This is a genomic window from Arthrobacter sp. NPDC056727, from assembly GCF_042790555.1.
Taxonomy (GTDB): domain Bacteria; phylum Actinomycetota; class Actinomycetes; order Actinomycetales; family Micrococcaceae; genus Arthrobacter.
In genome coordinates this window covers 56013-168642 of record NZ_JBHTZA010000002.1, presented here as the reverse complement: position 1 = coordinate 168642, position 112630 = coordinate 56013, and the positions used below count along the sequence as shown (strand labels likewise).

Sequence of the window (112630 nt, the reverse complement as noted above, 5' to 3'; positions counted from 1 at the left end):
CGGCGCTCGGCTGGCTGTCCGCCGGTCATGCCACGATGCCCGCCGAGCTCGGCTACTTCCTCGCCGATTCCTGGCGGATGCATCCTGAGCTTTCCCGGAAGGTGTCGGTCCTCAGCTACGATGGCCGGCTGGAGTCCGCACCGGCGGCATCCCGGCGCCATCTCGACGGCGTGCCTCCGGGCGTGGAGACCGTCCTGGTGCAGCATTCCGGCAACACCACGAGCTCGGCGGAGGAGGCGGCAGCTGTCGTCTCTTTGGCCCGCGAGCACATCGGGCTCAAGTGGACGCCGGGCAAGGACGAGCCGGTCCGGAGGCTGGAAGCCAAGGACATCCTGGTGGTGGCTGCCTACAACGCCCAGGTGCAGGCCATCCGGCACGCCCTGGATCACGAGGGCCTGCAGGACGTGCGGGTGGGAACGGTGGACAAATTCCAGGGCCAGGAGGCTCCCGTGGTGCTCGTGTCCATGGCGTGCTCCGCGATAGCCGAGGCACCGCGCGGAGCCGAGTTCCTGCTCAACCGCAACCGCATCAACGTGGCTGTCTCCCGGGGCCAGTGGAGGGCTGTGGTGGTCCGCTCCCCCGAGCTCACGAACTACATGCCGTCACGGCCGTTCGCGCTGGAGGAACTCGGGGCCTTCCTGGGACTCAGCCCGGGCTAAACCGGGCTTGGTGAACCCGGCTCCAAAGGACTCAGCTGACCACCTGAAAGCTGCTGAATCCGCCTTCGGCCGGGGAGACCATCTCATCGACGTGGGCCACCCTGCCCGGGGCCCGGGATGAGCCCAGCCAGCGCCTGAACTCCACGATGTCCGGCTGCGGGCCCTCCGCGACGACGGCGACCGAACCGTCGTCGTCGTTCCTGACTGAACCGGTCAGCCCAAGCTCGTCGGCCTTGCGCGCGGTCCAGTAGCGGAAGCCGACACCCTGGACCATTCCTGTGACCCGTGCGGTGAGGCGGACACTGTCCGGGTCGGCTGCGTTCGAGTCAGTCATGGAACCAATGTAGCGCCGGCGGCCTTGTCCCGACAGGACCGGCCCGCGGAGCCCGATTACCGGTCAACTCTCTGGGGTTGATAGGGGTTAATACATGCCAGACCTTCTAGACCAAGCAATGCCTTTCCTCGCTATCGCAGTGGCAGTGGCCGCCGGGCTGGTCCTCTCCTGGCTGCTCCGCCATGTGGTTCTACGGCTCAACCGGCGGCTGACTGCACTGCGCGACTCCTCACGGCGGGCCAGGGTCCCGCTGCGGCTCACACTGTGCCTCCTCGGCGTCCGGATCGCCCTCGGCCTCAGCACGGAGGATTCGCCCTGGCGCCGGGCGGTGGACCAAGTGCTGCTCATAGCACTGATCGCCGCCGCGGCCTGGCTGGCGGTGGCGGTACTGCTGATCCTCGAATCGCTCATGCTCACCCACTACAGCGTGGATGTGGCGGACAACCGCCGCGCCCGCCGGCTCCGGACGCAGGTGAGCCTTGCCCGGCGCGTCGGTGTGGCACTGGTGGTGATCCTCGCACTCGGCGTCGCCCTCCTGACCTTCCCGGACGTGCAGGCACTCGGTGCGGGCATCCTGGCCTCCGCCGGGCTGCTCTCCATCGTGGCAGGCCTCGCCGTGCAGTCCTCGCTGGTGAACGTCTTCGCCGGAGTCCAGCTCGCTTTCACTGACGCCATCCGGGTGGACGACGTGGTGGTTGTGAACAAGGAATGGGGCCGGATCGAAGAAATTACACTCACGTACGTGGTGGTCCACATCTGGGACGACCGCCGGCTTATCCTGCCGTCGACCTATTTCACCACCACGCCGTTCGAGAACTGGACGCGCCGAAGGTCGGAGGTCATGGGCACCGTAGAGTTCGATCTCGACTGGCGTGCCCCGGTCGAGGCCATGCGCGCGGAACTCAATACGCTGCTGGCCGGCACTGACCTGTGGGACGAGCGGGTGGGCATCCTGCAGGTCACCGATGCCACCAGCGGCTTCGTCCGGGTCAGGATTCTCGTGAGCGCGGCTGACAGCGCCTCGCTCTTTGATCTGCGCTGCCTCATCCGCGAGGAGCTGGTCCGGTTCCTGCAGCAGGAGCACCCGCAGGCGCTGCCGCATCTGCGCTGGGAGACGGTTGAATCCGGCCGGTCCCAGGGTTGGCCGCAGCAGCCACAGCGGCCGCAGCTGGACGCCCATCCGCGCCAGCCGTCAGACCCGAACGATTCCCAGCTCTTCACCGGGTCCATCGAGGCCGTGCAACGTTCCCGCGCCTTTACAGGACCCGGCGAGCAGGCGTTCGAGGACCGCGAAAAGACTCTGTCCGCCCACGACTAGTGCGCGCTGACTCCCTGAAACAGCGGAAGCCGCGCTGCAGCGTGTGCTGCAGCGCGGCTTCCGGCCGGAGGGAATCAGTTGACGGTGATGTCCCGGGTCCGGTGGTTGTAGCGGATGGTGAGCTGGCCACCGGCGTGGTGCAGTTCGTGGTTGGCGCCATCGAAAGCACCGAACGCGCCGTAGTTCTCATCCCAGGAACGGTTCAGGGCGATCTTGAAGTTGTAGTAGCCCGCCGGGATTTCAGCAGAGAGCTTCCACAGCTGGTCCAGTTCGTCGAGCTTCATCTGCGCTTCGTCGTACTGCGGTGCCCAGTTCTCCGGGGCTCCCAGCAGCGTGTTGAAGTCGCCGGCCACGGCCACCGCACCAGGCTGGTCGATGGTTTCCACCGAGTTTTCGACGGCGGCCTGCGCTTCGGCGTCAGCCTCGGCCTTCTTGTGTACAGCCTTGGCTACGGGAGCCACTGCGCCTTCAATGAGCTTGGCCGCCTTATCTGCAACCTTCGCGACCTTGGACGGAGCCTTCTCGGCCTTTGCGGACGCCTTCTTGGCGGCCGGCTTGGCGGGTGCCGCCACCGGAAGGGGGGTATCGGCAGGAACCGGAGTACCGGCGTCGAGCGCTGCCGAGAAGGCGGCAGCGTCCGGGAAGGCGACCGTGGCGCGCTGGCCGTCCTCGGTGATGGTCCAGCCGGAGCGTCCCTTGACCAGCCAGCCGGCCTTGACCAGCTTGGCCGTGGCGGTGGTCAGCGACTTGTGGCCACGGGGAATGCCGCCGCTCAGGAGCTCAGCTTCGTAGGCGTTCAGCGGAACCCGGACGAGGGCTTCAGCCAGCACGGCACCGGCGTTCTGCGATTCACCCGACAACACCCCCTCTGCCAGAACGTCCAGCACGGCCTTAAGGCGGATGTTGGTGTTTTCGGCGGCAGTCTTGCGCATGGTTCCCCTTACAGAGCGAATGTTCCCCCAGTAGTTTGCCAAGCGCCGGGCAAATCTGACGACTTTGTTCGGTAAACATTGTGTGTCGTGACCGACTATGACGGGGATTACACCCGAACTGAGCCGGAAATCTCGGTTCTTACAGGCTTGCAGGACATCTTCCCGCCCCGATTTCCCGACCGGATACCAGTTCATTTCCCGGCGGCACCAATAGAAAGTAGGCTTACCATATAGAGCGAGGCACCAAACGAAGGGATGAATTCAGTGAGTGAACACAGCAGCAACGCAGACGGCTTTATCGTTCCGGACCCTTCGAAGATCCGCGACGACGGACCCGGCGACGCAGGTGATGACGCCAACGCCATCCGATTCAGCGAGGAGCAGGCACTCATCGAGGAACAGTCGCACGGCATCCGCCCGGAGCGCTACAACGTCCCCTCCGGCGGCCCCACCATGGAGGAAGCCCGCGGCAACATGGACCTGTCCGACGACACCGGCGACGCCGCCTCCGCAGACAGCAGCGACGACGGACTGCACAGCGGCCAGGAGCAGTAGCTGGCAGCAGTAACCGGCGGCCGTAACTGCCGCCAGTAGCGACGTGTCACCGCTACAGAAGGGCGGCTGCCGGTGGCGGCCGCCCTCCCCTAGTACGGCGACCTACTGCACGTAGCCTTCAACCTCTTTGACTGGACGGGCATCAGCCTCGTTGGGATCCTCGCCAGCCTTGACCTTTGCCCGGCGCTGGCGCAGCAAATCCCAGCACTGGTCCAGGGCTTCTTCCACCTGCCGCAGCCGGACGCGGCGCTCACCCTGCCCAGCCTCGTCGTCCGAATCGTTTTGCCCGGAGCCGCCGGCCGAACCTGCCCCTGCCGGCTCACGGAGCTGGTGCTCCTCGTCAACCAGCGCCTGGATACGTTGCAGAATGTCCTGGTTGTCCATCGCCTTCACTCCTTGGTTACCGCGCGCCGGATGGCCTTGTGGGAATCGCCGCCGGCCGTGACGGCCCGCCGGCCTTGGACTGCCAGCCTAACTTCGTGCTGCGGCCCGCAAAAGGGGTTTGCCCTCGCCGCCATCCCAATTCAAAGCCAACCGTCCGCACTCCAAGCGCAACAGCACTGGCGGCGCCGCCGTCGTCTCGTTAGGGTTGACGATAAGCATGCTTAGCATTGCCCCTGACGTCAGGGACCGAGCCCGATGTTCCTGTCCGCGTTCAACACCACCTCGGAGGAGAACCATGACCGACCAGTACACCTTCAAGAATCCCGTCACGGCATACGAGCACATCGAGCCGCCCAAGCAGCACCAGCCCGAGCCCGGCCTGGACGCGAAGCTTGAACCCAAGGCCGACCTGGGCGAGGACACCTACCGCGGCACCGGTCGCCTCAACGGCAGGAAGGCAATCATTACGGGCGCGGACTCAGGTATCGGTGCAGCGACGGCCATCGCCTTCGCCCGGGAAGGGGCCGACGTCGTACTGTCCTACCTTCCCGAGGAGGAAGAAGACGCCGCGAAGATCGCCAACCTGATCGAAAAGGCCGGCCGCAAAGCCGTGAAGGTGCCCGGCGACCTCAAGGACGCCGCAACCTGCCAGAAACTGGTGGACACCGCCCTGCAGGAACTGGGCGGACTGGACATCCTGGTGAACAACGCCGGCAAACAGGTGGCGCAGGAGGACATCGGCCAGATCACCGACGAGCAGTTCGACCACACGCAGAAGACCAACGTGTACGCCATGTTCTGGCTCACCAAAGCCGCAGTGCCGCACCTTCCCGCCGGCTCCACGATCATCAACACCACATCCATCCAGGCATACAACCCGTCACCGACGCTCCTGGACTACGCCACCACGAAAGCCAGCATCAACAACTTCACGAAGGGACTGGCACAGCAGCTGGCGCCGAAGGGCATCCGGGTGAACGCCGTGGCTCCCGGGCCGATCTGGACGCCCCTGCAGGTCAGCAGCGGCCAGCCGAAAGAGGCGCTGCCCGAGTTCGGCAAGGACACTCCCCTGGGCCGCGCCGGCCAGCCCGCCGAACTCGCCCCGGCTTACGTGTTCCTGGCCTCGGCGGAGTCGAGCTTTGTGGTGGGCGAGACGCTGAACGTCAACGGCGGCAGCCCGACGCCGTAGCTTCGGCTTCCGCGGCTCCGAAGCACCGGTTTGCACCGCATTTCTGCACCACTTTGTGCAGCCGCTCCGCGGCCCGGCACCGGAAAAGTGGAGCAAAAATGCGGCCCCGCCCACCAAAAATGCAGCGGCCCCACTTATAGTGGCGACTACACCGCACCTCCCTGAGCCACTCCAGCAACCTTCCTGAGGAGAGCCCCATGGAATCCCGCACGCTTGGTTCACTGTCCGTCTCCAGCCTTGGCCTCGGCTGCATGGGCATGAGCGAGTTCTACGGAACCGGCGACGACAGCGAGTCCATCGCCACAATCCACGCGTTCCTGGACGCCGGCGGAACACTGCTGGACACCGCGGACATGTATGGCCCGTTCACCAACGAGCAGCTGGTGGGCAGGGCCATCGCGGACCGGCGCTCCGAGGTGGTCCTGGCAACGAAGTTCGGCAACGAGCGGCGGGAGGACGGTTCCTGGGTTGGCATCAACGGCCGCCCCGAATACGTCCGCTCCGCCTGCGATGCCAGCCTGCAGCGGCTGCGAGTGGACCACATTGACCTCTACTACCAGCACCGGGTGGACAAGACGGTCCCCATCGAGGACACCGTCGGAGCGATGGCGGAGCTCGTCGAAGCCGGCAAAGTCCGCCACCTGGGGCTGTCCGAAGCGAGTGCTGAGACCATCCGCAGGGCGCACGCTGTCCATCCGATCACCGCACTGCAGACGGAGTATTCGCTCCGGGAGCGGGAGCCAGAGACCAAGGTTTTCCCTGTGCTCGCCGAACTGGGAATCGGCTTCGTGCCCTACAGCCCCCTGGGCCGCGGCTTCCTGACCGGCCAGCTGCGCAGCCCCGACGACTTCGCTGCCGATGACTTCCGGCGCCATTCACCCCGTTTCCAGGGCGAAAACTTCACCCGGAACCTGCAGCTCGTGGACCGGGTCAAGGAACTGGCAGATGAGAAGCAGTGCAGTCCGGCGCAGCTCGCACTGGCCTGGGTGCTGGCGCAGGGCGAGCACGTCGTGCCCATTCCCGGCACCAAGAAGCGCGAACGGCTGGCCGAGAACCTGGGTGCCGCCGCCGTCGAGCTCTCCAGCGGAGACCTCGCCCGCCTTGATGAGCTTGCCCCCGCCGGAGCTGCCGCCGGCGCCCGCTACCCGCACATGACCTCGATCGACACCTAGCAGCCCGCCCCCGCCGGGATGATCCGCACCACAAAACGCAGGAAAGGGAGTCCCATGACAGTCAACCCAGAAGGCAGCTGCCCTGCAGACCAGGACCTCGCGCACTGGAGCCAGCGGCTCACCCAGGCGCTGCAGATCCTGGACCTCAAGGTGGACCAGCAGCTGGTCGCCCGCCTCGCCGCCGAGTCCTCCCGGGCCGTGAACGCGCAGGCCGCTCCCGTCACCGCACTGCTGGTTGGCTACGCGGCCGGGCTCCGGGCACACGGCAGCAGCGCGTCACCACAGGAGTCGGTGGAGTCCGCGGCCGACGTCGCCCTGCGGCTCTGCGAGCACGGCACCGAGGGCGGCCCGGACAGCGAGGGCTGGTCCAGCACCGCCCAATAGGCACCGCCCAGTAAGCATCGCCCAATAAGGGCGGCGGCGCTGGGGCGCTAAACAGTCTCCGTGCTGGGCTCCAAACGCACGATCACAGCCTTGGACGCCGGCGTGTTGCTCCCCTCCGCGACGCTGTCCAGGGGCACCAGCACGTTGGCCTCCGGGTAGTAGGTGGCCGCGCAGCCGCCGGCCGTTGGATACGAAACGACGCGCAACTTCCGCATGACCCGCTGCACGTTGTCCTCGTACACACCATGGATGTCCACGAACTGGCCGTCGCTGAGGCCAAGCTCGGCGATGTCCTCCGGACTGACGAACACCACGTCGCGGCCCTTCTTGATGCCGCGGTACCGGTCGTTATGCCCATAGATCGTGGTGTTGAACTGGTCGTGCGAGCGGACCGACTGGAGGATCAGCGTGCCGGCAGGCCGGTCGATGCTCTCCAGGTGGTTCACCGTCAGGATGGCCTTGCCGGTGGGAGTGCTGAAGGTCCGCGAATCCCGGGGCCCGTTGGGCAGGACAAAACCGCCCTCCTGCCGGATCTTGCTGTTGTAGTCCTCGCAGCCCGCCACCACGCGGGAAATGTGCTCGCGGATGAGGTCGTAATTCTTCTCGAACCCGGCCCAGTCCGCATTGGTCTTCCCCTGCACCGTCTCCCGGGCGATCCGGCAGACGATCGCCACCTCGGAGAGGAGGTTCGGTGCAACGGGTTCCACCCTTCCCGCCGAGGGATGCACCGCGCACACAGTGTCCTCCACGGACACGAACTGCGGGCCGGACTCCTGCAGATCGATTTCCGTGCGCCCCATGGTGGGCAGGATGAGCGCTTCCTTCCCCGTCACCGTGTGCGAGCGGTTGAGCTTCGTGGAGATCTGGACGGTGAGGTCGGTGTTCTCCATGGCTGCTTCGGCGGCATGAGTGTCGGAGATGGCGGCCACCAGGTTTCCGCCCAGTGCCACGAATACCCTGATGACGCCGTCGCGCATTCTGCGGATGGTTTCCACGGCGTCGGCGCCGTGCTCCCGTGGGGGGTCGAAGCTGAACTCCTTGGCGAGTGCGTCCAGGAAGGCAGGCGGCATCTGCTCCCAGATGCCCATGGTCCGGTCCCCCTGCACGTTGCTGTGCCCGCGGATGGGCGAGGCGCCGGCCCCGGGCTTGCCGATGTTTCCGCGCAGCAGGAGCAGGTTGATGATCTCCTTGATCGTGGCCACGCCTTTCTTGTGCTGGGTGATCCCCATGGCCCAGGTGATGATGACCCGGTCCGCCTTCAGATACCGGGCGGCCAGCTCATCAATCTCGTCGGCGCGGAGGCCGGTGGCGGCCAGGACGGTCTCATCGTCCAACTCCGACAGGTGCGCCCGCAGCTCCTCGAGCCCCTCGCAGTGCTCCTCGAGGAACTGCTGGTCCAGCACGGTCCCCGGGTTCTTCGCCTCGGCGTCGAGGACCCGCTTCGAAATGGCCTGCAGCAGCGCCATGTCTCCGCCCACCCGGATCTGCAGGTACTGGTCCGCGAGGTCAGTGCCGTGGCCGATGATGCCCTTGACCTTCTGCGGGTTCTTGTACCGCAGCAGCCCCGCTTCCGGCAGCGGGTTGACGGCCACAATCTGGGCGCCTGCTTCCTTGGCCTCCTCAAGGGCGGTGAGCATGCGCGGATGGTTGGTGCCCGGGTTCTGCCCCATGATGATGATCAGCTGGGCCTTGGCGAAATCGTCGTAGGTGATGGTGGCCTTGCCGATGCCGATGGTCTGGCCCATCGCCCAGCCGGACGATTCGTGGCACATGTTGGAACAGTCCGGCAGGTTGTTGGTGCCGAAGGCCCGCACAAAGAGCTGGTAGATGAAGGCGGCCTCGTTCGACGTCCGGCCGCTCGTGTAGAAGGCGGCCTCGTCCGGGCTGGCCAGGCCGTTGAGCTTGCGCCCCAAGATTCCGAAGGCTTCATCCCAGCTCACGGGCCGGTAGTGGTCTGCCCCCGCCGGCTTGTAGACCGGTTCCGTGAGGCGGCCCTGCATCCCGAGCCAGTACTCGGTCCGCTGGCGCAGTTCACTGACAGGGTGCTCCGCCCAGAAGTCGGATTCGATCACCACCGGAGTGGCTTCCCAGGTGACGGCCTTGGCCCCGTTTTCGCAGAACTCAAAGGTCTTGCGGTGGTCCGGGTCCGGCCAGGCGCAGCTCATGCAGTCGAAGCCGTGCTTCTGGTTCATGGCGAGCAGCGTCTTCTCTGTCCTGCTTACGCCCATGTGTTTGATGGCCGGCTGCATGGAATGCAGGACGCCCGGGATGCCGGCGGCCCATTCCTTCGGCTTGCCGACCTCGAGATCCTCCTCGTTTGCCTCTTCCACGTCTGGGTTCTTGCGCGGCATGCTGCACACTCCTTGACTCGCCATCGTCCCGGCACTGCTGCCCCGCGGCGTCATCACCGCGGTGTTGCGTCCCTCACAGGACTAGCAGTTATGGGAGGTGCCTGCAAGCATCCGGCCTGTATCCAACCGGACGGCCGCTGGCACACCGGCGCCGAGGGGGCGGACAATTGGAACACCTGCTGCGACCGTTTGGAGCCTCGATGCACCGTTCGATGGGCTGGCTAAAACACCACAGGCTTCTGGCTTTCTTTGTCCTGACCTACGCGATTTCCTGGGCCTCGTGGCCCTTCTTCGCGGCCGGCCTGATGCCCCGGATGGAATTCCTGCCGGTGGGTCCCCTTGCCGCTGCAATCATCGTCATAGCCTTGGCGGAGGGACGCCCCGGCTTCCGCGCCTGGGGACGGCGGTTGGTACGGTGGCGCGTCGGCTGGATCTGGTACGCCGTTGCGCTCCTTCTTCCCGCCGCGCTCGTCCTGGCCACCGGATTTATCACCATGGCACTCGGCGCCGCCGCCCCGGGCCTCGAAAGGCTGACGTGGACCGGACTGGTGACCGTGTTCGCCGTCCGGCTGGTGAATCCGCTGGACGGCGCGCTCGGCGAAGAGCCCGGCTTCCGCGGCTACGCCCTCCCCCTGCTCCAGGCGTCGCGCCCGCCCCATCACGTTCCTCTACGTGTGGCTCTTCAACCGCACCGGCGGCAGTGTCCTCCTGACGCTTCTGTTCCATAACAGCCATGGCACCTTCACCGTCGGTTCCTTCGGCTTCACCGCCGCCGGGGCCGCCCGCGCCGAGCTGATCTACTTCCTGATCGTCGTCCTCGCGGTTCTTGCCACCGTGGTGCTGGACCGCCGGGCCTGGCGCCGGGCGCCCCGCTCGGCCACCGCCGTCGGGCGTTTCTCGCTCCGAATGCGTCCCGGATGAACGACGGCGGGTGATTGGCGCCGGGCTAAGGGAACCGGTGATCCCATGCAGCACCGGAAATCCCATCAACCTCAGGAGGGAAAATGTCCTCACCGCTGGCGAAGGCCGCCGGTCGCATCGCCCTGGTGTCGGGCCTCATCTTTGCGGCCGTTGACCTGGCCCGCCTGCTTGCTGCCGACAAAAGCCTCGACCGGATCGAGATGATGAGGCAGACGCCCTTCCAGATCACGAACGACTGGTTCCGCTGCCGGCGGTCCGCTTGATCCCATACAGCCGTCAGGCACGCCCGAGTCTTAACCAGACAGTTCGGCCAGCAGTTCCTGCTTCCGTTCCTCGCTGGCGAACGAGGACCGGATTGAGTTCGCGGCGAGCCTGACCCGGTCGAATTCCGACAGCCCCAGAACCGTCTCAAGCTGGGCAAAGTTGGTGTCCACGTAGCCGCCGAAGTACGCCGGATCATCCGAGTTCACGCTGACGTTGAGCCCGGCAGCCAGCATCGCCGGCAGCGGGTGGGCGGCCAGCATGTCCACGGCGCGGAGCCGCACGTTCGAGAGCGGGCACACCGTCAGCGGCACGCGGTCGGTGACCAGCCGCTCCACAAGGTCCGGGTCCTCCATGCACCGGATCCCGTGGTCGATCCGCTCCACGCCCAGCACGTCCAGTGCCTCAGCAATGTACGACGGCGGGCCCTCCTCCCCCGCGTGGGCAATCTTCCGCAGGCCTGCTTCGCCGGCCCGGGCGAACAGCCTCGTGAATTTCGACGGCGGGTTGCCCACCTCCGCTGAGTCCAGGCCGATGCCGGCGATCGGCGCGTTCATCGCCAGCAGCCCGTCCAGGACCTCAAGCGCCGAGTCCTCGGACAGGTCGCGCAGGAAGGCGGCAATCAGCAGGGTGGAAATGCCGAACTCCTCCTCGGAGGTGGCGAGGACGGATGCCACACCGTTCACGCACGTCTCCAGGGAGACACCGCGAGAGAGGTGCGCCTGCGGATCCATCATGATTTCCGCGTGCCGCACCCCCGCATCCGCGGCCCGTGACAGGTAGGCGCGGGTCATGTCCGCGAAGTCCTGCTCCGTCCGGAGGACCGCCATGTTGGCGTAGTACAGGTCCAGGAACGACTGCAGGTCAGTGAACTCGTACCGGCTCCGCAGCTCGTCCAGGCCCGCATACGGCAGTTCGATCCCGTTCCGCTCCGCGAGCGCGAAGATCAGTTCCGGCTCCAGCGTCCCTTCGATGTGCAGGTGCAGTTCCGCCAGGGGCACCGGCGACGGGGGCGCCGCAAGTTCCGCCTCGTCCGAAGTCGCTGTTTCAGCTGAAAGTGCAGTGGGATCGGTCGGTTCGGCGGCGGTGTCGTAAGTGTTCACCCCGACAGAATAGTCCCCGCACAGGGCACAACCGCTAGAGTCGAACAGATGCGGACTGAAGAGTATGCTGACCCGTTGGCCGGTCTGGACTGGAGCCCGGGCTCCGACCACTCTGTTGACGGCTTCGTCCGGGTGCGCGGTGCCCGCGAGAACAACCTTCGCAACGTGGACGTGGCCGTCCCGCGCGACGCGATCGTAGCCTTTACGGGCGTCTCGGGCTCCGGCAAGTCCTCCCTGGCGTTCGGGACGATCTACGCGGAGGCACAGCGCCGGTACTTCGAATCCGTCGCGCCCTACGCCCGCCGCCTCATCCAGCAGGGCCACAATCCCAAGGTGGAGATGATCACGGGGCTGCCTCCCGCCGTCGCGCTCCAACAGCGCCGCGGGACGCCAAGCAGCCGCTCCACGGTGGGAACGGTGACCACCCTGTCCAACTCGCTGCGCATGCTGTTCTCGCGCGCGGGCAGTTACCCGGCCGGTGCCAGCCCGCTGGACTCGGACGCCTTTTCACCCAACACGGCCGCCGGCGCCTGCCCCGAGTGCCACGGCCTCGGCGTGGCACACACCGTGAGCGAGGCCTCGATGGTCCCCGACCCTTCCCTGAGCATCCGGGACGGGGCCATCGCCGCCTGGCCGACGGCGTGGCAGGGCAAGAACCTGCGCGACATCCTCACCCACCTGGGCTACGACGTCGACACCCCGTGGCGGGACCTGCCGAGAAAGGACCGCGACTGGATCCTGTTCACCGACGAGCAGCCGGTCGTGGAAATCATGCCGCAGCGCGACCGTGTGGCCAAGCCCTACAAGGGCAAGTTCTGGAGCGCCAAGAGCCATGTGCTGCACACGCTTGCGGACTCCAAGAGCAACACGATGCGCGAGCGGGTGCTCCGGTTCATGGAGACCGGACCCTGCCGGCGGTGCAGCGGCAGCGGACTCACGCCCGAGGCGCTGGCCGTCACGTTCGCCGGCAGGACCATCGCCGAACTCAACGGAGTTCCGATGGCCGAACTGGCCGACATCATCCGCCCGACCACCGAGCTGACGGACGCCGGAACCGCGTCGCGCAAGCTGCCCGCCGGCAGGCAGTCCTCCGGTGAAAGCAACGAGGTGGCCGTCGCCATCACCCGCGACCTGCTCCAGCGGATCACGATCCTGCTGGATCTGGGGCTCGGTTACCTTGCCCTGGGCCGGCCGACGCCCACCCTCTCCCCGGGCGAGATGCAGCGCCTCCGGATCGCCACCCAGCTCCGCTCTGGGCTGTTCGGCGTGGTCTATGTGCTGGACGAACCCTCCGCCGGGCTGCACCCCGCCGACGCCGAGCCCCTCCTGGCCGTGCTGGAACAGCTCAAGTCGTCCGGCAACTCCGTGTTCGTGGTGGAGCACAACATGGACCTTGTGCGCCGCGCCGACTGGCTCGTGGACGTGGGGCCGAGGGCAGGGGAAGGCGGCGGCGAAGTGCTCTACAGCGGCCCCGTGGCCGGCCTCGCCGGCGTCGAGGCCTCCGTGACGCGCCCGTTCCTGGTGCCGGGCAGCGCTTCTGGCAGCGGCTCGCCGGACGGCAGCGAGCCTGACAGCGGCGTCCGGACCACCCGCCGTCGGGAGCCTGCCGGCTGGCTGGAACTGAACGACATCACCCGCCACAACCTCCGCGGCCTCGACGCTTCCTTCCCGCTGCAGGTGCTGACGGCGGTGACCGGCGTTTCCGGTTCGGGGAAGTCGACGCTGGTCAGCCACGTGCTGGCCGAGGTGGTGGGACAGGAATTGCACGGAGGCGCAGACGCGGAGACTGCCGGCACCGGACTCGCCGGCACCGATGAGGAGCAGCCCCTGGACGCCGGCGACCCCGGGACGCCGCTGAGCGTGGGAACCGTATCCGGCCTGCACCACGTGGACCGGCTGGTGACGGTGGACCAGAAGCCGATCGGCCGCACGCCGCGGTCCAACCTGGCCACCTACACCGGGCTCTTCGACGCCGTGCGCAAAGAGTTCGCGGCCACCGACGAAGCCCGGGCGCGCGGTTACGGTGCCGGGCGCTTCTCCTTCAACGTGGCCGGCGGGCGCTGCGAGACCTGCCAGGGTGAGGGGTTTGTCGCCGTCGAACTTCTGTTCCTGCCCGGCAGCTACGGTCCCTGCCCGGAATGCGACGGGTCGCGCTACAACCCCGAAACGCTGGAAGTCACCTACCGCGGCCAGAACGTGGCCGACGTCCTGGGCATGACCGTGGACGCCGCCGCCGAATTCCTGGTCGACGTTCCCGCGCCGGCCCGCAGCCTGCAGACGCTCCGGGACGTGGGGCTGGGCTACCTCCGGCTCGGCCAGCCCGCCACCGAACTGTCCGGCGGCGAGGCCCAGCGCATCAAACTGGCTACCGAACTGCAGCGGGCGCGCCGCGGCCACACCCTGTACCTGTTGGACGAGCCCACCACCGGGCTCCATCCGGCCGACGTCCGGCTCCTCATGGCGCAGCTGCAGCGCCTCGTCGACGCCGGAAACACAGTGATCGTGGTGGAACACGAAATGGACGTGGTGGCGGAAGCGGACTGGGTGATCGATCTCGGACCGTCCGGCGGGGACGCCGGCGGCGAGATCATGGCCTCCGGAACGCCCGCCGACGTTGCCGGTTCGCCCGGCAGCCGGACTGCCCGCTACTTGGCCGCGGCGCTCGCCGGGGGCGCCCTGTAACTCGGCGGGGGTGCTTCCAAATCGCCGACTGTCAATGATTATCTCGATTTGATAACGGCGCGCAACCCCTTTAGGCTGGGGCACATGCCCGCGACGCGGGCCCATGAATGCCAGGTGCCGCCTCCACCAGTTACTGCCCGGCCGGCGGACACCGAAATGACCTCTAGTTCGTCAGGGGCGGGCAGTAGCGCGAAAACGTCCGGGGACGGACCGAGCGCGGGTGGCCTCAGGAGCATCGCAAAATGAAAAAATCGACTTTCAGCACTGCCGCGCGCCGCGGAGTCACCCTGGCCGCCGTTTCCGCCGCAACTCTGGCCCTCTCCGCCACCGCGGCCAACGCTGCAGCCCCCACCGCCACGAGCGCCTCCACCTGGGACGCCCTTGCCCAGTGCGAGAGCGGCGGTAACTGGTCCACCAATACGGGCAACGGTTTCTCCGGTGGCCTGCAGTTCACCCCGCAGACCTGGGCCGCCTACGGCGGAACCGGCTCGCCGCAGAGCGCCTCCCGCGCCCAGCAGATCGCCGTGGCCGAAAAGGTCCAGGCCAGCCAGGGCTGGGGCGCATGGCCCGCCTGCTCCGCCAAGCTCGGGCTTTCCGGCGGCGGTGGCGCTCCCGCACCGCAGATCCTGCCGCAGAGCGCGCCGGTGCAGGCCGCGCCCGTCCAGGCCCCGGTCCAGACCGCTCCCGTCACGCAGACTCCCGTGGCCGAGGCACCCGCCCAGGCCCGTCACGCCGCCGCCATCACGGTGAGCGGCGAGACCTACACGGTCCAGGAGGGCGACACCCTGAGCAAGATCGCCGACAAGCTCGGCATCCACGGCGGCTGGCAGCACCTTGCCGACGCCAACGCTGATACCATCAGCAACCCGAACCTGGTGTTCGTGGGCCAGGTTCTGCAGCTTCCTGCCTAATCCGACTGATGCGGCCGCTTAGCGGCTGAAGCTCGACGCCGGGCGGTCCCTTCGGGGGCCGCCCGGTTTTGTTGTGGCCCTGTGGCGTTAAGGATTTTCCCAGCTTTGAAGGACATAATGGACGCCTCCCAGGTCTGAGGCCGATGATCACGCACAGCGTGGCGGTCGGCCCGGTCCCACGCTGAGGCTTGGAGGTCCAGCAAGTCCACGCCTCTGTGTGCGCCAAGCCAACCGGGGCTCGGGAGAAAGGTCATGGGATCATGGCCGAGGAGCATTCCGCCGCACGGCGGCGCATAGCGGTTATCGCGCTACTGGCAATATCCCTCCTGTCATTGGATTATCCGGGGTTGGGGGGCGGAACTGCCCGGCCCATGGGCGTTGCTGCTGCATCGGCTGCCGCCGCCAGTCCGCCCGGCGTGTTCGATGCAGCGCGGGAAAACCGCCGGCCCGGCACTGCTCGCAGCCAGGTTCCCACGCATTGGTCGTCTACGGCGGCGCTGGAAGGATTTCTGGGCCAGAACGCTTCGGTGCCTCGGCGGCGGACGGTGGACCTGTACATCAGCTCCACCTTGGGCAGCATCCGCATCGAGGCCTTCCGGGTTGGTTACTACAACGGTGCCGGCCAGCGCCTGGTCTGGACATCCGGAGCCGTACGCGTCCGGAGGCAGCGCTCCTGCACCGTCCAGCGCGGCACCCGGATGGTCTGGTGCCGGTGGGCTGTGACAACCCGGGTGAACACCGCAGGCTGGCCGGAGGGGCTCTACTATCTGATACTGACGGGAGGCTCCGGCCGGGACCACATGATTCCATTGGTGGTCGAGTCCGCATCAGTTACGGGAAAAGTGGTGCTCGTCGTCAATGACTGCACCATGCAGGCCTACAACAGGTGGGGTGGCTACTCCCTCTACACCGGGCCTGGACACCGCTACAGCACACGCTCGTACAAGGTTTCCTTCGACCGGCCGTACAGCAATTTCACCGAGATCGATGAGCGGGACTCCCCTCTTGTCCGTGCCGCGGAGGCCATCCGGGAACCTGGACTGCGCCTCGCCTACACCACTGAGTCGGAGATCAGCGCGAAACCTTCCCTGGCCACCGGAGCCGCCGCGGTGATCTTTTCCGGGCACTCGGAATACTGGTCTCCGGCTTTGCGCCACAACATTGAGGCCGCCCGAAACCATGGCACCAACGTCGTTTTCTTTGGGGCGAACAACGTCTACTGGCGCACGCGTCTCGAGGCCTCCTTCACCGGGGCCAGCCGGGTCGAGGCCTGCTACCGCGAGGCGAAGCTGGATCCGTTCCGGTTCAGCCACCCGGCAGCCGTGACCACGGAATGGCGTCAAGGACCCGTGCCTGACGCGGAGCCAACGCTCACCGGCGCGGTGTACGGAGACCTGAGGTCCAGGGGCGTGTTCACTGTCACCGACCCCGGATTCTTCGCATTTGCCGGCACCGGCGCCGCGAAGGGTGCCACCTACCCCGGACTCATCTCGGGCGAAACCGATCGGGTGTACCCGACAGCGAGATACCCGCGGCTGCGGCACCCGGCGAATCTTCACATTTTCGCGCATTCCCCCGAATCCGGCCGCTACACTCGCCACGGCTGGGCGGACTCTACTTTCTACACGACAGCCTCAGGCGCCGGCGTACTCGACATGGCCTCAATCGACTGGCTGCTCGCCCAGGGCGAAGCCGCCGTCCCGGCGCGTTCGCGTGCCTTCGACCTGCATGTCACCCAAAACATCATCCGCGCCGCCGGAGCGGGTCCCTTGGCCGGCGCCATGCCCAGGGACAGCGCCCAGTGAACGCAAAAGAACGACGCCGGGCGCCCCCTGAGTGGGGACGCCCGGCGTCGTTCTTAAATCTCTACAGCGTGACGGCTGGAACCCTCAGTAAAACGGCCTTAGGCCGCGGGAATCTCCCGGACGATCCGCACCTTCCAGGCGGCGTCGTCGCTGGTGTCCAGGAGGGCGACGGTGCCTGAGGCGAGGTGGAGGGCAACCCGCTTGGCGTGCAGCAGCTCGAGGTAGAGGTGCTCGTTGACGCGGGCAGGGCTGTCGACGACGAACTTCACGGCGTCGCGGACCTTGCGGTAGTTGTCGCTGCGTTCGCGGTGCAGGTGCAGCTCAAGGGCATGACGCTGCTTGACGCGCGGCTCGTGCTTGTTCAGCCAGTTCACGGCGGCGTGGACGCCGATCACCAGGGCCAGCGAGACAGCGTAGATCCACCAGCCCGTGGACATCAGGAACAGCGGCAGGTTGGCGATGGCCACCACTGCAATGAATACGCGCAGGGCGACGAGCCGGCGCAGGGTCAGCGCAACGGAAGCAAGCGCGGTGCGGAAACGGTGCTGGTCCTTGCGCGCACCGGCCGGGTCCAGCGTAAACTCGTCCAGAACGAGGATCCCGTTCGCGTCAGCGCCCAGCATTTGGCCGTACTTCGGAACGAACAGTTGAGGCTCCTGTGACGCTTGTGAATTCGCCTCCGCGGGGGCGGACGACAGGGGCGCGGGAGAGGTAAGAGTCATGAGTTGGCTTCCAGACGCTGTTGAGGTTTCGGATATCTTAGTGGATTAATCAACCTTTCGCATGCATGGGTCCACATTGTGAACACCCCGGTGTCCATTTTGGCGGCGCGCTGTGCCCTCCGGCACTTCAATTGGCACATGGCGCCAAGGACGGCAGACTGATGGGATGCAAACCTTCCTTCCCTATCCCGATTTCCGGCAAAGCGCAGCCGCGCTGGACACCCCCCGGCTCGGCAAGCAGCGTGTAGAAGCGCTGCAGACTCTCCGCGCGCTGGTCATCCCGGAATACGGATGGCAGTCACACCCCGCCATCCGCATGTGGATGGGCCACGTTCCGGCGCTCACCATGTATGGCCTGGCGATGGTGGACGAGTGGACCAAGCGCGGCTTCGCCGACAACACGTCGGACAACATCCGGGAGTTCGCTCCGCAGGCTGCGCACCCGGACTACGCCGCCAAGATCCTGCTACCGCCGTGGCTCGGCGACCCGCAATTCCACGAGAGCCACCGCTCCAACCTGATCCGCAAGGATCCGCATTTCTACGAAGAGGTCTTCCCCGGCACGGAGCACGGCCTGGAGTACGTCTGGCCGGAGCCGCGTCACGAGTTCCTGCCGGAGGATCCCGAGGGCGAGGTTCTCTGGATTCTTCGCGAGCACGTGGGCCACGGCGATCCCGAACAACTGAACAAGGTCGGGCTGCCGGCTGTTGGGCGGGCGGGTTCTGCTGCGGGCGGTCCGGGAGCTGGCGGCGCCGCTTCCGCGGGCGCCGGGGATTCCGACGACGACTACCAGTTCGTCTACGCGGAGGAAACCTCGCGCCGGCCAGCCAAGGTGGCAAAGAAGGCCCCGGCCAAGCCGCTCGTCAAGAAGCCGTCCCGCAAGCGGCAGCGCCAGGAGGCGGCCTTCTCAACGTTGCCCGGCAAGTCGCCGGTGGCCGTTCCGTTCGACGGCGGCAGCAAGTTCGCCGTCGGAATGGTTGTGGGCCGTCCCATTACGCTCGACGACGGCCGCTTCGGACGCAATTTCGAGGTCACCGACGTCATCGACCGGTCAGAGTTCGACTATCCGGCGCTGCTGCAGGACCCCCGCGTCTTCTTCCCCGTTCCGGCGCTCTGAGGACGCGGGGGGCAGTCCTCCCCCTCGCAAGCTTGGCCTGCTGAAGGGGTTCCGCACGCGCCCGTAGTGATAGAACTCATGCAATTCGCATACAGTTGCGGTGGATCCCGCGGGACGGTGGGAGCGACGCGAACTGGGGGATGCAGAATTGGCAGGCGAAGGAGCGGCAGAGCAGGCACGGCTGGCAGCGGAGCGGGTAGCAAAGCTCAGGGAGCAGCTGGAACAGGCCGAGCGGGTAGAGAGGGCTTGGACCAAAGGCGCCGGGGGGGAAGTCCGCGTCGGGCAGGTGCTGGACGAGCTGGGTTCGAAGGGGTGGCTGGCCCTGCACGATGCCCACTGGCCCGGCCGGCCAAAGGCCAATCTTGATCACATCCTTGTTGGACCGGGCGGCATCATTGTGATCGACGCCAAGAGCTGGTCGGGGAACGTCCAGATGCGGAACGGAGTTCTCCGCCAGAACGGATATTCCAGGGAGCGGGAGGTTTCCGCCGTGGCCGATCAGGCCGCCGCTGTGGCCGCGCTCCTCGAACCACAACACCGCCGGCTTGTTCAAGCCTGGGTGTGCATGGTGGACCAGCCGGAAATGGACGAGCGGTCCACCAGCGGTGTTCGGATCCAAGGCCTCGCCACACTGAGCCGCTCCGTGGAGGCACTGCCGACTGTACTTGACGGGGCCACCGTGCAGGCCATTCACAACTACTTGCTGGGCCTGCTTTCTGGACCCACCAGCCCTCCCCTGCTGACCACGAAAGACTGGAATCCCGGACCTGCGGACCTCGGAGTTCCTTCGGGTCCGGCCGTTGCCCTGGAAACGTGGCGCTCCCGGCAGCACGCCGTCCCCGCCCCGGACATTTCCCGCAGGAACAGAAGAGCCCGCAGGAAGCCCAGGGGCTGCCTGTCGGTACTCCTCTTCTTTGCGTTGGCAATTTTTGTGCTGGGCGTTCTCCTGAATGCCTGGCCCCACGCCCCAAGGCAGGCCCCGGCCGTTCCTCGCCCGGCGCCCTCACTGATACAGCCTGTACCGCCCAGATAATGTAGGCGCTCCGCGACGGGCGCCGGAGATGGCAAACTGGCCAACATGACTATCCTCCTCGCCGGCTGCGGTGACCTTGGCACTGAAGCGGGGCTCCGCTTTGCCGCTGCCGGACACCGGGTTGTCGGCTGGCGCCGCTCACCGGACAAGCTGCCGGCTGAGATCGAGGGCGTCGCGGCGAACCTGGGTGCCCCTGACCTGCCGCCTGTCCCGGCGGACACTACCGCCGTCGTCATTGCAGTAGCCGCGGACGGCCCCACGGAGGAGGCATACCGGACCGCCTACGTGAACGGGGTTGTGCATGTGCTCGACGCCCTTGAACGCGACGGCGTGGCACCCGAACGGGTCCTTTTCGTTTCGTCCACGGCCGTGTACGGCGACGCCGCCGGCGCTTGGATTGACGAAAGCGTTCCGCCCGAACCCGGCGGATTCTCTGGCCGCATCATGCGTGAAGCCGAGGACCTGCTGTTGAAGCGTCTTAAAGGAACCGGGACCACACCTATCGTGCTCCGGCTTGGCGGAATCTACGGGCCTGGCCGCACCAGGCTCATCGACCAGGTTCGCAGCGGCGCCGCCGTCATTCCGGACCAGCCGCGCTACACCAACCGCATCCACCGCGACGACGCCGCCGGCGCCATCGTGCATCTGTGCACCATGGCTGCTGAGCCGGCTTCGGTGTACCTGGGCGTGGACGACGATCCGGCCGAATTGGGCGACGTCCTCCGCTTCCTTGCAGCTGAGTTGGAAATGACTCCCCCGCCGAAGGCTTCTCTGGGCGATGCCCGTGGCGGCAACAAACGGTGCAGCAATGCTCTGCTTCGGGGAACAGGGTTTTCGTTCAAGTACCCGTCCTTCCGTGAGGGCTACCGCGACATCCTGGCCGGCGTCGGAGTCCGTCATCCCTAGGTCCACGCAGCCCTCCAGTTAGAGTTGCGACCGAAACGACCGGGCCAAAAACTTTTTTCAAGAACTTTTTCCTTTTGGTCCGAAGTGACGCTCCTCACCCCTAAAAATGTCAGACCCCGCTGACAAAGTAGTCCCATGGAAGCGATTGGGGAGCACGGAGCGGACAGCGCAGCGGGGACTGATGTCTCCGGCGCCAGTGCCGCTGCCCTGTTGCGTGGCCGCGGGCTGCGCAGCGTTCCCGCCGCGGCTCCTGTGGCTGGCTCCCCTATGAGCGGAAAGTCCGACGGCGGTGCTGCGCCGGCAACCGCTGATCTGAGGGCGTCCCTGGCGCTGCTCGATTCGGCAATCACCGTGGCGCAGGAGGAGCTGGCCGCAGCAAACTTCGTCGAGGCGGCCGATTTCGCCGAACTCACCGAGGAGCTCTTCCGCCGCGTCGAATACTTTCAGGTCCTTGCTGCCGCCGCCGTGGACCGGGCCCGGACCGAGGCGATCAACGCCGCCGAAGCAGCCAGCCGTGCGGCCGGCTGGACCACAGGCTGGGGCACAGGCTGGGGCACAGAACCCGAAGCTGCCCCGGCGGGCACGGAATCCACACTCGTCGAGTCCACCATCACCGCCGCACCGTCCACGGCCGCCACCGCAGACACCGACGCCGACAGTGGTGCCAGCGAGAGTGCCGACGCTGCGGTTCCGGCCGTTCCCGCGCGTGCGGTGGGCTGGTCCCCGGCCGACGACGGGGCACGGAACACCCCCGACTTCCTCCGCACCCGGCTCCGGATCAGCTCCACCGAAGCACGCCGCCGGCTCGCCCTGGCCAACGCCATCCTCCCCCGCACCGGACTCGCCGGCCGCCCCATCCCGCCAGAACACGAAGAAACCGCCGCAGCCCTCACCGCCGGAATCATCTCCTCCCGCGCCGGCACCATCATCACCACCGCCCTGGACAAAGTCCGCCACATCCCCGACCCCGCCACGATCGCCCACATGGAACACAACCTCACCCAAACCGCGATCGAAAACGACCACGACTTCCTCACCCGCATCGCCCACCGCTGGATCGACGCCCTCGACCAGGACGGCACCGAACCCTCCGAAGAAAACCTCCGCCACCGCCAAGGCGTCTTCATCGGCCCCAAACGCGGAGGCCTCCACCACCTCGAAATCCACGCCACCACCGACCAATACGAAGCCCTCACCACCGCCATGAACACCGCCACCAACCCCCGCACTACCACCCCCAACACCACCAACTGCGGGAACGACAAGAACGACAACAGCAGCAGCAGCGGCGGCGGCGGCGCTGGGCGCGGCAGCGGCGCTGAGCGCGGCGACGGCGGTGAGCGCACCGACCTCGACGCGGCATTCAACAGCACCCACGTCCCGGACCTGGACCGCCGCACCCTGGCCCAACAACGCCTCGACGGCCTCGTCGGCGCCGCCAAGGCCGCCCTCGCCGCCGGCACCCTGCCCACCACCGGAGGACTCCGCCCCCAAGTCATGGTCACCGTCTCCTACAAAGACCTCCTCGGCAGCATCGAAACCACCGCCGCCCAAGGCCCCCGCTACAACAGAAACCGCACCAACACCCGGCCAAGCCCCACGCCAACAAACGACACCCGGCAAACCACCAGCAACCAGCCAACAGACCCACCCGGCCGGCAGGCCAGCGGCCCAGTACTCCTGCCAGGCACCTGGCAGATCAGCGATCCCGAACCGCCGGCAAGCACCCCACAGGACAACTGGCAAACCAGCAGCCCCGAAGCCCGGTTCTTCGGCACGCCCGCAGGCACACCCACCGGCAGCGGAACCTTCACCTATACCGGCCCCGTCACCGCCTCCACCATCCGCAAAATCGCCTGCGACGCCGACATCATCCCCATCCTCCTCAGCAGCCAAGGCAGAATCCTCGACATCGGCCGCACCACCAGGATCTTCCCGCCCCACATCCGCAAAGCCCTTCACGCCCGCGACCAAGGCTGCGCCTTCCCCAACTGCACCATCCCCGCCACCTGGTGCGAAGCCCACCACATCACCTACTGGTCACGCGGCGGACCCACCAGCACCGACAACGGCGTCCTCCTCTGCACCCACCACCACCACCTCATCCACAAGGAACAATGGAAAATCCACGTCCGCAACGGCGTTCCCTGGTTCATCCCGCCACCCCACATCGACCCACGCCAACAACCCCGACAAAACCACCACCACAAAACATGAGGCGGCGGGTGAACCCGTGTCCCGGGAGGCCAGGGCGGCGCCGAACCACGGAAGCGCCTGGCCCCAATACCCGGGACCAGGCGCTTCCGATGAAGCGAAACCTGCGGCTGCTATGCGTCCTGCCAGCCGCTGCCTTCGGTGAACGTGGCAACGAGCGTGCCAACGCCCGCCTGAAGGGAATTCGAGGGATCCTCATACAGGGAAGCTTCCGTCGCCCGGCTGTGGGTGATGAGCTGCTCGGCTTCGAGCTTGGCTTCAGGCACTGTGGCTCCGACGATCCCGGTGCGGGCTGGAAGCGTGGGGGTGTGCACTACCTCGGCATTGGTCTCGGAGAGCGGGATGGTGGTCCCGGGTCGAATCTCGTCGTGCGGGAACTCGAATTCGGCGTCGTCAGGGCCAGCGGGAATCGTGTACTCCAGGAAGTAGTTCATCACCCCAGCCTTGCAGATAACCGGCGCGCCAGAAACCCCGAAAGAAACTCCGCTCCTACCGCCCGGCCGCGTAGCCCTGCGCACCGCGCGGATTCGCGGCAGCCTGCATCACGCCGGTCCTGGGATCGCGGACGACGGCGGACAGTCGTCCCAAGGTCCAGTCGCCTGCCTTGGTGATCCGGTGTCCCCGTGCCTCGAGCCCGGCGATAATGTCATCGCCCAGCCGATCCTCGACCACGGCACCGCCGGGTTCCCAAGTGCGTGGCCAGAAGGACCCTGGCATCGATGTCGTGTGGAACGCCGGTGCATCGATGGCCTGTTGCGGCGAGTAGCCTCCGACGATGGTCCGCAGCAGGTACAGCAGCTGCCACTGGTCCTGCTGGTCTCCCCCAGGCGAGCCGAGCGCGGAAACAGCAACGCCGTCCCGCAGCACCAGCGTTGGTGTCAGCGTGGTCCGCGGGCGCTTGCCCGGGGTCAGCGTGGACGGCGTTCCAGGCTCGAGCCATGTCATCTGCAACCTTGTGCCCAGGCAAAACCCGAGCTCAGGGATCGCCGGCGAAGACTGCAGCCAGCCGCCGGACGGCGTCGCCGAAACCATGTTGCCCCAACGGTCCACGACGTCGATGTGGCATGTGTCCCCCCGCATTTCCCCGTTGGACAACACGGCCGGTTCGCCGGGGCCGGTTTCGCGGGAACTGGCTTCGCCGACCGTGGGATCGCCGAGTGTGGGTTCGCCGACACCGGCAGCAGCAGCGGCGGAACGTCCGCGGCTGGAAGCGGACGGACCTCCCAAAGCGGGCTCTCCGCCGTCGTCATTAGACGGCGCAGGCGGGACGTACCCGGTCCGAAGCGCGGGAACGTACGGCTCACGCCCGGGAACGGAGCCAGGACGGAACTCGTGCGACGCCTCTTCAGTAATCAGCTCCCGGCGCGACGCCGCGTAGTCGTCAGACAGCAGGTAATCGAGCGGCACGTCCCCGTCGCCGTAGTAGGCCTCGCGGTCCGCCAGTGCGAGCTTCTGCGCCTCCAGAATCGTGTGCGCCCCGAGCTCCGTGGACGGGTCGAGGTGATCGTCGTCAAAGCCGGCCAGGATCGTGAGCGTCTGCAGCAGGGCCGGCCCCTGACCCCACGGGCCGGTCTTGGCGATCGTGTGCCCGCGGAACTCAAACGTGGCGGGTTCCTCGTACGACGCGCGGAAGCCGGCCATGTCGGCCATCGTCATGACGCCGCGGTGGTCGGTCCCGGACGAGTGGCGGTGGGGCGTGCGAACGCTTTCGGCCATGGCCCGGGCCACGAAGCCCTCGCTCCATTCCCGGCGGGCGGCGTCGATGCGCTGCTCGCGGGTGTGCGCCGGCTCTGCCGCGAATGCCTCGCCGAGGCCCGCGCCAGCCTGCACCAGTTTCTGCAGCGTTCGAGCAAGCGACGGATTCCGGACCAGGTCGCCTTCCTCCGGGATACGCCCATCCGGCATCCACAGTTCGGCAGAAGTGGGCCAGTGCTCCCGGAACAGCTCCGCCACAGCCGAGATCGTGCTGCAGACACGGGCCAAAACCGGGTGGCCGTCGCGGGCGTACCGGATGGCGAAATCCAGGACTTCGGCCAGTTCCCACGTTCCGTGGTCCCTCAGCAGCAACAGCCAGGCGTCGACGGCGCCGGGAACCGCCGCGGCGAGCGCACCTGAGCCGGGCACCAGTTCCAGGCCTTCTCCACGGAAGTGCTGGACCGTCGCTGCCGCCGGGGCCGGACCCTGGCCCATCAGGACGATGGGTTTTCCGGGCCCTGCCGCTGTGCTGAAGACGCCGGTCATGTCGCCGCCGGGCCCGTTGAGGTGCGGTTCCACCACGTACAACACGAAGGCTGCGGCCGTGGCCGCATCGAAGGCGTTGCCGCCGCGCTCCAGCACGGCCTGCGCAGTGCCGGTGGCAAGCCAATGAGTGCTGGCGGCCATGCCGAATGTGCCCTGCAGCGTAGGACGGGTGGTAAAAGTCTCCGGCCTCGTAAAACTCATAGGCGCTACTGTAGTCACGGGTTTCCGCCCCGCTCCGGATAGGGCGCCCGCGACACGCTCCGCCCGGACAGGCTACTACTTGCCCAGACCGGCCCTCCGCAGGGCTTCAGCCATGGCGGTGTCAGCCTGGGCTGGCCGCTGGCCGGGCTGCTTTGGCTGCCGCCTGTCGCTGTTGCGGCCTGCCGCAGACTGGCCTGGTTCGTTCCCCTGGCGCGGTCCGGGCTTTCCGCCACCCTTGCCGGGATCGCCCGTCCGGTTGCGGCCGCCGCCACCCCGTTCCCCGGACTGCCGGCCCGCAACCGGCCGGTCGCCGGGCGAGCCCGGTTCGTCGTCGAGCCTCAGCGTGAGCGAAATGCGCTTCCGCTCCGGATCAGCCTCCAGCACCTTCACCCGGACCACCTGTCCGGACTTGACCACCTCACGAGGATCGGCGACGAACCGGTTGGCGAGGGCAGACACGTGCACCAGCCCGTCCTGGTGCACCCCAACGTCCACGAAGGCGCCGAACGCGGCCACGTTGGTGACGGTGCCCTCAAGAACCATCCCGGGCCTCAGGTCGGAAATCTTCTCGATGCCCTCGGAGAACGCCGCCGCCTTGAACGCCGGGCGCGGATCACGTCCCGGCTTCTCCAGCTCGGCGATGATGTCGCGAACCGTCGGAAGCCCGAAGGATCCGTCCACAAAATCGGCAGGGTTCAGCCGTCCGGCATCGGCCAACGGAGCGAGCCCCGACGCCCCGGAAGCACCGGAACCGCGGCCGGCACCCGCCGCCGTCAGGATCTTCCGGGCCACCGCATACGCCTCCGGGTGCACGCTGGAGGCGTCCAGCGGCTCCGCTCCCCCGGTGATCCGCAGGAACCCGGCGCACTGTTCGAAGGCCTTGGCACCAAGCCGCGGCACCTTCTTCAGCTCGCTGCGCTTGGCGAACGGCCCGTTTTCGTTGCGGTACGCCACGATGTTCTCGCTCAGCAGCGGCCCTACGCCGGCCACGCGGCTCAGCAGAGCCGGCGACGCCGTGTTCACATCCACGCCCACGGCGTTCACGCAGTCCTCCACCACGGCATCCAGGCTGCGGTCCAGCTTCGATGCGGTGACGTCGTGCTGGTACTGCCCAACACCGATCGACTTCGGATCGATTTTCACCAGCTCGGCCAGCGGGTCCTGCAGCCTGCGGGCGATGGACACCGCCCCGCGCAGGGACACGTCCATCCCGGGGAGTTCGGCGGCGGCCAGGGCTGATGCTGAGTACACGGAGGCGCCCGCCTCGGACACCACCAGCTTCTGCGGCGCCGCCGCAGCCGCGCCGGCAGCCGAAGTGAGCTGCTTGATCAGGTCGGCCGCGAGCTTGTCCGTTTCGCGCGACGCCGTGCCATTGCCAATGGCCACGAGTTCGACGGCGTGCTGCCGCGCCAGCCGGGTCAGCGTCGCCAGCGCCTCGTCCCATTTGCGGGCCGGTGCATGCGGATAGACGGTGTCCGTGGCCACCACCTTGCCGGTCTTATCGACCACGGCCACCTTCACGCCGGTCCGCAGCCCGGGGTCGAGGCCCAGGGTGGCGCGGTTTCCGGCGGGCGCCGCCAGCAGCACGTCCCGCAGGTTGGCGGCGAAAACCCGCACGGCCTCGTCCTCCGCGGCCGCGAACATCCGTCCCCGCAGGTCCGCCGTCAGCCGCGCAAGGACCCGGGACCGCCACGCCACCTGCGCGGTCTGGAGCAGCCAGGCGTCGGCGGGCCGGCCGCGGTCCGCAACCCCGAGGAACCGGGCCACGGCGGATTCGTAACGGGTGCGTGCGGCGGCGAGGGCGTCGTCGTCGGCCGGATCCGCCTCGGCGAGGTCCAGCTCGAGCACGCCGTCCTTCTCACCGCGCAGCAGCGCCAGGACCCGGTGCGACGGCATCCCGGACGGCGCCTGCGAAAAGTCGAAGTAGTCCGCGAACTTCTGCCCCTCGGATTCCTTGCCCGTCTTCACCCGCGACACCATCCGGCCCTGCGTCCACAGCCGTTCACGCAGGTTCTCCGCCAGATCCGGATCCTGGGCAACGCGCTCCACGAGGATCGCCCGTGCACCCGCGAGCGCGGCAGCGGCGTCGTCCACGGCGTGGTCCGCGTTCAGGTATTTGGCCGCCTCACGCTCCGGGTCGAGTTCGGGGCGCTTAAGCAAGGCGTCGGCGAGCGGTTCCAGGCCGGCCTCGCGCGCAATCTGCGCCTTGGTGCGCCGCTTGGACTTGAAGGGCAGGTAGATGTCCTCGAGCCGGGACTTCGTATCGGCGGCGACGACGGCGGCCTGCAGTTCCGGGGTCAGCTTCCCCTGCGCGGCAATCGCCTCCAGGACAGCACGACGGCGGTCCTCCAGTTCGCGGAGGTAGCGCAGCCGCTCGTCGAGCTCGCGGAGCTGGCCGTCGTCGAGCGTCCCGGTGGCTTCCTTGCGGTAGCGGGCGATGAAGGGAACGGTTGACCCGCCGTCGAGCAGTTCCACGGCTGCCTTCACCTGCCAGGTCTTCACCCCGAGTTCGGAGGCGATCTGTTCCGCGATGCGGGCGGCCACATCGTCCGGGCCGTGGCCGCCGACCGGTCCGGGCGCTGGGGTTTCCTTCGGCTTGGTCCCGGAGGCGGGGTTTGGCACGGGCGTGGCGGAGTGCTGCGGCTGTTGGGTCACCAGAACATTTTGCCCTACGAGCCCGCTTCCGGGCCGAATCCGGGTTGCAGTGGCGGACCAAGCCGCACTACCCACGGCCGTCCTTAAGTGGTGTAGTGACTGTATGCAGCGGGGGTCATCGACTGAGGCGGCACATCATGCAGGAATTGCTCATCATTCTTCAGGACGGCTTCAACGACGATGAAGTCGCCATCACGGTCAACGGCAAGGAGGCCAGGTACGACCGCGATGTCACCACCCGCGAGCTTCTGGGCATGGCCGAGGAAGTCTCCGTTGAACTGCCGGCCAAGGGCGCAACGGTGGGGGTTGAAGTCACCAGCCGCAATCTCAGCGCGGAAATGAAGCTCCACGGCAGGCCACGGAGCCTGCTTGTGTCCATTGAGGACGGCGAGCTCGTGCTCGCCGAGGGGACTGGCCGCGAGGCATTCCTCTAGCGCGGGTCCCGAGGAGCCGTGTCCGCCTCTGACAGGGCTTCGTCCAGCACCTTCCCGAAATTCGCGGCGTCGTGCGCGAACCGGCCGAGGAACAGACCCGACACGCCGTCCAGTGTGGGCAGCAGGCCGGGCTTCGCGGAGCCGCCGTAAATGACGGGCAGATCCTGCAGCGCGTGGGTGCTGAGCAGTTTCCGCAAAATACGCACGACGGCGGACACGTACTCCGCGCTGGCGGGCTCGGCGGCGCCGATGGCCCAGACGGGTTCATAGGCGATGACCAGCCGGGCGGCCAGGTCCCAGTCGCCACCGACGGCGGCCTCGATCTGGCCGTAGACGAACCGGGCGGCGGATTCGGCACCGGCGTCGGTAATGCTGTCAGTCCCACGTGCTTCCTCCCCCACGCAGAGCAGCGGGGTGACGCCGGCGCCGTCGGCCGCCCTGACCTTGAGCGCGATCATGGCGTCGTCCTCGGCGAAGTGCCGCCGTCGTTCGGCATGCCCGATCTCCACGAGACCCACGCCCAGCTCGGCAAGCAGCGACGGCGAAAGCTCGCCCGTCCACGGACCGTCGGCCCAGCCGCAGTTCTGGGCACCCAGGACCAGCGGCGACCCGGCGACGATCCCACCTGCCGCGGGAAGCATGGGGAAAGAGGGAATCACAAACGGGACCACCCGCCCGGCCGCGAGGGCCGGGCGGGCGTCCACCTGTTGGCGCAGTTCATCCAGCCAGCGCAGGCTGTCCCGGTAGCCCAGATACATCTTGGTGCTGACGCCGACGAACGTCGTGCCGGTGTCCTTGATGGCCTGGCTGAGCTGGGTCACGGGGTTTCCTGCCTTTGCTGGGTGTTGCTGCTGCGGGTGTTGCTGCGCCTCAGTTGCTTGCTGTTGACTACTTTTCCAGCAGGGCCTGCGGCTCGGCAGTCCCGGCGTTCCCGGGAGCGTCGGTTTCCAGCAGGTCGTCGGCCTTGTTCTTGAACTTCCGGGTGCCGATCATCATGGCCGCGGCGAGGAACGGCAGCACACCGAGTGCGTAGACGCCCATGGTTCCGGTGTCCGAGGCGGTCACCTGGTTGACGGTGGTCCGCAGGATCGGGGCCACGAAGCCGCCCAGGTTGCCCAGCGAGTTGATGAGCCCGATGCCCGCAGCGGCGGCGGTTCCGGTGAGGAACGCCGTCGGGTAGGACCAGGCGATGGGGCCGATGGACAGGAAGCTGCACACCGCGAGGGTGATGAATACGATGCCCAGCGCCGGCAGGTGGTTGGCGCCGGCCCACGCGGAACCGAAGATGCAGAGGCCTGTGGAGATGAACAGCCCGGTGCCCCAGACGCGGCGGCGGATCACGGTGTTGGCAGCCTTGCCGATGAAGTAGCAGGCGAAGATGCCGAAGAACCATGGGATGGCGGCCATGAGGCCGACGGCGAGGCCCACCTTCTGGCCGGTCAGCTGGGACACCTGCTGCGGCAGGTAGAAGGTCACGCCGTACACGGCGATCTGCAGGCAGAAGTAGATGACGGTGAAGTACCAGACGCGGCCGTTCTTCATGGCTGCCAGGACGCCGCGCGGGCCGGATTCTTCCTTGACCGTGTCCTCGAGGGCCATGACATCCTGCAGGGCCTTCTTCTCGTCCTTGTTCAGGAACTTGGCGTCCTGCGGGCTGTTGATCAGGAAGAAGTAGGCAGCGACGCCTGCCAGCACGGCGAGCATGCCCTCGACGAAGAACATGACCTGCCAGCCCTGGATGCCGGGAACCTGGTCGCCGATGTTGATCAGCCAGCCGGAGAGCGGGGCACCCATCATCTGGGAGAACGGCTGGGCCAGGTAGAAGATGGCGAACATCTTGACGCGGACCTTGTTCGGGAACCAGGCGGCGAGGAACATGATCACGCCCGGGAAGAGCCCGGCCTCGGTCACGCCCAGCAGGAACCGCAGGATCACGAAGGAGGTCTCGTCCTGCACGAAGGCGAAGCAGGCGGAGACGATGCCCCAGGTGACGGCGATGCGTGCCAGCCACACCTTGGCGCCGAACCTGGTCAGCAGCAGGTTGCTGGGAATTTCGAACAGGGCGTAGCCGATGAAGAAGATGCCGGCGCCCAGGGCGTAGGCGCCCGCGCTGATGCCCTTGTCGGCTTCAAGGGCGGCCTCGGCGAAGCCCACGTTGGTGCGGTCCAGGAAGGCCACGACGTACAGGATGACGAGCATCGGCATGAGCCGGAAGGAAGCCTTGGAGATGGCCGATTTGAGGATCGGCGAATCCAGCAGCTCCTTCGTTGCGGATGAGTTGGTGACAGTCATTCAAACTCCTCTTTGAGTGAAAGTGAGCAAATCAGGGCACAGCAGATGGAACCGTTCCGGCGGAACGGGTCCCGGGTAATTCAGGTTGTTACAGCGAAAAACTCAGAGCCCAAAGGCGATGAGCAGCACGCCGGCGAGGCAGGCGAGGACGCCAATGGCCAGGTAGATCTTGCGTTCCTTGGTCCACGAGCTCAGCATTGTGGTCCTTTCCAGTGCATGTAGGGGCCTAGTGCATGTAGAGGCCGCCATCCACGTTCAGCGTCTGGCCGGAGATGTACCCGGCGTCCTCGCTGATGAGGAAGGCGATGGCTGCCGCGATGTCCCGGGTGGAACCGACGCGGTTCACCACGAGGTCCTTGACCAGTTCGTCCTTGCGTTCCTGGCTGAGGGTGCCGCCCATGATGTCGGTGTCGATGGGACCCGGCGAGATGGCGTTGACCGTGATGTCGTACTCCCCCAGTTCGCGGGCCGTGGAGCGGGTCAGGCCGATCACGCCGGCCTTGGCCACGGAGTAGGGGGTCTTGGAGAACGTTCCGCCGCCACGCTGCGCGGAGACGGAGGAGATGTTCACGATGCGGCCGATCCCGTTTTTCACCATGGATTCGGCGACCCGGCGGGTGGCGTAGTGGACACCGTTGAGATTGATGTTCAGCACGCGGTCCCACTCAGCGCTGTCGAGTTCCAGATACGGGACCGGCGAGCTCACGCCGGCAACGTTTGCGAGGGCCACGATCTGCGGGAGTTCTGCCTCGATCGAGTCAATTGCCGCGCGGACTGAGGCCTCGTCGGCGACGTTCGCACCCACGCCGTGGGCCTTCACGCCGTACTGGCTGGCGATCTCCTTGGCTGTCGCCTGGCACATGGCGTCATCGAGGTCGATGATGCCGATGTTCCAGCCCTGCTCTGCCAGGTAGTTGACGGTGGCACGGCCGATGCCGCGCTCAGACACGGCTCCGGTGACGATGGCCGTGCGCTCGGACGGAAAAGTGCTCATGGATGTGCTCCTAAGTCGTAAGGGACCGTTGCTGCCGGGCGGAATCACAGGCAGCAACCGGATGAATCGGGCAGCACAGCACAACAGGCGGGCAGCTGCTGGGTGCAGCGCCCAACTGCCGTAGTGCTTTGGTGAAGTGGTGCTTAGTTGATCGGTGCCCTTAGCTGATCGGTGCCGGGCCGAGCTCCTCGATGAGCTTCTGCATCGCGACGTAGGCCTTGTTGCGGTAGGCGATCAGCTCGGGGGTGCGCTCGGCCGGGACATTCAGGAATCCTGCGCCGGTCTTGGTGCCCAGCTTGCCCGCCTCCACGAGGTCCGTGAGGATCTTGGGGGTGGCGAAGCGCTCCGGGAAGTCGGTCTGCAGCGACTTGTAGCAGAAGTTGTAGACATCCAGGCCGGCCATGTCGGCGATCGCGAACGGGCCGAAGAACGGCAGCCGGAAGCCGAAGGTCGTGCGGACCAGCGTGTCCACGTCCTCCGCCGTCGCGATGCCCTGCTCCACCAGCTGTGCGGCCTCGTGGAAGAGCGCGTACTGCAGGCGGTTCAGCACGAATCCGGTGACGTCCTTGACCACGGCCGTTTCCTTGTTGGCGGAGTGGACCAGGTCGCGGACCGCGGCAACCGTCTCGGTGGAGGTGCCCTCGTGCGGGATGATTTCGACGCCGGGGATGAACGGCGACGGGTTGGAGAAGTGCACGCCCAGGAAACGCTCCGGGTTGGCCACCGGCTGGGAGAGCTCCGCGATGGAAATCGTGGAGGTGTTGGAGCCGATGATGGCGTCCGGACGGGCGGCGGCACTGATGCGGGCCAGGGTCTCGTGCTTGATGCCAATGACCTCGGGCACGGCCTCCTCGATGAAGTCGGCGTCAGCCACGGCTTCCTCGATGTCCTTCGCAGCCCAGAGGTTCTGCTTCAGGATCTCGGTGGAGCCTTCGGGGAACAGCCCGTCGGCCACGAACTGGTCGGACTCGGTGAGCAGGCGCTCGTAGTTCTTCTGTGCTACTTCGGCGGATACGTCGGCGAGGGCAACGCGGGCACCGCCAAGGGCGAGGACCTGCGCGATGCCGCCGCCCATGTACCCGGATCCGACGACGGCGAACTTGCGCAGGCTGGTGGGTGTTTCGGTCATGTTCAGTCGGCCTTCGTGTAGTCGGGTTCGTACGAGCAGATGGCGTCCACCTTTGCGGCGGAGGAGGAGTTCTCATCGAAGCGGTGGCCCAGCCATTCGCCCACGAGCTTCTTGGCGAGTTCCAGCCCGATGACGCGCTGGCCCATGGTGAGGACCTGGGCGTTGTTGCTGAGGACAGAGCGTTCCACGGAGTAGCTGTCGTGAGCGGTGACGGCGCGGATGCCGGGGACCTTGTTCGCGGCGATGGCCACGCCGAGGCCGGTGCCGCAGATCAGGAGCGCGCGGTCCGCTTCGCCTTCGGCCACCTTGCGGGCCGCGGCCACGGCCAGGTGCGGGTACGCGGTGGAGTAGTTGGCGGCGACGCCGATGTCCTCGACGGAGGCAACGCGCGGGTCCGCCTCCAACAGGGCCTTCAGTGCTTCCTTGTATTCGACGCCGGCCTCATCGTTGCCGATGACAATTCGCCAGCCTTCCGTGTTGCTCATTCCGTTGCTCCGTTTCCGGCCGTCGAGGCCATGGGGGACGCGGCCGGCGTGGAACCGGCCGCATCTGATGCGAGGTAGGTGGCCACCCGTTCGGCGATCAGTCCGAACGAGACTGCGCCGGGGTCCGGGTGGCCGAGGCTCTTCTCAGCCAGCGGGCGGGCGCGGCCCTTGAGGGGGCGCAGGTCCGCGGTCTGGCGGGCTGCTTCGTTCGCCGCAGCAGCGGCGGCGGTGAGGGCGCCACCCAGGGAGGTACCGCCGTCGAACGCGTCTTTGAACGCGTCCCGGAACGGCAGGAGCGCGTCAACCATGGTCTTGTCCCCCGGCTCTGCCTTGCCGAGTTCGGTGATGGCGTTCGTGAAGGCGGACACGGCGGCGGACGCGTCCCCGGCGGCGTACGACTCCCGGTTGCCGAGCGCGAGGCCGGCGGCCATCACGGCCGTTCCCCACAGCGCGCCGGAGGTTCCGCCGGCGCGTTCGCTCCAGGCCTCGCCCGCGGCGGTGAGCACGCGTTCAACCGAAGCACCGGCTTCGGCGTTCTGCTCACCGGCTGCGGCAGCCGCATCAACGCCGCGGCGCATGCCGATGCCGTGGTCGCCGTCGCCGGCAATCGCATCCAGGTCACCGAGTTCCGCTTCGTGTTCGACGACGACGTCCCGCACCTGGGCGAGGACGGCGGCTGCCAGCCGGCCCAGGTTGGCGGACGCCGCGGTTGCCTTCTCGGTGTCCGCTTCGGCCGCCTCGTCGGTGCCGGTGACTTCGCGGCGGGCGCGCGGCGCGGTGTTGCCCTTGCGGTAGGCAGGGGTGTCGGCCGGCGCGGCCCAGAACTGCTCGAGTTCGTCGTCGAGCCACAACAGGGTCAGGGAGAGCCCGGACATGTCCAGGCTCGTGACGAGCTCGCCGCACTCCGGTTCAACGACGGTCAGGTTGGCGGCGTTGAGGAGCTTTTCGATCTTGCCGAAGAGGAGGAACAGCTCGTCGTACTTGACCGTGCCCAGGCCGTTGACGATGGCCACCACGCGGCTGCCGGCGTCATCCGGCTTGTCCTCGAGCAGCCGCGACACCAGCAGTTCGGCGAGCTCCGAGGCTGTGGGCATGGGGTGTTCGGAGATGCCCGGTTCGCCGTGGATGCCCAGGCCCAGCGACATCTGCCCGGCCGGAACATGGAACAGCGGTTCGGCTGCGCCGGGAAGGGTGCAGCCGTCGAAGGCCACGCCCAGTGAGCGCGTGCGGTAGTTCGTCTTGATGGCAAGGCGCTCCACCTCGTCCAGGTTCAGGCCCGCCTCGGCCGCGGCGCCCGCGACCTTGAAGACCGTGAGATCGCCGGCGATGCCGCGGCGCTTCTCGATCTGGTCCACGGGTGCGCTGGCGATGTCATCCGTGACCAGCACCGTGCGCGTCTCAATGCCCTCGGCGTTGAGACGGAGCTGCGCCTGGCCGAAGTGCAGCACGTCGCCGGCGTAGTTGCCGTAGCTCAGCAGCACCCCGCCGCCGGCGTTGGCTGCCTTGGCCACGCGGTAGACCTGTCCGGCGGCCGGGGACGCGAACATGTTGCCGCACGCGGAGCCGGCTGCCAGGCCGGGCCCGACCAGGCCGGCGAAGGCCGGGTAGTGTCCGGAGCCGCCGCCCACCACCAGGGCGACCTGGCCGTCGGGGATCTCGGTGGAGCGGACGACGCCGCCGTCCACGCGGGCAACGTACCCGCGGTTGGCGGCAACGAAGCCGTCCAGCGCCTCATCTGCGAAATCAGCGGGATTGTCGAAGATCTGAGTCATGGTTCCTCATTGAATCCGGGGTTGGGTGATAGTTCTGGTTGGGTCCCGAGCGGGCGCCGCTAGCGGGCGACGGCGACGGGCTGCTGCCGTCCCTGCGCCACCTGGCTCGTGCCGAGCGCGTAGCCATCGTGCTTGGGCAGGACGTGGCGGCGCAGGTAGTCCTGGTTGCTGGCCGTGACGGTGAGGCCGTCGCCGCCGTAGTGCTCGGTGCAGATGATGCCCTGGTAACCCACCGACAGGGCCACTTTGAATGCCTCGCGGTAGTTGATGAGGCCGCTTTCCATCGGGGCGGGCATGGCAACGTACATGTCGCGGGCCACGTCCTCGTCGCGGATGTAGTTCTTCATGTGCCAGTAGTTTGAGTACGGCAGGGTCTTGGCAACCATTTCCCGCCAGTCCTCGATGGGCCGGTGCAGGCGGATCAGGTTGCCCAGGTCCGGGTTGAGGCCGACGTTGGACATGCCAATGTCCTGGACGAACTGCACGGACGAGTCCGCGGTGCCGATGAAGGTGTCCTCGTACATCTCGAGCGAGAGCAGGACGCCCACTTCTGCAGCGTGCCGGCCCAGTTCCTGGAAACGGGCGACGGCGTTGTTCCAGGCTTCCGTGTCCCCCACCGGATCCTTATAGCCTTCGACGGTCCAGAACCAGAGCTGCTTCTGCTGCTCCGGGGTGATGGCCTGGTGCAGGCCGAAGGAGACAACCTCACAGCCGAGCTCTGCGGCGGCATCGATGGTGCGGTGGCTGTAGGCCAGGTTGTCCTCCCACCTGCCCTCCTGGATGATGCTCCGGCGGATGGCGGAGATGACCGGGATGCCGATGCCGACGCTGTCAGCCGTCTGCTTGAACTCGGCGAGCCGCTCCTTACTCAGGTCGCCCGGGCGGACCCAGCTGTCGGTGAGGTCGGCGTTGGCGAAGCCTGCTTCCTTGACCTCTGTGAAGACCTCGGCCCAGGCGGCGGCGTCTGCGTCGTTGATGTGGGCGCCCTGGGCATCGACGCCCGGGAACTGCAGCAGTGCCGCAGTGATGGGCCAGTTGTCGGCGGTGTAAGCCATTGGTGTTCACTCCCTCGTGGAATCCTGTTTCCTATAGGATTTACTATCCAGTAGGCGTTGTCAAGGTCACACGTTCGTTCAGCAGTCGCTATTGGGCGACCATCGAAGATCCTATAGGGATGATCCTGCGCTGTGAAGTGTCTCACTCCTCCGCGGCATCAGGTCCTTGTTTTCCCCACGCTACTCCTCCCCCGACTGGGTAGCAGCAGAGGGCGTTCCCAAGGCTGGGAACGCCCTCTGCTGCTACCTACTTTTGGCTTTGACGGACGCTACTCCCCCGGGGCGTCCGCCATTGCGCGTTCACGGACCTTCTGAATGTGGGCTGCCATGGCGGCTTCGGCCTTTTCGGGGTCACCGCCGGACAGCGCGTCCAGGACGGACTGGTGCTCGGCGATCGCATACTCGGCGTCCGTGATCCCCACACCGCCGAAAAGCCGGAAGCGCTGGACCTGTCCACCCAGAGCAGCGTAGGCGCCTAGCAGGAACTGGTTGTCCGTCTGCTGGGCGATCAGCTGGTGAAAGCGCTCGTCGGCCTCGAGATAGTCCTTGTACTCGGCAAACGACGGCCCGCGCGGCGCGGACTTCAGGTCCTCGACAGTCTGTTCAAGTTCCGCGAGGCGGTGCGGACTCAGGCGTTCACAGGCGATGCGGGCGTTGACTGGCTCGATGGCGAGGCGGGCCTCCATGAGATCTGCAAAGTCCTCGCGGGTGAACACCGGGGCAACGCGGTACCCCTTGAGCGCCACGCGCCGGACCATGCCGGTGTGTTCCAGCCGGGCCAATGCTTCGCGGACGGGAGTCGGGGAAACGTCCAGTTCGCGGGCTGTTCCGTCAATGCTGACGGCGGCCCCTGGTTCCAGTCTGCCGTCCATGAGCGAGGCCAGCAGCTCCTCGTAAACGTGGTCCGCCAGGACCTGGCGGCTGACGGTCCGGCCTCCCTTGCGCCCGGTCTGATCCTCGGGCCGGCTGCCGGCGCGGGTGCCGTTGGACGCTTTTTGCATGATCAGATCCTATAGGGACGCCTCAGGGAAGGCTGGCACGTTCAGACAGACGTTACGGCGCGCTTGACCCAGCGAGCTACTGACAGGCCAGCTTCGAATTGTTGCCTGTGAGCTGGAGCCCTGAAATCTCGGCCATCCCGGAGCCACCGTCAAACCATGCACTGACGCGGAGGTCGATTTTGCCATTCTTGGTGGACCCAACGCTGGCTGGGATGCCGAAGGATGTCGCAGCGACGACGATGGTTGCCGACGTCGGCGTCACCGTGTACTCCGAACCGTAAGTTCCTCCTGCGGTCCTTGATGCCACGGATACTGACGTGGGTGAGGGCGCGTTTGTTATGGTCAGCGTCACCGAATCACCGGGCCCGGATGCGCACTGAAGGCCCATGCCGGATCCTGGCCAGCTGGCAGCCGCCGAAACCGACATCGTCGCGGACGCGGACTGCTGCCACAGGGCGACGGCGGATGTGCCGCCGATGCCCAGCAGCACCGTCAGCATGAAGGCAAAGAGCGCCAGCATTGCGCCTGGGACCTTGGCCTGGACGACGGCGGGGGTATTCATTCCGCCGTGCGTGCTTCGCGGCGCCGGCTGCGGATGCTCCGGAAGATCAGCAGGGCACCGTAGCCGATGAGTCCGGCAGCTCCCACCGTCACCCAGAGGCCGCGGTCGGAGTTCCCCAGCGCGTTGGCGACGTAGCCGACGTACGGGACGGCGTAGAAGAGCTTGCCCTTCACCTGCAGCTCGCGAACGGAGTTGGGGTCGTTGATGTCGTTGTTGTCGCCCTTGGTGATGAGGGTCTTCTCCCCCGTCTGCGTGGTCCCGAAGCCAACGATGCGGTGCGACTCCACTGCAGGTTTGCCCGACTCCAGCTGGAAGGTGACGACATCCCCGGCCTTCAGTTCGCTGAACGCCGTAGGCTTGACCACCAGGTAGGTGCCCGGCGAGTACTTTGGCGCCATCGAGTTCGTCAGCACCACGTAGGTCTGAGAGCCGGTGACCTTCGGGACGAGGATGAGCACCAGTGCGGCGAACACCGCGACCATCAGCAGGACAAAGCTCACTGTTCTGCCTGCTGCCGCGAGCCACCGGAGGGGCCTCCTGCCGGCACCGCCGGCAGGACGGACGACGGAGGCGTCCGCCGTCGGAAGAATACTAGGCGCAGCCACTGGGCACCCCGCAGAGCTGCGTAGCAGTGAGAGGAACGGAGATGCTCACGGCTTGTCCTTTCACGGTGGCTGGAGCGTTGGAGGCGAGCTTGATTTCGTAGCACAGCGTCGTGCTGGCGCCCTTCGGGACTGTGACCGGCGTCAGGCCGGTATACCCCGTGGTGCCGCAGGCGGCTGCGCTGGTCGCGGATTTGGCGCTGACGGTGACGTAGCTCGCCAACCCGCCGCCCGCGACGTTGCTGACTGTCGGGGCGCCCGCGGTGACACTGATGTTGAACTGGCCGCCGGCGTCGGAATTATTGGTGGCAGAAACGCTGGAGTAGACGGCGCTTCCCGGGGTCAGCGCGGTTGACGGACTGAGCGAAATAATTGCCGCCTGCCCCCCGGCCGCTGTCATGTTGGTGACCTGGCCGGTAGGTGTTCCGGTGAGGCTGACGTCGAAGGACGCAGCAGTTACTGCCCCAGGTGTCGCGGAGGCTGCAGCAGCCCATAGTGCATAACTCCCTTGGACGGTCAGGAGGCCCATGAGCACGGCCGCGACGACAAGAGCCGCTGCCCGCAGGTGGCGCGGGATGCGCATGGCTCCTCCTGACCCTCATTCGACTATTGGTGACGTTGGACTTCCGGCCGCCCTGAGCGGCGGCCGGGAGCGGCTTTGGCGCCGGCTATGCGGGGGCGATCTGGTTCAGGGTGAAGGCAACGTTGCCGAAGTTGTAGGACTTGGTGACGTCGGAGCGGCCAGCGGTGCCGGACTTGAACTCGAAGGTGATGGTGGCGGTGACCGTCCCACTTGTGGTCAGCGGGCCGCTCACAACCGCGCTGGGGGAACCGGCGGTCAGGACAGGGCCGGTCACGTCGACGTTGGCAGCCGTGAATCCGTTCACAGCGCCGGTGCCCTCTGCAGCGACGGTTGCGGCCATCTTGTCACCGGTCAGGGTGACGTTCAGGACCTGCGTGTAGGTCAGCTTGTCGCCGGGGACAACCCTGTAGTTGGCGATGTTGGTAATGGTGTGGTTGGCGCCGTCCGTCCAGACGCCGGTGTCTGCCACGACATTCAGATCGCCAGCGACGACAGTGCCGGGGGTGGCGGTTTGGGATGCGTTCCAGGAGGCCAGAGTGCCTCCGCCGCCCAGCAGCAGTGCGGCGCCAACGGCGATGGCGGCGGTTCCCTTGATCAGTGCGCTGTTCTTCACGGTGAGACCCTTCAAGAAGTGATGAGTAGATTTCCTGCTGCAAAGAACAATGCCGTTACCTGCTCAGGTATCGATGCCGCAAAGCGTCAAGATTCACTCAAGAAAGTTGCCCCTTAAACCAATGGAACCGCCCCGGTGACGGGACGGTTCCATTGGCTTAATGCCGCTCCGTAGAGCAAGTAAACGCTAGGCCGGCTGGTACACCGGGTAGTCGGTGTAGCCCTCCGCTCCCTCGCCGTAGAACGTGGACTGGTCCGGTTCGTTCAGCGGCAGGCCTTCACGCCAGCGGCGGGCGAGGTCCGGGTTGGCGATGGCGGGCCGGCCCACCACGACGGCGTCCGCGTGCCCGTCAGCGACGAGCGCGAGGGCCTCCTCGCGGGTGGTGATGACGCCGAAGCCAGTGTTGACCAGGAACGGGCCGTTGAAGCGCGACCGCAGGTCCTGCACCAGGCCGCCGGTCGGGTCAGCGTGCAGGATGCTCAGGTAGGCCAGGTCCAGCGGGGCGATGGAGTTCACCAGCACCTCGTAGGTTGCCCGGACGTCGGCGGGATCGGTCTCTTCGATGCCCTGGACGTTGTGTTCGGGCGAGATGCGGATGCCGACGCGGTTGGCGCCGAGCGCCTCGACGACGGCGTTCACCGTTTCGATGACGAAGCGTGCGCGGTTCTCGGGTGAGCCGCCGTAGCTGTCGGTGCGGACGTTGGTGTTGGGCGCCAGGAATTCGTTGAGAAGGTAGCCGTTGGCTGAGTGCAGCTCAACGCCGTCAAACCCTGCCTCGATGGCATTGCGCGAGGCAGTGACGATTTCCTCGCGGACGATGGGCAGCTCATCGGTGGAGAGCTCGTGCGGCACCGGGTGCGGCTGCTTGCCGTTGTAGGTCCGTGTCTCACCTTCGACGGCGATGGCGCTGGGGGCCACGACGCGGTGGCCGCCGTTGATGTCCTCGTGCGAGACGCGCCCGCCGTGCATGATCTGGGCGAAGATCCGTCCGCCTTCAGCGTGGACGGCGTCGGTGACCTTCTTCCAGCCGGCGATCTGCTCGGGCGTGACCAGCCCGGGCTGTCCGGGGTAGGAGCGGCCGGCGGGGCTGGGGTAGATTCCCTCGCTGACGATAAGGCCGAGGGACGCGCGCTGGCGGTAGTGCTCCACCACGAGCGGGCCGGGTACGCCTTCCTTGCCGGTGCGGACACGGGTCAGCGGTGCCATGACGAGACGGTTGGGGAGTTCGTGCTCGCCGAGGGCCAGGGGGGAAAACAGCATGCGGAGTTCCTTTCAGAGTGCATCAGGTTCACCAGCTGTAACTGCAACGCGCGTGCAACTATTCCGGGTGTGGCACAGTTCACTGCCCGGCACCACAGGGATGGCGACGGCGGCACCCAAGCCGGGTGCCGCCGTCGGACTAGGGGGGGGGCGGAGAAAATTGGGGCCCCCCGCAGGCGAACACCGGGGCGCCCAGGGGAGTTTGGGCGGGCGCGGGGTGTCCCGGGCTCCTAAACACGTGTGGCCCCCCTCCTCCCGGGTCCCGGGGGGCCGATTTTTTACCCGCCCCCCCGGACTTTCTGTCAGCGGGTGTGGTGGGATGGCTGCAGTTCGTACACCGGCGTGGGAAGGCCTTCCATCCGGGCCTTGAGCTGCAGCGCCAAGTAGGTGGAGTAGTGCCTGCTCTGGTGGAGGTTGCCTCCATGAATCCAGAGGTTCTCCACGTTCGTGGGCTTCCACATGTTGCGCAGCTCCCCCTCCCATGGGCCGGGATCCTTGGGCGTATCCGAGCCGAATCCCCAGCACTTTCCGACGGCGTCCGCCACCTCGGGCGAGACCAGATCGGCGAGCCAGCCGTTCATCGAACCGTAGCCGGTGGCGTAGATGATGACGTCGGTTTCAAGCTCGGCACCGCTGTCGAGGACGACGGCGTTACCCGTGATTTTGCTGATCTGGCCGTTGGCGAGTTTCACCCTGCCGTCGATGATCAGCTGCGAAGCGCCCACGTCGATGTAGTAGCCGGAACCGCGCCGCAAGTACTTCAGGAAGAGGCCGGAACCGTCCACGCCGAAGTCAAGGTTAAAGCCGGCAGCCTCGAGCTGGGAGTAGAAGTCGGCGTCACGCCGCGCCATCTCCTGGTACACGGGAATCTGCGCGTCCGGAAGGATCCGGTACGGCAGCGAAGCGAACAGCAGATCGGCTTTTTCGGTGGTGACGCCGTTGGCCAGGGCCCTTTCGGAATAGAGGTCCCCGAGCGCAAGGTCCATGAGGGACTCGCTGCGGGCGATGTGGGTGGAGGAACGCTGGACCATGGTGACGTCGGCACCGTGCTCCCAGAGGTCGGCGCAGATGTCGTGGGCGGAGTTGTTGGACCCGATCACGACGGCCTTCTTGCCCGTCCAGTCCCCGCCGCCCGGGTGCTTGGACGAGTGGTACTGCTCCCCCAGGAACGTCTCGGCGCCGTCGAACTTCGGAACGTTGGGGTAGCCGGAAACACCCAGGGCGAAGACGAGCTGCTTCGGGCGCAGGGTGACGGGCTCGCCCTCGCGGACCACGCTGACTTCCCATTCGCGGGTGTCTTCGTCCCAGCGCGCATTTGTGCACTCCGTGCCGGACCAGTAGTTGAGTTCCATGATCCGCGTGTAGTGCTCCAGCCAGTCACCGATCTTGTCCTTGGCGGCGAAGACGGGCCAGTCGTCGGGGAACTTCATGTACGGCAGGTGGTCGTACCAGACGGGGTCGTGCAGGTGCAGTGACTTGTAGCGGTTCCGCCACGAGTCGCCGGGACGCGCGTTTTTCTCGATGATGATGGTGGGAACGCCAAGCCGGCGGAGCCGTGCAGCAAGTCCGATGCCGCCCTGGCCGCCGCCGATGATCACGGTGTACGGCTGCTCCTCGTGGCCAAGCCTGGCGGCCTGTTCCTCCTTGAGTTCAAGCCATGACTTCCGGCCCTTCTCGATGCGATGGGCCACGCCCTGCTCGCGGTTGGGGCCCTTCTTCTCCTCGAATCCCTTGAGCTCCTGCATGGTGGTGAGCAGGGTCCAGCATTTGCCGTTGCGCAGGCGAAGATGGGCGTAGCCGCGGGCTTGCGCGGTCTCGAATGTCACCCAGGCTTCGGTGCTGGACGCGTCACCCGTGGCATCCTCTGCGAGCGCCCAGTTGTGCGGGCCGACGTCGCCGAGGGTCGCTTCGAGCATGCGCCTGATGCTGTCCTTGCCCTCCATGGTCTTGAGGTTCCAGGTGAAGGACACGAAGTCGCGCCAGTATGATTCCTCGTCGAACAGCTCAAGCGCCGCTGCGGTGTCCTTCCTGCGCAGCGCATCGTCGAACCGCTCCAGCCAGCCGGCCACAATGCCGTTTGGTGTCTCGGGCATGATTCCTCTTTCCTTTGAAGGCCTGGCCACGTCGTTGGCCTCGTGCCGGAGTTGCTGCTGCAGATGCCGCCACCCCTGGCGTACATCCGTGACCCGCATCACAAGTAAAAGTCACGGAGGGTTACAATCGGGTTGCATGTTTTTCGTCCGGTGGTGGCGATCGTGGGCACGATTCAAGGGTGAGTTGGGAGGACGCGTATGCCGAAGTCTGCCGCTGCCGCAATGGCGCGGGATCTCCGGTTTACCTCTCCGCTCGAATACGCCCGGGCCCTGCGGCAGGCTCACGAAGCCACCATTTCCGGACGGCCTGACCCGTCCATCGCCCCTGCGCTGGTCACCTCGTGGCAGCGGTCCCTGGCGCTGGGCATCGATCCCGACCGGCACCGCCCCATCCACCGCCACGATGTCGGCGAAGCCCGCCAGTTGGGCGCGCACCACCGTCTGGCAGTTGTCATGCCGGCGCTTTCCCAGTTGCTGGCCGACGAGACGACGGACGGGCGGCACCTGCTCATTGTCACCGACCATTCCGGCGAGGTGCTTTGGCGGATCGGGAGCAGGCACGCCCGCAAACAGGCGGATTCCCTGGAGTTCGTGGAGGGCGCCGACTGGTCGGAGTCCGGGGTGGGAACCAACGCCATCAGCGAGGCGCTGGTCACCGGCACCGCCGCTCAGTTGTTCTCCGCGGAGCATCTGGTCCGCACCCACCATGACTGGGCGTGCACCGCGGCCCCGATCCGCGATCCGTTCACAGGCGACGTCCTGGGCGTTCTGGATGTCTCCGGCCCGATCGAATCTGTGACGCCGGACAGCCTGCGCATGGTGCGGTGCGGTGTCCGGCTGGCCGAGGAAATGCTGAAGTCTGCGGGAGCGGCAGTGGCCGGCTCCGCGCCCAGCAGGACACGCGCTATTCCCGTAGCGAAAGCCACGGGCGCCGGCCGCACACTGATCCTCCGGATACTTGGCGATAAGCCCACCGCGGAGGTCGACGGCGGTTCGCCGCTTTCGCTGACGCTGCGCCGGGCCGAAATCCTGGCCATGCTCGCCTCCCGGTCCAGTGGCTGGAGCGCGGACGAACTGGCGTACGAACTGTATGGCGAGGACGGCGCCGCCGCTTCGGTCCGGACCGAGATGCACCGAATTCGAGGGCTTCTCGGGAACGTCGTGGAACCCAATCCGTACAGGTTCACTGCCGACGTTCGGGTAGTGACGGATGCGTCGATGGTGGCCGCCCATCTGCGGGCGGGGCGCGTGGCCGCAGCACTGGCCGCGTACCCGGCGAAGCTTCTGACCCGTTCGGCCAACTTCGCCATCGAACTCATGCGCGACGAGCTCAACGAGGCCGTGGGCGCCTCCGTGCGTGCCAGCGGCGAAGCGGATCTGATCCTGCGGTGGTGCTCCACGGACATGGGCGCAGCCGATTCATCTTCAGCCGCGGTGGTTGAGCGAGTGGTCGGGGCAGGCGATCCCCGCGCTCAGCTGCTGCGGGCGAGGATGGCACGGCTGGATCGAGAGCTGCGGGCATAGGTTTGAGCCTCTCCGGCGTCGGGCTGTGAGCCATGGATTTGTCCGCGTTGTAGTAGAGAGTCTCCTCTTGAACAACATGGGCAATTATTAGCTGCTTGGCTTTCCCCTGCTTATAAGTCACTCGCACTATGGGAAATGAGACTCCCCCACCTGCCAGCCAGCCGCCGGGCCGATAGCTGGATTCCACCCCTCTTTTCAGGGCATTGCAGAATGCACAGTCTCCAGACGATAACGCCACCCACTCCGACATATCTCCAGTTTCATAACCATAGTTCGAGAGCCAGAACCAGTACCTTATGAACGATTCAGCCCCTTCTTTGGAGTTTTCCCTGGACAGCGCTTACCGACCTTTCGTCGTTACCCCAGCAGGACAGCCTTCGCCGCGGGGATTTGCGTTGCAATCGTCGGCGTAGTTGCGCGTGACTGAGCGCCAGACACTCACTGTTTGGGGCGGCGAACTGAATTGACCCTGGTTTGGAATGGGTAGATCGGGCCCACCGTTCACGGAATAGGTCCCTTGGAAATACGTTGTCAGAACGACGCTGAAGTCACCTGTCGCGGCGTAGGCATGGCTGGTCCGGGTCTTCTCGCCCCAGCGGGCCTGCGGGAGCGGACCACCCGTAGTGGTCGTCGGGCCAAGCGATGCCCCGTCGCCATAGTCCCAGCGGTATTGGACAGGCTTGGCAATGATGTGGACCTTTTGCCGGAGCATTGTCACGTCGAAGGCTTGTTGGGAGGATTCTGCGTAGAAGTTGGTCTCGGCGCCCTTCAGCGTATGAGGCCGCGGTTGCATGCCGAGAGTGCCTGCATCGACTGGGAGCTGCTCGAAACGACGCTGGATTTGGGCGGCAATCCTACCGAGGACGTCGCTTGGATCATCCGTGTAGACACAGCGGTCTGGCCGAATCGGACGCCAGCTACCGTCAGGCGCGATTCGAAGTTTCCACCACCATCTCACCGGGCGACCGTCTTTACCCTCCGTACATTTTATGGAGGCGGCAAGGCAGGCGATATCAAAGTCATTATCTGCGACAAGACACAAAGGAGTGAACTTGTACTGATAAGGACTCTCGGGAGCGGATGCCGGGGCGTCTACCCACACCTTGCTATCCGCATCGAAGTGCCAAACACCCACACCACCGGTATTCCAGAATACGTCTGTTGAGTCCGCGGCAGCCGGAGCCGCATGGCCGGCGGCGATGAGCAGCGACAGCAGCAAAGCGAGAACAACACGCTGGCCGTTGAGCTCGATCCCCATGGAAAGCTCAGGCACCGAGTCGGTCGACGTTAACGGCTTTCCAGTGACCATCGACGAAGCGAACAACCATAATGTCTGCGAGGACTTGAGAACCGGGAACAGATTTTTCAATGCTGGCATCGGCTTTATGCAACGCCCCAGCCGACTGTTCCAGTTGCGTGGTGACCTGGTAGTCGCCACTGGAAGACTTAACGAATTCACTGAACGCACCGTTGGCTTTGACCAGTCCGCCGGATATCCATCGCCCCTTGGAGTTCCATTCCACGATTCCCGGCCGAACTTTCTGACATAACGCACACGTTGGTGCAGTGATCTTATCTAGCGGCCCAAAATTTCCTGTCTCATACGCGAAATTAAGAGTGGTGTACCAATATTTTGCGAATGCGATCAGGCTCTCTTTGGTCTCCCGTGCGGCAGCATTTGGCAGAACCGGCACGGGCACATTCTGCGCCCGGCCCTTGGCATCCGCGGGCTTGTACACGAGCGTCGGCGTGGGAGCGGCGCTTGGCGAGGCAGACGCCGAACCGGAAGCAGTCTGGGCTGGCGATGCGACAGCAGAGGCGGTCGGACCGGCTTGGGGATCGCCTCCGCCGCTGCAGCCGGTGAGCGCAAGGACGGACACAGCGACGGCGGAGAACACTGGCAGGCGGAGGCGTTCAGAAATGCAGGTACGCGAAGTCATGCGCTAATCCCCCCGGATAGGTTTCAAGACATCTGTGTCCGAACAATGCTTAAAGGGTAACCGAGGTCACACTTTTCGGCTCAAAGTTATCCACAGGCAAATTCTTGAGGGGACCAGGAGGCGGATGAAGACCCAAACCCGCACACAGAAAACGGGCCCGGTGAGAATCACCGGGCCCGTTTAGCCCCCATTCAAACCCGCAGGGCTGTACCGTCCTACCCTCCAGACCGAAGCGGAACCAGGGGTTGCGGCGGAAGCACAAGCTCCCCGGTCTTGTCCGTCGACAAGGCGAGCGACGAAACAAACTGGGGTTCGCCGTCGGGCCCGTCCTGGGCAGAGCGCATCATGTCCGGACGTTCGAACTCGATGCCGGTCACGTGGCAGAGGAGTTTTGCATCGCTGGGGTTCCCGTCGGCGTCGAACATTGGCAGGTCAATGCCGTCGTCGGAGCGGCGCAGGTAGTACTTGCCCCCGGTCAGGACGGCCAGAGCCGGCGGCAGGATGAGCGCCAGCAGCACCGCGAAAATCGGCGAGTACGGCTGGATACCGGAACCAAAGGCACCGAAGAACACGGCGATGGACACGCCCGCAGAAGCCAGCATGGACACAAACCCCACAGGGTTCACCGCATGCAGCATGCCGCGCCGGAATTCCGGAGTCTTAGGCGAAATCTTCAGCACGTACTTGTTGATGGCGATGTCCGAGGCCACCGTGACCACCCAAGCCATGGCGCAGTTGGCATAGAAGCCCAGGATCGCATTGAGGAAGTCGAACATGCTGGCTTCCATCAGGACCAGCGCAATCAGCAGATTCACCGCCACGAACACCATGCGCCCGGGGTAGGTCTTGGTCACCCGGGTGAAGCTGTTGGTCCACGCCAGCGAACCGGAGTACGCGTTGGTGACGTTGATCTTGATCTGGGAAATGACCACCAGCACCACGGCCAGGCTCATGGCCAGCCATGCCGGCATCATCTCCTCGTAGACGCCAAGAAACTGGTGCACGGGCTCATTCGCCGTCGCCGATGCCGCCGGATCCAGCTTGGCAATCAGGTAGACGGCGATGAACATGCCGACAATCTGCTTGACGGCACCAAACAGGACCCACCCCGGCCCGGCAAGGATCACGGCACGCCACCACGCGCCCTTATTGTCCGCGGTCTTGGGCGGCATGAAGCGCAGGTAGTCGATCTGCTCGGCGATCTGCGCCATGAGCGACAGGCAGACGCCCGCAGCCAGCATGACCGAGGCGAGGTTCATACCCGCGGCACCGGAACTGCCGGTGTATGCGAAGAAGTCGTCAATGCTGCCGGGATGGGACATCAGCAGGTAGCCGACCGGAACCACCATCAGGAGCAGCCACAGCGGCGTTGTCCAGACCTGGAGTTTGGCCAAGGTGTTCATCCCATAAATGACCAGCGGAATGATGATGACCGTTGACGCGGCGTAACCCAGCCACTGCGGTATTCCCAGCCCCAGTTCGAGGCCCTGCGCCATGATCGACCCCTCCAGCGCGAAGAAAATAAACGTGAAGGTCGCAAAAATCACGTTCGTCACCACCGAACCGTAATAGCCGAACCCGGAGCCGCGGGTAATCAGGTCCAAATCAATGTTGTAGCGGGCCGCGTAATAGGCAAGCGGAAAACCGGTGGCGAAGATAATCACGGCGGCCACGATAATTCCGAGGATCGCGTTCACCGTGCCGTAGGCAATGCCGATATTCGCTCCAATGGAGAAATCGGCCAGGTAGGCAATCCCACCCAGCGCGCTTGTCGCCACCACACCTGCGCTCCACTTGCGGTACGACCGCGGCGCGAACCGGAGCGTGTAATCCTCCAGGCTCTCCCTGGTGGCGCTCATGGCGTCCGCGTTGCCGCCCGCCTGCCGCTGGGTTTCCAGCCCGACGGCGGCAGCTCCCGCCGCCGGGCCTCCGCCACGGCCTTCCAACAGTTCGCTGTCCTTCAGGTCATTAGTCATGGGGCCTCCGCATTCGTCACCGGCTTTGTCCTTGCCGACGCTAGTCACGCCGTGCGACAGTGTGGTTCCGGGCGTATTACAGCGATGTAAAGAAACCGACAGGCCCGTCAAGCCGGCCCACCCGCACCCATGGCGCACCAGCGCCATTATTGGGAAAATCTGTGCATACCCCTGTCCTTTTTCTACGGGCCGTAGAAGAATGGAGCACATGATGTTCAACCACGCCGACGGCGATCCCATCCTGATCCTCGACGAAGAGCAGTGCTGGCAGCTTTTGGAGAACACCAAGCACGGCAGGCTTGTGGTCACCGTGGCGGGCGAGCCGGATATCTTCCCCGTCAACTACGTGACCAGCCGCAGGAAGCTGTACTTCCGCACCGCGCCAGGCAACAAGCTCGCCCAAGTGACCATCAACGACAAGGTCCTGTTCGAGACGGACGGCATCATGTCGGACCAGGCGTGGTCCGTGGTGCTCCGAGGAACTGCCCGCGTGCTGAGCAAGTCGGCTGAGATTGGCGAAGCCGAGGAACTCGGGCTCGGCTCCTGGGTTCCTACGCTGAAGGACTTCTACGTGGAGATCGACCCCGGCTCCGTCAGCGGCCGGCACTTCCAGTTCGGCGAGCAGCCGGAGCGCGACTTCTAGCTGGCCCGCCGGCCTAGACTGGGAGCATGGCCGACCGGCTGACACCTGAGCAGCGCAGCTGGAACATGTCCCGGATCCGTGGCAAGAACACCAAGCCCGAACTGCTGGTGCGCCGGCTCCTGCACGCCAAGGGCTACCGGTACCGCCTGCACGGCGCCGCCCGCGGCATCAAGCTGCCCGGCAACCCTGACCTCGTCTTCGCCGGCCGGCGCAAGGTCATCTTCGTCAACGGCTGCTTCTGGCACTTCCATGACTGCAGGGTGGGCCAGCACGCCCCCAAGGCCAACGCCGAATTCTGGGAAACGAAACGCACCCGCACGCGGGACCGCGACGCCAGTCAGCGCCGTCAGCTCGAACAGGACGGCTGGGAGGTGCTCACCGTCTGGGAGTGCGAGCTCAGGGACCTCTCCGCCGTGGAGAAACAGCTCGAATCGTTCCTTGCGGCGGGCTGATCCGCGGCATGCTGACCCGGAGCGACGCCGCGAAGCTCAGTTATCGGCGGGGGCCAAGCGGTAACCCACGCCGCGGACAGTCTGCAGCCAGCGCGGGTTCTGCGCGGAATCGCCGAGTTTCTTGCGCAGGTTTCCCATGTGCACTTCCACGGACCGCTCGTCCGCCTCGCTGATGTAACTTCCGACGTCGTACGGCTCGTCCCGCAGGCGCCGCACCAGATCCGCTTTGGTACGGACCATGCGGCCCGCCTCGAGCAGGGCATGCAGGAGGTCGAACTCGGTGCGCGTCAGGCTCAGTTCATGGCCATCCACGGCAACGGTACGGGATTCATAGCTCAGATCCAGTCCGTTGTGCGTGTATTTCCGCCCCTCGTTCGCCGCGGCGGCCGGTGAGCCGGGCTCTTCGGCGAGATCCGGCGTCGAACGCGGGCGGCGCATCATGGCCGCAACGCGGGCACGCAACTCGCGCGGACGGAACGGCTTGGTGAGGTAGTCGTCAGCGCCTGACTCAAGGCCGATCAGGGTATCAAGCTCTTCTGCACGGGCAGTCAGCATGACGATGTAGGCGTCGGAGAACTGGCGGATCTGTCTGGCGACTTCGAAGCCGTCGATGTCCGGCAGTCCGAGGTCGAGCGTGATGACCGCCGGGTCCAGTTCTTTGGCGGCAAGTACGCCCTCGGCTCCGCTGCTCGCGGCGCGCACCTCAAATCCGGCCTGCGTCAAAACAACGCGCACCAATTCGCGGATATCGTGGTCATCCTCAATGACCAGTCCCACGCGTGTATCACCCATTGCAGCCCCCTCAGCCCGCTACATCCCGTCTGCAGTATAGCTCCCGGCGGATATCCTGCTCCTATGCGTTTCTCACGCCGTGTCCCGACGGACCATCGCCCATGAGCAGTATCGCCTGGAAAGATTCCTCCGGCCGGATCCTGCTTTTCCGGCGGCCATTCCATGAGTATTCCTTGCGGGGCAGGGTCCTGCTGAGCCAAATGCCGCTTTCCGTAACGGCAGGAATCACAGCTTTTCTTATTCTGGCGTTTTTCCCCGAAACGCTGCTGAACCCCCTTTTCATCAGTTTTCTGCTGTCGCAGGCAGTAATACTGGTCCTCTGCTACGCCGTTCCCTGGCACCGGCTGCCCTATCCCTCGTTCCTGGTGGTACCCCTCCTGGACCTCGTCTCGATCGCGCTTGGCCGGGAAGGCGGACAGGACAGCCTGACTGGCCTCAGCCTCATGGCCGTTTTTCCTGTCATCTGGATGTGCGCCTCCGGGCTGTTCCCCAGGGCCGCAGTGGCACTGTCCTTCTTCGGTCCCCTGGGCATCATCTGGATACCGCTGTTTCTCCGCGGCGCCATCTCGGGCCAGGACCTTGCGCGCTCCTTCCTGCTGCCCGTGATGATGCTGGGCGTTGGCGTCACCGTGTCCGTGATGACGCTCAGCATGGTCCGGCAGCAGCGGGACCTCGAGGAAAAGGACTCCCAGCTGCGGGGCGTGCTGACCGGAAGCAAACGCCAGGAACGGCTGCTGAACACGGTCCTGGACACGGTCCACCTGGGGGTCCTCGCCGTCGACGCCCAGGGCAATGACATCCTGATGAACCGCAAGCAGCGCAAGCACCACCAGCTGGCAACTCCGCCCACCATCGACGATCCCAACGAGTCCCAGCTGCTGGTGTTCGCCGCCGACCGCACCACTCTGCTTCCCAACGATCAGCGGCCCGTCCGCCGCGCGATCCTCGGCGAGGAATTCACCGACTACCTGGTGTGGCTCGGCGCGGGCGCCGAACAGCGCGCGATCTCCACCAGCGCGAGGCCCATGAAGGACCAGGACGGCGATTTCGCCGGCTCTGTCATTGTGTTCAGCGACGTCACCGAACTGGTGAACGCACTGGCCGCCAAGGACGACTTCGTCTCCAATGTCTCCCATGAATTCCGGACGCCGCTCACCTCGATTCTTGGGTACGTCGAACTACTTCTGGACGACGACGACGACGACCTCACCGACTCCCAGCGCGGCCCGCTGGAGATCATCCGGCGGAACTCGGAGCGGCTGCTCACGCTGGTCTCGGACCTGCTCTCCAGCCGCAACGGCCAGCTGCTCGTGACCCCGGAGGCCGTGAACGTGGCCGAGCTGGTGCGCACCAGCGTCACCGCCGCCCTGCCGCGCGCCGCAGAATCCGGCATCCGGCTCCGAGCCGACGCACCGGACAGGCTTGAGGCCCACATCGACGCCGCGCGCATCTCCCAGGTGCTGGACAACCTTGTCTCGAACGCCATCAAGTACTCCCCCGACGGCGGCGACGTTGTGGTGTCCCTGCGGTCCGAGGACGGGCACATGGTGTGCAGCGTGAGCGACACGGGCATGGGCATGAGCCAGCAGGACCAGGAGGAGGTCTTCGCCAAGTTCTTCAGGTCCGCAGCCGTCCGCAACTCCACGATCCCGGGCGTCGGGCTGGGGCTGTCCATCAGCAAGGCCATCGTGGAAGCCCACGGGGGCCGCGTCTCGCTCGCCAGCGAAGTCGGCAAAGGCACCACGTTCACGTTCGCCGTGCCGGTGCAGAACTGAGTTCATGACACTTATCCGGACGGCCGCGCCCCGTGCGGCGCCGCGTCCCTACCGGCTACACCCGGTGATCCTCGATCAGCCACCCGCCCATGCGGCGGGCCCGCTGGGCGGCCTCAAGATCGCCCTCCGCCGCGGAGATGATCGATCCCTTCATCAGGATGTGCCATGAACGCGAGAAGTCGTCGGACCGCTGCAACCCTGCCTCGTCCGCGAGCTGCTTCACGTGCCCGCGGATCTTGGCGAGGTAGTCGATACTGGCCCGCCCCAGCGGGTGCGAGGCACCCATCTCCAGCAGCACATTGATGAAGGAACAGGCTTCAAAGTCCGTGCGGTGGAACCAGTCCGCGAACACGTCGAAGATGGCGAGCAGCTGCTGCTCGGGGGCGTCAGCCCTGCGCCTGGCCTCCCCCACGATGGCGTTGACCGTCCACACCTGGTCACGCTTCTCGAGGAAAGCCAGCACCAGCTCATCCTTGGACGCGAAGTGGCGGTAAAAGGTGGCCTTTGCGACGCCCGAGTTGCTGATGAGTTCATTGATGCCGACGTCCCGGATACCGCGGCTGGCGAAGAGGTCGTAGGCCGCGTCAACGATCCGTTCGCGCATTCCGGCAGCACCGGACGCCGCAATCTCTTCGCCAAACGACCGGCCTCCCGCCGTGAACGGGAAACGCGGTGCGGCGGCGGGCTGCGGTCCAGTTTGAAGCCCTCCGGAAGGTACTCCCCCGGCGCTCCACGGCTTGGCGCTGGGTACCTCTGCCATTAGGAATATTCTATCCCCAAATGCAAGACAGACCTGTCTGTCTTGGGATATTGTTCTATTAAGCGCGTGCCGTCTTCGGGTACCGATTCTGCTCCCGTTTGGGTGCACGGCTCACAGTTGCAGGCGCCTAGGCAAATGGACCTGCCCGGTCACTGCCCACAATGGGGTATAACCGAAAGTTGAAGTGTCAGCGTGGCAGATTATCTCCGGTGGGATGCCCACAATTTTCTCCACTCCAATGCCTACTTCCACGCCGAAGACTTCCGGATGGAAGTACCGCCCACAATCTCCCTGGACAATCCGGCGCCTGAACGCCCTGCCGAACAAGATGCTGGCGCGCACTGCCCCCAAATCGACTCCTTGCGGCGGCAGGTCCTAGGCATCATTGCGTCCGTGCTCGAGGACACCGATCCGGCCTGCGCCGGCGCGAGAAGCAGGCTTCGGCGCTGCCTTGCGCATAATGTCGGGTCTCCGGAGCAGGCGCTGCTGGAGCATCTGGTCTCCCTCCACAGTTCCGAGATGCATGGTCCCGAACCTTGCGGCTCCGACTTGCAAGGCGAGCCGGAGGAGCCGCAGTTCTAGCGGCCGAGGCTCGCCTGGCGGACCACTTCTCCCCAGGACTGCTCGGCAAGGTCGGCCACCGCTGCCAGAATCTCCGACGGCGGGCGGGAAAGATCGAGCGGAAACTCCACGATGTCGATGTCGGTGTTGAGGATGCGCCGCAGCTTCATCTCGCCCGCGCCGGCGTAGACCAGCCAGGCCGTGGGCACGCGCAAGGCCGTGCAGTAGGCCAGCATCTGGAAATGGTCGGCCGTGAGGGAAGCGCCCTGATCGCTGCCGGCGCGGTACTGGGCGTCGTACACCACCACCGGCCGGCCGCCCAGCAGGTGCACGGCGTCCGGGTTCACGGTCAGCCGGTCAGAGTCCCGGACCGCCTCGTTCAGCATTGCGTTGTACTGCAGCCTCATTTCGCCGGGAAAAGCCGCCATGGCCCGGCGCAGTGCCGCACCCACGAAATCCTCAAAGACCTTTGCCATGTCGACGACGAAGCTCGCCGTCTGCTGTTTGCCCTCCCCCGCTTCCGCGGAAGCATTGCGCAGGATCACCTCCGAGAGCCTCAACGCCGCGTGGTAGCGAAGGTTCAGCCGGCTGGCCCGCCACTGCGGAAGCGGGGCGCCCGCGTGGAGGCGGGTGACGCCGTCGAGCTTTCCCTTCAGCTGCCGAAGGCGGCCGAGGACGTCCGGGCGAACTCCCGGGACGCGGGACATGCGGTCGAGGGCGGCGCGCAGGATGCGGTTTTCCGGGATGTCCTCTGTGAACTCGTCGTAGGACACTTCCAGCGGCACCAGCATACCCGGCCGGCGGGATATCTGGTCGGAGATGCGGATGCGGCCCTTGACCGTCCGGAGCGAGTCGTCCACGGTGACGTAACCCTGCAGGACACCGCGCTGCAGGGCACGCTCGGCGAGTTGCGCCAGGGACGCCGCAAGGGCGCTCCACAGCTCGGCGTCCTCGTCCGCTGCGACGGTGTCGTCGCGGAAGCCCTGGTCTCCGGCGTAGCTCAGCAGGAAGAGCAGCCGGCTCAGCCCCAGCCGGTCCTTGGGCCGCACGTCGAGCTGCACCTGCGGAGTGCGCACCGAGCCCACCTTGCCGACAGGCTCAATCCGGAAGAGCCCCATGCCCATGGGTGTTGCCTTGGCCAGGCCGCTGGAGTTCAGGAAGGCGGCGCTGACCGGGTCGAGCTTCTCCACGGTACCGCCGGAAAGCTCGTCCAGAACGATGTGCCGCCGGGCAGGGACGCCGCCGCGGCTGCCGCGGGCAGCCGTGCCGGTACCCGTCGCGAAGCCCGCGGGACTAGCGAGCCGCAAGGCGTTCCAGGAGCTGGTCCAGCCCGAAGCGCTCCTCAAGCTGGGCCCGGTTCAGCTGCCCGTGGTAATGCTCCTCCAGCAGCGGCATGAGCTCGTACTTCCAGATTCGCCGCAGGCCGGCAGGCGTCCGCGCGGCCTTCTTCATGAAGTAGGACGGACCGATCATCAGGTCACGGTCCCACTCATCGATGGCCTGGTTGAGCGCATCCAGCAGCAGCGCCGGCGTGGTGTCCAGCTGCCGGGCCTCCAGGAACCGCAGCAGCGAGCCCTTCACCGGCTCGGTCTGCGGGTGCAGTTCGATGAAGGCGAAGCGGCGGCGGATCGCGGCGTCCATCATCGCGATGGAGCGGTCCGCCGTGTTCATGGTGCCGATGATGTACAGGTTGTCCGGGAGCGTGAACGGTTCGTTGGGGCTGTACTGCAGGTAGATCCGGTCATCGCGGTATTCCAGCAGGAAGTACAGCTCACCGAACACCTTCGCCAGGTTCGCGCGGTTCATCTCGTCGATGATGAGGAAGTACGGCTTCGACTCGTTGCCGGGCTTCGCTGCCTCCTCCGCGAGCCGTCGCAGCGGGCCGGCAACGAGCTTGAAGGAGACCTGCCCCTCGTCCGTCTTGTCCGGCCGGTACCCCTCGAAGAAGTCCTCGTAGGCGTAGGACGGATGGAACTGGACGAGCTTCACCCGCTCGTCGGTGCTGTCCTGCGCCAATTCGGCGGCGAGGTGCTTGGCCAGGTAGGTCTTGCCGGTCCCCGGCGGCCCGTACAGGACCAGCTGCCGGTTCTCCTCGAGCAGGTCGGCGATCTCCTGCAGCGGCTCCACCTCCATATGGAGGGAGTCAGCGAACTGCCGGGTGACGGGGCGGAAGCCGCCGAGTACGGGGAGGGCGACGGTGGCCGGCGACGCATCAGCGTCGGGCTCGGTTTCCGCTTCGGCCGGGAGCAGCGCCTGCACCGCCTGCACCACCCGGGTGACGTCGACGACGATGCCCGGGGTGGCCAGCTGGCGCTGGATGTGGCGCGGCAGGTCGGTCACGGCATGGGCTTCGTCGAACCAGCGCACCTTGCGGCGCATCCGCCGGTTGTCGCCGTTGTGGTCCGGCTCCCCGAGCACGACGCCGATCCGGACGGCACCGGCGCTCTGGTACAGCGCGAGGTCGCCTGGCTTCATTACGGTCAGGAAGGCGAAGACGGCCGTCTTGGTGTCCTCCCGCTCCACGTAGCCGAGGTGCTTGTAGTCCTCGTCCACGGCGTGCTGTACCAGCCCCGCCGTTACGCCGGCGTCGAGCAGGCGGAGGTGTTCGACGTCGAGCGTCACCTTCTCCTCTGCCTGCCAGGCAGCCAGGAGCTCGGCATTGTCGTGGTGGGTGCGCAGCAGCCAGGCCCTGCGGCCCGGATCCCCGACCTTCCGCCACTGGCTCACCAGCTGCCGGGAGTACCAGTCGATGCGCTGGCCGGCCTGCTCGTCCAGGTGCAGGCGGATGCGGCGGATGTCAGCGGTGATTTCCTCCTCGCTGTCCCCTTTCGCGCCGCCGACCAGCGAGGCGAAGGCATCCCTGATCTCCTGGCGTTCGATGTCCGCCACCACCGGCTCGAAGTAGCTGGGCCAGGCGAGGTATTCGATGCTGCGCCGGATGGCCGGCTGGTCCTCGGGCGTGCCCGCCGCCAGCTGGTGGAAGGCCAGCGGATCCCTCAGCGCCTCGCTGATGACCGCGCTGGACTGCCGGTCGATGTAGTGCACGAACCGGCAAAGCCATTTCAGGTGGTCCCAGATGGTCCAGTTGAACTCGGCTGTCCGGTCCCGGATGACGCCGTGGTCGGTCATGCCCCGGTACAGCTCCTCGGGGAGCTCCAGCGGCGGCTCCAGCCAGGACGCTGCCTCGGCGACCCTCGCGCGCTTGACCTTGAGCGACTTGACCTCGTGCGCCAGCGGCAGGGACTGCAGGAAGAGGAGCTCCACGGCCAGTTGCTTCGCCGATGGGGACGCGTCCGCCAGGTTGTGCCGCAGGTTGGTCATCATCGGCGCCTTGGCGTCGGCAACCCCGCGCTCAAGCCGTTCGAGCAGCTCCGCCGCGGCCTCCGCCGTCCACGTCTGCGTGCGGCCGTCGAGCGCTGATGGCCGGCCCTGCAGACCGGCGCCGAGCACGAACCACGCGGCGTCCTCGATCTCTTTGGAGACTCCGAGGGCGCGGTGCATGGCAGGCTTCGGGGCGGGAGTCATGCGTTCAAATTTACAGGGTAAACCTGAACGCCGGCACCATGGCGGACGGTAAAGCTACTTCCGGGTAACCGCAGGCAGCCGCTTCCGGCCGAACGCGAAATAGCAGCCCGGGCCGACGAAGTTGACCAGGGTTGCCAGCCGCCAGAACATCTTCGAGCCGCGGATCTGCTCGGCCGGGCGGCGCGAAAGGTCGCGCTGGGCCGCCGCGAGGAACGCCAGCTGCGCGGCCCCGATGACGATGGTGCCGATGCGGGCAGCAGGCGGAAGTTCCTTCCAGGACTTCTTCTTCCGTGCCCTGTTTTTCTTTCCCAGGTTCCTTGTTCCCACGGTCAATGCTCCTTGCGCTCAATGAAGGGCTCCAGCAGCTGCTTCTGCTTCGGAGTCAGCCGCAGTACCCTTCCGGTGGCTTCATCGACGAAGGCCAAATGGCTTGAGGCCTTCACACAATCGTCGCCAGTTACGGGGTCCTGCACAAGATAGTGGATGTCGAAGCTCGCGCCCTTGACTGCGCCCACCCACACCTGGACGGCCGCCGGAATGTTGCGGTACTCGAGCGTTTTCACATACCGGATCCGGTGGTCCACCACGAGGGCCATGGTGCCCTTGGGAACGTCGTTGAACAGTGACACGCGGGGATCGATCCCTGGCAGTCCGGCACCGGCGGGCGGGCCGAAGGCGGCGATGCGGGCTTCCTCCAGCATGCGGACGATCTCCACGTTGTTGATGTGCCCGTAGGCGTCCATGTCCCCCCAGCGCATGGGCACGGATACCTCGATGCGCCGGGGGGCCGGGTGGCCTCCGGAGTTGTGCGCGGTCAGCTGTGCACCGCCGTCGAATCGTCCACGGGCGTCTCTTCTACATCAGCGCCGGCGAACTGCGACATGTACAGCCGGTAATAGGCGCCTTGGGCGGCGAGGAGGGCCTGGTGGTTGCCCTGTTCCACGATCTTGCCGTTCTCCATGACCAGGATGGTGTCGGCGTCACGGATCGTCGAGAGGCGGTGCGCGATGACGAAGCTGGTCCGGTCCGTGCGCAGCGCGGCCATGGCCTTCTGCACCAGGAGTTCCGTGCGGGTGTCCACCGAGCTGGTCGCCTCGTCCAGGATGAGCAGCGACGGGTTGGCCACGAAGGCGCGGGCGATCGTGATGAGCTGCTTTTCGCCCGCGCTGACGTTGTTGCCCTCTTCATCGATGATGGTGCCGTAGCCATCCGGAAGCGCGCGGACAAAGCGGTCCACGAACGTGGCCTTGGCCGCCGCCATGATCTGCTCCTCGGTGGCATCCAGATTGCCGTACCTGATGTTGTCGTAGATGGAGCCGCCGAACAGCCAGGCGTCCTGCAGCACCATGCCCACCTTGGAGCGGAGCTCGGCCCGGCTCAGCTGGGTGACGTCCACGCCGTCGAGCGTGATGGACCCGGAGTTGAGCTCATAGAAGCGCATGACCAGGTTCACCAGGGTGGTCTTGCCCGCGCCGGTGGGGCCGACGATGGCCACCGTGTGCCCCGGCTCCGCGGTGAAGGACAGGTTTTCGATCAGCGGCTTGTCCGGCGTGTAGCTGAACGTGACGTCCTGGAACTCCACGTGGCCGTCGGCCTTGGCCGGCAGGTGCTGCGTGGCGGTCTCGGCGTCCTGCTCATCTGCATCCAGAAACTCGAACACGCGCTCGGCGGACGCCACACCGGACTGGAGCATGTTGGCCATGCCCGCCATCTGTCCCAGCGGCTGGGTGAACTCGCGGGAGTACTGGATGAAGGCCGTCGCGTCGCCCAGGCTCATGCTGCCGGAGGCAACGCGCAGACCGCCCACCACCGCGATGCCGACGTAGCTGAGGTAGGAGACGAACTGCATGACGGGGAAGATGATGCCGGAGACAAACTGCGCGCCGAAACTGGCCTTGTACAGGGCCTCGTTGCGTTCCTCGAAGCGTTCCAGCATGTCGGCTTCGCGGCCAAAGACCCGCACCAGGTCGTGCCCGGAGAAGGACTCCTCGATCTGGCCGTTCAGCTCACCGGTGTTCTTCCACTGCGCGGCGAACAGCTTCTGGCTGCGCGCACCGATCACGCCGGCCGCGGCACCGGACAGCGGCAGCGCGATGAGGGCGATCAGGGCCAGCTGCCACGAGACGATGAACATCATGATGACGATGCCGACCACCGTCAGCACCGAGCTGATGAGCTGGGCGAACGCCTGCTGCAGCGCCTGCTGGACGTTGTCGACGTCGTTGGTCACCCGGGAGAGCACGTCACCGCGCTGGCGGGTGTCGAAGTAGTTCAGCGGCAGCCGGTTGAGTTTCTTCTCGGTGTCGTCGCGGAGCTGCCGGATCACCTTCATGACGATCCTGTTCAGGATGTAGCCCTGGAGCCAGAGGAAGATGTTGGCAACGAAGTACATCAGCAGCACGGCTGAGATCAGGACCGTCAGCTTCTGGAAGTCGATGCCGGTTCCGGGCACCAGCTCCATCCGGGCGACCATGTCCGCGAAGTTGTTCTGGCCCTGCGCCCGCAGTCCCTCGACGAACTGGTCCTTGCTGACTCCGGCAGGCAGCTGCTTGCCGACGACGCCGCCGAAGATGACGTCCATGGCCTGGCCCAGCACCTTGGGGGCGATGACGTTGAGGATAACCGACACGATCACCATGCCCACGACGACGTAGATGCCGGCGGCTTCCGGCCTCAGCAGGCCCATGAGCCGCTTGGCCGAGGGCAAGAACTGCTGGGCCTTCTTGGCCGGCATCGCGCCGAACATGCCGCCGTCGGCCTCGCCCGGCTTGTACTCCTCCTCGACGAAGTCGTCGTCCTCGAGCACAGCGGCTTCGTTTGCTGCCTTCGTGGAGCTTTCGGCAGGGCCGCTGCCCTTCTTGTCGGCGCTCATGCCACTTCCTCCACGCTCAGCTGGGACTCAACAATTTCCTGGTAGGTGGGCGATGTTTCGAGGAGTTCCTCGTGCGTTCCCCGGTCCACGATCCTGCCGTTGTCCAGCACCAGGATCTGGTCCGCTTCCGTGATCGTGGAGATGCGCTGCGCGACGATGATGACGGTGGCGTCCGCTGTGGTTCGCTTGAGCGCGGCACGCAGCCGGGCGTCGGTGGCCACATCCAGAGCCGAGAAGGAATCGTCGAACAGGTAAACCCTGGGCCGGGTGACCAGGGCGCGCGCAATGCACAGCCGCTGGCGCTGGCCGCCGGAGACGTTGGTGCCACCCTGGGCGATCCGGGATGCGAGCCCGTTTTTCTTTTCCTTCACGAAAGCATCGCCCTGGGCCACATGCAGGGCATGCCAGAGTTCGTCGTCGGTCGCTTCAGGTTTTCCAAACCGGAGGTTGTGCTCGATGGTTCCGGAGAAGAGGTAGGGCCGCTGCGGAACCAGGGCAACGCGCCTGGTGATTTCGTCCCGGTCCAGCCGGCCGACAGGCACGCCGTCGAGGAGCACCTCACCGTCAGCGACGTCGTAGAGCCGCGGCAGCAGCGACAGCAGGGAGGTTTTGCCGGCGCCGGTGGAACCGATGATGGCCACGGTCTCCCCCGGCCTGGCGGTGAAGCTGATGTTGCTCAGGACCGGCGCCTCGGCTCCGGGGTAGGCGAACGTGACGTTGCGGTACTCCACCACGCCTTCCATCTGGCCCGGGGTGACGGGCTGCTGGGGGTCGTGGATTGAAGGTTCGACGTCGAGCACCTCGCCGATGCGGTCGGCGCAGACGGACGCCCGCGGGATCATCATGGCCATGAAGGTGCCCATCATGACGGCCATCAGGATCTGGAGCAGGTACTGCAGGAAGGCTGTCAGGGAACCGACCTGCATGTCGCCGGAGTCCACGCGCTGGCCGCCGAACCAAAGCACGGCGGCGGTGGACAGGTGCAGGATCATGCCGATGGCGGGAAACATCAGGACGAACAGCGCACCGATCTTCAGCGACACGTCCGTCAGTTCCTTGTTGGCCTGGCCGAACCGCTCCGTTTCGTAGGGTTCGCGGACAAAGGCGCGCACCACGCGGATGCCGATGATCTGCTCGCGCAGGACCTCGTTGATGCGGTCGATCTTCTTCTGCATGGAGCGGAACAGCGGCATCAGGCGCACCACGAGGTACCCCACCACCGCAAAGAGGATCGGGACCGAGACCCAGACCAGCCAGGACAGGTTGATGTCCTCGCGCAGGGCCATGATGATGCCGCCGATGCACATGATCGGCGTGGAGACCATGAAGTTCAGGCCCATCAGCACCAGCATCTGGACCTGCTGGACATCGTTAGTGCCGCGGGTGATCAGGGTGGGTGCGCCGAAGGCGTTGACGTCCTTGGCGGAGAAGCTGGTCACCTTGCGGAAAACACCGCGGCGGAGGTCCCGGCCCACGGCCATGGCGGTCTTCGACCCGAAGTAGACCCCGGCAATGGCCGTGCCCACCTGAATGAAGGCCACGAGGAGCATCACAGCCCCCGTGCGCCAGATGAAGTCGGTGTCGCCGCGCGAGACGCCTTCATCAATGATCTGGGCGTTGAGGCTGGGCAGGTAGAGCGCCGCAATGGTGGATGCCAGCTGGAACGCGATGACAGCCAGGATGTACGGCAAATACGGTCTGGAATAACGCCGTATCAAGGTGACGAGCATGCTCACGGATCCTTCGGGAGAGCGCGAATGAGTCAAGAGAAGTAGTAGCAGACGGGTCTGACAGCCAAAGCCTTCCAACTCTACGAAATCTGTTGCCCGTGTGAAACGTCCCGGGCGAAGATCATCCCAGCGGACGACGCCGGCGCTCTCCCCGCCCACGACATACCCGGCCACACGCGAGCCGACACCTAAGCACCCAAGCCCGCCCCCGCCGTCGTACTCCCCTCCCCTTAACTGGAGTTTTTGTACAGATATCGGCCTCTAACCGCGGTTTTGCGGCCATTATCTGTACAAAAACTCCATCAGCGGGATGGCCAGTCGCCCTGTTTATTCGCCTTGTTATTCGCCGCGGTGCTTGCCGTGGGAGGCGATGTAGTGCGCGGCGGCGCTCTGAAGCTTCCGTTCCTTGGCCAGCCGCCGGCTTAGCGCCTTCAGCTCTTCACTCACCCGGGCTTGCTCCTGCGCGATGATGCTCTGCTGTTCGGTCTGGCGGGCGACGGCGTTCAGGGCCTTGGCCAGCTGAAGCTGCTGCTCCGCGAGGAGCCCCTGCGTTTCCTGGATGAGCGGAAGCAGGTCCGCAGGCCGGTTGTGCATCTCGGCGAGCATGGTCCGCGCCCGCGCAGGCGGTTCGTTCATCGGCAGGACGGGTTCCGGTGTCCGCTGCCGGCCGGGGTAGGACGGCGCCTTGGCGTCATCGGCCAGCTGGCGGGTCAGTACTTCCGCGAACTCACGCTCGAGGTCGTCGTCGGAATAGTCGCCAGCGGGAAGTCCGGAACCCTGTTCGGGCTCGGCAGCAGAGTCGGCAGCAGAGTCGGCAGCGGCTTCCGGGCGTATATCCACTGTCCGGCGCAGCGGCTTCTCCTTGATCAGGAGCACGGCGATGAGGGCAACAACCGCGATAACGCCGGCGATCAGGAAGATTTCCGCCGTGGCATCGCCGTAGGCGGCCCGCATGATGTCCCGGATGGGGGCAGGCATGTCGGCCAGGTCGAGGCTGGCCCCGGACGCGCCGGAGCCGGCCTTGATACCGGCGTCGGCGAGACCCTGGACAGCGAGCTCCTTGACCCGGTTGCTCATGATCGCGCCCAGCACGGACACGCCGATCGCGCCGCCCACCGAGCGGAAGAACGCCACGGACGCACTGGCGGTGCCGATGTCGCTGGCGCTGACGGTGTTCTGGACCGCCAGCACAAGGTTCTGCATCAGCATGCCAAGCCCCAGGCCAAGGACCGCCGTGAAGACGCCGGACTGCCACAGTTCCGTGGTGTGGTCCATGGTGCCTGCGAGGCCCAGCCCGCCGATCAGCAGCACGGAGCCGGCCACCAGGTAGCGCTTCCACTTGCCGGTGCGGCTGATCATCTGACCGGAAACCACGGAGCCGATCAGGTTGCCGGCGATCATGGGCAGGGTCAGGAGGCCGGCCTCGGTTGGCGTGGCGCCGCGGGCCACCTGGAAGTACTGGCCCAGGAAGGTCGAGGATCCGAACATCGCCACACCCACCGCCATGGAGGCCCAGATGGCCAGCGCGGTGGTGCGCTCGGAGATGATTTTCAGCGGAATGATGGGCTGCGGAACCTTGGATTCAACCACCACCAGCAGCGCCAGCAGCACGACGCCGCCGCCCACCATCAGTGCCGTTTGCCAGGACCACCAGTCGTAGTAGTCGGGGTTGCCGGCGAACGACACCCAGATGAGGAGCAGGCTGACGCCGGAGGTGAGGAGGATGGAGCCGAGCCAGTCGATCCTGGCCGGCCGCTTGACGTGCTGGATCTTCAGGGTGATCTGGAGCAGGATCAGTGCGACGACGGCGAGCGGCACGCAGACGAAGAACGTCCAGCGCCAGCCCAGCGGGCTGTCGACGATGAAGCCGCCCAGCAGCGGCCCGCCGGCCGTGCCGACGGCCATGACCGCGCCCATGTAGCCGGAGTACTTTCCGCGGTCGCGCGGCGGGATCATGGAGCCGATGATGGCCTGGGCCAGGGCCGTCAGGCCGCCCATCGCGATGCCCTGGACAACACGGGCGGTGAGCAGCAGCGGGATGGTCTGGGACAGGCCGGCCATCACTGATCCCGCCACAAAGATCACGATGCTCAACTGGACCAGGACCTTCTTGTCGAACAGGTCGGCGAGCTTGCCCCAGATGGGGGTGGTGGCCGCGTTGGCCAGCAGCGCTGCGGTGATGACCCATGCGAAGTCCGTCTGGGTGCCCTTGAGCTCGGACATGATGGTGGGCAGCGCGTTGGCCACGATGGTGCTGCTGAGGATCGCGGTGAAGAAGGCGGCGAGGAGCCCGGTCAGGGCCTCCATGATCTGGCGGTGCGTCATGGGCGCCTGCGGCATGTGGGCCGCAGGACGCGGCGTGGCCGTCCCGGAGACGGCGGCGTGGCTAGCCATTGATGTGCTCCTTGCGTTTGCTGGTGGTTGCGATGGGGCCGGCCGTCGTTGCCCGGGCGGATTCCCGAAGGGATTCCGAGAGTTTGGAGAGTACTTTCGCCGTCTCCTCGGCGTCCTGCTGGCTCCAGTCCTGCAGGAATTCCTGCAGGGTGGCCACGCGGTGTTCCTCGATCTCGACCAGCTTCGCGCGGCCGGCGTCGGTGAGGGCCACCAGTTGCGCCCGGCCGTCGTCGGGGTCGGGCCGGCGGTGAACCAGCCCGAGTTCTTCAAGCTCCGCAATGTGCCGGCTGAGGACGGGGGCGCTGACGCCGAGCCGCGCGGCCAGATGCGTGGCCCGCGATTCCTTCTCCCCCACGAACCGCAGGACGCCCTGCAGTGCAATGCCCGCTTCAAGGCCGCGTGAGTTCGAGACGGCGACGCACCGGACCGCACGCTGGAGGTCGAAGATCTCGCGTACGAGTGCGGCCGCTGTGTTTGGTGCAACTGCCATGATGAGTAACCCCTTATTGCTTGCCTTAGGCAACTATAGCAATAAAAGGTTGCTTTGGGAAACTAAGCGAATGTGAGGTCGGCAGGCATCACTTAACGACAGGAGCGCGAACGTACAGTTGTGGCCCCAAATCCGGGTGGAAATGGGGCCACAACTGTACGTTCGCGCTGGGTGGGCGCAGGGCTGGGAGAGCGCGGGGCCGGGGTCAGGCGTCCACGTGGGTGGGGGCAAACATCTTGAGCAGCGTTTCAACCACGACGACGTTCGGGCCGTCCGCGGCGAAGGCCGCCTTGAGCGCGTCCCCCACGTTTTCCGGCGCGACCCGGGCGGCGGGAACGCCGAACGATTCCGCCAGCTTCACGAAGTCCGGCCGGGAGAGTTCGGTGGCCGTGGCCTTCCCGAAGGCGCCCACCATGTATTCGCGCAGGATGCCGTAGCCGCCGTCGTCCACGATCAGCCAGGTGACGGGCACGTTGTGCTGCTTGGCGGTGGCGAGTTCGGCGATGGAGTACATGGCCGAGCCGTCGCCGGAGACAGCCAGCACCCGGGCCGAGGCCGCGGACCTGCCCACGGTTTCCAGGCCTACGGCCCCGCCGATCGCCGCCGGGAACCCGTAGCCGAGCCCGCCGGCACCCTGGGCGGAGTGGAACTGGCCCTCGCGGGCGTCCCAGCAGCTCCAGCCCCAGTACGCGGAAATGGTCATGTCCCAGAACGTCTGCATGTCCGCCGGAACTGCCTCGCGGATATCCGCCATGAACTTCAGTTCCTTGGCCAGATCCTGCGATTCCAGCCGTTCCTTCACCTTGCGCAGCGACGCCCGGACCAGGTCCTCCGGCGAGGTCCCGTGCCAGTCGGCCCGGGGCTCGGCGGTTGCCACGAGCGACGCGTCGAGGGCAGCGAGCGCCTGGCCGGCGTCGGCGCGGATCCCCAGGCCGGGCCGGTTGGATTCCAAAACGCGCGGTTCGGCGTCGATCTGGATGATCCGGCCGCGCGGTTCGAAGGTGAAGTAGTTAGACGTGACCTCGCCCAGCGAGGACCCGATGACCACCAGCACGTCGGCGTCCTCCAGGAGGTCCGTCATGTGGCGGTCCTCGATCCATGACTGCAGCGACAGTTCATGGTTCCAGGGGAAGGCCCCGTTGCCGCCGGGCGTGCAGATGACGGGTGCCCGGAGCTTTTCCGCGATCGAGAGCAGTGATTTTTCCGCCCGGCCCCGGCGGGTTCCGCCGCCGGCGATGATGGCCGGACGCTCCGCCGCCGACAGCCATTTCACGGCTTCGCGGACAAGTTCGACGCGCGGCGGGTTGTCCGCCGCCTCGGCGAGCGCGTCCTCAACGGGCGGCACCACGATGGGATCCAGCAGCACGTTCTGCGGGATCTCCAGCCAGACCGGCCCCTGCGGCGAGGAGATCGCCTCGGTCCAGGCGTCCTGGATGGCGGACGGGATGCCTGAGGCGTGCTGGATCAGCCGCTGGCTCTTGGTGACGTTCGCGGCGGACGCCTTCTGGTCATCCAGCTGGTGCAGCATGCCCTTCCGCCGCGCGCCCAGGCCCTCAAGCGGGATCTGGCTGGCAACCACCACCATGGGCACACCCGTGGCGTAGGCTTCCTGCAGCCCGGCGAGCGATGTCAGCGCGCCCGGCCCGGTGGACAGGAACAGCACGCCCACCTCGCCTGTGGCCCGCGAGTAGCCGTCGGCGGCGAAGGCGCTGTTGTTCTCCACGCGGGAGGAGACGAACTTCAGGTTGCCCCGGCCCATTGCGTCGAAAAGACCCAGAGCGTGCTGGCCGGGAATGCCGAACACCGTCTTCGCGCCAAGCGCCTCGAGGGTCTCGACGACGAGGTCCCCGCCGTTGCGGACACCGGCGGGCCCGACGCCGGTCACTGGGAGTACTCCCCCACGGCAGCGCGGACAGCGCCATTGTCAGCAGTTGCCGGCGAGGCTGCCGCGAAGCCGGCCGGACGGCGGACTTCCCGGCCCAGCGCCTGGGCGGCGTAGCCGGTCTCGGCGCCGAAGCGGTCCCCGGCAACGGTGTTGTCCGCCATCAGGGTGACGAGCTCGTAGGCAACGTGGCTGGCGGCGACGCCGGTGATTTCGGCGTGGTCATAGGCCGGGGCCACTTCAACGACGTCGGCGCCGACGAGGTTCATGCCGCGGAACCCACGGATGATCTCGAGCAGTTCCCGGCTGGTGATGCCGCCGGCTTCCGGCGTGCCGGTTCCCGGCGCGTGGGCGGGGTCCAGAACGTCGATGTCCACGGAGATGTAAAGGGGCCGGTTTCCGATCCGGTCCCGCACCTTGGCCACGGTCTCGAGGACGCCCTGGTAGTAGACGTCCGCGGAGGTGACAATGCCGAAGCCGAAGCGGTGGTCGTCGTCGAGATCCTTCTTCCCGTACAGCGGGCCGCGGGTGCCGATGTGGCTGATGGCCTCCGTATCCAGGATGCCCTCCTCCACGGCACGTCGGAACGGTGTGCCGTGGGTGTACTCCGCGCCGAAGTAGGTGTCCCAGGTGTCCAGGTGGGCGTCGAAGTGCAGCATGGCGATGGGGCCGCCGGCGCGCTCGGCCGCGGCACGCAGGAGCGGCAGCGCGATGGTGTGGTCGCCGCCGAGGGTGAGCAGCTTGCTCCCGGCCGCCGTCAGGTCGAGGGCGTTCTGCTGGATGGTCTCGATGGCTTCGTTGATGTTGAACGGGTTCACGGCCATGTCGCCGGCGTCGGCCACCTGGCAGTTCTCGAAGGGGCTGACGTCCCAGGCCGGGTTGTACGGGCGGAGGAGCCGGCTGGCCTCGCGGACATGGTTGGCGCCGAAGCGGGCGCCGGGGCGGTAGGAAACGCCGGAGTCAAAGGGCACACCCACCACGGTGATGTCGGATTTGGCCACCTGGTCCAGGCGGGGCAGGCGGGCATAGGTGGCCGCCCCGGCGTAGCGGGGAATACGGGATGAATCGATGGGGCCAAGGTTGCCGTTGGCCTCGATGCGCAGCTCTTCCAAAGGAACGCCTCTCCTTCGAGGATCGAGAGTGGGTTGTGACAGCCATCATACACTCGAAGTTGCCCAATGTGCACCGGCTGTTTACAGAAACAGCCAGGAGCGGGGCAAGAAAAAACCCGGGCCGCCAAAAGACAGGCGGCCCGGGCTTGAGGCAAACTACCGGCTGGCCGCCGGCACCAGCACCCACAGGACTTCGACGGGCTCGTCGGTGGGGTTCACCCAGGTGTGCGGTTCCCGCCCGGGGAAAGTCACGGTGTCGCCGGTGGTGAGTTCGTACTCCTCGTTAGTCAGGATGAGCCTGATGGTCCCTTTGATGACATGCAGGACATCGACGTCGCAGTCCACGGCGTAGAGCTCTGATTCGCCGCGGCCCCTCGGATCGATGACGGCCTGGATAATCTGCACGCGCCGCTCGGACCGGGCGGTCAGCAGCCGCTCGACGATCCCCTGGCCGCCGAGGGAGATGCGAGGTCCCGCGTCGCGCTTGGTCAGGTGGGTTTCGGGTGCGGCAAACAGGTCGCCGATGGAGATCGACAGAACCTGGCACAGCGTCACGAGCGAGGCCACCGACGGCGAAGTCAGGTCCCGCTCCACGCGGCTCAGAAAACCCTTGGTCAATCCGGTGGCGTCGGCCACCTGCTCGATCGTGAGCCGCTGGGACTGGCGGGCGGCACGGATTCTTGAACCGATGGCAACCGGCACATTGCTCGGCTCAACTGGTAGTGCCTTCATTTATGAACCTTTCACGGCCGGCCGCACGGCCCCAACATTGGAGCCATATTATCGGCCCGGCCCTTCTGTGACGCCGGGCAAACCTCGCCGCGGACCTTTGCGTCTTGACTGTTACTCGAATCACAGCCTACGCTTTTATGAAACATGTGTTGCTTGTGAAACAACTCCCACGAGGAGAGGCACAGCAAGGAACCCCGCCTTCCCCCCAGATTCCATTCAGTGCAGCCCCGCCCTGGAAGCCCCGTTTCCCGGACCGGCCGCTAGCTGCCAAAGCTCCAAGGATCCCCAAATCATGGACGCAAGTTTCGTCAATATCGCCATCGTGGTGGCCTACCTGGCCGCGATGCTGGCCTTCGGCTGGTGGGGCAAGTCCCGCACCAAAAACAACAGCGACTTCCTCGTGGCCGGCCGCCGCCTGGGGCCGTTCCTCTACACCGGAACCATGGCCGCCGTGGTCCTGGGCGGCGCCTCCACTGTCGGCGGCGTCGGCCTGGGCTACAAGTTCGGCATCTCGGGCATGTGGCTCGTGGTGGCGATCGGCGCCGGTGTCCTGCTGTTGAGCCTGCTCTTCGCCGGCACCATCCAGAAGCTCAAGATCTACACCGTCTCCCAGATGCTGTCCCTGCGCTACGGCAGCCAGGCCACCAAAACCTCCGGCATCGTCATGCTCGCCTACACCCTGATGCTCTGTGCCACCTCCACCGGCGCCTACGCCACTATTTTCGTGGTCCTGTTCGGCTGGGACCGTGCGCTGGCAATCGCCATCGGCGGCGCCATCGTGCTGGTGTACTCCACCATCGGCGGCATGTGGTCCATCACCCTGGCCGACCAGGTCCAGTTCGTCATCAAGACCGTGGGCATCTTCGTCCTCATGCTGCCCTTCACGCTCAACGCCGCCGGAGGCCTGGACGGCATCCGCAGCCGGGTGGAGGCCAGCTTCTTCCAGATTGACGGCATCGGCGTCCAGACGATCATCACCTACTTCGTCGTCTACACCCTGGGCCTGCTGATCGGCCAGGACATCTGGCAGCGCGTGTTCACCGCGAAGACGCCGCGCGTTGCGCGCTGGGGCGGCGCCACCGCCGGCATCTACTGCATCCTCTACGGCGCGGCCGGCGCACTGATCGGCCTCGGCGCGAGGGTGGCGCTGCCGAACATCGACGTCGCCACCGAAGGCAAGGACGTCGTGTACGCCGAGGTGGCGCAGAACCTGCTGCCCATCGGCATCGGCGGCCTGGTGCTCGCTGCCGCCGTCGCGGCCATGATGTCCACCGCGTCAGGCGCCCTGATCGCGGCTGCCACCGTGGCGCGCGCAGATGTCCTGCCGTTCGTCGCCGGCTGGTTCGGCAAGACCATCAACACTGACGATTCCGACAACCCCGAGCACGACGTCAAGGCCAACCGCATGTGGGTCCTCGGGCTGGGCATCGTGGCCATCCTGATCGCCATCATCACCAAGGACGTCGTCGCGGCCCTGACGATCGCCTACGACATCCTGGTGGGCGGCCTCCTCGTGGCCATCCTCGGCGGGCTCGTCTGGAAGCGCGGCACCGGCATCGCTGCCGCGGCCTCCATGGCGGTCGGTTCGGTCGTGACGCTCGGCACCATGATCGTCCTGGAGATCAACGCCAAGGAACCCCTGGATGGCGTCTTCGCCAACGAGCCGATCTACTACGGCCTGATCGCTTCCGCGGTGGTCTACGTGGCAGTGTCGCTGCTGACCAGGCCCACAGACCCGGCGGTCATGAGCCGCTGGTACCTTCGGGTGGCCGGCAAGGAAACCGAGGAGGTGCCGGTTTCGGCCGGCTCCCGGTAGTCTGCCGCTGGCAGATCCAGCAGTAAAGCACGACGACGGCGGTGCCTCCCAGCGCGGGGAGGCACCGCCGTCGTCCCCCGCCCGCTCCCTTCCCTCGCAAGCTCGGCCAGGGAACCCGGCGGGCGTGGGCCCGAGAGTCGCGCTTTGGAGAGTTGGACGCTTCAGTCTTCGTAGCCCTCGTCCGCACGGAATTCGTCGTCCGCGCCCAGCGGAACTACCCGTTCGTCGTCGTCCACGGCTTCGGAGTTGGCGGGAACAACCCTTTCCTCGGAATCAAGGAATTCGTCTTCCGCGTCCCAGTCTTCCACCGGCGCGTCCTCGGCGAAGTCGTAGGCGGGATCGGAGTCGATGCGGGTGTCCGGCTCGGGGTGCGATCCGTTGGTGTTCATCAGGCAGACCTCCGTGTGGTTGGACTTTTGTACCCGCCGACGGCGAGGCACATTTTCATCAGATCACCGCGGGTGCAGGCGGTCAAGGGCGTTCGGACAGGCTGGTGGCATTGCCTCCGCGGGTGGGGTTATTGAGGTTTCCCTAAACTTTTGGCTAAGGGCTACCGGCCGAAAATCCGCGGAATTACGCGGTAAAGTGGGCGATGCAATGGGGCCGCATCACGCCCCAGCTACCCAGGAGTTCCCGTGTCTCAGCACGCAAAATCTGACCCCCACACCACCGGCGACGCCCCGGGCTCGACCAACAATCCGGCACCGAGCGCCGCGGCATCCCGTCCGGAACCCACCGCCGCCGACATCAAGCGCTGGCGCCAGTATCTCGCCGACGAACGGGCCGAGGCTGCCGTTTACCGCGACCTCGCGCAGAACCGCACCGGCGAAGAGCGCGCCATCCTTTTGGCCCTCGCCGAAGCAGAGGGCCGGCACGAGGCGCACTGGCTGAAGCTGCTAGGCGAGCATGCCGGCAAACCCCGGCACGCCTCCTTCCGCAGCCGTCTGCTGGGCTTCCTCGCCCGGCACTTCGGCTCCGTGTTTGTGCTCGCACTGGCGCAGCGGGCCGAGGGCCGTTCGCCCTACACAAAGGACCCCTCAGCCACCCCGGCCATGGCGGCCGACGAACAGATCCACGAGGAAGTGGTCCGCGGCCTGGCAACGCGGGGCCGCAACCGGCTGGCCGGCACGTTCCGGGCCGCCGTCTTCGGCGCCAACGACGGCCTGGTCAGCAACCTTTCGCTGGTCATGGGCATGGCCGCCACGGGCGTTGGCAGCGGCGTGGTCCTGCTCAGCGGCATCTCCGGGCTCCTCGCCGGCGCGTTCTCCATGGGCGCGGGCGAATTCGTGTCCGTCCGTTCCCAGCGGGAGCTCCTGGCTGCCACCCGGCCCACCCAGGTGACGCTGGTGGCGGCACCGCAGCTGGACATCGAGCACAACGAGCTCCTGCTGGTGTACCTGGCCCGCGGCATGTCCCGGGAGGCCGCCGAACACCGTGTGGCCGAGCGCATGGGTCTCTTCGCGTGCGACTGCGATCCCAGCCTCTCCCTCCATCCGGAACTGCCCGAGACCGAGGACGAGCACGAAGCCGTAGGCACGGCCTGGGGCGCCGCGCTCTCCAGCTTCTGCTTCTTCGCCTCGGGCGCGGTGGTGCCCATCATTCCTTTTATCTTCGGCATGACCGGAATTCCGGCCCTCATCATGGCGGCAGTCCTGGTGGGCGTCGCGCTGCTGGCCACCGGCGGCACCGTCGGCCTGCTGTCCGGAACCTCGCCCCTGAGCCGGGGCCTTCGGCAGCTCGCCATCGGCCTGGGAGCGGCCGGCGTCACGTACCTTCTGGGCATGGCGTTCGGCGCGGTTATCGCCTGACCGGCCCGGCATTTCCCGCGGGTTTCATGGCCCGGTGGGCGGAACTGTAAAGTAAGCCTGCTTGCCTGGTGCTGGTTGCACAGCGCTTGTTTGCTTTGTGCTTGTTTGCTTTAGTGCCTTGTTTGCCCAGCGCCTGATTCCGTGCCGGGCGGCGCGGCAGAGGAATGCCGTGAAAGGGGTGCAGTGGAGGGTCAAGACCCCGGGTACAGCCACCGCCGGCACCGGCAGCAACCGCGCCACTCTGGTCCGGCTACCGCAGCGGCGAAGTTCATCCGCAGGCTGATCGTGCTCGCTGCCCTCGGCTGCGCGGCATTCCTCGCGGCGGGAATGGCCTACGGTGACCCCCGGTTCGCTGGCGCGCTGAACTTCCGCATCGGTTCCGGGGACCAGTCCGCGTCCCGGGAGGACCGGGAGAACCAGGGCCGGCAGGACGACGCCGGACAAGGTGACGCCGGCCAGAACCAGACAGGCCAGAACCAGGCCGGGCAAACGGGGCAAGCCGGGCACCCCGGACCGGGCGCAGAGCCCGGTGGAGCGGAGGCAGGTTCGCCCGGAGACCTTGGCAGGGGAATGGGCGCACCGCCGCCGGGTCTCGAGGAGGCAGCAACTCCCCTGGGCACGCCGGAGCCGCCTCCCGAGCCCAGCAAGTCATTCAAGTTCCTGGCCGTTAACAGCGGCGGCGCCCCCGTAGGCTACTCGCCGTGCCGTCCGCTGCATTACGTGGTCAATGCCAGGCTCGCGCCGGAGGGTGCTGCGGGCCTGGTTCCCTTGGCGATCCAGGCCATCTCCCGGGCCACCGGCATCCAGTTTGTGAACGACGGGGCCACTGACGAGCAGCCCTCGGACCAGCGCGCCCCTTACCAGCCCGAAAAATATGGCGACCGCTGGGCACCCCTGCTCATCAGCTGGACCACGCCGGACGCGGCTCCCAAACTGGGCGGCAAGGTCATCGGCACCGGCGGCAGCACCCACTACAGCTACGGGGACGGGCCCAAGAGCTATGTCACCGGGAGCCTGGAGCTGGATGCGCCGCAGATGGCTGTGGAGCTGGAACGGCCCGATGGCACCTCCTATGCCACCGCCGTCATCCTCCATGAACTGGGCCACGTGATGGGGCTGGAGCACGTCAACGACCCCGAACAGCTCATGTACCCGGAGATCGGCGCCCCCGACGGCCTCGCCGCCGGCGACCTGAATGGCCTGTACCAGCTGGGCAAAGCACCCTGCCGCAAGGATCTGTAAGGCGCCCCACCTATCCTCCGGCCAGTTCAAGCTTCGGCTGGTTCAAGCGCCGGCCAGTTCACCCGCCGAGGACCGCGAGCGCCTCCTCCACGCTGTCCACCAGGAAGATGCGCTGCTCCATGGCCCGGCCTGCTGCGAGGCTTTGCAGCATGGGCCAGGCCGGAAAATTCTGCTCCCAGTGTTCCCGGCCCACCAGCACCATGGGGGTCAGGGTCTCCGGGACGCCGTAATAGTTCTCGCAGGCGTCCTGGAAGATCTCCTGCACGGTGCCTGCGGCCCCCGGGAGGAACACGATCCCGCCGTTGCAGACTTCCAGGAGAATCGCCTCGCGGACGGCGTTGGCAAAGTACTTGGCGATGTGGGTGGCGAAATAGTTGGGCGGTTCGTGGCCGTAAAACCAGGTGGGAATGCCAAGGGACGCGGTCCCTTCCGGAAAGCGTTCGACGGCGGCTGCCGCAGCACGTGCCCAGGCGGACACCGAGGGGCGGAAGCCGGGGACGGCCGCGAGGTCACGGAGCACGTCCTGGAAATCGCTGTCGCTGGCGGCGCTGAGGTAAGCGCCCAGATTCGCGGCTTCCATGGCGCCGGGCCCTCCGCCGGTGGCCACCAGGTGGCCTCGCCGGGCCAGGAGCCGCCCCAGGGTGGCAGCGGCGGCGAAGCGGCCTGTCCCCCGCTGCAGGGCGTGGCCTCCCATGACCCCCACGATGGAACGGCCCCCGCTGTTGAGGGTACGGACGAATTCCTCCAAGGCGTCGCCGACGGCGTGATCGTGAAGGGCTGCCGCAAGGGTGGAATCAAGTCGGTTCCGCTGGCCGGGCCGCATGCTCCATTGGTAGACCAAAGCGTCCGGGGTTTTCTCGTATGGCTCCTCGAGGATGCCGGCGTACAGCTCCTGCGGCGTGTAAAGCCCGGCCCGGTACGGATTGAAGGGAACGCCGGTGAGCTTCGGAAAGATCAGTGCACCCCGGCTGCGCAGCGATGCCTCCACGCCCGGGTCGAAGGTGCAGCCCAGGAAAATCGCACCCTCGGCATCCAGTGCAGTCAGGGCGCTGGCCCGTCCGCGGAGGTCAAGCGACTGTGCGTGCCAGCCGTGCATCGCCCTGGCCCCGGCCCTCACCAGCCGGTCGAACCTTGCGATGCTGTCCACCTCAAGGGTCCGCGGGCTGGGGTTCAGGCTGCCGGAGGGGTTCATGGTGCCTAGCCTAGTGCGGTGTTCAGCCAGGCGGCCGGCAGACGAAGTGCCCCGCCGGGATACCGGCGGGGCACTTCGAATGAATCAGACGGTTCAGGAATCCGGGTCAGGAGACCTGGTTAGGAAACCTGGAGACCGCCGTTGATGTCGTAGGTGGCGGCGGTGATGTAGCCCGAGTCCGCACCCAGCAGGAAGGAGATCAGCGCAGCCACTTCCTCGCGCGTGCCCACACGGCCCATCATGATGCCCTCGGACATCTGGGCCTTGCGCTCCTCGCTCAGCGTTCCGCCCATGATGTCGGTGTCGATGGGACCCGGGGCGATGGCGTTCACGGTCACGCCGAACTCGCCGACTTCGCGGGCCAGGGCCCGGGTGAAGCCGATGATGCCGGCCTTGGAGGCGCTGTAGGCCACCTTGGAGTAGGTGCCGCCGCCGCGCTGGGCTGAGATGGAGGAGATGCTCACGATGCGGCCCAGCTTGCGTTCGATCATGCCCTTGAGCACCCGCTGGGACACCACGAACGTGCCGCGCATGTTGATGGCGAAGACCTTGTCCCATTCGGCAACCGTGGTTTCCATGAAGGGGGTCGGCGAGCTGATGCCGGCCAGGTTGGCCAGCGCCACGATCGGCGGCATCGACTCTTCGATCTCGGTGATCGCCCGGTCCACGGATGCTTCGTCAGAGACGTCGGCGCCGACACCGATCGCCTTCACGGCACGGTTGGACCCGATCTCCGCGGCGGCGGCCTTCGCGTCCTCGGCGTTGATGTCGAGGATCGCGATGGACCAGCCTTCGCTGGCCATGCGGTCAGCCGCTGCCCGGCCAATGCCGCGGGCGGACGCCGCGCCGGTCAGAACAACGGTGCGTTCTGCGGGGAAAGGGGTGGTTGAGCTCATTGCTGGTATTCCTTCGGATGGTTCTCGGATGGGTCTTTAGCGGCTGGCCGTGCCGTCTGCGGTGGCCTTCTCTGCCGGCTCCAGGGTCGCGTCGCCTTCGGGGCGTTTGCGGGCATAGAGGTAGGTGGCCACAGCCGTGACGCACAGGCAGAAGGAGAGGAACAGCAGGCCGCTCTGGTTGTTGCCGGTGGAGTCCTTCAGGATCCCGACGGCGTACGGGGCCACGAAACCGCCGAGGTTGCCCAGCGAGTTGACCAGGGCAAGGCCGGAGGCGGCTGCGGCACCGGTGAGGGCGGCGGACGGCATGGAGAGGAACGGCGCGATGGCTCCGTAGATGCCCATGGCCGACGCGGTCAGGGCGATGAGGGCCAGGACAGGGTTGACCGGGAGGAGGTAACCGGCGGCGAGGAGGCCCAGCCCGGCCAGGACCATGCTGACGCCGGTGTGCCAGGCGCGCTTGCCGGTCTTGTCGGCGCGCTTGCTCCAGAAGTAAACGAAGACCGCGGCGATGGCGTACGGAACCAGGACGATGAGTCCGACCTCGGCGGTGGAGAACTTGCCCAGGGCGGCGACGATGGTGGGGAGCCACAGGCCCAGGCCGTAGATGCCGCAGACAAGGCCGAAGTACAGGGCCGAGTAGACCAAGGTGCGCTTGTCCTTGAGGCCGGCCAGGAAGTTGTGGTTGCCGCCCTTGGACTTGGCTGCCAGCTCGGCGTCCATGGTGGTGGCCAGCCATTCGCGTTCGTCGGCGTTGAGCCACTTGGCGTCGCGGGGGCGGTCCGTCATGAGGATGGGGGTCAGCAGGCCGAGCAGGACGGCGGGAATGCCTTCGATGATGTACAGCCACTGCCAGCCGTGCAGGCCAAGGACGCCGTCCATCTGGAGCAGCAGGCCGGAGACGGGTGCGCCGAGCGCGTTGGAGATGGGCTGGGCCAGGATGAAGATGCCCAGGACGGTGACGCGCTGCGCGGCGGGGAACCACAACGTCAGGTAGAAGAGGATGGCCGGGAAGAAGCCTGCCTCGGCGGCGCCGAGCAGGAACCGGACGATGTAGTACGTGCTTTCGCCGTTCACCAGGGCCATCGCGGTGGCGAAGAGGCCCCAAGTGATGAGGATGCGGGCCAGCCACTTGCGGGCGCCGAACTTGTACATGCCTGCGTTGCTGGGCACTTCCAGGAGGGCGTACCCCAAGAAGAAGATGCCCGCGCCAAGACCGTAGGCAGCGGCCGTCAGGCCGATGTCCTCGCTCATGGTCAGCTTGGCGAACCCTACGTTGTTGCGGTCAAGGTACGCGACGAAGTAGAGGAGCACGATCAGCGGCATGACACGGCGGCGGACCTTGCGGAGCGTGCGGTCTCCAAGCTCGCCGAGTCCGGAGGACGTTGTGGTTAATGAAGTCATCATCGACCTTCTGTCTGGCGGTTCCCGGCCCGGCGGCTTTGCGGGTGGGTTTCCGCTGTTTGTCTTGGTGGGTTCTCTGTCCGGTCAGCGATTATGTCTGTTTTATCTGATGTCAGACATCTGACGGAAGAACATGAGCAAAAGCATAGGAGGGTGACGAGCGTTACGTCAAGACGGAAAGGGCGAACCCGCCTAAACGCGGGCTGAGGAGCACGGCGGACCCGGAAGAGTCAGGAAACAGGAATGCCGGAGTCTGGGAGCCGGAACGAAACCGGAAGCTTAGGAGCGGCTGCCGTGAACGTAGCGCTCGTAGTCCTCGAAGGTCTGGTCCATATGCTCATCCATGGCCTTGCGGGCCAGCTCGGAGTCGCCGGTGAGGATGCTTTCCAGTACTCGCTGGTGGAAGGCGATGGCGTGGCGCTGGATCTCCTCGATGGCGGAGGTCTCGCGGCGCGCGCGGTAGAGTGACTGGCCGAGCTGGGCCAGCAGGGCGCGGACAAACGGGTTGCCGGAGGCCTTCAGCACGGTGTCATGGAAGGCGATGTCCGCAGCCACGAACCCGTCAAGGTCTCCGGCCTGGTGGAACCGCCTCATGTCCGCAATGGAGGCCCGCATCTCTTCGGCATGCTCGGGGGTGTGGCGCCTCGCGGCGAGCGCGGCGGCGCCGGTCTCCACCATGCGCCGCACCTCGATGAGCCCGCGGGAAACCTGGTCGTCGGCATTGCCGTGCGACGCTGCCTTGATGATCGCGTCGAGGCCGGTCCAGCTGTCTGCAGGGTTCACGAACGTGCCGCGTCCGGCCTTGACGTACAGGATGTTCTGGGCCCGGAGTGCCTTCAGCGCTTCGCGGGCAGTCAGCCGGCTGACGTCGTAGGCCTTGGCAATGTCGGCTTCCGGCGGCAGCGCATCGTGAGGCTTGAGCCTGCCATCAAGAATGTCATCCAGCAGCCCGTCAACGAGGTCGTCAACAAGTGTCCTGCGCCCCATCGACTGCCCTACTTTCGCCTTGCCTATGCTTCCAACACTACCGAAACCGCGGCGGACCGGGTAAAAAGGGTGCGAAGTGCGTCGGCGTGTGGCTTGCCCGCTGACTGACGGGTCCGGCCCCGCGAGCGCCGGCCCAGCTTAATTGCCGGTACATGGGGCAGAATTTGAGGATGCAGAATTCAACGCGGAATTCAGGGACAGCGCAGCCTCAGGACCGGACAGAGAACCAGGACGGGACGCAGGGCGCCGCGCCGGTCCACGGGCGCCGGCCGCGGATCGGCATCCCCGTCCGGCTCAGCAGCTCGGCGGATCCGGACCCGCGCGTGGCAAAAGCCAACAGCCTGTTCGGCTGCATCGTCAGCCTCATCCGCGATGTCGGCGGGGAGCCTGTGCTGCTCACTCCAGAGTCGCTGGAGAGGGGACTGAACCGGGCGCCCAGCGGCGAAACCGCTGGCAGTAGCGCGCCTAACAGCAGACCGGCCGACGGCGGAACCTCCGGCGGCGAAAAGGCGCCGGGCACGCCCGAGGCGCTTGACGGCGTCGTACTTCCCGGCGGCGGCGATGTTGACCCGCGCCTCTACGGCCAAGAGCCCGGGCCCGCCCTTTATGACGTCAACGAGGAGCAGGACCGGCTGGACATCGCGGTGGCGCGGCGCGCACTGGACGGCGGCACGCCGGTGCTGGGAATCTGCCGCGGGCACCAGCTGCTCAATGTCCTGTACGGCGGGACGCTGGTTCAGGACATGACGCCTGGGACTGTGCCGCACCGCCAGATCCCGGCAGACGCCAACAGGCCCTGGGTGTGGCACGAGGTGACCATCACCCCTGGGTCCAAGGTGGCGAAGATGTACGCCGGCGCCGAAAATCCGGAAGGCGGCGGGACCACCCCAGCGGAAGCGGGTAACGCAAAGGACGCTTCGGTCGAGGGAAATGCAGGCACGGGTGACACCGCCGCCGTCGAGGTCAAGATCGCTTCCGGCCACCATCAGGCCGTCGACCGGGTGGCGCCGGGGCTGCTGGTGACCGCCGTGGCGGATGACGGCACGGTGGAGGCGCTGGAGGATCCCGAACGCTGGGTCGCGTCGGTGCAGTGGCACCCGGAGGCCCTTGAACTGACCGAAGAGCAAAGGCTTGCCCCGTTCCGCGTGTTCGTGGAGGCCTGCCGCACTCCCTGACCGGCCGGCGCATCGACCGCCGGCACTCCTTGGCCGCATTCCTTGACTGGCGGCCGCGCCCTGCTATGATCAAAATCAGAGTATGTCCTAACAAACGGACATGCGCTGACAAACGGGGTTCCTGGACGCGGGAACCTGCGGCACAAAGGGAGCATTCAATGGCGAACCAACTACACCTCAGCATCGACCGCTCGTCGCCGGTGCCGCTGTACCATCAGGTTGTCCAGGGCATTGAGGCTGCCATCCATACCGGACTGCTGGAACCCGGAAGCCGGCTGGAGAACGAGATCGACCTCGCCGCCCAGTTGAACCTATCGCGCCCCACCATGCGCAAGGCGATGGACGAACTGGTCCGTTCCGGGCTGCTCGTCCGCAAGCGGGGTGTCGGCACGCAGGTGGTGTCGAGCCAGGTCCGCCGCCCGCTTGAGCTGTCCAGCCTGTACGACGACCTCACCAACAACGGCAGCAAGCCCACCACCGAGGTGCTCACCTTTGCGCACGTCGAGGCAGACGCCCCCACCCGGGAGGCCCTGCACCTCGCCGCCGGCGCCAAGGTCTACCACTTCACCAGGCTCCGGAAGGTGGGCGGCAAGCCGCTGGCCCTCATGGAGAACTGGGTCCGTGATGACATCACGCACATCGACGAGGACCTGCTGAAAACGCAGGGCCTCTACAGCATCCTGCGCAGCGGCGGCGTCAACTTCCGGCTGGCCACGCAGCGCATCGGCGCCATGGTGGCCAACGACTACCAGGCTCCGCTCCTTGAGACCCAGCCGGGCTCAGCGCTGGTCACCATGGAACGCACCGCCGTCGATGACACGGGGCGGAATGTGGAGACCGGTCACCACGTCTACAGGGGTGACTCCTACAGCTTCGAAATGACGCTGGTCCAGCGCTAGGCACCTGCAGCACACCGCCTACCCAAGCCCCCAACTGAGTCGGGGGCAGCTGTCTGCGGGCCCTGCTGCCGGCAGCCGACCCGGCGCCGCACCGATCACAAACATCCGAAAGGGACATGACTTATGGCCGAATGGGTATATCCCCTGGGCAGTGCAGCCGAAGGCTGCTGGGACGTTTCACTGGGAACATCAGACTCGAAACTGGCCGTGGAAGGCTGGGAACACACGGGATTGAAGGTGGCCACACTGGCGCCGGGTGCCGCCGTCGAACTCCCCGCGGCCGCCGAGGAACGGATTGTGATCCCGCTGAGCGGGGCGTTCACGGCGTCGGTTGACGGACTGGACTACCCGCTTGCCGGCCGGTCCAGTGTCTTCGGCGGCCCCACTGACGTGCTGTACTCCGGGACGGACAAGGCTGTCACCGTCTCGTCGTCCGACGGCGGCCGGGTTGCCCTTGCGACGGCGCCCGCCAAGGTCCATTACCCCACCCGCCTGATCACCGCGGCCGAGACGCCGGTGGAGCTGCGCGGAGCCGGAAACTGCTCGCGCCAGGTCCACAATTTCGGCACCCCCGCCGCGCTGGAAGCCGACCGGTTCATCGTCTGCGAGGTCATCACACCTGCCGGCAACTGGTCCTCCTACCCTCCCCACAAGCATGACGAGGAGAAGGATGGGGAGACCCGGCTCGAGGAGATCTACTACTTCGAGACGCGGGTGGCCGACGTCCCCGGTTCTGCCGGTCCTGGCGCGGGCCCTGGCCGGAACGCTGATGCCATCGGCTACCAGCGGGTTTACGCCTCAGACGACCGCCCCATCGACGTTGCCGCCGAGGTCCGCACCGGCGATGTGGTGCTGGTCCCCTACGGCTGGCACGGCCCGGCCATGGCCGCGCCCGGCTACGACATGTACTACCTCAACGTCATGGCCGGGCCCGGCCGCGTCCGCGACTGGCTCATCAGCGACGACCCGCACCACGGCTGGGTCCGCCAGACCTGGGAGGGCCAGAACATCGACCCCCGGCTGCCGTTCAGGGCGTAACTGCCGCACCAACTCGCCGGGGCTAATTCACCGGGGACTGACGCGCGGTGACTAGCGCACCGAGGCGGGTTCGACGTCGGCCGGTTCAGCTTCGGTTGAACCGGCCGCTGCCGTCTCCACGCCCGTCTGGGACGCAGCCGTTACTGCAGCAGCTTGAGCCCGACGGGCACTTGCCCTGGCGCCGGCGGCGGCACCGGCCATCACCACAAGGCCCAGCACGGTGATCCCGGCCCCCGCCCAGATGGGTGAGGTGTAGCCGAGGCCGGCCGTGATGGTCACGCCACCGAGCCAGGCGCCCAGGGCGTTGCCCACATTGAACGCGCCGATGTTGGCTCCGGAGGCCAGCGTGGGCGCCTTGGCCGCGTACTTCATGACGCGCATCTGCAGGCCCGGCACCGTCGCGAACCCGAAGCCGCCCAGAAGCAGCAGCGAGGCGATGGTGAGCACCTGGTTGCCCGCGCTGAGGGCAAACACCACCAGCACGACAACCAGGACCGAAAGCACCAGCAGCAGGGTGCGGTCCACATTGCGGTCAGCCGCCCGGCCGCCGAGGGTGTTGCCGATGAACAGCCCCACGCCAAAGACAATCAGCAGCCAGGGCACCGTGGAGGCGGCGAATCCGGAAACCTCGGTCAGGGTGAAGGCGATGTACGTAAAGGCGCCGAACATTCCGCCGTAACCGAGGATTGTCACCAGGATCGACAGCCACACCTGTCCGGACCGGAAGGCGCGCAGCTCGCTCCGCAGGCCGTCCGGGGAGGCATCGCCGCTCCCGGCCCTGGGCACCAGGGCCAGGATCCCGGCGAGGGCCAGCACGCCAATGCCGGTGATGGCCCAGAAGGTGGACCGCCAGCCTGCCGCCTGGCCCAGAAGGGTGCCCAGCGGAACCCCGAGGACGTTGGCGGCCGTGAGCCCGGTGAACATGATGGCGATGGCGGCGGCCTTCCTGGTCGGCGGCACCATCCCGGCGGCCACCACCGCACCGATGCCGAAGAAGGCGCCGTGTGCCAGGGCTGCCACCACCCGGCCTGCCATCATCGCCCAGTAGTCAGGGGCGGTGGCAGAGAGCAGGTTGCCGGCAATGAAGAGCACCAGCAGCACCGCCAGGACGGGCTTGCGCTGGAAGCGCGAAACGGCGGCGGTGAGCCCCAGGGCTCCCACCACGACGGCGAGGGCATAGCCGGAGATAAACCAGCCGGCGGAGGCTTCGCTCACCCGGAAGTCGGCAGCCACTTCGGGGAGCAGCCCCATGATGACGAATTCGGTGAGTCCGATGCCGAACCCGCCTAGGGCTAGGGCTATCAGGCCAACAGGCATGGATGTGCTCCTTCGGAACTGTACTGATTGGGGAGCGCGGCGTAAGCTAATAGTTGCAAGCGCGCTATATTTCGTTGCACAAGCAACTATTGCACATAACGATATAGCGCGCAAGCAACTATCTGCGCCGTGCTCCATTACCGGGAGCCGGAGAACTGAAGGAGGAGGGCCCCATGGGCATCAAGGACGACGCCGTGGAGGTGCGCGCCCAGGGCTGGCGTACACTGGCCGCCCTGCACGGACTGATCGAGGCGGAGCTGGAACGGTCGCTGCAGGGACAGGCGCAGCTCTCCGTCGTCGAATACACGGTGCTGGACGCACTCAGCCGGCAGGACGGGTGGCACATGCGCATGCAGCAGCTGGCCCGAGCCACCGCCCTCTCCCCCAGCGCGACCACCCGGCTGGTGAACCGGCTGGAGGACCGCGGCCTGCTGACCCGCATCCTGTGCGCGGACGACCGCCGCGGCATCTACACCGAACTCACCGACAGCGGGAGCAAGCTGCTGGCCGAAGCGCGGCCGGTCCACGACGCCACACTGGAGCGGACGCTGGCCGAAGCGCAGCAGGTGCCGGAGCTGGCGACGCTGGTGGAGGCCCTCCCCCGCCTCCACGCCGGCGTCTAACCCACCCCACCAATGGAGTTTTTGTACAGATAATGCCCCCTCGAGGGCCTCGAGGGGGCATTATCTGTACAAAAACTCCGGATGTTGTTCCCGGGGTTTCTGCTAGTGCACCGGGGTGCGGGTTTCGACGGCGGTCTCCGCCTCGGCGGGAAGGCCGGCCTGGTGCTTGAAGTAGTGCTCCACGTCCTCAAGGCTCTTGTCCTTGGTTTCCGGGACGTACTTCGCGGCGAACATAATCGCGCCCACGCCGAGGATGGCGAACACGAAGAACGTGTTGGAGATGCCCACGGCTGCGAGCAGCTGCGGGAAGCCGAAGCCGATCAGGAAGTTCACGCTCCAGAGCACGAAGGCGGATGCGCCCATGCCCAGGCCACGCAGCTTCAGCGGGAAGATCTCCGAGAGCATCAGCCAGGTGACCGGTGAGATGGCTCCCTGCTGGAACGCGAGGAACGTGACGGTCAGCGCCAGGATCACGTAGCCGCGGCCGGTGCCCTCGGGCAGGACCAGCGAGAACAGGCCGATCAGCAGCAGCGCCGCGGTGGTTCCGATCTGCCCGGTGATGAGCATCCGGCGGCGCCCCACCCTGCCGAGGAGCCAGATTCCGGCGAAGGTGGCCAGCACGGAGATGACGCCGTTGGCGATGTTGGCGCTGAGGGCCGCTTCCCGTCCGAAGCCGGCATCCGCCAGGATCTGCGTGCCGTAGTACATGATGGAGTTCACGCCGGTGATCTGCTGGATCACGGCAAGGCCGACGCCGACGAAGAAGATCCGCCGCAGCCAGGGAACCTGCAGGTCCTTCCAGGAGCCCATCTTGGACTTGTAGTCCTCCACGGCCATGGCCTTGACTTCTTCGAATTCCGCCGCGGCCTCGGCCTTGGAACGGATGCGCTGAAGCACGCCGAGTGCCTCGCCGAAGCTGCCCATGGAGGCCAGCCAGCGGGGGCTTTCGGGCATGAAGGCCATGCCGATCCACAGGGCGACGGCCGGCAGCGTGGCGATCACCAGCATCCAGCGCCAGATGCCCCCGGCCTCGCCGAAAGTGTTGCCGAGGTAGGCGTTGAAGATGAAGGCCAGCAGCTGGCCGGTGACGATCATGAGCTCGTTCTGCGTCACGATCCGCCCGCGGCGGGCCGACGGCGACACCTCCGCGAGGTACACCGGCACCGTCACGGACGCGCCGCCCACGGCCAGGCCCAGGATGAACCGGGCCGTCACCAGGAACCCGGTGCTGGGAGCCAGGGTGCAGGACAGCGTGCCGATCAGGAAGATGACGGCCAGGACCATGGTCATCTTGCGGCGGCCGTTGCGGTCCGCCAAACGCCCGCCGAAAAGGGCACCGAAGGCGGCGCCGAACAGCAGCGACGAGGTCACCATGCCCTCGGCCAGCGGGGTCAGGCCCAGGTCCTCCTGCATGTAGGGCAGGGCACCGTTGATGACGCCCGTGTCATAGCCGAAGAGGAGCCCGCCGAACGTGGAAATGATGGTGACGGTGCGGAGTGCCCGCGTATGTTTTAAGTCGGCCTTCCCAGAAGGCGCGGACGTCATACGCTGACCTTCTGCACGTACTGCTTCATGGTGTCCAGCTGGAAGCGGGAAACCTCCTCGGCGGTCTCGTTCTCGGCGAAGACGCTGGACACCATCACGGTGTTGTCCCGGTCCAGGAAGCCGATTTCCTTGAGGCCGCCGAAGAACTCGTCCCAGTTCACGTCGCCGTCGCCGATCTTCAGGTGCTGGTGCACCCGGACGGCGTTGCCCGGCGGGTTGGTGATGTAGCGCAGGCCGTGCGACGCATGGTGGTCCATGGTGTCGGCCACGTGGACCAGGCGGAGCTTGTCCCCCGCAGCGCGCATGATGTCCAGCGGCGAGTTCTTCATGTGGAAACTGTGCGAGGCCACGTAGACCATGCCGACGTTCTTCGAGTTCAGGCCGCGGATGACGCGGATGGCGGCAAGGCCTTCTTCCACGAAGTCATCCGGGTGGGGGTCGATGAGGAGGTCGATGCCTTCGCGTTCGATGATGGGGAGCATCTCCTCCATGGAGCGGTAGAACGCGCGCTCGGATTCTTCGGCGAGCTCCGGACGGCCGCTGAATTCGGTGTTCATGGTGCTGACGCCCAGGTCCACTGCGATCTGGATGGCGCGCTTCCAGTAGCGCACGGCTGCCTCACGGGCGTCCTCGTCCGGGCCGGACCACCGCAGCACAGGCAGGATGGACGCGATTTCGATTCCGGCATCGGTGCACGCCTTCTTCAGCTGGCCCACCAGTTCGTCGTCGGCCTTGGGGTGGTTGTAGAACGGGATGAAATCCGGGTGCGGCGTCATCTGCATGTACTTGTAGCCAAGGTCCGCCACCACCTTCGGGAATTCCAGCAGGCTGTGGCTGTGGTGGAACGGGGTGGGGTCAAGGGCGATTTTCACGAGGAACACTCCATTGTGGAAAGAGTCGGGCAACGAAAGGAGTTTTTGTCCAGATAATGCGGCCTTGAGGGCCTCGAAGGCGCATTATCTGGACAAAAACTCCAGGGTGGGGCCTAGCTGTAGAGGGCAGGCTTGGCGTTCAGCTTCACGGCAACCTTTTCGCCGTTCTTCTGGGCTTCCACGCCGGCCTCGCAGCAGGCCGCCGTCGCATAGCCGTCCCAGGCGCTCGGTCCGCCGATTTCACCGCGGAGGGCGGCGTCAACCCAAGCCTGGATTTCGACGTCGTACGCGGCGCCAAAGCGCTCCTCGAAGCCGGGCGTGACCTTGCCGCCCCAGCGTCCGTTGCTGCGCAGGTACGGGCCGCTGTCGCCGCCGATGCTGACGATGCCGTCCTCGAAGGAGGCCTGGGTGGCTACCTCGTAGCCGAACTTCGCGTTGACGTAGATTTCGACGTCGGCCAGGACACCGGATTCGGTTTCGATCAGGACGTGCTGGGGATCGTGCTGGCCGGCCGGGGCGTTCTTCGTGGCCTTGCCGAGGCGGACCTGGACGGAGGTGATCTCTTCGCCGGTGAAGAAGCGGATGGCATCGAACTCGTGGACCACGGAGTCGTTGATGAGCATCTCGTTGGTGAAGCCCGCCGGGGTGCTCGGGTTGCGGTGCTGGTGGTGGAGCATCAGCAGTTCGCCGAGCTCGCCGTCACGGATGACCGAGCCGAGGGCGGCGTATTCGGCGTCGAAGCGGCGCATGAAGCCCACCTGGATGCGCTTGCGGCCCAGCTTCTCCTGGGCCTCGACGACCTTCCAGGACGACTCTGCGTCCGGCGTCAGCGGCTTCTCGCACAGGATGGGAATGTCCTTGGCGATGGCCTTCAGCAGGATCTCCTCGTGCAGGAAGCCCGGGGTGGCGATGAGGACGGCGTTGACGTCGCCGTTGTTCAGCGCCTCCTCGGCGTCGGCCAGGGCGACGGCACCGGGGATTCCCTCGATGGCGGCCTGGGCGCGGGCAAGGTCAACGTCGACGACGGCGGCAACTTCAGCGCCGTGGATGCGCTTGCTGAGGCGCTGGATGTGGTCCGCGCCCATGCGGCCGGCGCCGATAACGGCGACGCGAAGGGTTTCAGTCATGGTTCTTCCTTAGGGTTTGGGCGGTGGTAGCTGACCGGGGTGCTGGCTGGCCGTAGTGTTAGCGGACCGCGGTGCGGGAGCCGCAGGACAGCAGGTAGTTGCGCGTGCGCTTGGCGATGGGCATGGGGACGTCGAAAGCGACGGGGTACATGTCCTGTTCCACGATGCCGAAGATCGGCCGGTTCAGGCCCTCCACGGCCTCGATGACTGCGCGCAGGTCCGGCAGGCCGTTGGGCGGTTCCGTCATGACGCCGGCCAGGTTCGCCGCCGCCCAGGTCATGTTTTCGTCGTTGACCTTCTTGAGGACGTCCGGGTTGATCTGCTTCAGGTGCAGGTAACCGATGCGGTCCGGGTAGTTCTTGATGAGTTCCAGGCTAGAGGCGCCGCAGTATTCGGCATGGCCGGTGTCCAGGCACAGGTTGAGGTACTGCGGGTCGGTCGCGCCCAGCAGCGTCTCGATATCCTTCTGGGCTCCGACGTGCGAGTCAGCGTGGGAGTGGAACTGCTGCTTGAGGCCGAAGTCCTCGAGCAGCGTCTTGCCGAGGCGGTTGTGGCCGGCAAACAGGTCGTCCCACGCCTTGTCGGTGAGCGTGCCGCTCTCCACGGCCTCGCCGGTGACGTCGTCGCGCCACATGGCCGGGATGACCACGATGTGCTCGCCGCCCATGGCTGCAGTCAGTTCGGCGACCTTGCGGGCCGGCTCCCAGGCCGTCTCCCACTGGTCCAGACCGCGGTGGAAGGCGGTGAAGACCGTTCCGGCGCAGACCTTCAGATCACGCTGCTTGAGCTCGTCGGCCAGGCGTGCGGGGTCGTTGGGCAGGTAGCCGTAGGGCCCTAGCTCGATCCACTTGTAGCCCGATTCGGCCACCTCGTCCAGGAAGCGCTCCCACGGGGTCTGCTTGGGGTCATCCGGAAACCACACGCCCCAGGAGTCGGGCGCGGTGCCGATGATCAGTTTGTTCTCTGTCATGACTGCATTGTCTTTCTTGTTGGCGCCCGGTGGTTGAGCTTGGCGCACCGGAAGGTTCCGGCAAGCTCAATCAGCGGAAATCAGTTAGAGGGGAAGTTGTAGGAGGCGCCGGAGGCGTGGGTGGGTTCGGGCCAGCGGGAGGTGACGACCTTGCCGCGGGTGTAGAAGGAGACGCCTTCGGGGCCGTAGATGTGCTTGTCGCCGAAGAGGGATGCTTTCCAGCCGCCGAAGGAGTGGTACGCCACCGGGACGGGCAAGGGTACGTTGATGCCGATCATGCCGACGGTGACGGAGCGCTGGAACTTCCGGGCTGCGGCGCCGGAGGAGGTGAAGATCGCGGTGCCGTTGCCGTAGGGGTTGGCGTTGATCAGGCGGATGCCGTCTTCGAGGGTGTCGACGCGGACCACGACGAGGACGGGTCCAAAGATCTCCTCCGTGTAGGCGGTCATCCCGGTCTTGACGTGGTCGAGCACGGTGGGGCCGACCCAGAAGCCTTCTTCGTGGCCGGGGATGACGAGGTCGCGGCCGTCCACGACCATCGCCGCACCGGCGGCTTCGGCTTCGGTGACGATCTTGACGATGCGTTCCTTGGAGGCCGGGGTGATGACCGGGCCCATCTCGGCCCCGGGGACGGTGCCGTTGTTGACCTTGACCGCGACGGCGCGTTCTTCGACCTTCTTCACCAGCAGGTCGGCGGCGTCGCCGACGGCGACGGCGACGGAGATCGCCATGCAGCGTTCCCCGGCGGAGCCGAACGCGGCGGCGGCGAGGTGGTCGGCGGCGTTGTCCAGGTCGGCGTCGGGCAGGATGATGGCGTGGTTCTTCGCCCCGCCCAGGGCCTGGACGCGCTTGCCGTGGGCGGTGGCGGTCTCGTGGACGTACTTGGCGATCGGGGTGGAGCCAACAAAACTGATCCCGTCCACGTCCGGGTGGGTCAGCAGGCCGTCGACGGTTTCCTTGTCGCCGTGCAGGACCTGGAACACCCCGTCCGGCAGGCCGGCGTCCTTCCAGAGCTTGGCGAGCAGGAGGGAGGCGGAGGGGTCGCGTTCGGAGGGCTTGAGGATGAACGCGTTGCCGGTGGCGATCGCCATCGGCGCCATCCAGAGCGGCACCATGACGGGGAAGTTGAACGGGGTGATCCCGGCGACGACGCCGAGGGGTTCGCGGAAGGAGAAGACGTCGATGCCGGTGGAGACCTGGTCGGAGTAGTCGCCCTTGAGCAGGGTCGGGATACCGCAGGCGAACTCGATGACTTCCAGGCCGCGGCCGATTTCGCCCTTGGCGTCTGAGAGGACCTTGCCGTGCTCGGCGGTGATCAGGGCAGCGAGTTCGTCCACGTGCTCGGCGACGAGCTCGCGGAACTTGAACAGCACGGCGGTGCGCTTGGCCAGGGAAATATCACCCCAGGAATCAGCCGCGGCACGGGCCGCCGCGACTGTGGTGTCCAGGTCGGCCCGGTTGGCCAGGCGCAGCTCCGCGCTGACCTGCCCGGTGGCCGGGTTGTAGACGGGGGTGGTGCGGTCGCCTTCGCCGGCGGTCTCGGCGCCGTTGATGAAGTGGTTGATGGTGGTGGTGACGGTCGTCGTTGACATAGAGATGACTTCCTTGGTCTGTGGGGAAGGTTAGCCGAGCAGCTTGCGCTGGCGGTTCTTGTGGTCGGTGTAGGTCTGGTACGCCTGCTGGGTGGAGTCCAGTTCGGAAACGGCGGAGACGGGAACGTCCCACCAGGACTCGGAGGACGGGGCGTCCAGGAGCGGGTCGGATTCGACGTGGATCACGATCGGGCCGCCGTTTTCGGGGGCGGCCTTGGCGTCGCGGATGGCCTGTTCGAGTTCGGCGATGGCCTTCTCGCCGGGTTCGATACGGATGACCTTTACGCCGAGGGATTCGGCGTTCAGGGCCAGGTCCACCGGGAGCCGGTCGCCGTCGTCGAAGGAGTGGTGTTCCTCGTCCAGGGCCCGGTACTGGGTGCCGAAGCGCTGGGAGCCGAGGGATTCGGAGAGCGAGCCGATGGAGGCGTAGCCGTGGTTCTGGATCAGGACCACGATCAGTTTGATCCGTTCGGCGACGGCGGTGACCAGTTCGGTGTGCATCATCAGGTAGGAGCCGTCCCCCACCATCACGACGACGTCGCGCTTGGCACCGCCGGCCTTGGCTTCAGCGATCGCTGCGCGCTTGACCCCGAGCCCGCCGGGGATTTCGTAGCCCATGCAGGAGTAGGCGTATTCGACGTGGTAGCCGAACGGGTCGCGGACCCGCCACATCTTGTGCAGGTCACCGGGGAGGGACCCGGCGGCGCAGATCACCACGTCCTGGGCGTCCATAGCCCGGTTGGTCGCGCCGATGATTTCGTTCTGCGCCGGCAGCGGCGTATATCGGGTGTCGAAGGCCTCGTCCACGGTCGCGTCCCAGCGCTGCTTTTCGGTGGCGATCATTTGTTCGAGGTCGGCGCCGACGCGGTAGCCGCCCAGGGCCTGGTTCAGCTTGACCAGGGCCTTGCGGGCATCGGCCACGATCGGCAGCGAGGTGCCGTGCTTGTACGCATCAATGGCCGCGACGTTGATGTTGATGAACTTCACGTCCGGGTTCTGGAACGCGGTGCGGGAGGCGGTGGTGAAGTCCTCGTAGCGGGTGCCGATGCCGATGATCAGGTCCGCTTCGGCAGCGATCGCGTTGGCCGCCGTCGTGCCCGTGGAACCGATAGCGCCCAGGGAGTGCTTGTGGTCCCAGGGCAGGACGCCGACGCCGGCCTGGGTGTTGCCGACCGGGATTCCGGTCAGCTCGGCGAACTTGGAGAGTTCCTCGTTGGCGTAGGCGTACAGGACGCCACCGCCGGCGATGATCAGCGGACGCTTCGCGGCCCGGATCGCTGCGGCGGCGCGGGCGATGTCCGCGTCGTCGGCCTCGGGGCGGCGGATCCGCCACTCCCGCTCAGCCAGGAACTCCTCCGGGACGTCGAAGGCTTCGGCCTGGACGTCCTGCGGCAGCGAGACGGTCACCGCACCGGTTTCCGCCGGGTCGGTCAGGACGCGCAGGCCGTGGTGGAACGCGGAGAACAGCTGCTCCGGGCGGGTGACCCGGTCGAAGAACTTCGACAACGGCCGGAACGCGTCATTGACGGTCAGGTCGTAGGCGTAGGGCTGTTCGAGCTGCTGCAGCACCGGATCAGCGGCACGCGTCGCGAACGTGTCCGACGGCAGCAGCAGGACCGGCAGGCGGTTCGTCGTGGCCAGCGCGGCGCCGGTGAGCAGGTTCGAGGACCCCGGTCCGATCGAGGTGCTGACCGCGTAGGTCTGGCGGCGGCGGGTGTGCCGGGCGTAGCCGACGGCCTGGTGCACCTGGGCCTGCTCGTTCCGGCCCTGGTAGTACGGCATGATCCGCGGATCGAGCTGCTGGTACTGCTTCAGGGCCTGCCCCACCCCGGCCACGTTGCCGTGACCGAAAATACCGAACGTGCCCGGGATCAGCCGCTCACGAAACTCCACCCCATTGATGGAATCGACGGTGTACTGCTTGGAAAGATACTCGACCACGGCCTGCGCCACGGTCATCCGGCGGGTTCCAGTTCCCATCGTCTTACTCCGATACTTCCGCGGTGAGGGCTGAGGTGGTGTGGTGGAGGAGCGAGGCGGCCGCGGCAACAGCCCCGGCAACATCGCCGTCGGCCGGGTAGAGCAGGGTCCGTCCGACGGTCAGGCCCTGAACGCCGGGCAGGGCGAGGGCGGCCCCCCAACTTGCGAAGACTTCGTCCTGGGTGCCTGCCGGGTCCCCGCCCAGCAGCACGGTGGGCATGGTGGTCGCGGCCATGACGCGTTCCATCTCCGCCACCACCGGCAGCTTCATCCAGGTATAGGCGCTGGTGGAGCCCAGGCCCTCGGCGATGCCGATCGACTTGATCACGGCGTCCGTGGACAGGTCGTTGCGGACCCGGCCGTTCTCCCGCACGGACAGGAAGGGCTCCACCATCGCGATGAGCTTCCGCTCCGCCAGGGAATCGATCGCCTTCGCGGTCGCCTCCAGAGTCACCACGGTGTCAGGATCGCCCAGGCAGATGCGCGTCAGCATCTTGCCGCCGTCCGCGCCCAGTTCTTCCAGGGCGGCGGCGGTGTGGCCCGTGAACCGGTCGTCGAACTCGTTGACCAGCCCGGCGAGGCCGCCGCGGTTCATCGACCCGAACACCAGCTTGCCCTCCAGCGCGCCCAGGAGCAGCAGGTCATCCATGATGTCCGGGGAGGCCAGGACGCCGTCAACGGCAGGGTTGGCCAGCGCAATCTGCAAACGGTCCAGCAGCTGGCGGCGGTCCGCCATCGCCACTGGATCGGAGCCGACCGCGAGGGCACCGCGGGCCGGGTGGTCGGCTGCGACGATGAAGTTCTGCCGGCCGTACTTCAGGCCGGGGTGGCGGCGGCGGGCCTTCGCGGCGCGTGCCACAGCTGACGGGTCCTCGAGCCGGATGGTGCTCAGGTGCTCGTAGCGGCGGGGGTTGTCATCCACCGCGAGGGTTGCGGTGCCGGGGTTCAAGCTCACAGGGCCGCTCCTTCGGGAACAGAAATGGTGGGGACAGCATGGGCGGGAACCAGGCGGCCGCGTTCGGACAGCAGCGAGGTGACCTCGGCCGGCGTCGGCATCGCATCAGCACAGGACAGCCGGGACGCGACAATCGCACCGGCGGCATTCGCGTAATCCAGGACCTGGGCCAGCGGCCAGCCCGAGAGCAGCCCGTGCACAAAAGCACCACCGAAGGAATCGCCGGCACCCAGGCCATTGACCGTCTCGACGGGGACCGGCGCGGAAACCACGCGCTCGGTGCGGGTCTTGGCCATCACACCTTCGGGGCCGAGCTTCACGACGGCGATCTCCACTCCGGCAGCCAGCAGCCTGTCGGCCTGCTCATCCGGGGTGCCAGGGCCTACAGCCACGGAGCATTCCTGGTCGTTGCCGATCGCTACCGTGACGTGCGGCAGGATCCGGGCCACCTGCTCCCGGGCTTCCTCCTCCGAGGCCCAGAACATCGGCCGGTAGTCCAGGTCCAGGATCGTGTATTGGCCGTCCTTCAGTCCGGTGCGGGGCCGTGCCTCGTGCGCTGCAATGTGCGCGCTGCGGGACGGCTCCTGGCACAAACCCGTCACCGTGGACCAGAAGATCTGCGCATCCCGGATCGCGTCGGTGTCCAGCTCGTCGGCCTTGATCTGCAGGTCCGGTGCCGTGGGGAACCGGCCGTAAAAGTACAGCGGGAACTCATGCGTCTCGGGCATGATGGCGCAGAACGTGGCCGGGGTCTGCAGGCCCTGGACCGGAGAAACGAAGGAATCGTCCACGCCGAACTTCTCCAGTTCGCGGTGCAGGTACGTACCGAACGGGTCATCGCCGGTGCGGGTGATGACGCCCGTGCGGCGGCCATGGCGGGCCGCGGCAACAGCAACGTTGGACGGGGAGCCGCCAAGGTACTTGCCGAAGGAGGTCACATCCTCCAGACCTACCCCGATGTCGTTCGGGTATATATCAACGCTGATGCGCCCGATCGTAAGCAGTTCGTGGGTCACGGTGATCGTGGACCTTTCTTTTTGGATCTCAACCTCTAAGCAGTTGAACGGCCAAGGCTCCGGCGTTCCGTGGCCCCGTGAGCGGGGCCACAAGGACTACTGTGCCCTAGAATTTTTGTCCTGTCAAAGGTTTGTACTGACATATTTACAACAAGCAGAACTCGGCCCGAAGCGGGGCGTTCCGCAACGTCAAAACACCGCCCGGCCGAGGCGCTTTCCCGCCCTACTTCTTCGGGACGGCCGCGAAAAGGCTCTGCTTCGCCTCCTGGCTCCGCCCGCCCTGCGTGAAGATCTGGATCATGATGACGTCGCGCGTGCGCTCAAAGCCAAGGCCGGCATCCTGGGCCACGATCTGGCCCGGGGCATGTTCCGTGACGATGTGGAAGTAGTCGCGCTCGGGAATGCCATACTGAGCCAGGATGGCGTCATGGACTCCCCGGCTGAGGACATTGAGTTCTTCCCGGCTGCGCCCCGAGTGGACGTCGATTCGTACGAGCGGCATATTGCTCCTTTGATAGTTTGTCCTGACATACTATCAAACCGTAGAATGTGCGCAAGACCCGTCCCGTGCGCTGCCCAACCAGGGCGTTCGCATTAAAGCCCGACGGCGGCCGGTGACCTTCGAGGGGAAGGTCACCGGCCGCCGTCGGACGAGGAAGTTGGGAAATAGATACGTTGGGCTGTGGCCCTACTTGGCGAGCAGCGCCTCGAGCCGCTCGTAGCCGTCGCGCATGCCGCTTTCCATGTCCGGCTGGGCCATCCCGTCGCGGGCTTCCACGGTGGGACACACCAGGTGGCCGCGGAGCCGGCAGCGGCCGCCGCCGAGGTCCTCGAAGTTGGTGAATTCGATCAGGACAACGTCCGGGTATCCGCTGAACTCGAACGTCTGGACGGCGAACTCATTCTCCCGGACGGTGTGGAAAATGCCATTGGCCGCGTGGGTCCCGCCATCGGCGCCGGCGTGGTTGTACAGGTAGCTTCCGCCGGAACGGAAGTCGTAGTGGTCGATGTCGACATTGGTGCCATGCGGGCCGAGCCACTGCGCCACCAGCCCGGGCTCCTTGTGGGCGCGGAACACCTCGCCCACCGGAAAGTCGAACTCCCGCTGCCAGTCAATGAAGGGGACGCCGTCCGGGGCTGTGAATTTGAGTGCGTTGCTCATGATCGGTCCTTCCTGGCTGGAGCCAAACGGTAGACCTCAAACCGCCAGAAGGCAACAGTTAAACAGCAACGCGGGGTCACTCTGCGCCCAATCCGGGGGGGGTGGATTGGGCTGGGAGTGACCCCGCGTTAGCTGAAACGGGCCTAGAGGGCTGCGAAGACCTCGCGCAGCAGCTTGGCGGTCTCGGACGGCGTTTTGCCGACCTTCACGCCGGCAGCCTCGAGGGCTTCCTTCTTGGCCTGGGCGGTACCGGCGGAGCCGGAGACGATGGCGCCTGCGTGGCCCATGGTCTTGCCTTCCGGAGCCGTGAAGCCGGCCACGTAGCCGACGACCGGCTTGGTGACGTTGGCCTTGATGAAGTCGGCGGCCCGCTCTTCGGCGTCGCCGCCGATTTCGCCGATCATCACGATGGCCTTGGTTTCGGGGTCAGCCTCGAACGCGGCCAGGGCGTCGATGTGGGTGGTACCGATGATCGGGTCACCGCCGATGCCGATGGCCGTGGAGAAGCCGAGGTCGCGCAGTTCGTACATCATCTGGTAGGTCAGCGTGCCGGACTTGGACACCAGGCCGATGGGGCCCTTGCCGGTGATGTTCGCCGGGGTGATGCCCACGAGGGCCTCGCCCGGGGTGATGATGCCGGGGCAGTTCGGTCCGATGATGCGGGTGACCTGGTTGCCGTCGGCGTCGACCGTGGCCTGTGCCAGGGCCCAGAACTCTGCTGAGTCCTGAACCGGCACGCCTTCGGTGATGACAACCACGAGGCCAATGCCGGCTTCGATGGCTTCGACCACGGCGGACTTGGTGAATGCCGGCGGCACGAAGACGATCGAGACGTCCGCGCCGGTCTCCGCGATGGCTTCCTTGACGGTGCCGAAAACGGTGATTTCCTTGTCGCCGTGCAGCACGGTCGTGCCGGCCTTGCGGGCGTTCACGCCGCCGACGATGTTGGTGCCGGCCTTGAGCATCAGGGCGGTGTGCTTGGTGCCTTCGCCGCCGGTGATGCCCTGGACGATGACCTTGGAATCCTTGTTCAGGTAGATAGACATGAGTTAAGTCGCCTTACTTCTCGGTGCTTATTTCGAGTTGGCGAGCTCGGCGGCCTTGTCGGCGCCCTCGTCCATGGTTGCTGCCAGGGTCACCAGCGGGTGGTTGGCCTCGGTCAGGATGCGGCGGCCTTCGTCCACGTTGTTGCCGTCGAGGCGGACAACCAGCGGCTTGTTGGCGGAGGAACCGAGCTCGGCAAGTGCGCCGACGATGCCCTTGGCCACGGCGTCACAGGCGGTGATGCCGCCGAAGACGTTGACGAACACGGACTTGACCTGCTCGTCACCCAGGATGACGTCCAGGCCTGCGGCCATGACCTCGGCGGAGGCTCCGCCGCCGATGTCCAGGAAGTTGGCGGGCTTGACGTTGCCGTGGTTCTCGCCGGCGTAGGCGACGACGTCCAGGGTGGACATGACGAGGCCTGCGCCGTTACCGATGATGCCCACTTCACCGTCCAGCTTGACGTAGTTCAGGTCCTGCGCCTTGGCCTTGGCCTCGAGCGGGTCCGCGGCGTCCTTGTCCTCCAGCTCGGCGTGGTGCACGTGGCGGAAGTCGGCGTTCTCGTCGAGGGAGACCTTGCCGTCGAGGGCGACGATGTCGCCGGCGCCGGTCTTGACCAGCGGGTTGACCTCCACGAGGGTGGCGTCTTCCTTCTTGAAGACGTCCCAGAGCTTCAGAATGACGCCGGCGACTTTGCCGCGCAGTTCTTCAGCGAAGCCGGCGGCGGCGACGATTTCGTCGGCCTTGGCCTGGTCGATGCCCACGGCGGGGTCGATGGCAACCTTGGCCAGAGCCTCGGGCCGCTCAACGGCGAGCTGCTCGATCTCCATGCCGCCTTCAACCGAGCACATGGCCAGGTAGTTGCGGTTGGCCCGGTCCAGCAGGACGGAGAAGTAGTATTCCTCGGCGATATCCGCACCCTGGGCGATCATCACCTTGTTGACGGTGTGGCCCTTGATGTCCATGCCCAGGATGTTGGTGGCGTGCTCAAGCGCCTCATCGGCGGACTTGGCGACCTTGACGCCGCCGGCCTTGCCGCGGCCACCGACCTTAACCTGTGCCTTGACGACAGTTACGCCGCCGATGTTCTCGGCAGCTGCCTTTGCTTCTTCAGGGGTGTGCGCCACGATGCCGGCGAGCACGGGTACACCGTGCGCTTCGAACATATCGCGCGCCTGATATTCAAACAGGTCCACGGTTTAGTGTCCTTCTACGTCGAAGTAGTTTCTGTACAGCCGGACAACACCCAAAGGTGCGGACCGGGCTGCGGAATTTACGCGCCCTGCGGCAGGTCCGGAAACGAGCCACGCGGCGTAATGCTCCAGTGGGAACTTTAGTCCTTCGGAGGGACCAGCCCGTTCCAGACTACCTGTTCTGTGAGTAAGGACACTATTCTATGGACCGTAGAAAAACCGCGGGATTACGGGGTTTTTGGGGCCTTGGCGGCCGCCGTTTGGGCGTTTTTGCCCTTCCCGGGGATAAGTTCGTAATGATCGCGGCTGATAAAGAAGCCGACGCCGGCTGAGACGTTGCCGCAAGCCACCCCCGAGCGGTAGGCGGAGCAGCGCAAACCGTTCCTTTCGAGGTTGCCGCCGTCGGGCAGCACCGGCAGCGTGGAGACGGGCCCGCCGGGCGTGCCCTTGGGCCCGTATTCGGCTTCCATCTGTGTGAGCCCGGACCGGCATTCCCCGTACCGGGCACGGTCGGGCGTCAGGAGTGCCGCGCCGCCCAGGTAGCCGAGACCGGTCCCGGAGCAGTCGTCGCTGACGTCCGCGGCCGCCGGAGCGGGATACACCGCGAGCTCGCAGGAGGCCACGGGCACGGTTGCCAGTTTCGCGTTGTCAGGATCGCCGAAGTTGTTGGCTTCGTACGGCAGGTTCAGGTGCGGCCCGCGGGCTGAGGTCAGTGCACACACCACGTTCCGGTCGGCGGTGACGAACGCCAGCACGTCCTCCCCCGCGGCGAACGCGGCGGCGTCAGTGAGCGGCGCCTGTTTCAGCTGCTCGAGGGCCGGCAGCGGCGGCGGCGGGGTGTACGCGGGATCCGCCACGGTCACGGAGCAGCCGGCCACGGCCATTCCGAACACCGCCGCCGCGGACACCAGGGTCAGGGCGGCGGCAACGCGCTCCAGGCGCCGCACCGGCACGCTCAGGCGTCGATCTTGGTCAGCGGCGCGTACCGGAGCAGCAGCCGCTTCTCACCGACGTCGAACTTCACCTTCGCAACGGTCTTGTCCCCGGCGCCCTCGACGGCGAGCACGGTGCCGTTGCCGAAGCTGGTGTGGTTGACCTTGTCCCCCACGCTGACCGCAATGACTTCCTTTTGCGGCTGCACCCGGTTTTTCGCGACGGCGGCAGGGACGTCGGCGTTGAAGCCCGCGGAGGAATCGGCACGGTTGCCGCGGGCCGATCCGGCGCCCCAGAACGATCCGCTGTAGCGGCCCGACCCGATGGAGGCCCCGCTCCCCCAGCCGCCGACCTGCCGGCTGGTGCCCTCACGCTTCCATTCGACAAGTTCGGAAGGAATTTCCTCCAGGAACTGGCTGGCCGGGTTGTATTGGCTCTGCCCCCACATGCTGCGGACCTCGGAACGCGTGACGTAGAGCCGCTTCCGGGCGCGGGTCAGTCCCACATAGGCCAGCCGGCGTTCTTCGGCCAGCTCCTTGGGGTCCGTGGCGGAGCGCTGGTGCGGGAACAGCCCGTGCTCCATGCCGGTGAGGAACACCACGGGGAATTCCAGGCCCTTGGCCGTATGCAGCGTCATGAGCGTGACCACGCCCAGCCGCTTGGCCTCGGCCACCGCGGCATCGATGTCCGCGCCCGGCGCGTCCGGGATCTGGTCGGCATCGGCCACGAGGGAGACCTGTTCCAGGAAGGCCTCGAGGGAGCCTTCGGGGTTCTCCTGCTCGTATTCACGCACGACGGCGACAAGCTCGGCGAGGTTTTCCACCCGCGACTCGTCCTGCGGGTCGGTGCTGGAGCGCAGCGTGGCGAGGTAGCCGGTCTGTTCCAGCACGGCCTCGAGCGCGGCAGCTGCGCCGGAGCCTGCGGCCACCTCGGCGAGGTCGTCCATGAGCTTCACGAAGCCGAGCACCGCATTCACCGAGCGGGTGGCCATGCCGGGCGCCTGGTCCGCGCGGCGGGCAGCAGCGATGAAGGAGATACGTTCCCGCTCGGCCAGGGCCGCCACGGCACCCTCGGCCCGGTCCCCGATGCCGCGCTTGGGTTCGTTGAGGACGCGGCGGAGATTGACGTCGTCGTCCGCATTGACCAGCACGCGCAGGTACGCCAGGGCGTCCTTGATTTCCTTGCGCTCGTAGAACCGGGTGCCGCCCACCACCTTGTACGGCAGGCCCACGCGCACCAGGACGTCCTCAATGGAACGCGACTGCGCGTTGGTGCGGTAGAAGATGGCGACGTCGCCGGGACGGAGGTTGTCCTCGTCCTGGAGGCGGTCGATTTCCTTGGCGATGAACTGGGCTTCGTCGTGCTCATTCTCGCCCACGTAGCCGATGATCTTGTGGCCTTCGCCCTCCGCGGTCCACAGCCTCTTCTCGGGGCGGTTGGGGTTCCGGGAGATGACCGAGTTGGCCGCGCTCAGGATGTTCTGGGTGGAGCGGTAATTCTGCTCCAGCTTGATGGTGTGGGCGTCCGGATAGTCCTTCTCGAACTCCACGATGTTGCGGATGTCCGCGCCGCGGAAGGCGTAGATCGACTGGTCCGAGTCGCCGACGACGGTCAGCTCCGCCGATCCCGGCCCCTCGCCGACGATCTCGCGGACCAGGGCGTACTGTGCGTGGTTGGTGTCCTGGTATTCGTCCACCAGGACGTGCCGGAACCGGCGCCGGTAGGAATCGGCGAGCGCCGGGAAGGCCCGGAACATGTAGACGGTCTCGGCGATCAGGTCATCAAAGTCCATGGCATTGGCCTGGCGCAGGCGCTGTGTGTACCCCTTGAAGACATCCGCCACGGCGCTTTCGAACGGTTCACTGTGGTTGGCAGCGGAGGCGAAGGAATCGGCGTCGATCAGTTCGTTCTTGAGCGCGGAAATCTTGTGCTGGATGGCCTTGGGGGCGAACTTCTTGGGGTCCAGATCCAGGTTCTTGGCCACCAGCGTGATCAGCCGCAGCGAATCGGCGGAGTCATAGATGGAGAAGTTGGATTTCAGGCCGACGTTGGCGGCCTCGCGGCGCAGGATCCGGACGCAGGACGAGTGGAACGTGGAGATCCACATCGCTTTGGCCCGCCCGCCCACGAGGGCCTCGATGCGCTCACGCATCTCCGCGGCGGCCTTGTTGGTGAAGGTGATGGCCAGGATCTCGCCGTGGTGGGCCCGCTTGGTGGCGATCAGGTAGGCGATCCGGTTACTGAGGACACGGGTTTTACCCGAGCCTGCTCCCGCCACGATCAGCAGCGCGCTGCCGGCATGTTTGACCGCTTCTTCCTGCTGCGGGTTCAGGCCCGCCAGCAGCGCCCCGGCGTCAGGGAGCTGGTGCCGGGCGCGCTCGTCTGCCTGGCCAGCCGACTGTCCACCTGCCGCGTGACCTGCGGATTCAGCCGGGCCGCCGCCGAACGCGGGCGTCATCAGCCCGGTTTCAGGGCGCGACTTGGTGATGGCACCGGCGTGGGAACCAGCCTTGAACGGACCGTCAGCGTACGGGTCAAACAACATATCCATGGTGACTACAAGTCTAGGCGGTGGGGCTGACACTCGAATCCGCCCTGTGGATAACCCGGCGCGCCGCGCCGATCCGGCAGGCCGAAAACTTAGTCGACCGAGCCGGACTCGAGGGCGGCACGCAACTGGTGCACCGCCGTCGTACCTCCCGCCATGAACCATTCCAGGCCGTTGACGTGGACGCTGCCGGCCATACCGCCGGCGGCCGTCACGATCGCTTTCCCGGGAAGCCAGTCCCATTCGGGGCAGCTGTGCTGGAACCAGCAGCCAAGCTGCCCGTCGGCGACGCGCCCCAGGTCACAGGAGCCGGACCCGAGCATCCGAAGCGTCGCGGCCGAGGTGGCGGCGGCGTGCCACGGCATGGCGCACATCGGGTCGGCGAGCCAGCGCGGGTGGATGTAGGTGGCGGCGCCGAGGTGGGAGATGTCTGCGGCGTTGCGGTTGGTTCCGTCCTCCCTGAAGGTGGTGACGGGGTCGCCGTTGAGGGTGGTGGCGCGCTGCTTGCCGCCGATCCAGAGCTTGTCCTCCTCGGGCTGGAAAATGGCGCCGAGGAGCACATCGGACTCGTCCTTGAGGGCGATGGCCGAGCACCAGTACGTGGAGCCCTGCAGGAAGTTGTACGTGCCGTCCACCGGATCGATGACCCAGGTCCGTCCGCTGCTGCCGTGCACCGCGGCGCCTTCCTCACCCAGGACGCCGTCGTCGGGGCGGCAGCGCTGCAGCTGCTCAAGGACATACGCTTCGGCCGCATGGTCCGCGGCGGTGACGACGTCGGAGACCGAAGTCTTGCGCTGGCCCTCCAGGCCACCCTGCCGCATAAGCAGTGCCAGCTGCCCGGCCTCGCGGACCAGTTCGGCGGCCAGCTCATAGTCATCGAGCTCGGGGCTCAGGTTGGTGGCGCTGTGTTTGCCCAGTTTGTGTCTGCCCAGTTCCGTCACGGTTCCCACCCTATCGGCGCCGGGCACGCCCTGCACAGCAGAGGTGGTTCGCAGCGGGCGATAATGGACGCATGGCCAAAACACCTGCACAGCGGATCAAGAAGCACGGCGCGAAGGCCGCAGTTCCCCAGCACCACCTGCCGCCGGTGATCAACCCCGGCGCCAACCGCACGCCCGCTAAGGCACAGAACAACGCCAACCTGATTGTCATCGCCGGCGTGGTGGCCAGCCTGTTCCTGTTCTGGTACGTCCACCTGCTCACGCTGAACCAGCTCACCCAGCTCTCCGGCGGGCTGGCCATGCCCGATTCCCTGGTGGGCGGCTTCGACACGAACTACATCGAACAGCTCCGCCGCGCCCTGGACGGGGACGCCCGCGGCCAGCTCAACTACGTCCACAAGACGGCGGGCACCCTGTTTCCGCTGATCTTCGCCTTCACCTGGCTGCTGCTGATCGGCACCAACGTGGCCCGGAAGGGGCTGCGCTGGGCGCTGTGGGCGCTGCCGCTGCTGTTCGTGGTGGTCCGGCTGTGGGGCAACGTGAGCATTGATTCCATGATCGCCGCGGTAAACCTCGACGCCGGCCAGGTCGCCTTGGCATCGGGCCTCACAGTGGCCGGCTGGGTGCTGTTCGTGGCGAGCCTGCTCGCCGGCGGTGCCGCCGTGTTCCTGGGACGCCGGTCCTCGAAGAAGGACTAGGCGCCCCGGGCCGCCTGGGCCCGGGCTGCCAGAACCTTTCGGACCTGCCGTTCCTGCCGGACGCGCTGGGCGATGACGAGGCCGGCGGCTGCGAGGCCGATGGTGATGGGATAGCCCATCAGCCGCTCCAGTGTTCCGGGCTCGGGGACGTCCAACCCGGTGACGGCCGCCGTGACGAGTGCGGCCGCCGACACTCCGCCGGCGGCCAGGACAAACCAGCCCAGCGGCGACTGCCGGAGCCACAGCGAGCCGAGCAGCAGCAGCGCCAGCGAACCGGCGATGAAGTACATCACGGCGCCGGCGTAATGCCAGCCCGACTCCAGGTCCTCCGGGACCAGTCCCACGACAATGGTGCCGGTGCCGGCGGTCCCGGTCAGGATCCGCGCCGCCACCGCCGTGTACCAGGGCACTTCCCCTGAGTGGCTTGCCGCCACCCGGACGCCGGCCCGTGCGGCCACCCGCAGCAGCGCCGAGCTCAGCAGCAGCGCGCCCAGGAGCATTCCCAGGCCCTGCACCACGAAGGACATATTCATCAGCACGTGCAGCGGCGAACAGATGCTGCGGCCGTTGTAGAGGCCGCACGTGACCGCACCCAGGTCGCTGATCAGGCCGGTCCGCCGGCTGTAGGGGTCCGGCCCGGCCCAGGCGCCGATGACCGCGGCCTCCGCCACGAAATACTGAACGACGCTGAGCACTGCCCACGCCCCGATGTACTGCCGGGTGGAGGCTGTGTCTGGCAGGAACGTTGCCCGAAAGGCGGGAACCTGAGCTGCGGCGGCCATGCCAAGAGCGTAGTACGCGCCGTCACCTTGTATGCTTATAGGCGTGCCCGAAGAGGCCGGTCCACAGCGCCGGCCGCGGCGGGCGCCCGCCCTCGTAGCTCAGTGGATAGAGCACGGCTCTCCTAAAGCCGGTGTCGTTGGTTCGATTCCAATCGAGGGCACTTGAATCTGCAGCACCCGTCCGGCCTCCGCGACTATCTGCTGGGCGCAACGCCGGCGGACCCCTCATCCCCCGGCGTTGCCCGGGCAGGGCGGTGGTCCGTGGAACGGACCATGCTGGACCGGGCCGCGGGCACCCGCGGCACCTTTACCGGCGTCGTAATTTTTTCCCCCGACGGCGACGGCGGCCTCCGCTTCCATGAGGAGGGGACCGTGATCTGGCCTGCCGGGGACGGCGAAACCTTTACCGGACCCGCCACCCGCGACTATCTGCTCAGGCCCGCTGACACGCCGGACGCCCTGGACATGCTGTTCCCCGACGGGCGGCCTTTCCACCGGATGAGCTTCGCGCCGGAAGCCAGCCAGGACCGGCACTGGTGCGATCCGGACACCTACCGGGTCACATACGTCCGCTACGGCGACAACGAATTCAGCTATGTCTGGGATGTCACCGGCCCGCGCAAGGACCTGCTGCTGGAATCCGTGCTGCGGAGGCTGCCCGTCACGGCGGCGGCCGCGGACGGGCTAGGCTCGAAGGCGTGAATCCGCGCATCATTGTCTCCGCCGTGTGTGTCTACGATGCCGCGGGACGGCTCCTGACCGTCCGCAAGCGCGGCACGGACAAGTTCATGCATCCCGGCGGCAAGCCCGAGCCCGGCGAGACTGCGGTGCAGGCCGCCGCGCGGGAGCTGCAGGAGGAGGTCGGCATCATTGTCGATCCCCGCGACCTGACCCTCATGGGCGTGTGGCTGGCGGACGCCGCCAACGAGGCAGCCACGGAAATCGAAGCCACCGTGTTCACGGCACCGGGCACCTGGGTGGCCCACCCGTCCGCCGAGATCGCCGAGATCCGGTGGCTGGACCTCGCCGCGGCATGGCCGGGCGACCTGGCGCCGCTGCTCACGGACCACATCCTTCCGGCCCTGGCCGAATCTGACGCCGAAGCGTGAGATCCCGTCGCTTAGCGCCGGGCTAAACGACGAAACCTCACGCCTCGACGGGTCAGCAGCTCAGTACTCCGGGACAGCTTCCTCCGCCACGGCCGCGGCCTCGGCGAACTGGGTCCGGTACAGCTCCGCGTAGCGGCCGTCCGCCGCCAGCAGCTCCGTATGCGTCCCGCGCTCCACGATGTGGCCGTCCTCCACCACCAGGATGGCGTCGGCGGCCCGGATCGTCGAGAGCCGGTGGGCAATCACGACGGCGGTACGGCCTTCCAGCGCCGCGCCCAGTGCCGCCTGCACGGCGGCTTCGTTCGTGGAGTCCAGCGCTGCCGTGGCTTCGTCGAGGATGACCACGCGCGGCTGGGCGATCAGCAGCCGGGCGATGGTGAGCCGCTGCCGTTCCCCGCCGGAGAGCCGGTAGCCGCGCTCCCCCACCACGGTTTCGAGGCCGTCGGGAAGCGAACGGATCATGGCCTCAAGCCGGGCCTGGCGCAGCACCGCCCACATGTCCTCATCGGTGGCCTCGGGGCGGGCCAGCCTGAGGTTGGAGGCGATGGTTTCGTGGAACAGGTGCCCGTCCTGGGTGACCATGCCGAGCGTGGCGCGGATGGAATCGAAGGTCAGCTCGCGCACGTCCAGGCCGGAGGCCGGTCCGTGGCCGCCGAGGCGGACGGCGCCGGAATCGACGTCGTACAGCCGTGACAGCAGTTGGGCCACGGTGGATTTGCCGGCACCGGAGGAGCCCACGAGGGCAACGGTTTGCCCCGGCTCCACCCGGAAGCTGATGCCGTGCAGCACCTCCTCGCCGCCGCGCGTGTCCAGCGTGGACACCTCCTCCAGCGAGGCCAGCGAGACCTTGTCCGCGGAGGGGTAGGCGAAGCGGACGTCGTCGAACTCCACGGCCACGGGACCCGGCGGGACTTCCAGCGCACCGGGCTTTTCCTTAATGAGGGGATCGAGATCCAGGATTTCGAAGACCCGCTCAAAGCTGACCAGGGCGCTCATGATCTCCACGCGGGCGTTGGACAGCGCGGTCAGCGGCGCGTAGAGGCGGGTGAGCAGCAGCGCCAGCACCACGACGTCGCCCGGAGCGAGCTGGCCGCCGATGGCCAGCCAGCCGCCCAGTCCGTAGACCAGGGCGAGGGCCAGCGCGGAGACGAGCGTCAGCGCCGTCACGAAGGTGAACTGCAGCATGGCCGTCCGCACGCCGATGTCGCGGACCCGGCCGGCGCGGAGCGCGAACTCGCGGGACTCCTCGTCGGGCCGTCCGAAGAGCTTAACCAGCGTGGCACCGGGTGCTGAGAACCGCTCGGTCATCTGGGTGCCCATGGCGGCGTTGTGCTCTGCCGCCTCGCGCCGCAGGTCTGCCAGCCGGGAGCCCATCCGCCGGGCCGGGATGAGGAAGATCGGCAGCAGGATCATGGCCAGCACGGTGACCAGCCAGGAGGTGTTCAGCATCACCGCCAGGGTGAGGATGAGGGCCACCACGTTGCTGACCACGCCGGACAGGGTTCCGGCGAACGCGGACTGCGCACCGATGACGTCGTTGTTCAGGCGGCTGACCAGGGCACCGGTGCGGGTGCGCGTGAAGAATGCGATGGGCATCCTCTGGACGTGGTCGAACACCTTGGTGCGGAGGTCCACGATGACGCCCTCGCCGATGGTGGAGGACAGCCAGCGGCTCACCATGCCCAGGGCTGCTTCCGCCACCGCCACGCCGGCGATGAGTGCCGCCAGCCGGATCACCTCGCCGGCGTCCGCGCGCGCCACGATCGTGTTGACCACCTGGCCGGCCAGCACCGGCGTGGCAACCGCCAGGAAGGCCATGGCCACGGAGACGGCCACGAACGCGATCAGCCTTCCCTGGTGCGGACGGGCGAAGCCCATGACGCGCTTCAGGGTCTCCTTGGAGAAGGGCCGGGAGCCGCTCTTGGCCCGGGTGATGTTGTAAAGGGAGCGCCAGGCGACGCCGTCCATGCTCATTTCTTCTGCTCCATCTTGCCTGCCGCCAGTTCGGTGACGACGCCGTTGTCCACGTTCCAGCGCACGTCCAGGCGGACGTTTTCCAGCAGCCGCCGGTCGTGGGTGACCAGCAGCAGGGCGCCGTCATAGCTTTCCAGTGCTTCCTCAAGCTGCTCGATTGCCGGGAGGTCCAGGTGGTTGGTGGGCTCATCCAGGACCAGCAGGTTCACGCCGCGCGCCTGCAGCAGGGCCAGGGCAGCGCGGGTCCGCTCCCCCGGCGACAGCGAGTCGACGGTGCGCAGAGTGTGGTCCGCCTTGAGGCCGAATTTCGCCAGCAGGGTGCGGACCTCGGCGGACGTGTAGTCGGCCAGGACGGATTCGACGGCGTCCGCCAGTTTCAGGTGTCCGGCCAGGAGCCCGCGGGCCTGGTCGATCTCGCCGACTGCCACGGACACACCGCGGGAAGCGGCGCCGGAGTCAGGTTCCTGGGTTCCCAGCAGCAGCCGGAGCAGCGTCGATTTACCCGCGCCGTTGGGCCCGGTGATGCCGATCCGCTCGCCGGCGTTGAGCTGCAGGTTCACCGGCCCCAGCGTGAACCCGCCCCGCCGGACCACGGCGTCGCGCAGCGTCGCCACCACAGAGCTGGACCGGGGCGCCTGGCCAATGCTGAACTGCAGCTGCCATTCCTTGCGCGGTTCTTCCACCACGTCCAGGCGGGCGATGCGCGATTCCATCTGCCGGACCTTCTGCGCCTGCTTCTCCGATGACTCGGTGCTGGCGGCACGGCGGATCTTGTCGTTGTCAGGGCTTTTCCGCATGGCGTTCCGGACACCCTGCGAGCTCCATTCCCGCTGGGTGCGGGCGCGGGAGACGAGGTCCGCCTTGGTGGCGGCGAATTCCTCGTACCGTTCACGGGCGTGCCGGCGGGCGACGGCGCGTTCCTCCAGGAAGGACTCGTAGCCGCCGTCGTATACGGCCACTGAGTTCTGGGCGAGGTCCAGTTCCACGATGGAGGTCACGCAGCGGGCGAGGAATTCGCGGTCGTGGGAGACCAGCACCACGCCGCCGCGCAGGCCCTGCACGAAGGCTTCCAGCTTGGCCAGGCCGTCCAGGTCAAGGTCGTTTGTGGGCTCGTCCAGGAGCACGACGTCGAAACGGCTCAGCAGCAGGGCGGCGAGCGCCACCCGTGCGGCCTGGCCGCCGGAGAGCCCGGTCATTTCTGCGTCGGGGCCGACCTCCAGGCCCAGGTCCGCGAGGACGGGCGCTATGCGCTCGTCCAGGTCCGCGGCGCCGGAGGCCATCCAGCGGTCAAAGGCTATCGAGTAGGCATCGTCGGCGCCGGGCGCCCCCGAGCCCAGGGCTTCGGCGGTGGATTCCATTTCAGCGGTGGCTTTCGCGCAGCCGGTGCGGCGCGCGACGTACGCGGCGACCGTCTCGCCGGAAATCCGTTCGTGTTCCTGCGGAAGCCAGCCCACAAAGGCGTCGGCCGGGGCGAGGCTGACGGTGCCGTCCTGTGCCTGGTCCACCCCGGCGAGGAGCCGCAGCAGCGTGGACTTTCCTGCACCGTTGGCGCCGACCACGCCAACAACGTCCCCGGGAGCCACCGTGAGGGACAGCCCGGAGAAGAGGGTGCGGTGATCATGACCGCCCGAAAGGTCCTTCGCAACAAGGGTTGCAGTCATCAATCCATCCTCTCACCGCTGCCCGTTTTCGCCCGAAAATTCAGGCGGGCATGAAAGAACCCGCTGGTCCGGACTTGGGGGGTGTACGGACCAGCGGGTTCGACCACTTAGCATAGTTGAAGCGGCGCGCTACGTAAAATCGAGGCCGGCGGGCCGCCCCTTCGCACCGCCCCGCCCGCCAGCAGAGAGCGTTCCATGCCCCTACCCGCCAAGGCCTTCCAGCGCTGGCTGCACGGCGTCGCGCCGGACGCCAGCGTTGCTGATGTGGCCAGGGCTTCTGGGGTCAAGCGCACCACCCTGGCCCAGCAGCTGGTCCGCGGCAAGGTGGCTGAGGCAACAGTGGTGGGGATCAGCCGGGCCTACAACATCAATCCGGTGTCAGCGCTGGGCTTCTTCGAGCCCTACCGGGACCTGGAACAACCGCCGATCCCGCCGACGCTGCAGGAACTGGTCAGCCAGATTGCCACCGCCGACCTGCTGCACGCCATTATTGCGCGCACCGAGGAGGACGCCGGAGCCGGTGCCGCGGGCAAGGGCAAAGGCACAGGACCGCCCGAGCTCAGCCCGCCGCCGCACGCCACCTCAGTGAAGAACTGGGTGGACGCCATCGACGACGGCGAACTCCGCCACCGCGTCTCAGCCGCCACCGGCGTCGCTCCCCAAAACTACTCAGCACAGCTGAGCGCCAACCGGCTCGCCCCGGAACTGGCCGTCGCCACCTCCCGCGCCGCCGGCGTCGGACTGGCAGGCGGACTCGTGGCCGCCGGGCTGGTCACCGAAGCCGAAGCCGGCTGGCCACCGGACGCCCGGAAAGCAGCCCTGGACAGCCTGACCGACGGCCAACTGGCCACCCTGGCCGGCGACCGCCTCCAGGCACTCGGCAAGACCCTGCGGCGGCAGGAACACGACCAACGACAAACCGAACAGATCTGGGAGAACCTCGGATGATTGAAATCCTGCAGTGGACCACCCTGGTGGCGGCCGGGGCTGCGACGCTAAGCCGGATCCCGAACCTGGTCCGCCGGAAGAACCGGTCAATCTTCTACGCTTTGGCGCTCCTGACGCTGGCCATCCTGCTAAGCATCCGCGGTCCCTACCTGGCGATCGATGCCGTGCTTGGCGGCACCAACCTTGCGAACCTCCTGCTGCGGTTCATCATCTTCGGAGCCATCTTTTTCCTTGCCCTTCGGATTGCGGCCGGATTTGGCGACAGCCGCGGAATCCAGCTGATCAGGGGAAGCATCGGCACGTCTGTGCTGGCCTTGATTTCCGTCGTAATGCTGGTGTGCTTTGCCTTCATGGACACCGCAGGTTCGGCCGTGGGGATGAGCGGGCTCGAAGCCAGGAGCGGGCAAAATGCGGTGCTGCTCGAGTACTACGCCGCCGCCGGCCGCGCCTACCCGGCCTACGTGTGCCTGGCGATCCTGCCGGGGATGCTGCGGGCCGTCAGGAGCTCGCTGCCCGCCCTGCTCCGGGTAAGCGCGGCGCTGCTGGCGCTGGGCAGCATCGCGATCCCCCTTTCGTTGCTTTTCCCGGTCATCCCGTCGGCGCTTGGGTTCCTGCGATTCGTCATCAACTACACGGCCATCCTTTGCTTCGTCGGCGGCCTGGCACTCATCTGGGTGGCCTCCGGCCGGGCCGGCCGGAAGGGCGGACCGCTGTCCCCCGGGCGCCGGTAATACCGGACGCCGCTACTATGAGTCAAACAATCGTTCAGCAGAGAGCGTTTCATGCCCCTCCCCGCCAAAGCATTCCAGCGCTGGCTTAGTGGCGTGGCACCGGATACCAGCACAGCCGATATTTGCAGGGTCTCCGGGGTCAAACGCACCACCCTCGCCCAGCAACTGGTCCGGGGCAAGGTCGCCGAGACTACAGTCGTGAGCATCAGCCGGGCCTACAACGTCAATCCGGTTGCTGCACTGGCCACTTTTGAGCCCTACAGCGACCTTGCGGGCTCCAGCACCTTCCCCACCGACAAGGAACTGGTAAGCCAAATCGCCACCGTCGACCTGCTGCGGGCAGTCATTGGCCGCACCGCACCCGAAGGCCCCGCCGGCGGCCCGGAGCTCAGCCCGCCGCCGCACGCCACCTCCGTGAAGAACTGGGTGGACGCTATCGACGACGGCGAACTCCGCCACCGCGTCTCCGCCGCCACCGGCGTCGCCCCCCAGAACTACTCAGCACAGCTGAGCGCCAACCGGCTCGCCCCGGAACTGGCCGTCGCCACCTCCCGCGCCGCCGGCGTCGGACTGGCAGGCGGACTGGTGGCCACCGGCCTGGTGACCGAAACCGAAGCCGGCTGGCCGCCCGGAGCACGGCAGGCGGCGCTGGACAGGCTCAGCGACGGCGACCTGGCAGCCCTCGCCGGGGAACGCCTGCAGGCACTCGGCAAAACCCTGCGGCGCCAGGAGCAGGACCAGGAACAGACGGAAAGAATCTGGGAGAACCTGGTTTGAGCGAGATTCTCCCCTGGATAACGCTGGTGGTGTGCGCGGGTGCCGCGCTGGCCAGGATCCCGAGCACCCTGCGCGGCGTCAACCCCGCCCTGTTCTACATTTTCCTGTTGGCGACGGCCGCGGCCGTCCTGAGCATCGGGCAGTTCTATGTGGCCATGGACGGCGCCCTCGGCGGCATCAACATTGCCCACGTCCTGCTGCGCCTGGTTGTCTTCGCCACCATCTACCTCATTGCGGTCCGGGTCACGAAGGGGTTCGGCGCCCCCGACGCCCACCGCATGATCGCCGGGCGCCCCGGGATGGTGATGCTTGCGGTTTTCTCGGTGGCCCTGGTGGCCATCTTCCTTCTGATGGAGCCTTCCGCCTCATCGGTCCGCTTTAGGGACGCCGGCGCCGCCAGCGCCCGGAACGCCGCCCTGCAGCCGTTTTACTGGGCCGCGGCAAGGGGCTACCTGGCGTACGTTTCCCTTGCACTGCTGCCTGCACTGCTCCGCAGCGTCAGGGAACACCTGCCCAGGCTGGTCAGGACCGGGGCGGCTCTGATGGCGGCCGGTGCCGTGGCAACCGTTGCCGGACTCTGCCTTGAGTTCGCGCCTCCGCAGCTCCTCCCGGTGGCGCCGGCAGTGAACAACGGCGCGGTGGTTTTCTACACCTCCGGCCTGGTCATGGTGTGGCTGGCGCGCGTCAACGCCGGGAAACGCAGGAGTCACGGGACGTCATCTACCGGAGGGTAGCCAACCGGGATTCACAAAATCATTAGACCGTGAGAGAATCATGAATGTGTGAAAGCAGTTGCTGCCTGGCTTACCAGCTGTGGCGCCTGCCGGATCGCACATTGGGGGGATGAGTGGTGGCGGCCGTTGGGGACCGCCCCCACTCAGCCTTTTTAAGGCCTCTTTGGCGGCACGCCGAAGCCTGCAGGATGGCGAACTTACAGCCCCCGTATGATGGCGAAATAAAGGTCTTTGCCAACGCGTTGCACGCACTGGCACCGCAGGCGGCCCCGGCCGCCGCGTTACCTGCCAATGCCGCCTGAAGAAGAAGGTACCCGCCATGAACCGTCTCCATTCCCGACGCTCCGCCCTTGCAGCGACTCTTGCCGGACTGGCACTGGCTCTGACGGCCTGCGGCGGCGGGTCCGGAGGCGGAGGTTCCTCGACTCCCGCCGCCGGCGGCTCGGACACGTCGCTCAGCGATGTGAAGTCCAAGGGCGAGATCGTCATCGCCACCGAGGGCACCTACAAGCCGTTCAGCTTCCATGCGGAAGGAGCCGGCGACCTCACGGGCTACGACGTGGAGATCGCCCGGGCGGTAGCGGAGAAGCTGGGTGTGAAGGCCAACTTCCAGGAGACCCAGTTCGACGGCATTTTCGCGGGCCTCGACGCCAAGCGCTTCGACACCATCGCCAACCAGATCTCCATCAATGCCGAACGCAAGGCCAAGTACGACTTCTCCAAGCCCTACACCGTCTCAACGGGCGTTATCGTGACGAAGGCCGACAACAGCAGTATTACCAGCTTTGAGAGCCTCAAGGGCAAGACCGCTGCCCAGTCGCTCACCAGCAACTTCTACAAGCTGGCCGTGGACGCGGGCGCCAATGTGCAGTCCGTGGAGGGCTGGGCCCAGGGCGTGACGCTGGTCCGGCAGGGACGCGTGGACGCCATCGTCAATGACAAGCTCACCTACCTCGACTACGCCAAGACGAATCCCGACGCCGGGCTGAAGATCGCCGCCGAAACCACTGAGAAGTCCCAGAGCGCCTTCGTGTTCCGCAAGGGCTCCACGGAACTCACCGCCGCCGTGGACAAGGCGCTGGACGACCTCCGCGCTGACGGCACGCTGGCCAAGATCTCGGAGAAGTACTTCGGCACGGACGTCACCAAGTAGATGCCATTGAACTGGGATCTCATCTGGAGCTCCTTCGGCCCTATTGTCACGGGCGCGGTCACCGGCACAATCCCGCTGACGCTGGCCTCGTTCGTCATTGGCCTCGCGCTGGCCCTGCTGGTGGCGCTCATGCGGCTGAGCCGGAACGTGGTGGTGTCCGGCGTGGCGCGGTTCTACGTTTCCGTGATCCGCGGCACGCCGCTGCTGGTGCAGTTGTTTGTGATCTTCTACGGCCTGCCGAGCCTCGGCGTAAAGCTCGATCCGTGGCCCAGCGCCATCATCGCTTTCTCGCTCAATGTGGGCGGCTACGCCGCGGAGGTCATCCGGGCCGCCATCCTGTCGGTGCCCAAGGGCCAGTGGGAGGCCGGCCACACCATCGGCATGTCCCGGGGCCAGTCGCTGCGCCGCATCATCCTGCCGCAGGCCGCGAGGGTCTCCGTGCCGCCGCTGTCCAACACCTTCATTTCGCTGGTCAAGGACACTTCCCTGGCCTCGCTGATCCTGGTCACGGAGCTCTTCCGCAACGCCCAGCAGATCGCGGCCTTCAGCCAGGAGTTCATGGTGCTGTACCTCGAGGCGGCCCTGGTCTACTGGGTGATCTGCCTGGCGCTCTCCTCCGGGCAGTCCGTCCTTGAAAGGAGACTGGACCGCTATGTCGCCCACTGACGAAACCCGGGGACCCGTTCCCTCCGGCGCCGCACCACAGGCCAGGCCCGTGCTGTCCGTCCGCAACCTCGCGAAGGCGTTCGGCAGCAACGTGGTGCTGCGCGACATCGACCTCGACGTGCGCCGGGGCAACGTGGTGGCCCTGATCGGGCCGTCCGGTTCGGGCAAGACCACCGTGCTGCGCTCACTGAACGGCCTGGAAACGCCCGACGCCGGGACGGTCACCTTTACGGGGCCGGGTACCTCCCTCGCCCTCGATTTTTCCGCCAAGGTCTCCAAGAAGGAGATCTCGGATCTGCGGGACCGCAGCGCCATGGTGTTCCAGCACTACAACCTGTTCCCGCACATGACGGTCCTGCAAAACGTCATTGAGGGTCCTGTCCAGGTCCAGAAGCGCAAGCGGGCCGAGGCCGTGGCCGACGCCGAAAAGCTCCTCGCCAGGGTGGGGCTGGCGGACAAGCGCGACGCGTATCCATTCGAGCTCTCCGGCGGCCAGCAGCAGCGCGTGGGCATTGTGCGTGCCCTTGCCCTGAAGCCCCAGCTGCTGCTGTTCGACGAGCCCACCTCCGCGCTGGACCCGGAGCTCGTGGGCGACGTCCTGGGCGTCATCCAGGAACTAGCCGACGAGGGGTGGACCATGGTCATCGTTACCCACGAGCTGGCCTTCGCCCGCCAGGTGGCGGACGAGGTCATTTTCATGGACGGCGGCCTGGTGGTGGAGCGCGGACCGGCCGCCGAGGTCCTCCGCGCGCCGCGGCAGGAGCGGACCCGGCAATTCGTCCGGCGCCTGCTGCACGAATTCTGACCGCCTTCCAGCTGTAAATCGACGGTGGCGAGTCTCGCTGCCTTAGCGGGCGAGCCTCAGGGTCACCAGCTGGAACGGCCGCAGCTTGAGCTCGGCGGAGTCCGCCCCGGCAACGACACCCAGCGCCTCGACCGGCCGCTCGAGCAGGTCCACTGGCTGGATTCCCGAGGACCCGAAGTTGGCCGTCAGCCGTCCGGCGGAACGCTGGCCCAATGATTCGTACAGCCGGACGATC

102 protein-coding genes, 1 tRNA gene and 2 pseudogenes (2 of these 105 only partly in view) are annotated in these 112630 nt (G+C 66.5%); 40 read left to right on the top strand and 65 right to left on the bottom strand.

Annotated elements, in window-relative coordinates:
- On the top strand, positions 1-659 hold the final stretch of the coding sequence (locus ACFRAH_RS02575; protein WP_377989346.1) for a TM0106 family RecB-like putative nuclease. Its footprint begins 3130 nt before the window's first position; 659 of the gene's 3789 nt are visible here — the last part of the coding sequence; its start codon lies off the left edge, out of view; the stop codon is at positions 657-659.
- A 31-nt stretch (positions 660-690) separates the two neighbouring features.
- Here ACFRAH_RS02575 and ACFRAH_RS02570 read toward each other — a convergent pair whose 3' ends face one another.
- Positions 691-993: an acylphosphatase gene (locus ACFRAH_RS02570; RefSeq protein WP_377989345.1), complete on the bottom strand. Its 303-nt coding sequence runs from the start codon at positions 991-993 to the stop codon at positions 691-693.
- 118 nt (positions 994-1111) lie between these two features.
- Between ACFRAH_RS02570 and ACFRAH_RS02565 the strand changes: the two genes are divergently transcribed.
- Positions 1112-2311 (top strand): mechanosensitive ion channel family protein, encoded by a 1200-nt coding sequence (locus tag ACFRAH_RS02565; RefSeq protein ID WP_377989344.1) that lies wholly within the window; start codon positions 1112-1114, stop codon positions 2309-2311.
- Between the two features lie 74 nt (positions 2312-2385).
- Here the strand turns inward: ACFRAH_RS02565 and ACFRAH_RS02560 are convergent, their stop codons facing one another.
- The gene (locus ACFRAH_RS02560) at positions 2386-3243 is read right to left on the bottom strand and encodes a glycosidase (protein WP_377989343.1); all 858 of its coding nucleotides are present in this window, start codon (positions 3241-3243) and stop codon (positions 2386-2388) included.
- Between the two features lie 255 nt (positions 3244-3498).
- Between ACFRAH_RS02560 and ACFRAH_RS02555 the strand changes: the two genes are divergently transcribed.
- Complete coding sequence (locus ACFRAH_RS02555) at positions 3499-3798, top strand: hypothetical protein (RefSeq protein WP_377989342.1); 300 nt, start codon at positions 3499-3501, stop codon at positions 3796-3798.
- Positions 3799-3900: 102 nt separating this feature from the next.
- Here ACFRAH_RS02555 and ACFRAH_RS02550 read toward each other — a convergent pair whose 3' ends face one another.
- Entirely contained in the window at positions 3901-4182 is a 282-nt protein-coding gene (locus tag ACFRAH_RS02550; protein WP_377989341.1) for a DUF2630 family protein, read from the bottom strand.
- A 295-nt stretch (positions 4183-4477) separates the two neighbouring features.
- On the opposite strand from ACFRAH_RS02550, the gene ACFRAH_RS02545 reads away from it, so the two are divergent.
- The 3 genes from ACFRAH_RS02545 (at position 4478) to ACFRAH_RS02535 (ending at position 6927) form a co-directional block, all read left to right on the top strand.
- On the top strand, positions 4478-5371 hold the full coding sequence (locus ACFRAH_RS02545) for a glucose 1-dehydrogenase (protein WP_377989340.1): 894 nt from the start codon (positions 4478-4480) through the stop codon (positions 5369-5371).
- Between the two features lie 197 nt (positions 5372-5568).
- Positions 5569-6543 (top strand): aldo/keto reductase, encoded by a 975-nt coding sequence (locus ACFRAH_RS02540; protein WP_377989339.1) that lies wholly within the window; start codon positions 5569-5571, stop codon positions 6541-6543.
- Between the two features lie 54 nt (positions 6544-6597).
- Entirely contained in the window at positions 6598-6927 is a 330-nt protein-coding gene (locus ACFRAH_RS02535; RefSeq protein ID WP_377989338.1) for a DUF6457 domain-containing protein, read from the top strand.
- Between the two features lie 47 nt (positions 6928-6974).
- On the opposite strand, the gene ACFRAH_RS02530 is transcribed toward ACFRAH_RS02535, so the two are convergent.
- Complete coding sequence (locus ACFRAH_RS02530) at positions 6975-9278, bottom strand: FdhF/YdeP family oxidoreductase (RefSeq protein WP_377989337.1); 2304 nt, start codon at positions 9276-9278, stop codon at positions 6975-6977.
- Between the two features lie 200 nt (positions 9279-9478).
- Between ACFRAH_RS02530 and ACFRAH_RS02525 the strand changes: the two genes are divergently transcribed.
- From ACFRAH_RS02525 to ACFRAH_RS02515, 3 genes are all read left to right on the top strand, one after another.
- Entirely contained in the window at positions 9479-10006 is a 528-nt protein-coding gene (locus ACFRAH_RS02525; RefSeq protein WP_377989336.1) for a hypothetical protein, read from the top strand.
- On the top strand, positions 9951-10199 hold the full coding sequence (locus tag ACFRAH_RS02520; protein ID WP_377989335.1) for a hypothetical protein: 249 nt from the start codon (positions 9951-9953) through the stop codon (positions 10197-10199). Before ACFRAH_RS02525 ends, ACFRAH_RS02520 begins: the two co-directional genes overlap by 56 nt.
- 83 nt (positions 10200-10282) lie before the next feature.
- Positions 10283-10462, top strand: coding sequence for a hypothetical protein (locus tag ACFRAH_RS02515; protein WP_377989334.1), 180 nt, complete (start codon positions 10283-10285; stop codon positions 10460-10462).
- 30 nt (positions 10463-10492) lie between these two features.
- Here the strand turns inward: ACFRAH_RS02515 and ACFRAH_RS02510 are convergent, their stop codons facing one another.
- A complete protein-coding gene (locus ACFRAH_RS02510) occupies positions 10493-11461 on the bottom strand; it encodes an adenosine deaminase (RefSeq protein WP_377989511.1) in 969 nt (322 codons plus the stop codon).
- 150 nt (positions 11462-11611) lie between these two features.
- Here ACFRAH_RS02510 and ACFRAH_RS02505 point away from each other — a divergent pair, with 150 nt between their 5' ends.
- The 3 genes from ACFRAH_RS02505 (at position 11612) to ACFRAH_RS02495 (ending at position 16961) form a co-directional block, all read left to right on the top strand.
- Entirely contained in the window at positions 11612-14245 is a 2634-nt protein-coding gene (locus ACFRAH_RS02505; RefSeq protein WP_377989333.1) for an ABC transporter, read from the top strand.
- A gap of 242 nt (positions 14246-14487) precedes the next feature.
- Positions 14488-15156 carry a transglycosylase family protein gene (locus tag ACFRAH_RS02500; protein ID WP_377989332.1) on the top strand — a complete coding sequence of 223 codons (669 nt, stop codon included), beginning with the start codon at positions 14488-14490 and terminating at the stop codon, positions 15154-15156.
- A 260-nt stretch (positions 15157-15416) separates the two neighbouring features.
- A complete protein-coding gene (locus ACFRAH_RS02495; protein ID WP_377989331.1) occupies positions 15417-16961 on the top strand; it encodes a N,N-dimethylformamidase beta subunit family domain-containing protein in 1545 nt (514 codons plus the stop codon).
- 98 nt (positions 16962-17059) lie between these two features.
- Here the strand turns inward: ACFRAH_RS02495 and ACFRAH_RS02490 are convergent, their stop codons facing one another.
- Positions 17060-17683, bottom strand: a complete 624-nt coding sequence (locus ACFRAH_RS02490; protein ID WP_377989330.1) for a hypothetical protein — start codon at positions 17681-17683, stop codon at positions 17060-17062.
- A gap of 166 nt (positions 17684-17849) precedes the next feature.
- Between ACFRAH_RS02490 and ACFRAH_RS02485 the strand changes: the two genes are divergently transcribed.
- The 4 genes from ACFRAH_RS02485 to ACFRAH_RS02470 all read left to right on the top strand — a co-directional run bounded on the left by ACFRAH_RS02485 (position 17850) and on the right by ACFRAH_RS02470 (position 22956).
- Positions 17850-18800, top strand: a complete 951-nt coding sequence (locus ACFRAH_RS02485; RefSeq protein ID WP_377989329.1) for an MSMEG_6728 family protein — start codon at positions 17850-17852, stop codon at positions 18798-18800.
- A gap of 148 nt (positions 18801-18948) precedes the next feature.
- Positions 18949-19833 carry a nuclease-related domain-containing protein gene (locus ACFRAH_RS02480; protein WP_377989328.1) on the top strand — a complete coding sequence of 295 codons (885 nt, stop codon included), beginning with the start codon at positions 18949-18951 and terminating at the stop codon, positions 19831-19833.
- Positions 19834-19878: 45 nt separating this feature from the next.
- Positions 19879-20739, top strand: coding sequence for an SDR family oxidoreductase (locus ACFRAH_RS02475; protein WP_377989327.1), 861 nt, complete (start codon positions 19879-19881; stop codon positions 20737-20739).
- Positions 20740-20874: 135 nt separating this feature from the next.
- Positions 20875-22956: a DUF222 domain-containing protein gene (locus ACFRAH_RS02470; RefSeq protein WP_377989326.1), complete on the top strand. Its 2082-nt coding sequence runs from the start codon at positions 20875-20877 to the stop codon at positions 22954-22956.
- Positions 22957-23066: 110 nt separating this feature from the next.
- Here ACFRAH_RS02470 and ACFRAH_RS02465 read toward each other — a convergent pair whose 3' ends face one another.
- The 3 genes from ACFRAH_RS02465 to ACFRAH_RS02455 form a co-directional block, all read right to left on the bottom strand.
- Entirely contained in the window at positions 23067-23387 is a 321-nt protein-coding gene (locus ACFRAH_RS02465; protein ID WP_377989325.1) for a hypothetical protein, read from the bottom strand.
- Between the two features lie 55 nt (positions 23388-23442).
- Positions 23443-25395, bottom strand: a complete 1953-nt coding sequence (locus ACFRAH_RS02460) for a gamma-glutamyltransferase family protein (protein ID WP_377989324.1) — start codon at positions 25393-25395, stop codon at positions 23443-23445.
- 75 nt (positions 25396-25470) lie between these two features.
- Entirely contained in the window at positions 25471-27939 is a 2469-nt protein-coding gene (locus ACFRAH_RS02455; protein WP_377989510.1) for a Tex family protein, read from the bottom strand.
- 248 nt (positions 27940-28187) lie between these two features.
- Between ACFRAH_RS02455 and ACFRAH_RS02450 the strand changes: the two genes are divergently transcribed.
- Positions 28188-28484 (top strand): hypothetical protein, encoded by a 297-nt coding sequence (locus tag ACFRAH_RS02450; protein ID WP_377989323.1) that lies wholly within the window; start codon positions 28188-28190, stop codon positions 28482-28484.
- Here ACFRAH_RS02450 and ACFRAH_RS02445 read toward each other — a convergent pair.
- From ACFRAH_RS02445 to ACFRAH_RS02380, 14 genes are all read right to left on the bottom strand, one after another.
- Complete coding sequence (locus tag ACFRAH_RS02445; protein WP_377989322.1) at positions 28481-29305, bottom strand: triose-phosphate isomerase family protein; 825 nt, start codon at positions 29303-29305, stop codon at positions 28481-28483. The two genes, ACFRAH_RS02450 and ACFRAH_RS02445, sit on opposite strands and share 4 nt — an antisense overlap.
- Positions 29306-29372: 67 nt before the next feature.
- Positions 29373-30776, bottom strand: coding sequence for an MFS transporter (locus ACFRAH_RS02440; protein ID WP_377989321.1), 1404 nt, complete (start codon positions 30774-30776; stop codon positions 29373-29375).
- A 226-nt stretch (positions 30777-31002) separates the two neighbouring features.
- Complete coding sequence (locus ACFRAH_RS02435; protein ID WP_377989320.1) at positions 31003-31770, bottom strand: SDR family NAD(P)-dependent oxidoreductase; 768 nt, start codon at positions 31768-31770, stop codon at positions 31003-31005.
- Positions 31771-31930: 160 nt separating this feature from the next.
- Positions 31931-32899 (bottom strand): 3-hydroxyacyl-CoA dehydrogenase family protein, encoded by a 969-nt coding sequence (locus ACFRAH_RS02430; protein ID WP_377989319.1) that lies wholly within the window; start codon positions 32897-32899, stop codon positions 31931-31933.
- Positions 32900-32901: 2 nt separating this feature from the next.
- Positions 32902-33384: a ribose-5-phosphate isomerase gene (locus ACFRAH_RS02425; RefSeq protein WP_377989318.1), complete on the bottom strand. Its 483-nt coding sequence runs from the start codon at positions 33382-33384 to the stop codon at positions 32902-32904.
- Positions 33381-35156, bottom strand: coding sequence for a dihydroxyacetone kinase subunit DhaL (gene dhaL / locus ACFRAH_RS02420; RefSeq protein ID WP_377989317.1), 1776 nt, complete (start codon positions 35154-35156; stop codon positions 33381-33383). The genes ACFRAH_RS02425 and dhaL overlap by 4 nt, the downstream gene beginning before the upstream one ends.
- A gap of 59 nt (positions 35157-35215) precedes the next feature.
- A complete protein-coding gene (locus ACFRAH_RS02415) occupies positions 35216-36211 on the bottom strand; it encodes a sugar phosphate isomerase/epimerase family protein (protein ID WP_377989316.1) in 996 nt (331 codons plus the stop codon).
- A 269-nt stretch (positions 36212-36480) separates the two neighbouring features.
- Positions 36481-37212 (bottom strand): GntR family transcriptional regulator, encoded by a 732-nt coding sequence (locus ACFRAH_RS02410; RefSeq protein WP_377989315.1) that lies wholly within the window; start codon positions 37210-37212, stop codon positions 36481-36483.
- A gap of 76 nt (positions 37213-37288) precedes the next feature.
- Positions 37289-37774, bottom strand: coding sequence for a hypothetical protein (locus ACFRAH_RS02405; protein ID WP_377989314.1), 486 nt, complete (start codon positions 37772-37774; stop codon positions 37289-37291).
- Complete coding sequence (locus ACFRAH_RS02400) at positions 37771-38274, bottom strand: signal peptidase I (protein ID WP_377989313.1); 504 nt, start codon at positions 38272-38274, stop codon at positions 37771-37773. Before ACFRAH_RS02400 ends, ACFRAH_RS02405 begins: the two co-directional genes overlap by 4 nt.
- Before the next feature lie 91 nt (positions 38275-38365).
- Complete coding sequence (locus tag ACFRAH_RS02395) at positions 38366-38959, bottom strand: hypothetical protein (protein ID WP_377989312.1); 594 nt, start codon at positions 38957-38959, stop codon at positions 38366-38368.
- An 85-nt stretch (positions 38960-39044) separates the two neighbouring features.
- Positions 39045-39572, bottom strand: coding sequence for an alternate-type signal peptide domain-containing protein (locus ACFRAH_RS02390; protein WP_377989311.1), 528 nt, complete (start codon positions 39570-39572; stop codon positions 39045-39047).
- Between the two features lie 186 nt (positions 39573-39758).
- Positions 39759-40832: an alkene reductase gene (locus ACFRAH_RS02385; RefSeq protein WP_377989310.1), complete on the bottom strand. Its 1074-nt coding sequence runs from the start codon at positions 40830-40832 to the stop codon at positions 39759-39761.
- Positions 40833-41134: 302 nt separating this feature from the next.
- Entirely contained in the window at positions 41135-42925 is a 1791-nt protein-coding gene (locus tag ACFRAH_RS02380) for an NAD(P)/FAD-dependent oxidoreductase (RefSeq protein WP_377989309.1), read from the bottom strand.
- Between the two features lie 198 nt (positions 42926-43123).
- Between ACFRAH_RS02380 and ACFRAH_RS02375 the strand changes: the two genes are divergently transcribed.
- The gene (locus ACFRAH_RS02375) at positions 43124-44449 is read left to right on the top strand and encodes a GAF domain-containing protein (RefSeq protein WP_377989308.1); all 1326 of its coding nucleotides are present in this window, start codon (positions 43124-43126) and stop codon (positions 44447-44449) included.
- A gap of 34 nt (positions 44450-44483) precedes the next feature.
- On the opposite strand, the pseudogene ACFRAH_RS02370 reads toward ACFRAH_RS02375, so the two are convergent.
- The 4 genes and pseudogenes from ACFRAH_RS02370 to ACFRAH_RS02355 all read right to left on the bottom strand — a co-directional run.
- Positions 44484-44786 (bottom strand): annotated as a pseudogene (locus tag ACFRAH_RS02370) (DUF6318 family protein); the annotation flags it as partial.
- A gap of 3 nt (positions 44787-44789) precedes the next feature.
- Positions 44790-45758, bottom strand: coding sequence for a hypothetical protein (locus ACFRAH_RS02365; RefSeq protein WP_377989307.1), 969 nt, complete (start codon positions 45756-45758; stop codon positions 44790-44792).
- A complete protein-coding gene (locus ACFRAH_RS02360) occupies positions 45715-46389 on the bottom strand; it encodes a DUF6318 family protein (RefSeq protein WP_377989306.1) in 675 nt (224 codons plus the stop codon). The genes ACFRAH_RS02365 and ACFRAH_RS02360 overlap by 44 nt, the downstream gene beginning before the upstream one ends.
- A gap of 215 nt (positions 46390-46604) precedes the next feature.
- Positions 46605-48365: a purine-cytosine permease family protein gene (locus ACFRAH_RS02355; protein ID WP_377989305.1), complete on the bottom strand. Its 1761-nt coding sequence runs from the start codon at positions 48363-48365 to the stop codon at positions 46605-46607.
- A gap of 208 nt (positions 48366-48573) precedes the next feature.
- On the opposite strand from ACFRAH_RS02355, the gene ACFRAH_RS02350 reads away from it, so the two are divergent.
- Complete coding sequence (locus ACFRAH_RS02350) at positions 48574-49008, top strand: pyridoxamine 5'-phosphate oxidase family protein (protein WP_377989304.1); 435 nt, start codon at positions 48574-48576, stop codon at positions 49006-49008.
- 26 nt (positions 49009-49034) lie between these two features.
- Complete coding sequence (locus ACFRAH_RS02345; protein ID WP_377989303.1) at positions 49035-49460, top strand: very short patch repair endonuclease; 426 nt, start codon at positions 49035-49037, stop codon at positions 49458-49460.
- Positions 49461-49496: 36 nt separating this feature from the next.
- On the opposite strand, the gene ACFRAH_RS02340 is transcribed toward ACFRAH_RS02345, so the two are convergent.
- Positions 49497-50252 carry a response regulator transcription factor gene (locus ACFRAH_RS02340; protein WP_377989302.1) on the bottom strand — a complete coding sequence of 252 codons (756 nt, stop codon included), beginning with the start codon at positions 50250-50252 and terminating at the stop codon, positions 49497-49499.
- Positions 50253-50353: 101 nt separating this feature from the next.
- On the opposite strand from ACFRAH_RS02340, the gene ACFRAH_RS02335 reads away from it, so the two are divergent.
- The gene (locus ACFRAH_RS02335; RefSeq protein ID WP_377989301.1) at positions 50354-52027 is read left to right on the top strand and encodes a sensor histidine kinase; all 1674 of its coding nucleotides are present in this window, start codon (positions 50354-50356) and stop codon (positions 52025-52027) included.
- A gap of 55 nt (positions 52028-52082) precedes the next feature.
- Here ACFRAH_RS02335 and ACFRAH_RS02330 read toward each other — a convergent pair whose 3' ends face one another.
- Positions 52083-52631: a TetR/AcrR family transcriptional regulator gene (locus ACFRAH_RS02330; RefSeq protein WP_377989509.1), complete on the bottom strand. Its 549-nt coding sequence runs from the start codon at positions 52629-52631 to the stop codon at positions 52083-52085.
- A gap of 348 nt (positions 52632-52979) precedes the next feature.
- On the opposite strand from ACFRAH_RS02330, the gene ACFRAH_RS02325 reads away from it, so the two are divergent.
- On the top strand, positions 52980-53369 hold the full coding sequence (locus ACFRAH_RS02325; protein ID WP_377989300.1) for a hypothetical protein: 390 nt from the start codon (positions 52980-52982) through the stop codon (positions 53367-53369).
- Here the strand turns inward: ACFRAH_RS02325 and ACFRAH_RS02320 are convergent.
- The 11 genes from ACFRAH_RS02320 to ACFRAH_RS02270 form a co-directional block, all read right to left on the bottom strand.
- Positions 53366-54562: a restriction endonuclease gene (locus ACFRAH_RS02320; RefSeq protein WP_377989508.1), complete on the bottom strand. Its 1197-nt coding sequence runs from the start codon at positions 54560-54562 to the stop codon at positions 53366-53368. The genes ACFRAH_RS02325 and ACFRAH_RS02320 overlap by 4 nt on opposite strands.
- Before the next feature lie 79 nt (positions 54563-54641).
- Positions 54642-56873, bottom strand: a complete 2232-nt coding sequence (locus ACFRAH_RS02315; RefSeq protein WP_377989299.1) for an McrB family protein — start codon at positions 56871-56873, stop codon at positions 54642-54644.
- A gap of 54 nt (positions 56874-56927) precedes the next feature.
- Positions 56928-57200, bottom strand: a complete 273-nt coding sequence (locus ACFRAH_RS02310; protein ID WP_377989298.1) for a hypothetical protein — start codon at positions 57198-57200, stop codon at positions 56928-56930.
- A gap of 2 nt (positions 57201-57202) precedes the next feature.
- A complete protein-coding gene (locus ACFRAH_RS02305; RefSeq protein ID WP_377989297.1) occupies positions 57203-57631 on the bottom strand; it encodes an acyl-CoA thioesterase in 429 nt (142 codons plus the stop codon).
- A 56-nt stretch (positions 57632-57687) separates the two neighbouring features.
- On the bottom strand, positions 57688-59745 hold the full coding sequence (locus ACFRAH_RS02300) for an ABC transporter ATP-binding protein (protein WP_377989296.1): 2058 nt from the start codon (positions 59743-59745) through the stop codon (positions 57688-57690).
- The gene (locus ACFRAH_RS02295; RefSeq protein WP_377989507.1) at positions 59742-61475 is read right to left on the bottom strand and encodes an ABC transporter ATP-binding protein; all 1734 of its coding nucleotides are present in this window, start codon (positions 61473-61475) and stop codon (positions 59742-59744) included. The genes ACFRAH_RS02300 and ACFRAH_RS02295 overlap by 4 nt, the downstream gene beginning before the upstream one ends.
- A 339-nt stretch (positions 61476-61814) precedes the next feature.
- On the bottom strand, positions 61815-63869 hold the full coding sequence (locus ACFRAH_RS02290) for an MDR family MFS transporter (RefSeq protein WP_377989295.1): 2055 nt from the start codon (positions 63867-63869) through the stop codon (positions 61815-61817).
- Positions 63862-64359, bottom strand: a complete 498-nt coding sequence (locus ACFRAH_RS02285) for a MarR family winged helix-turn-helix transcriptional regulator (protein WP_377989294.1) — start codon at positions 64357-64359, stop codon at positions 63862-63864. Before ACFRAH_RS02285 ends, ACFRAH_RS02290 begins: the two co-directional genes overlap by 8 nt.
- A gap of 205 nt (positions 64360-64564) precedes the next feature.
- Positions 64565-66244 (bottom strand): thiamine pyrophosphate-binding protein, encoded by a 1680-nt coding sequence (locus tag ACFRAH_RS02280; RefSeq protein ID WP_377989293.1) that lies wholly within the window; start codon positions 66242-66244, stop codon positions 64565-64567.
- Positions 66241-67353, bottom strand: a complete 1113-nt coding sequence (gene speB / locus ACFRAH_RS02275; RefSeq protein WP_377989292.1) for an agmatinase — start codon at positions 67351-67353, stop codon at positions 66241-66243. Before speB ends, ACFRAH_RS02280 begins: the two co-directional genes overlap by 4 nt.
- A gap of 156 nt (positions 67354-67509) precedes the next feature.
- Entirely contained in the window at positions 67510-68085 is a 576-nt protein-coding gene (locus tag ACFRAH_RS02270) for a helix-turn-helix domain-containing protein (protein ID WP_377989291.1), read from the bottom strand.
- A gap of 292 nt (positions 68086-68377) precedes the next feature.
- Between ACFRAH_RS02270 and ACFRAH_RS02265 the strand changes: the two genes are divergently transcribed.
- Complete coding sequence (locus ACFRAH_RS02265) at positions 68378-69901, top strand: sodium:solute symporter (RefSeq protein ID WP_377989290.1); 1524 nt, start codon at positions 68378-68380, stop codon at positions 69899-69901.
- 161 nt (positions 69902-70062) lie between these two features.
- Here the strand turns inward: ACFRAH_RS02265 and ACFRAH_RS02260 are convergent, their stop codons facing one another.
- The gene (locus ACFRAH_RS02260) at positions 70063-70290 is read right to left on the bottom strand and encodes a hypothetical protein (RefSeq protein ID WP_377989289.1); all 228 of its coding nucleotides are present in this window, start codon (positions 70288-70290) and stop codon (positions 70063-70065) included.
- 246 nt (positions 70291-70536) lie between these two features.
- Between ACFRAH_RS02260 and ACFRAH_RS02255 the strand changes: the two genes are divergently transcribed.
- Both ACFRAH_RS02255 and ACFRAH_RS02250 read left to right on the top strand, forming a co-directional pair.
- Positions 70537-71709: a VIT1/CCC1 transporter family protein gene (locus ACFRAH_RS02255; RefSeq protein ID WP_377989288.1), complete on the top strand. Its 1173-nt coding sequence runs from the start codon at positions 70537-70539 to the stop codon at positions 71707-71709.
- Positions 71710-71892: 183 nt separating this feature from the next.
- Positions 71893-72951: a matrixin family metalloprotease gene (locus ACFRAH_RS02250; RefSeq protein ID WP_377989287.1), complete on the top strand. Its 1059-nt coding sequence runs from the start codon at positions 71893-71895 to the stop codon at positions 72949-72951.
- Between the two features lie 58 nt (positions 72952-73009).
- Here the strand turns inward: ACFRAH_RS02250 and ACFRAH_RS02245 are convergent, their stop codons facing one another.
- The 4 genes from ACFRAH_RS02245 to ACFRAH_RS02230 form a co-directional block, all read right to left on the bottom strand.
- The gene (locus ACFRAH_RS02245; RefSeq protein ID WP_377989286.1) at positions 73010-74143 is read right to left on the bottom strand and encodes an LOG family protein; all 1134 of its coding nucleotides are present in this window, start codon (positions 74141-74143) and stop codon (positions 73010-73012) included.
- 119 nt (positions 74144-74262) lie between these two features.
- Entirely contained in the window at positions 74263-75039 is a 777-nt protein-coding gene (locus tag ACFRAH_RS02240; protein ID WP_377989285.1) for an SDR family NAD(P)-dependent oxidoreductase, read from the bottom strand.
- A gap of 36 nt (positions 75040-75075) precedes the next feature.
- Positions 75076-76443, bottom strand: a complete 1368-nt coding sequence (locus ACFRAH_RS02235; protein WP_377989284.1) for an MFS transporter — start codon at positions 76441-76443, stop codon at positions 75076-75078.
- 276 nt (positions 76444-76719) lie between these two features.
- Positions 76720-77427 (bottom strand): FadR/GntR family transcriptional regulator, encoded by a 708-nt coding sequence (locus tag ACFRAH_RS02230; protein WP_377989283.1) that lies wholly within the window; start codon positions 77425-77427, stop codon positions 76720-76722.
- Between the two features lie 170 nt (positions 77428-77597).
- Between ACFRAH_RS02230 and ACFRAH_RS02225 the strand changes: the two genes are divergently transcribed.
- The 3 genes from ACFRAH_RS02225 to iolB all read left to right on the top strand — a co-directional run bounded on the left by ACFRAH_RS02225 (position 77598) and on the right by iolB (position 80539).
- Positions 77598-78602, top strand: coding sequence for a gamma-glutamyl-gamma-aminobutyrate hydrolase family protein (locus ACFRAH_RS02225; RefSeq protein ID WP_377989282.1), 1005 nt, complete (start codon positions 77598-77600; stop codon positions 78600-78602).
- Between the two features lie 158 nt (positions 78603-78760).
- Positions 78761-79501, top strand: a complete 741-nt coding sequence (locus ACFRAH_RS02220; protein WP_377989281.1) for a GntR family transcriptional regulator — start codon at positions 78761-78763, stop codon at positions 79499-79501.
- Positions 79502-79624: 123 nt separating this feature from the next.
- Positions 79625-80539: a 5-deoxy-glucuronate isomerase gene (gene iolB / locus ACFRAH_RS02215; RefSeq protein ID WP_377989280.1), complete on the top strand. Its 915-nt coding sequence runs from the start codon at positions 79625-79627 to the stop codon at positions 80537-80539.
- A gap of 51 nt (positions 80540-80590) precedes the next feature.
- On the opposite strand, the gene ACFRAH_RS02210 is transcribed toward iolB, so the two are convergent.
- The gene (locus tag ACFRAH_RS02210; protein ID WP_377989279.1) at positions 80591-81856 is read right to left on the bottom strand and encodes an MFS transporter; all 1266 of its coding nucleotides are present in this window, start codon (positions 81854-81856) and stop codon (positions 80591-80593) included.
- 173 nt (positions 81857-82029) lie between these two features.
- Between ACFRAH_RS02210 and ACFRAH_RS02205 the strand changes: the two genes are divergently transcribed.
- Positions 82030-82479, top strand: a complete 450-nt coding sequence (locus tag ACFRAH_RS02205) for a MarR family winged helix-turn-helix transcriptional regulator (protein WP_377989278.1) — start codon at positions 82030-82032, stop codon at positions 82477-82479.
- Positions 82480-82581: 102 nt separating this feature from the next.
- Here ACFRAH_RS02205 and ACFRAH_RS02200 read toward each other — a convergent pair whose 3' ends face one another.
- From ACFRAH_RS02200 to ACFRAH_RS02130, 15 genes and pseudogenes are all read right to left on the bottom strand, one after another.
- Positions 82582-84024 (bottom strand): sugar porter family MFS transporter, encoded by a 1443-nt coding sequence (locus ACFRAH_RS02200; RefSeq protein WP_377989277.1) that lies wholly within the window; start codon positions 84022-84024, stop codon positions 82582-82584.
- On the bottom strand, positions 84021-84896 hold the full coding sequence (locus ACFRAH_RS02195) for a sugar phosphate isomerase/epimerase family protein (protein WP_377989276.1): 876 nt from the start codon (positions 84894-84896) through the stop codon (positions 84021-84023). Before ACFRAH_RS02195 ends, ACFRAH_RS02200 begins: the two co-directional genes overlap by 4 nt.
- 113 nt (positions 84897-85009) lie before the next feature.
- A complete protein-coding gene (locus ACFRAH_RS02190) occupies positions 85010-86023 on the bottom strand; it encodes a Gfo/Idh/MocA family protein (RefSeq protein WP_377989275.1) in 1014 nt (337 codons plus the stop codon).
- A 58-nt stretch (positions 86024-86081) separates the two neighbouring features.
- Positions 86082-86993, bottom strand: coding sequence for a sugar phosphate isomerase/epimerase family protein (locus ACFRAH_RS02185; protein ID WP_377989274.1), 912 nt, complete (start codon positions 86991-86993; stop codon positions 86082-86084).
- A gap of 80 nt (positions 86994-87073) precedes the next feature.
- Positions 87074-88585 (bottom strand): CoA-acylating methylmalonate-semialdehyde dehydrogenase, encoded by a 1512-nt coding sequence (locus ACFRAH_RS02180; protein ID WP_377989273.1) that lies wholly within the window; start codon positions 88583-88585, stop codon positions 87074-87076.
- A gap of 30 nt (positions 88586-88615) precedes the next feature.
- Positions 88616-90565, bottom strand: coding sequence for a 3D-(3,5/4)-trihydroxycyclohexane-1,2-dione acylhydrolase (decyclizing) (iolD, locus tag ACFRAH_RS02175; protein ID WP_377989272.1), 1950 nt, complete (start codon positions 90563-90565; stop codon positions 88616-88618).
- 4 nt (positions 90566-90569) lie between these two features.
- Entirely contained in the window at positions 90570-91520 is a 951-nt protein-coding gene (locus ACFRAH_RS02170; protein WP_377989271.1) for a deoxyribose-phosphate aldolase, read from the bottom strand.
- Entirely contained in the window at positions 91517-92536 is a 1020-nt protein-coding gene (iolC, locus tag ACFRAH_RS02165; protein WP_377989270.1) for a 5-dehydro-2-deoxygluconokinase, read from the bottom strand. The genes ACFRAH_RS02170 and iolC overlap by 4 nt, the downstream gene beginning before the upstream one ends.
- Positions 92537-92771: 235 nt before the next feature.
- Positions 92772-93038: pseudogene (locus tag ACFRAH_RS02160) on the bottom strand (tautomerase family protein); the annotation flags it as partial.
- A 186-nt stretch (positions 93039-93224) separates the two neighbouring features.
- Positions 93225-93698: an SRPBCC family protein gene (locus ACFRAH_RS02155; protein ID WP_377989269.1), complete on the bottom strand. Its 474-nt coding sequence runs from the start codon at positions 93696-93698 to the stop codon at positions 93225-93227.
- A 143-nt stretch (positions 93699-93841) separates the two neighbouring features.
- Entirely contained in the window at positions 93842-94744 is a 903-nt protein-coding gene (gene sucD / locus ACFRAH_RS02150; RefSeq protein WP_377989268.1) for a succinate--CoA ligase subunit alpha, read from the bottom strand.
- Between the two features lie 27 nt (positions 94745-94771).
- Positions 94772-95938: an ADP-forming succinate--CoA ligase subunit beta gene (gene sucC / locus ACFRAH_RS02145; protein ID WP_377989267.1), complete on the bottom strand. Its 1167-nt coding sequence runs from the start codon at positions 95936-95938 to the stop codon at positions 94772-94774.
- Between the two features lie 224 nt (positions 95939-96162).
- Positions 96163-96888, bottom strand: a complete 726-nt coding sequence (locus tag ACFRAH_RS02140) for a hypothetical protein (protein WP_377989266.1) — start codon at positions 96886-96888, stop codon at positions 96163-96165.
- Positions 96889-96890: 2 nt separating this feature from the next.
- Positions 96891-99413 (bottom strand): DNA helicase PcrA, encoded by a 2523-nt coding sequence (gene pcrA / locus ACFRAH_RS02135; RefSeq protein WP_377989506.1) that lies wholly within the window; start codon positions 99411-99413, stop codon positions 96891-96893.
- 95 nt (positions 99414-99508) lie between these two features.
- A complete protein-coding gene (locus ACFRAH_RS02130; protein WP_377989265.1) occupies positions 99509-100357 on the bottom strand; it encodes an inositol monophosphatase family protein in 849 nt (282 codons plus the stop codon).
- Between the two features lie 71 nt (positions 100358-100428).
- Here ACFRAH_RS02130 and ACFRAH_RS02125 point away from each other — a divergent pair, with 71 nt between their 5' ends.
- A complete protein-coding gene (locus ACFRAH_RS02125; RefSeq protein ID WP_377989264.1) occupies positions 100429-101055 on the top strand; it encodes a hypothetical protein in 627 nt (208 codons plus the stop codon).
- Here ACFRAH_RS02125 and ACFRAH_RS02120 read toward each other — a convergent pair.
- On the bottom strand, positions 101052-101837 hold the full coding sequence (locus tag ACFRAH_RS02120; RefSeq protein ID WP_377989263.1) for a hypothetical protein: 786 nt from the start codon (positions 101835-101837) through the stop codon (positions 101052-101054). The two genes, ACFRAH_RS02125 and ACFRAH_RS02120, sit on opposite strands and share 4 nt — an antisense overlap.
- Positions 101838-101925: 88 nt before the next feature.
- On the opposite strand from ACFRAH_RS02120, the gene ACFRAH_RS02115 reads away from it, so the two are divergent.
- The 3 genes from ACFRAH_RS02115 to ACFRAH_RS02105 all read left to right on the top strand — a co-directional run bounded on the left by ACFRAH_RS02115 (position 101926) and on the right by ACFRAH_RS02105 (position 102946).
- Positions 101926-101998: transfer RNA gene (locus ACFRAH_RS02115), tRNA-Arg, on the top strand.
- Between the two features lies 1 nt (position 101999).
- The gene (locus ACFRAH_RS02110) at positions 102000-102539 is read left to right on the top strand and encodes a DUF6314 family protein (RefSeq protein WP_377989262.1); all 540 of its coding nucleotides are present in this window, start codon (positions 102000-102002) and stop codon (positions 102537-102539) included.
- On the top strand, positions 102536-102946 hold the full coding sequence (locus tag ACFRAH_RS02105; protein ID WP_377989261.1) for an NUDIX domain-containing protein: 411 nt from the start codon (positions 102536-102538) through the stop codon (positions 102944-102946). Before ACFRAH_RS02110 ends, ACFRAH_RS02105 begins: the two co-directional genes overlap by 4 nt.
- Positions 102947-103006: 60 nt before the next feature.
- Here ACFRAH_RS02105 and ACFRAH_RS02100 read toward each other — a convergent pair whose 3' ends face one another.
- Both ACFRAH_RS02100 and ACFRAH_RS02095 read right to left on the bottom strand, forming a co-directional pair.
- Positions 103007-104920: an ABC transporter ATP-binding protein gene (locus tag ACFRAH_RS02100; RefSeq protein ID WP_377989260.1), complete on the bottom strand. Its 1914-nt coding sequence runs from the start codon at positions 104918-104920 to the stop codon at positions 103007-103009.
- Positions 104917-106581 carry an ABC-F family ATP-binding cassette domain-containing protein gene (locus tag ACFRAH_RS02095; RefSeq protein ID WP_377989259.1) on the bottom strand — a complete coding sequence of 555 codons (1665 nt, stop codon included), beginning with the start codon at positions 106579-106581 and terminating at the stop codon, positions 104917-104919. Before ACFRAH_RS02095 ends, ACFRAH_RS02100 begins: the two co-directional genes overlap by 4 nt.
- 195 nt (positions 106582-106776) lie before the next feature.
- Here ACFRAH_RS02095 and ACFRAH_RS02090 point away from each other — a divergent pair, with 195 nt between their 5' ends.
- The 7 genes from ACFRAH_RS02090 to ACFRAH_RS02060 all read left to right on the top strand — a co-directional run bounded on the left by ACFRAH_RS02090 (position 106777) and on the right by ACFRAH_RS02060 (position 112395).
- Complete coding sequence (locus ACFRAH_RS02090) at positions 106777-107529, top strand: hypothetical protein (RefSeq protein ID WP_377989258.1); 753 nt, start codon at positions 106777-106779, stop codon at positions 107527-107529.
- Positions 107526-108260 carry a hypothetical protein gene (locus ACFRAH_RS02085; RefSeq protein WP_377989257.1) on the top strand — a complete coding sequence of 245 codons (735 nt, stop codon included), beginning with the start codon at positions 107526-107528 and terminating at the stop codon, positions 108258-108260. Before ACFRAH_RS02090 ends, ACFRAH_RS02085 begins: the two co-directional genes overlap by 4 nt.
- 51 nt (positions 108261-108311) lie before the next feature.
- A complete protein-coding gene (locus tag ACFRAH_RS02080; RefSeq protein WP_377989256.1) occupies positions 108312-109037 on the top strand; it encodes a hypothetical protein in 726 nt (241 codons plus the stop codon).
- Positions 109034-109771, top strand: a complete 738-nt coding sequence (locus ACFRAH_RS02075) for a hypothetical protein (protein WP_377989255.1) — start codon at positions 109034-109036, stop codon at positions 109769-109771. Before ACFRAH_RS02080 ends, ACFRAH_RS02075 begins: the two co-directional genes overlap by 4 nt.
- A 319-nt stretch (positions 109772-110090) precedes the next feature.
- Positions 110091-110924, top strand: coding sequence for an amino acid ABC transporter substrate-binding protein (locus ACFRAH_RS02070; protein WP_377989254.1), 834 nt, complete (start codon positions 110091-110093; stop codon positions 110922-110924).
- Positions 110925-111590, top strand: a complete 666-nt coding sequence (locus ACFRAH_RS02065) for an amino acid ABC transporter permease (RefSeq protein WP_377989253.1) — start codon at positions 110925-110927, stop codon at positions 111588-111590. It abuts the gene before it with no gap.
- Positions 111577-112395: an amino acid ABC transporter ATP-binding protein gene (locus ACFRAH_RS02060; RefSeq protein WP_377950300.1), complete on the top strand. Its 819-nt coding sequence runs from the start codon at positions 111577-111579 to the stop codon at positions 112393-112395. The genes ACFRAH_RS02065 and ACFRAH_RS02060 overlap by 14 nt, the downstream gene beginning before the upstream one ends.
- 42 nt (positions 112396-112437) lie before the next feature.
- Here ACFRAH_RS02060 and ACFRAH_RS02055 read toward each other — a convergent pair whose 3' ends face one another.
- Positions 112438-112630, bottom strand: partial view of an alpha-mannosidase gene (locus tag ACFRAH_RS02055; protein ID WP_377989252.1) — the end only. 2834 nt of this gene lie beyond the right edge of the window; the window shows 193 of its 3027 coding nt (coding positions 2835-3027); its start codon lies beyond the right edge, outside the window; its stop codon occupies positions 112438-112440.

Excerpts from the sequence above, each read along its gene's own strand:
- ACFRAH_RS02570 (WP_377989345.1), bottom strand. The coding sequence starts at position 993 with ATGACTGACTCGAACGCAGCCGACCCGGACAGTGTCCGCCTCACCGCA.
- ACFRAH_RS02565 (WP_377989344.1), top strand. The coding sequence starts at position 1,112 with ATGCCTTTCCTCGCTATCGCAGTGGCAGTGGCCGCCGGGCTGGTCCTC.
- ACFRAH_RS02560 (WP_377989343.1), bottom strand. The coding sequence starts at position 3,243 with ATGCGCAAGACTGCCGCCGAAAACACCAACATCCGCCTTAAGGCCGTG.
- ACFRAH_RS02555 (WP_377989342.1), top strand. The coding sequence starts at position 3,499 with ATGAATTCAGTGAGTGAACACAGCAGCAACGCAGACGGCTTTATCGTT.
- ACFRAH_RS02550 (WP_377989341.1), bottom strand. The coding sequence starts at position 4,182 with ATGGACAACCAGGACATTCTGCAACGTATCCAGGCGCTGGTTGACGAG.
- ACFRAH_RS02545 (WP_377989340.1), top strand. The coding sequence starts at position 4,478 with ATGACCGACCAGTACACCTTCAAGAATCCCGTCACGGCATACGAGCAC.
- ACFRAH_RS02540 (WP_377989339.1), top strand. The coding sequence starts at position 5,569 with ATGGAATCCCGCACGCTTGGTTCACTGTCCGTCTCCAGCCTTGGCCTC.
- ACFRAH_RS02535 (WP_377989338.1), top strand. The coding sequence starts at position 6,598 with ATGACAGTCAACCCAGAAGGCAGCTGCCCTGCAGACCAGGACCTCGCG.
- ACFRAH_RS02530 (WP_377989337.1), bottom strand. The coding sequence starts at position 9,278 with ATGCCGCGCAAGAACCCAGACGTGGAAGAGGCAAACGAGGAGGATCTC.
- ACFRAH_RS02525 (WP_377989336.1), top strand. The coding sequence starts at position 9,479 with ATGCACCGTTCGATGGGCTGGCTAAAACACCACAGGCTTCTGGCTTTC.
- ACFRAH_RS02515 (WP_377989334.1), top strand. The coding sequence starts at position 10,283 with ATGTCCTCACCGCTGGCGAAGGCCGCCGGTCGCATCGCCCTGGTGTCG.
- ACFRAH_RS02505 (WP_377989333.1), top strand. The coding sequence starts at position 11,612 with ATGCGGACTGAAGAGTATGCTGACCCGTTGGCCGGTCTGGACTGGAGC.
- ACFRAH_RS02500 (WP_377989332.1), top strand. The coding sequence starts at position 14,488 with ATGAAAAAATCGACTTTCAGCACTGCCGCGCGCCGCGGAGTCACCCTG.
- ACFRAH_RS02495 (WP_377989331.1), top strand. The coding sequence starts at position 15,417 with ATGGCCGAGGAGCATTCCGCCGCACGGCGGCGCATAGCGGTTATCGCG.
- ACFRAH_RS02490 (WP_377989330.1), bottom strand. The coding sequence starts at position 17,683 with ATGACTCTTACCTCTCCCGCGCCCCTGTCGTCCGCCCCCGCGGAGGCG.
- ACFRAH_RS02485 (WP_377989329.1), top strand. The coding sequence starts at position 17,850 with ATGCAAACCTTCCTTCCCTATCCCGATTTCCGGCAAAGCGCAGCCGCG.
- ACFRAH_RS02475 (WP_377989327.1), top strand. The coding sequence starts at position 19,879 with ATGACTATCCTCCTCGCCGGCTGCGGTGACCTTGGCACTGAAGCGGGG.
- ACFRAH_RS02470 (WP_377989326.1), top strand. The coding sequence starts at position 20,875 with ATGGAAGCGATTGGGGAGCACGGAGCGGACAGCGCAGCGGGGACTGAT.
- ACFRAH_RS02465 (WP_377989325.1), bottom strand. The coding sequence starts at position 23,387 with ATGAACTACTTCCTGGAGTACACGATTCCCGCTGGCCCTGACGACGCC.
- ACFRAH_RS02460 (WP_377989324.1), bottom strand. The coding sequence starts at position 25,395 with ATGAGTTTTACGAGGCCGGAGACTTTTACCACCCGTCCTACGCTGCAG.
- ACFRAH_RS02450 (WP_377989323.1), top strand. The coding sequence starts at position 28,188 with ATGCAGGAATTGCTCATCATTCTTCAGGACGGCTTCAACGACGATGAA.
- ACFRAH_RS02440 (WP_377989321.1), bottom strand. The coding sequence starts at position 30,776 with ATGACTGTCACCAACTCATCCGCAACGAAGGAGCTGCTGGATTCGCCG.
- ACFRAH_RS02435 (WP_377989320.1), bottom strand. The coding sequence starts at position 31,770 with ATGAGCACTTTTCCGTCCGAGCGCACGGCCATCGTCACCGGAGCCGTG.
- ACFRAH_RS02430 (WP_377989319.1), bottom strand. The coding sequence starts at position 32,899 with ATGACCGAAACACCCACCAGCCTGCGCAAGTTCGCCGTCGTCGGATCC.
- ACFRAH_RS02425 (WP_377989318.1), bottom strand. The coding sequence starts at position 33,384 with ATGAGCAACACGGAAGGCTGGCGAATTGTCATCGGCAACGATGAGGCC.
- dhaL (WP_377989317.1), bottom strand. The coding sequence starts at position 35,156 with ATGACTCAGATCTTCGACAATCCCGCTGATTTCGCAGATGAGGCGCTG.
- ACFRAH_RS02415 (WP_377989316.1), bottom strand. The coding sequence starts at position 36,211 with ATGGCTTACACCGCCGACAACTGGCCCATCACTGCGGCACTGCTGCAG.
- ACFRAH_RS02410 (WP_377989315.1), bottom strand. The coding sequence starts at position 37,212 with ATGCAAAAAGCGTCCAACGGCACCCGCGCCGGCAGCCGGCCCGAGGAT.
- ACFRAH_RS02405 (WP_377989314.1), bottom strand. The coding sequence starts at position 37,774 with ATGAATACCCCCGCCGTCGTCCAGGCCAAGGTCCCAGGCGCAATGCTG.
- ACFRAH_RS02395 (WP_377989312.1), bottom strand. The coding sequence starts at position 38,959 with ATGCGCATCCCGCGCCACCTGCGGGCAGCGGCTCTTGTCGTCGCGGCC.
- ACFRAH_RS02385 (WP_377989310.1), bottom strand. The coding sequence starts at position 40,832 with ATGCTGTTTTCCCCCCTGGCCCTCGGCGAGCACGAACTCCCCAACCGT.
- ACFRAH_RS02380 (WP_377989309.1), bottom strand. The coding sequence starts at position 42,925 with ATGCCCGAGACACCAAACGGCATTGTGGCCGGCTGGCTGGAGCGGTTC.
- ACFRAH_RS02375 (WP_377989308.1), top strand. The coding sequence starts at position 43,124 with ATGCCGAAGTCTGCCGCTGCCGCAATGGCGCGGGATCTCCGGTTTACC.
- ACFRAH_RS02365 (WP_377989307.1), bottom strand. The coding sequence starts at position 45,758 with ATGGTCACTGGAAAGCCGTTAACGTCGACCGACTCGGTGCCTGAGCTT.
- ACFRAH_RS02360 (WP_377989306.1), bottom strand. The coding sequence starts at position 46,389 with ATGACTTCGCGTACCTGCATTTCTGAACGCCTCCGCCTGCCAGTGTTC.
- ACFRAH_RS02355 (WP_377989305.1), bottom strand. The coding sequence starts at position 48,365 with ATGACTAATGACCTGAAGGACAGCGAACTGTTGGAAGGCCGTGGCGGA.
- ACFRAH_RS02350 (WP_377989304.1), top strand. The coding sequence starts at position 48,574 with ATGATGTTCAACCACGCCGACGGCGATCCCATCCTGATCCTCGACGAA.
- ACFRAH_RS02345 (WP_377989303.1), top strand. The coding sequence starts at position 49,035 with ATGGCCGACCGGCTGACACCTGAGCAGCGCAGCTGGAACATGTCCCGG.
- ACFRAH_RS02340 (WP_377989302.1), bottom strand. The coding sequence starts at position 50,252 with ATGGGTGATACACGCGTGGGACTGGTCATTGAGGATGACCACGATATC.
- ACFRAH_RS02335 (WP_377989301.1), top strand. The coding sequence starts at position 50,354 with ATGAGCAGTATCGCCTGGAAAGATTCCTCCGGCCGGATCCTGCTTTTC.
- ACFRAH_RS02330 (WP_377989509.1), bottom strand. The coding sequence starts at position 52,631 with ATGCGCGAACGGATCGTTGACGCGGCCTACGACCTCTTCGCCAGCCGC.
- ACFRAH_RS02315 (WP_377989299.1), bottom strand. The coding sequence starts at position 56,873 with ATGACTCCCGCCCCGAAGCCTGCCATGCACCGCGCCCTCGGAGTCTCC.
- ACFRAH_RS02305 (WP_377989297.1), bottom strand. The coding sequence starts at position 57,631 with ATGCGCTGGGGGGACATGGACGCCTACGGGCACATCAACAACGTGGAG.
- ACFRAH_RS02300 (WP_377989296.1), bottom strand. The coding sequence starts at position 59,745 with ATGAGCGCCGACAAGAAGGGCAGCGGCCCTGCCGAAAGCTCCACGAAG.
- ACFRAH_RS02295 (WP_377989507.1), bottom strand. The coding sequence starts at position 61,475 with ATGCTCGTCACCTTGATACGGCGTTATTCCAGACCGTATTTGCCGTAC.
- ACFRAH_RS02290 (WP_377989295.1), bottom strand. The coding sequence starts at position 63,869 with ATGGCTAGCCACGCCGCCGTCTCCGGGACGGCCACGCCGCGTCCTGCG.
- ACFRAH_RS02285 (WP_377989294.1), bottom strand. The coding sequence starts at position 64,359 with ATGGCAGTTGCACCAAACACAGCGGCCGCACTCGTACGCGAGATCTTC.
- ACFRAH_RS02270 (WP_377989291.1), bottom strand. The coding sequence starts at position 68,085 with ATGAAGGCACTACCAGTTGAGCCGAGCAATGTGCCGGTTGCCATCGGT.
- ACFRAH_RS02265 (WP_377989290.1), top strand. The coding sequence starts at position 68,378 with ATGGACGCAAGTTTCGTCAATATCGCCATCGTGGTGGCCTACCTGGCC.
- ACFRAH_RS02260 (WP_377989289.1), bottom strand. The coding sequence starts at position 70,290 with ATGAACACCAACGGATCGCACCCCGAGCCGGACACCCGCATCGACTCC.
- ACFRAH_RS02245 (WP_377989286.1), bottom strand. The coding sequence starts at position 74,143 with ATGAACCCCTCCGGCAGCCTGAACCCCAGCCCGCGGACCCTTGAGGTG.
- ACFRAH_RS02240 (WP_377989285.1), bottom strand. The coding sequence starts at position 75,039 with ATGAGCTCAACCACCCCTTTCCCCGCAGAACGCACCGTTGTTCTGACC.
- ACFRAH_RS02235 (WP_377989284.1), bottom strand. The coding sequence starts at position 76,443 with ATGATGACTTCATTAACCACAACGTCCTCCGGACTCGGCGAGCTTGGA.
- ACFRAH_RS02230 (WP_377989283.1), bottom strand. The coding sequence starts at position 77,427 with ATGGGGCGCAGGACACTTGTTGACGACCTCGTTGACGGGCTGCTGGAT.
- ACFRAH_RS02225 (WP_377989282.1), top strand. The coding sequence starts at position 77,598 with ATGCAGAATTCAACGCGGAATTCAGGGACAGCGCAGCCTCAGGACCGG.
- ACFRAH_RS02220 (WP_377989281.1), top strand. The coding sequence starts at position 78,761 with ATGGCGAACCAACTACACCTCAGCATCGACCGCTCGTCGCCGGTGCCG.
- iolB (WP_377989280.1), top strand. The coding sequence starts at position 79,625 with ATGGCCGAATGGGTATATCCCCTGGGCAGTGCAGCCGAAGGCTGCTGG.
- ACFRAH_RS02210 (WP_377989279.1), bottom strand. The coding sequence starts at position 81,856 with ATGCCTGTTGGCCTGATAGCCCTAGCCCTAGGCGGGTTCGGCATCGGA.
- ACFRAH_RS02205 (WP_377989278.1), top strand. The coding sequence starts at position 82,030 with ATGGGCATCAAGGACGACGCCGTGGAGGTGCGCGCCCAGGGCTGGCGT.
- ACFRAH_RS02200 (WP_377989277.1), bottom strand. The coding sequence starts at position 84,024 with ATGACGTCCGCGCCTTCTGGGAAGGCCGACTTAAAACATACGCGGGCA.
- ACFRAH_RS02190 (WP_377989275.1), bottom strand. The coding sequence starts at position 86,023 with ATGACTGAAACCCTTCGCGTCGCCGTTATCGGCGCCGGCCGCATGGGC.
- ACFRAH_RS02185 (WP_377989274.1), bottom strand. The coding sequence starts at position 86,993 with ATGACAGAGAACAAACTGATCATCGGCACCGCGCCCGACTCCTGGGGC.
- ACFRAH_RS02180 (WP_377989273.1), bottom strand. The coding sequence starts at position 88,585 with ATGTCAACGACGACCGTCACCACCACCATCAACCACTTCATCAACGGC.
- iolD (WP_377989272.1), bottom strand. The coding sequence starts at position 90,565 with ATGGGAACTGGAACCCGCCGGATGACCGTGGCGCAGGCCGTGGTCGAG.
- ACFRAH_RS02155 (WP_377989269.1), bottom strand. The coding sequence starts at position 93,698 with ATGAGCAACGCACTCAAATTCACAGCCCCGGACGGCGTCCCCTTCATT.
- sucD (WP_377989268.1), bottom strand. The coding sequence starts at position 94,744 with ATGTCTATCTACCTGAACAAGGATTCCAAGGTCATCGTCCAGGGCATC.
- pcrA (WP_377989506.1), bottom strand. The coding sequence starts at position 99,413 with ATGTTGTTTGACCCGTACGCTGACGGTCCGTTCAAGGCTGGTTCCCAC.
- ACFRAH_RS02125 (WP_377989264.1), top strand. The coding sequence starts at position 100,429 with ATGGCCAAAACACCTGCACAGCGGATCAAGAAGCACGGCGCGAAGGCC.
- ACFRAH_RS02120 (WP_377989263.1), bottom strand. The coding sequence starts at position 101,837 with ATGGCCGCCGCAGCTCAGGTTCCCGCCTTTCGGGCAACGTTCCTGCCA.
- ACFRAH_RS02100 (WP_377989260.1), bottom strand. The coding sequence starts at position 104,920 with ATGAGCATGGACGGCGTCGCCTGGCGCTCCCTTTACAACATCACCCGG.
- ACFRAH_RS02095 (WP_377989259.1), bottom strand. The coding sequence starts at position 106,581 with ATGACTGCAACCCTTGTTGCGAAGGACCTTTCGGGCGGTCATGATCAC.
- ACFRAH_RS02090 (WP_377989258.1), top strand. The coding sequence starts at position 106,777 with ATGCCCCTACCCGCCAAGGCCTTCCAGCGCTGGCTGCACGGCGTCGCG.
- ACFRAH_RS02085 (WP_377989257.1), top strand. The coding sequence starts at position 107,526 with ATGATTGAAATCCTGCAGTGGACCACCCTGGTGGCGGCCGGGGCTGCG.
- ACFRAH_RS02080 (WP_377989256.1), top strand. The coding sequence starts at position 108,312 with ATGCCCCTCCCCGCCAAAGCATTCCAGCGCTGGCTTAGTGGCGTGGCA.
- ACFRAH_RS02070 (WP_377989254.1), top strand. The coding sequence starts at position 110,091 with ATGAACCGTCTCCATTCCCGACGCTCCGCCCTTGCAGCGACTCTTGCC.
- ACFRAH_RS02065 (WP_377989253.1), top strand. The coding sequence starts at position 110,925 with ATGCCATTGAACTGGGATCTCATCTGGAGCTCCTTCGGCCCTATTGTC.
- ACFRAH_RS02060 (WP_377950300.1), top strand. The coding sequence starts at position 111,577 with ATGTCGCCCACTGACGAAACCCGGGGACCCGTTCCCTCCGGCGCCGCA.